The following is a 115,343-nucleotide window of genomic DNA, read 5'->3' on the forward strand; positions in this document are numbered from 1 at the left end:
ATAACCAACGATCTGTTTATAAAGCAATAGGAACTATTGCATCAATAGTTCCTATTACAAAAGAATGCAAAATTAGAACAACCTTCTAGTTAGCAGTTGTATAGGCAATTGTAGTAGTAGTACAACCTGTCACAGGAGCAACATAGTACATATTAGTTCCCTGGGCATTACATACAGTGGTCGCACTTCCCTGGTCCTGATCTTGGGTCGTAAATCCTAGTCTAAGAGCTTGGATTGGACAAGTACTGTCGCAATAAATACTTCCTACGTTTTTTGCTTTAAAAGCCAAGGCACCACCTACTACTGCAAAAACGGCAATGGCTGCTAACAAAACTTTTGCTTTTTTCATAATTGAATTGCTTTTTAAATCAAAAAGCTAAACTTTAATTTAGATAATAGCCTGCTCTTGTTTTTCCAACAATTAAGGCGGCAGGTAAAGCCTCAATTGTGGAATCCGGATTCCGTTTTCAGCATGTAAGTACACACTAATTAATAATTTTATATAAGCATCTATTCTTCGATCGCAGACTTTATTTGTTTACTATATACCTGGCCAATAAAGGCCTGCTTTAATAGCTTGTTCTTATCATAAACCGCTAAATAAGGTACTCCTGGTACTTGATAATAATTACTAAAAACCAATTTGTAATCTATTCCCGCAGTGATGTTTGAGTATTTATTTAGTTGGTAATCGTCATAGAATTTTTTCATGTCATGAAAAGGGTATGATGTAAAAACATAAAAGTGCACATCCTTTAACTCACTCATATTGTTAAGAATAATTTCCATTTGAGCTCTGGAATATGGGCAATAAGGCCCATAAAAAAATAAAGCTATCGGATGGCCTGACGGAATAGTAGCTGTATTCAAATAAGTACTGCTATCAGGCAGAAGTAGGCTAAATGAAGGAAGTGGCTTACCTTCCAATCCTGTTTTTAAAGGCTCCTTACTATAACACCCTAAAAGAAAAACTGATAGCAGAAATGAAAAGAGCAGTTTCATAAATTCTTTATTTTCAAGTTTTCTAATAAATTATTTTGCATGATTTCCTGTCTTAAGCTTTTAGATTCTTTCAACTTGCATTCTTCCACTATGAAACTAATAAGCAATAGGGTAAAACAAAATGTAAAAATGATTGGGAATATTTGATATCGCAATTCGATTGGTGCTGCAATCACGCTAAAAAACATATTGGTAAACCATATGGTGATCGCTAATGCCAAAACTCGCTTGCTTAAAGAATTAATTTTATGAAAACCTAACAATAGAATAAAAGCCAGGTAACTGACAACAAAAACCACATTGATAATCGGGCTAACTATCTGAAAGGGTTCAGCTATTTCAATTTTCTTTTCCTTATAAAATGTAGGGAGATATTTATTCTTCCATCCAAACCATCCGGCAGTTACTTGTTCCACACTATCCATTCCCATATTGTAAATGCCCATAAACTTTGGTGGAGGCGCATAATATTTTAAAAGGTTCGGCCACAAATAAAATTGCATGAATTCACTTGGGTATTTTTTTATAAGATATCTACCATAGTCTGCATATAAAGGCGCGATCGAAGCCCATTGTCTAAAGTAATTGTTAGCACTATCGTTTTGCTGTACCTTTTTGAGATATATTTTCAATGGAGATTTGAAATCCCATAAATAGTAAATAGCTACTTCATTGTCCGGTCTATAACGCAACTGATTTATAGAATCCATATGCCTGTTGACAATTGAATGGAGTGTTCTGAATCGAGCTGGAACAGTAGCAACGTTTTTTTGTTTAGCATGAGCATATCCATACAAGGCATTGGCAGCGATTTGCCAGCCCCCGAATGCTGAATACTGCGCTTGACCTGTCTGTTTATAATATTCATATTCGGTAGATCCTATAAATAAAGAGAGTGGTAGTATAATAAGTCCGATACTTTTAATTCTTGTTTTTATAGCAAGCTGAGAAATCGTAATAATTATGATGCTTAGAAACGGGTAATAAAGAGCATTATAACGAACCATGAATGCAAAAAACAAAACCAAAGCATGCACGACCATCAAATATTTTGTCGGTTTATGTAAAATCCAAATCAATTGTGTAAACCAAACGATGCTTAATGCTGTAAATAAAGCATCACTAGAAACATAATTGCTGATATGAATTACTAAGGGGTTCAGAATATTTGCGAATAGTAAAACCACAAACACCCATTTAGGAGGTGATAGTAAGTAGCGAATAGTAAACACTAAATAAATCACACTTAATTGCAAAAAGATATATTGTAACAATACCAGGATAAAATGAGAGTTAGTGAAGCTGCTCACAAACCTCAAAAATTTAGAATAGCCAATTGCCCACATGTTGATTAACTGATTACTCCATGCAGCTTCCAAATAAGAATTTGAATCGGGCGGCATAAAATTGGGAAACGGATAAATGACTTTGAAAATAGACAATTGAATTGCTATTACAAGCCCAACCCACACAAGAAAGAGTCTGTTTTCTCTTTGATGGAGGAGCCATTGATAAAATGGTAGTGTTGATATTTTTTGATTGAACATCATTGTATTTGCTTAGAAAAAAATGTTTATGCTTGGATAGGAGCTTTTTGATCGTTGATTGATGACAATTCTAATCGATGAGCTGATTTGAGTTGTTTTTCAAAAACAATACCTGTAATAGCTAATGCAATGAACGCTGTGTTAAGAGCAATATGGCCTTGCCAGGAAAGTTCTCCAATCAGGCCACCGCAACTACATGGTATGTTTTCATTAATATTTAGTATTAGAATTGTATACATTGTGAACAAAACCATTAATGAAAGTGATACAATAAATCCTTTAAAACGCCATCGAGGTATCACTAGTAGAACGGTTGCTAAAAACTCAATCCACGGCAAGGTAAAGGCTACAGGGGTGGCTATCGGAGCAAGTATAGGTGAGGTGGCAATTTGTTCTTTAAAAATGGAATACTCAATAATCTTGCTAATGCCTGTATAAAGAAAAAGTATGGTGAAAAGCATAACAATAGATTCTATAATCATTTTCTTTTTCATGATATATGCATTTAGATAAATTTATACAGGTGTTATTACATCCGTTATTGGACTTGTTTGGATCTTTCCTGCTTCTATTGGATTGACCACCTGTTTTTGACTTGCCATATTCCAAATCCAGTCAATCAATATTAAGGTGAAAGTGGTTGTAAGTAATATTGGAAATGATTGAAATCGTAAGGCAGCAGAAGATGCGAAAATGGTAAACCCTGCATTTATCAACCAAATTGATCCTCCTAAGAATATTGCCTGACGTATTTGGTTGTTTTTTGAAAAACCATTCAAAACGTAAAACGATAATAACGCCATAATCATTACAACATTGATAACACCTGAAAGAATAGGATAAAAATCAAGGATGTGGATTTCATGATTATTTGCTTTGGTTCTTGTGCTTATCTTCAGAGATTTATATCCAAACCAATCTTTTGCAAGTGGCACTACACTATCGCGGCCCGAATTGAATGCTGCTAAAAATTCAACTGGTGGAGCATAGTACTTACTTGCATTTGGCCAAAGAAAATAGCGGACGAAATAGGAAGGATATTTACGAATGATATATAACCCATAAGATTTAAAGTAAGGCCCCATGCTTGCCCACTTTTTCAATTCCCCTGCAGTAGTATCCTTTTTAAATATTTTTTCTCTGTATTTATATAATGGCATTCCGAATGACCACATGTAGTAAGTACCGGCCAAAACAGCTTCGGTAGGATGTTTTTTGACATCCCTGGTGCTGTCGAAGTACTCCCTGATCATATTATCCAATACTTGATATTTTTTGGCTACAGGTTTTCTTTCCGCACTATCAACATACCGGTAAGCATACATAGCATTGTTTGCAAACTGCCAGCCGCTAAAAGGGGAGTATTGCCAGTAGCCTGTAAGCTGTTTATATTTATACGACGTGTAAAAAACAAATAAGAAACATAGAATAGCGCCTGCACCAATGCCCATTACTTTCTGCCGAACAGGCAATTTTGAGAGCCAGAATACAGCCGCAGAAATAAATGGATAGATTAATGCATTGTACCGAACGGTGAAAGCCAAAAACAACACAACAGCGTGCCAAACAATTACACGGGTGGATGGCCGGTTAATGAGCCACAATAAAAGAGCAAACCATACCAGGCTTAATGACGCAAAAAAACAATCACTACTTATTAAATTTCCTAAATGCCAAAACAAGGGATTAAAAACCATAAAACATAGTAGCACAATTTGTATAACCCTGCTTAGTTTATAGAAATAAAACAGTGTGAACAACAAAAACAGGGCGCTCGATTGAATAAATAAGTATTGAAAGCTTACCAACGCGGTATCTGAACTGGTAAAAACACTAAACAACCTGATAAATCGGGAGTAACCAACCATGTAGGTATTGATATCTAAGTTGAAGTGCGCAGTATTCAGGTACGAAAATGAATCACCATGAATATAGCTGGCATAGGGATAAAAATATTTGAAGATGCAAAACTGTAACACAATAGCTATTCCTGCAATCCACAATATTGCACGATTGCGTTTGTTCTTTAAAAGAAATTCCTTAAAAGACATTTCATACGGAGATATGCTCATTCGTTCATTCATAAAAACATAATTGAGTATGCAGGGTTTGGAATAATAGTTCCGCTATGGTTTACGTCAGCAATTAACTTGCAGCTTGTTGAACAGGGGCCATTTTTTTGCTTTCTGCAATAAGCTTATTGTTGAACAAGCCAAATTTTAGAATGCAATAAATGGCTCTGAATCCATCCCTCCATCCAATCTTTTTTCCTTCGGCAAATGTTCTTCCATAATAGGAGATGCCTACTTCATATATTTTGATACCTGGCACCATTGAAATTTTTTGTGTTACTTCCGGTTCAAAACCAAACCGCTTTTCGTGTAAATAAATGCGTTGAATAATAGCTGTACGGAACAACTTGTATCCGGTTTCCATGTCGGTTAAGTTCAAATTGCTGAACATGTTACTTAAAAAGGTAAGCACCCGGTTGCCGATACTATGCCAGAAGAACAGGATGCGGTGTGGATTGCCGCCCATAAATCTTGAACCGTATACCACATCTGCCGACGCGAGCAAAATAGGTTTCAACAAAGTGTTGTATTCGCCCGGATCGTATTCCAGGTCGGCATCCTGTACCAACAGATAATCGCCGGTTGCCTGGGCTATACCCGTATGGATCGCCGCACCCTTTCCCTGGTTTACATCGTGCTTTATATATTTAAAGTAGTTTATCGTAAGGTTCGTATTGCACGATATATAGTTTTGGATTACAGTCTCCGTATTATCCGTTGAACAGTCGTTTACAATGATCACTTCCTTCTCTATATTCCTGATCAACTTTACCTCGTTGATGCGGTCAAGGATCAACGAAATCGTCTTTTCTTCATTATAGGCTGGTATGATGATCGATAAACGATTGATAGCTACATTGCCACCGGCTTGTGTATTCGCTGCTGGTATCTGTGTCTCTATGTTCTCCTCATTTATATGCAACGGTGTTTGCTGATACAACGGGTCTTTTATGGTTGACATAAATGGCGTTTTTTAAATTAAATACTTCGTTTTTCGCATGCCGCTGTAGCCATCCCGATAGACATCGGGCCGGGAGTGCGGCAGTAAAACCTTTATATTAAAAGTTCGAAACCTTATTTCAAGGGCATAGTATGGTTCGTTACATGAATTGATACATGCAACAGCAGTTTACATTTGTTGACTGACAAAAATTACTTGTCCAATGTAATTAACAGTGGTGAGTTCGAGGGGCGAAATAAGTTTCTTCCCTATCAGGAATAACTTCGTCTTAGTTTATTGTTGAGTGATTTACCTGTTTTGTAATAGCCAGGCGAATTCATGAAGGCAGTGTTCTTATGCATGGCGGATAGGTTTTAATTTAAATAAGATGCTGTGTAGTCGTAGCTGAAAGTAACCTGATGCAAATGGTTGGAGAAACATATCCTGCAACCATTTATTCTCTTTGTTTTTTAAGGGCGGATCCTGTTGTTTCGTTGATACTTGATGCAAGATACAGTACTAAAAGATCGAAAAAGTAGCGATTCGGTACAATTATGGAGCGATTCGGTATTATTTTGAACGCTCGACATTTTTTGTCGTTTGCTTTTTTATTTTCTTTAACTGGTCAGACGATTCGTGGCTGTCATTTAAGTTACACTCCATAGTTAGATCCTTCCGCCATTGGGCAGGTGTTTTACCTTCGTGTTTCTTAAACTGTATATAGAAATTACTTCGATCAAGCCCTATTGCAGCAGATATATAGTCTATACTGAATTCTGTTTTTTGCAGTAACCTTTTTGCATGATCCATTTTCAGTTTGGTAAGATAGGAATGTATATTATCATTGGTAACCGCTTTGAAGGCTGATTTAAGTTGGAACTTATTCAATCCGAATTTTTTGCATAAAAATTCATAGTCATAATTTTCAAAGAAATTCTTATGAAGAAAATCGCGGATTTGGACCGCCTTTTCAATGTGACTTCTCTTCAGGTTCATGATGGATAAGGTTGTGATGAAGAATTATATTGTCGATGCTTTACCGGATTAAAGCTTTGTTGAATAATAACGATTGAAGGAGTACTTTCCGGCCAGGGTTATTGAGGAGACAATAAATGTAATAGCATATGTATAATAGATTTGTCAGTATTAGATATTTATTTTTTCCTAAATCCTAACCAGGTATTTATAGCCAGGTTAGCCAGGTTCTTTCTGAAAGTGTTTATTTTAAACACAATTGTTATTGTGTCCTATCGGTGCCTTGACTTAATCTGATACTGTTTATAGAAGGTAGTTAGCGGTAAAGACGAAGGATAGGGTAATTAAACGCTGGTAATCCCCTTTACTTAAAACACCATTCGTATTGGTCACCTTTATCCGGTTTCAAAAAATATTTTTCACCCACGTAAAGGATTTTGCCAAAACGGTGTTCGTTGGCGTTTGACCTAATGGCGGTACATGAAATTCTTTATGTACTGCTATTGGGTTCGGTTTAGTAATTGGAAAAAGTTATGACAGTCCGCAGGTAAGTCTGTACCTTTGCTGCTCAATTCTTTTTCCTTTTTCTCATTGGTATGGTTTGATAAGTGTCCCCTTCCGGTATCCGCCGTCAATCATTATTAACCTTGTTAGTAAACTTTTATCCATGACACTTGCCATTGCCGACACAGATGTTACTCCCCTTACTATTCAAAAAGTACGATCAGGCGAACCGATCGATTTTCAGAAGCTTTACCAGAAGTTTTATGACTTTTTATTACAGGAGGCGAGGTTTTTAATACAAGAAGAAGATCAGGCAATAACGCTTGTGCAGCTCAGTTGTATCCAGAACTGGGTTCAGTGTGAGGCTATTACATCGGAAGCGTATTATTTTGGGTATGGCCGGAGCCGGATACTCCGTTATGCCCAGGTGTGGAGTCACCGGGAACCTCAGATCCAGCACGAACTGAAGATCTTACAGGAATTGCTATCAGACCGATATGCGCTTAGCGAACAGCATATGGCCAGTCTTTACGGGCATTTAGCCCTTTCCCAAAAGGCACTGGTGCTGCAGGTATTTAAGTCATATTTTCGGCCCGGGCCAGCGCATCCCCCGGTTGAAAAACATCCCTTATTAGATTACGCCTTTTACTCGCTTCATTATATCCTGGGCTAAAGCAGGTGTTTTTTGCCATCGTCCCGACCGGCGGCACATAAAAGAAAAGGACCGCCCGAAGGCAATCCTTTCTCAGCCATGAACTGTAGGATCTACCATTTATCAAAACTTTTCTACTCCCTTCACATTCATTTTTATCGCGGTGAATTTATCCACCGGTCCTGTAATGAATAATGTCTTATTATCATGCCCGCCAAACACATTGTTGGTGGCGCCGCTTCCGGTGGGCACGTTAAATATTCTAGTACCCCTCGAACTGAACGCTGTTACTCCATACGCGTTGCTGATATAAACATTTCCCCGGTCATCCATCGACATACCGTCGCCGCCCATATCAGCAAACTTGCGCATATTGGCAAGCGTTCCATTGGGTTTAATATCGAATACCCAGGTGCCCGCCGTATTGATGTCGGGCGCCCATTTATTTACATACAGCTTTTTACCGTCAGGCGTTCCTACCACCCCGTTAGGCCATCCGTCTGCATCCCAGCCCATTGCTTCCGTGGTTACCCGCACCAGCCTGCGGCTGCCGGGGGCCAGGTAATACACGTAACCGCCTTTACCGGTGGCGGCCTGTTCCGAATGGGTTGGCGGCCAGCCCTGTTGGCGGGGATCGCCCTCATCCCAGTACCCTCTTGGAAAGATCGGGTCGGTAATGTACATGCCGCCGTTTTTGGGATTGATCCATACATCGTTTGGTCCGTTCAGTAATTTACCATTGTAGTTATTTACCAGCACGGTATGTGTGCCGTTCGGCGCTATTTTCCATATTTCTCCATGCATATCGGCACAGGTGATCAAATTCCCGTCTCTATCGAACGCCATCCCATTCGACCGGCCCGTTCCCGTTAAAAAGGTAGTGATGGCTCCTGAGTGAACCGACCATTTGTAGATCTTATCATTTGGTTGATCGGTAAAAAATATATTTCCCCGCTTATCAACTGCAGGGCCTTCCGTGAAACTATACCCTTCGCCCAATGTTCTCAATCGTGCGTTTGGCGCAAGCAAACAGGTGGGATCGAAATAAGTTGTATCGGCCGGGTTACATCTGCAGGCAGCGGCAAAGGTTTCAACCTGCACGTCCCGCCCATCCTTTGCCGGATCGGGCGCTTTGTTCTTTGAACAGGAATAAAATGTGAAGCAACATAGTACTCCCGGTAAAAGGAGTAATACTTTTTTTTCCATAGCAAGCAGTTTTAAGTTTGAACAAATAAAATAAGGTCCCGGCAGGCAGCGGCCTGCCGGTAACTAACAATTGCACCAAATGTTCTTTAATTAAATGGCAGATATGAAATGTGGGTTGCACATTCCTGTACAAAGTAGGTTAACCGCCTAAAAATAACTTCCAATAAAAAACTATGAAGAATATTAAACAACACGCCCGGCAACTCATATTAAAAATAGTTCCTTATTTCCTTGGCAGCGAATTGAAATACGCTGCCGGCGACATTTTAAAATACTTCTGAAAGTTGCGGCTGAAAAGACTTTGCGAACTATAACCCACCATTTTTGAGATCTCGTACAACGAAAACTCATTCTCGGCGATCAGGCTCGCTGCTTTTTTGAGGCGGGTTATATCTATGAGCTCTTTGGGCGATAAGGAAGACAGTGATTTTATCTTGCGGTAAAACGTGGTGCGGCTCATGAACATATGTTCGGCAAGCATATCTATATCTATGTTAGGGTCTTTAATGTTATCCCTTATATATTCATCGAGCTTTTTCAAGAAGGCTTCATCCGTTTTTGAATGGGCCATTACGCCCACATCGTCAAATGGCGAACTGGCAAAATGATCTTTTATCTTACGGCGGTTCTTCAGCAGGTTGGCGATCTGCACCTGCAGCAATTCTGAGGAAAAAGGCTTTTGTATGTAGGCATCTGCCCCCACTTCCAATCCTTCTATATGCGCTGCATAAGTGTTCTTCGACGTTAACAAAATTATTGGAATATGACAGTATTCCACATTTGATTTTACCAGGCGGCACAATTCAAACCCATCGATCCCCGGCATCATAATGTCAGAGATGATCAGGTTGATGACCTCATTATCTAAAATAGTCTGGGCAATTTCTCCGTTCAATGCAAGATGCAGTTTATACATGTCGCCTAACACTACTGATAAAAACTCCAGCATATCTTCGTTATCATCAATAATAAGAATACTGTCTGTCATATTATTCGATCTTTTTCCAGCTGCTTAATTGAAATTCAAATTTTTGGTGTACAGGCATCCGCAATTCAAAAATAATTAAATCGGGCGAGCCTGGAACCAATTGTAACGATCCGTTGTGCAGTTCTGCAAGCGATTTGGCAATCGACAGGCCTATGCCGGTTCCCTGTTTGCTGTTGCCGCGTACTCTTACAAAGGGTTCAAAGATCTTATGCCTGAACTCTTCGGGAATGGCCTTTCCATCATTGATAAAATGCAGCGTAAAATATTCATCCGCATTTTCCACAGCGGTTATCTTAACGGTGGCGTTGGTTGCCGCATATTTAATGGCATTCGACAGGAGGTTCGTACATATTTTAATAAATGCTTCCCTGTCAACAAAAGCCATAAAGCGGCTGGCCGGCAATTCTACATTCAGTTTAATTTTATTGGAAGCCGCCTGTTGTTTAAAACCGGTTACAATATCTGTTATGACTGCTACAATATCGGTTTTCACAAAGTTCAAACTAAACTGGCTTGCCTCGGTCTTTCTGAAATCGAGCAGCTGGCTTGTCAATTCCACCAGGCGCCTGGTATTTTTTTCGGCTATCGTGAGGCTTTTATTTATTTCAGGGTCCCTGCCGAATTTTTTTCGCAGCCACTCTATTGGCCCGGCAATCAGGGTTAGCGGGGTTTGGATCTCGTGGGTGATGTTGGTGAAGAACTCGATTTTTGCCTGGTATATTTCCTTTTCTTTTTCAAGTTCAAAAAGCTGCAGCTTGCGCAAATTTTTTCTTTCGAGGTATTGCCGGTACTTACGGGTAGCTATATATACTGCTGTAACCAGTAACAGTACGTACAGGATATACGCCACGTTACTTTTCCAGAAAGGCGGCATGATCCTGATCACCAGTTTACGCTCTTTTCCCACCCAGCTGCCGATATTGCTTTCGGCCTGTACAATGAATTCATAATTGCCGTGGGTAAGATCGGTAAAGTAGGCTTTGCGGTTGGTGCTGAGGTAGGTCCACGTTCTGTCGAGCCCCTTCATTAAATATTTGTACCGGGTTACTTCGGGCGAGGAAAAGTTCAGCGCGGCAAATTCAATACTGAAACTGCTTTGGTCATGGTCAAGCTCTATGGTATCGGTATACAGGATTGACCGTGTAAGCACACTGTTTGCCGAATCGGGGAACACTTCTTTATTGTTGATCTGGAAACCGGTGATATATGTGGGCGGGCTGGGTTCTTTCTGGTCGAATGAGGCAGGGTCGAAAGCGATCATGCCTTTAACCGAACCAAAATACATTTTGCCGTCGGTGTGCCTGTATGCCGAGTTATAATTGAACTGGTCGGTTATCAATCCGTTTGCCCTTGTATACACTTTTACTTCCCCGGTAGCGATCTTAAATCGTATAAGGCCTTTGAGCGAACTGATCCACAAATGCCCTGAATCATCTTCGAGGATGCCATACAGCACATTTGTAGGCAGGCCGTTCTCCGTATTGTATCTTTTGATGGTTTTCCGGTCGGCGCTTAGTTTTATCAACCCGCCGCCCGTAGTGGCAAACCACAGCGCATGCTGGCTGTCTTCAAAAATATTATATACGGCAAATTCATTGGTGAATTTACCGTTTACCGTATCGCCAAACCGGAAGTTGCCATGCCTGCCCGTTTGGGGGTTATAATAGAACGCGCCCTGGTTTACGCTTCCCGTCCAGATATTCCCTTTTGAATCTTCAAAAATATCAAACACGTAAGAGTTATAGGGAATCTGAGAAATGCGGGTAAATGTTTTGTTTTTTATGTCGTACTCAAATAAACCCGAGCCATGATAGGCGGTGCCAACCAGCAGGTGATCATCTCTTGTGCGGTAAATGGAAATCACAAAATCACTTAACTGGTCGTTCTTGCTGCCTACGAAATTGAATTTGTCGGTAATGGTTTCGGTGCGCAGGTCCATTATTTCCATGCCCTGGAAGAACGGGCCTATGAACAGCTGGTTGTTCCATGCCAGCAGGCCGTGAACGTTAGGGTAGGAGATAGCGCCTTTTTTCCCCGACGCCAGGTAGTTGGTGATCTCACCGGTTTTTAAATTCAGCTTGTTGATCCCCGCATCTTCGGTACCGATCCATAAATTGTTGTCCTTGTCTGCCGAGATCTCCCGTACAGCCTCACCCGATATGGAGTTGATACCGGGTATGGGAAAGAATTTTTCAAAGCGCGCATTGTCTTTTGAGCAATAGTTTATCCCGCCAAAATAAGTGCCGGCCCACATGCCGCCGCGGTTGTCGCGGCAAAGGGTGTAAACCGCATTATCGGTGATGGCATAAGGGGAACCGGGTTGTTTTACAAGGTTTTTGCTTACGTTGTGAACCGGGTCGTACACATAGATGCCCGATTCGGTAGCGATCCAGTACAACCCGTCATTGTCAACCTCGATGTCGCGCACGTAAATATCGCTTTTGTCGGTGCGCAGGGAAAGGGGCCTTACTTTACCGGTTTGCGTATTATAGCTTTTCAATCCCTGTTTAAAACAACCTATGAGGAATTCGTTCCTGTTTACCGGGTATATTTTGCTTATCGACCGGGCGTTGTCGGGAAGGTTCTTCTCAACGATCCTGATCTTATTGCCATTTGTTTTTTTCGGGTCGTAAATGCTGATGTTGCCGTCATTATCGCCCATCCACAAATTCATGTCGGCGTCGAGGGCAATACAGGAAGCTGTTATTTTCAGGTTCTCGAACCTGTTTTCGGCGGTTATGTATTTGCATAATGTGAAGTTGACAAGGCACCACAGGTCGTTGTTCCTGTCTATAATGAGATTGCTGGTATATTCTTTGGGCGCCGGCGCCGGTTCAAAAAAAAGTTCTTTATAAGGGTCGTATTTGAAAAGGCCTTTACCCGTTCCGGCCCAGATCATTCCATTTTTATCTTCTGCAATGGAATTTATTACGTTATTTCCTATTCTGCCAAACTTGTTCTTTTTGTATTCGCAGGTTTTAAAAGTGTAGGCGTCGAAGCGGTTGATGCCATCGCGTGTTCCGATCCACATCAGTCCTTTGCTGTCCTGTATAATGGAAGTTACGGCGTTGTGAGCCAGTCCGTCATCTACCTGGTATTGTTTGAAGTAGTATTGACCAAATGATGTGGACGCGGCAAGCAGCAGCGTCAATACCGGTGTAATGATGTAATACAGCAATCGCATATTTCCCACGGTCAAATATATAAAAATGGCGCTTATCATAGTACCGCTTTGCAGCGCGAATTGAGCGGGTTTGGCACAATTCGGCAAAATATTGAACAAAGTATTTGGGGCCGGTGCATTTATTTTGACGGATATGCTGAGCAATATGATGCGATTGTTTTTGTCATTGACTTTATTGCTGTTTATTTTCAGCGGCCACTCCCAGCAGTTGGTACTACCCGGCGATCATCCCGATCCGTCGGTGGTGAAAATCGGGAATGAATACTGGGCCGTAGGTACTACCTCAAACTGGTTTCCCGCTTTTCCTATATACCGTTCCAGTGATCTTGTAAACTGGAAACCTGCCGGGCATGTGTTTACAAAGCTGCCCGGCTGGGCCGACTATTACCTGTGGGCGCCCGAAATAACGTACGATAATGGTAAGGTGTACATGTATTATACTGCTCATAAAAAAGGCGGAAACCTTTGTATTGCGGCAGCGGTGGCAGATAAGCCCGAGGGGCCGTATAAAGACCTTGGCCCGCTGATGTGCCAGGATCATGGTTCCATAGATGCTTTTCCCATGCGCGACGAGAATGGAAAGCTGTATATGATCTGGAAAGAAGATGGCAACAGCGTTGGTAAACCTACCCCCATCTGGGCGGCGGAAATGAAAGAAGACAGAACCGCTTTAACGGGAGAGAAGAAAGAACTTTTTCGCGGCGATGCGGCCTGGGAAAAAGGCCTGGTGGAAGGCGTGTCGATAATAAGGCAAAACGAATACTTTTATGCGTTTTATGCGGCGGCCGCCTGTTGCGGTAAAAGTTGCAGCTACGGAACCGGTATTGCAAGAGCCAGGAACCTGTTAGGCCCCTGGGAAAAATATCCGGGCAATCCGGTGCTGGCGGCCAATATGGAATGGAAATGTCCGGGTCATGGCACTCCTGTTAAAAAGGATGGCAAACATTATTTTTTGTACCATGCTTACAGCACCAGTACCGGCGCCTACGGCGGGCGGCAGGGCCTGCTGAATGAATTTGAATTTACGCCCGATGGATGGCTGCGTTTTTTAAATGGTAACGACTACGGTAAAACAGTAAAGACCCAAAAAACCGTTGACCGGTTTTCAGATCAACAACTTTCCGGCAACTGGCACTGGAGCATTTTTCAGCATGTGCAATACAAGATCGCCAACAACACGTTAAAATTATCAGCCCTTCCTTCTGCTTCCGGCGCCTATGTTGGCCAGTCGGTGCTGGCCGGTAATTATTTTGCAGAAGTTACCGTGCAAAAGAACTCCACCTCGCAGGCGGGGCTTGCTTTGATAGGCGATGATAAGAATATTTTATACGCGGTAGTCGACGGCAACGCTATACGTTTGATTCAGGTAAAGAAAAATGAAGCACAGGTTATCGCCGAAGAAAAGATCGGCCAACCTGCGAATGTAAAAGTAAGGGCGCAGGTAAAGAACAATACCGAAGTCACTTTTGCGTACAGTGAAGATGGCGTAAAGTTTCATGTGCTTAACAGTACAACAACCGATATCTCTTACCTGCCACCGTGGGACAGGGCCGTGCGTGTAGGGCTGGTTTCGAAAGGCCCGGTTGAAAAAGCAGCCTTTTTCAAAGACTTTATACTGGTAAATGAGCCAACAGGCAATGAGCAGTTTGCCATAGGCAACACGGCGCCTTCGCGGCCCTCGCGGTAGCGGTGCTGCGAACCTGTAAAATGCCTGTTGATTGGGAATGCAACTAACAAAACCATTATATGAACCAGCTACTAACGATTGCAAGCCTTTTAGGATGTACTTTGCTGTTGAACGCCTGTAACAGGGTAGGATATCCTGATGACCCGGTTGAACCGGCTGAAGATCTTTCAGGATTGATCACCGACAGTACATTTACCAATCCCGTTTTAACCGGTGGTCCCGATCCCTGGGTGCTGCAAAAGAACGGCACCTACTATTACACCTATACGCAGGGCAGTAAACTGGTGATCCTTGAAACAAAGAATGTATCGGAGCTTGCCTCTTCGCGCCGCTATGAAGTGTACACACCGCCTGCCGGCACTGCTTATTCAAAAAATGTATGGGCGCCCGAACTGCATGAGATAAACGGTAAATGGTATTTTTATTTTGCTGCCGATGACGGCTCAAATGCCAACCACCGCATGTATGTAGTTGAAAATTCTTCCCCAACACCCGTTGAAGGTACCTGGGAGTTCAAAGGGAAAGTGGCCGATGCCACTAACCAGTGGGCTATCGATGGCACGGTATTCAATCACAACGGTCAGCTATACATGTTATGGTCGGGCGGTAATGCCGGCGCACCACCGCAGCATATTTACATAGCCAAAATGAGTAACCCGTGGACCATTTCCAGTGAAAAGGTAATGATAGCCACACCTACCTATGACTGGGAGAAAAAGGGCAACCCCATCAACGAAGGACCGCAGGTCCTCGTGAATCCGCAGGGCCGGGTATATATCGTTTATTCGGGCAGCGGGTATTGGGTCGACGGCTATTGCCTCGGTTTGCTTACGCTTAAAGAAAACGGCGATCCCATGAACCCTGCCGACTGGACGAAAAAGAATACCCCGGTTTTTTCGATGAAAGCAGAAAGCAGTGCGTACGGGCCGGGACATAACGGCTTTTTCAAATCGCCCGATGGCACGGAAGACTGGATCATTTATCATGCGCGCAATTTGCCCAATGGCGGCGATGGAAATGGCCGCAATCCGCGGATCCAGCGGTTTACATGGAATGCCGACGGCTCGCCCGGTTTCGGCGAACCGGTACCCATCAACCAGCCGCTTACACGTCCCTCGGGCGAACCGCACCGACTGATATATCCTAAAACCAAATGGAAGATCGCCGGTTTCAGTTCAGAGGAAACAAACAATAGCCGCCTCGCTATCCGGTTGATCGATGACGTATTGTCAACCTACTGGATCACGCGTTATTCAACCGACCCCACCGACTATCCCAACCATTGGATTACGGTAGATATGGATACAACGGCTAAAGTGAATGGATTTATCATTTCGCAAAAAGCAGGCGATCGTAAAATAAAAGAACTGGAAGTTCATATCAGTAATGATAATATCAGCTGGGAGAACCTCGGCGTATTTTCTCTTAACAATATCGACCTGTTAAAACAGTATGTAACCCTGCCGGCACAGAAACAATGCAGGTACTTTAAACTGGTGCCCGTATCGGGGCACGACAGCCAGAAACAACCGGGGTTGGCAGAAGTATCGGCGTTCAGGTTTAAAAATTAACAGGAGTTCCCCGTTTAAAACAATTGAAATCTTATGCGCATGAATAAAAGGGTATTTACATGTTTGTTGTTGCTTCCGTTTCAGTTTTTATTGGCCCAGAAGAACAGCCTCACGAAGTTTCCCAAAGGATATACGCCTGAAGAAGTTGGTAATTTGATAGCGCACCGGATGATCGGTCAAAAACATGCACTGCATGCCGGTAAATGGATCAGTTATCCCGAAACATTTTACTGGAAGGGTTCGCTTACGTATGCCTCGATGACCAACGATAAAACATTGCTCGATTCGCTTGAGCAACGGTTCCAGCCGCTGTTCACCACGGAACAGGCGCTTCTGCCAATTAAAAACCATGTTGACCTGAACATGTTTGGCAGTTTGCCGCTGGAGTTGTACCAGGTAACTAAGGATAAAAAGTACCTCGAGCTGGGACTGCCATATGCCGATACCCAGTGGGAGGTGCCTGAAAACGGTAAGCCGGAAGAAAAGGCCTGGGCTGAAAAAGGGTATTCCTGGCAAACACGCCTTTGGATCGATGATATGTATATGATCACCATTGTACAATCGCAGGCGTATAAAGTAACCGGCGATAAAAAATATATTGATCGTGCCGCTAAGGAGATGGTAATGTACCTCGATACGCTTCAACGCCCGAACGGCCTTTTTTATCATGCACCCGATGTGCCGTTTTACTGGGGGCGCGGCAATGGCTGGATGGCGGCAGGCATGGCGGTATTGCTGCGCTATTTACCTGAAGATAACCAATACCGCCCGCGGATTATGCAGGGCTACCACACGATGATGAAAAGTTTGAAACAATATCAAACACCCGCCGGTATGTGGAACCAGTTGATCGATGAAAAAGACAGCTGGGCCGAAACATCGGGAACGGCCATGTTTACTTATGCATTGATCACAGGTGTAAAGCAAAAATGGCTGAACGAAAAAGAATATGCGCCTGTAGCCCGGAAGGCCTGGTTGGCGATGGTGCCGTACATCGATGAAAAAGGCGCTGTTAAAGAGGTATGCGTGGGCACCAATAAAAAGAACGACAAGCAATATTACTACGACCGGCCGCGCAGAACAGGCGATTATCATGGGCAGGCCCCTTACCTTTGGTGCGTTGGTGCACTTCTTGAAAAATAACGCATAAGAAAAACGAACAATGCACAAGATCTTCTTATTCCTCTTTTTTTGTTTCCTGCTTGGTAATGGATATGCCCAGGACACCGCGGCCTGGAGCAATCCGTTAAATGTTCAGTTCGGCGATCCCTATATTTTGCGAACAGGCAGCGGTAAATATTATATGTACGGAACCGGCGCCGGCGCCGATAATGGCTTTGTGGCTTATTCATCGGATGATCTTATAAACTGGAAACGCGAAGGCCAGGTGTATTATGGAAATAATAAAAATGGCTGGGGTGAACATTCTTACTGGGCGCCCGAAGTATATGAACGGAACGGGAAGTATTACCTCTTCTACAGCGCACAGTGGAAAGAGAACCCCGGCAAAGAGCTCGAAAATTTTAAGATCGGCGTAGCAGTGGCCGATCAGCCAACCGGCCCATTCATCGACCTGCAGAATAAACCCGTTTTTAATCCCGATTATCCTATCATCGATGCCAATGTGCTTTTTGCCGAAGACGGCAGAACCTATTTGTATTATTCAAGGTGTTGCTATAAACATTCGGTTGAAAGCGAAGTGGCGAGGTGGGCCAAAGACAAAGGCTGGTTCAATGAAATTGAAGAAAGCTGGGTGTATGGCGTTGAAATGAAACCCGACTTCAGCGGTGTAATCGGTGAGCCGGTGCTGTTATTGCGCCCTCCTGTAAAAATGAACGATCCCCAGGCCGGCTGGGAAAGCCGTTCGGTTACCTCCAAAGAAGTGAACCGCCGCTGGACGGAAGGTTCCTTCATTTTCAAAAAAGGCGATACGTATTACATGATGTACTCGGCCAATTATTTTGGCGGACAAAACTATGCGGTCGGGTATGCTACGTCAAAAAGTCCGCTCGGCCCTTTTACAAAAGCGGCCAACAACCCGGTATTACAAAAGAATACCGCATCGGGTGGCATTGTTACCGGCACCGGCCATAACAGCATTACCTATGCACCGGATGGAAAAACCATGTTGTGCGTATATCATGGCCGCACCAGTAAAACAGGCGATGAGCGGGTGGTGTTTATCGATAAAATGAAAGTGAAGGACGGTATATTGACCGTGGAAGGGCCAACTACCGGAAAACAACAACTGGCAACTACACAAAATCCGTTACTGGCCGACCCTACTATCTTTTTTAACGATGGTAAATACTATTTGTACGGAACAGCAGGAAGGGGTATGGATAGTGGCTTCAAGGCATATAGTTCCGATGATAAAATAAACTGGAAAGAGGAGGGGTTTGTATTGCGTAAAGGCGAAAGCTATGGCGACAAAGGTTTTTGGGCGCCGCAGGTCTTCAAACACCAGGGAAAATTCTACATGGCATATACCGCCAATGAACATATTGCCATAGCCAGTGCCGATAGTCCGCTGGGGCCGTTTACGCAAAAGGAACAAAAGCCGTTGGAGGCGCCGGTAAGAATGATCGATCCTTTTGTTTATTTCGATCACTCGGGCAAAATTTATTTATACCATGTACGGTTGCAGGATGGCAATCGCATCTTTGTAGCGGAGCTTGATAAAACGCTTTCGAACATCGATGCAGCTACTGTAAAGGAATGTATCAATGCTTCGCTGCCCTGGGAAGATACGCAAAACGTGGAGTGGAAAGTGGCTGAAGGACCTACCGTTTTCCGGTGGAAGGGATGGTATTATATGATCTATTCAGCCAATGATTTTCGTAATCCCGATTATGCGATTGGTTATGCAATAGCTCCGGGCCCCACGGGGCCCTGGAAAAAAAGCGGCACCGGTCCTATTATTTCGCAGAAGAATATTGGCTTAAACGGAACCGGGCATGGCGATATATTGTGGAATACAGGCGGAAATCCCTTTTATGTGTTCCATGTGCATGCTTCCGATGCAAAGGTTTCGCCAAGAAGAACCGCCATTATTGAGCTTTCATTTATAAAAAACAAGGGTAAAGCAGATCCATTGTATGCGTTGCCCAAAACCTTCAGGCTGTTAAACGAATAAAAAAAAGATCAAGGCTTAATTCAAAGCCCTGATCTTAATATTTCTATAACTTACTTCATTGCCGTGGTCCTGTAACAGGATATGCCCTTTATCGGCTTCGCCAAAGTTTTCCCAGTTCCTGTACTTGCTTATTTTAACCAGTTCACGATACGCAGGCGACTTTCGCTCATACTCCAGCACCTTCCTGCCATTCAGCCAGTGTTCAACATGATTATTGGGATATACGATCACCCTGCCGGTATTCCATTCGCCAATAGGGTGGGTAGCGCCGGCCTTATCGCATGTTTTCAGATCGTATAAAGAAGCCAGTGTGCGGTTGCCGTTGCGGCCCAGTTTGGCATCGGGGTGCACTTCATCGTCGAGGATCTGGTACTCGAGACCGATGGCAGAAGCACCGGTTTTTTCTTTACCGGTAACAAAATATTTTACACCGCTGTTGGCGCCCTTCGTTAGTTTGAAATCGAAGCTCAATTCGAAGGCGCTGTATTCACCGGTGGTAATAATATCCCCTGCATGCTGCGATTCGGAACCATCGGTTGCCTGAATGGTCATCAGTCCGTCTTTTACCACCCAACCGGGGCTGGCCGTGGGAAAGCCCTCGCTTTTGGCTCCCCGCCAGCCTTTTGTGGTGCTGCCATCGAATAATAATTTCCAGCCTTCTTTCTTTTCCTTTTTTGTTAAGCTGTTTATTTTTTGGGCGGTTAACACATTACATGAAAACAAAAGCAATGAGAAAGCAAACGTTTTGCGGATCATATTCATACTGATGTATCTTTTTTTTAGTATTTGAAAACTTTTCCATTTACCATCACCTCCTGCGTTTTCTCATCAAACGTGGCTTTGGAGCCGGTATGCGAGGCGGCGGTGGTCATAATGTTGGCAATACTGTGGCTGTAACCGGCTTCAACCGGTGCATTGGGCTGTTTGCGGCTGCGCACGCATTCCATCCAGTTGCGAACGTGGTTCGACGTGAGCACATCCCCGCCGGTATTGGCAGCCGCTACCACTCTTTCATTATTGGGTAAGCTCATTTTCGGCAGCAGGTTGGCTTTCATGTTCATGGCTCTGGCCATTTTCTCAGTAAGACCGCCCTGCGGCGAAATGGTATTGGTAATAAGATTGAGTTCGCCGCCATTGGAATAGTATATTTCAGCCGGGCGTTCTTCGCCGTTGTGCATCCGCGAACCAAAGGTTACCTGGAAGCCCTGCGAAAGATCGTTCAGCGGACCATAATCGAAAACCGCCATAATGGTATCCCAGTTGCGGCGCCCGTCTTTCCATTGGTAAATACCGCCATTGGCAGTTACGCTGCGGGGGTGGGTAAGACCGGTAAACCAATGCACGGTATCTATCTGGTGGCTCATCCACTGACCGGGCAACCCCGATGAATAGGGCCAGAAGAGGCGATACTCGAGGTAAATGCGGGGATCGAATTTTTCAAAAGGGCGGTTCATCAAAAAACGTTTCCAGTCGGTATCTTCTTCCTTCAATACTTTCAGCAGTTCAGGCCGGCGCCAGCGGCCGGGCTGGTTTACATTCCAGGTTAATTCAACCATAGTGATGGGGCCGAACTTCCCTGAGCGGATGAATTCATTGGCGGCATGGTAATTGGCTCCGCTGCGGCGCTGGGAACCGATCTGCACAATTTTTCCCGTTTCCTTTACGGCTTTCAATGCAGCGCGGTTGTCTTCCATCGTTTCGGCAAAAGGCTTTTCAACATACGCATCGCACCCCGCCTTTACCGCTTCTATGGTATGTAAGGCATGTTGAAAGTCAGCGGTGCCGATAAAAACGGCATCAACCATTTTGCTGTTATACATTTCTTCATTGTTGCGGAAAGCGGTTACATCGTTTTGCATTTTTTCTTTCCACCTGGCGGCGCCCTCTTCGCGGCGCACTTTCCACAGGTCGGAAACGGCCACCACCTCGAAATTAAGTTCCCTGCAATGGTTCATAAAACAAGGCATGTGAGAGAAACGATGACGGTCTGAGAAGCCTGCAACCCCAACCCGAACGCGGTCGTTTGAACCGATGATGCGGCTATAGCTTTTAGCGCTGAAAACATTGTTTGAAAAGAAGAGGCCGGCTCCGGCAATAGACGCCTGCTTAATGAACTTACGGCGTGAGTTTTTCATCTGAAATGTTTGTGTGATGTATTTCGCTAAAATAAATAAACCTCATATGTGTGTAGCCCGGTGTAGATGGCCCAGGTAAAAAACTAAAAAGAATGATGCTATTAATCAATTGGTTATCTCTCGCAGCTGGTAGTTTTTGAAACAATAAGACAAAAGAATGAATAACCCGGTTTCAGCGGAATATCAAACTTGGAATAAATCGACAAAACAATGAATAGAAGATGCAAGCGCTATTCATTTCTTTTACAACCGGAAAATGTACAGGTTTCAAACGATTGCATCTGATAGCCTTGAAAAAGTATAAGCTGCTAATATAAACTGATCATTCCGTTTGCAACTACTCCTTTTTTAAATCCAAAACGATTGACCTTTATGACGAAAAGAACGTTTCCCCAAACATTTACTTTTCTGTTTTTCCTGCTGTTCTCATTTAGTGCCTGGGCGCAGGAGACGGTAAGGGGTAAGATCACCGACTCCCTTGGATCAGGGGTGCCCGATGTTACCGTTGCCGTTAAGGGTACTGCCATCAGTGCCAAAACAAATGCACAGGGTGTATTCAGTATACCCGCGGCCAAAGGCGCCGTTTTAAGGGTAACACATATAAGCTACGTCACCAAAGATGTTGTAGTAGCAGGCGACGAAGTAGCCATCATTATTGAACCGGCAGCTACCAGTTTTGAAGATGTGGTAGTGGTAGGTTATGGTACCATGAAGAAAAAAGACCTTACCGGGTCTATTGTTCAGGTACGTCCCGACCGTATCGCCAATGAAAACCCGAAGACGGTTCAGGATATCCTGCGCGGTACACCGGGATTGCGTGTCGGCTATGATGCTTCTGCCAAAGGTGGCGGTAACCTCGAAATACGTGGCCGCCGTTCCGTTTACAATGAAGGCGGGCACAACAACCCGTTGATCGTATTGGACGGGATGCTTTTTTATGGAGAACTTTCCGAGATCAATCCCGACGATATAGAACAGATCGACATCCTGAAAGATGCCTCCGCCGCAGCGGTGTATGGATCTAAGGCGGCAAGCGGTGTGATCCTTATTCAAACAAAAAAAGGCAAACAGGGCAAACCGGTTATTACTTCCACCATGAATGTGGGTGCAACAACGGTAGGCAAGTACAGGAAGAGATTTTCTCCTGAAGCTTACATGCAGCACCGCCAGGACTGGTTTGCAAAAAATACATATGGTGTAAATGCCGGTACCGGTAATTATGAAGCATACCAGTCCGGTACGTTTGCCAACAGGCCCGAATATTTTACGCGGCCCGATCAGTTGGGTGATAAGGTGGCGCTCGATACATGGCGCGGCTATACCACCAATACCGCAGATGAATCTGATGAAAGCATCTGGGCCAAACGTTTAGGGTTTACCGGCAATGCATTACAGAATTTCCTCGATGGCAAAACGGTAGACTGGGCCGATCACACCTTCAGGACCGGTATCAATTCCGACTTCAATGTAAGCATAAGCGGGGCCGGCGATAAGGTCAACTACTATTTGTCGATGGGTTATCTGAAGAACGAAGGTGCGGTAAAAAGCGATAACTACCGGGCTGTTCGTTCCAACCTGAAACTGGATGCAAAGGTCACCAACTGGTTTGAAGTGGGCGCCAACATTAATTTCCAGGACAGGTCTGATGGTAACCTCGACCTGGATATGGACCAAACGTTGCGGAATAGCCCGTATGCAGATCATGATATAGCTGGCGAGCCCATTCAGTTCCCGTTGAGCTCTGAATACAGCCAGCGCGGTTATAATTATGATTTTCAGAAAAAATACCTCGAGCTTGAAAAAGGGTTTACGGTACTGAATACGATTTTGAATGCCAAAATAAAGCTGCCTTTCAACATCACTTACACTTTCAATGCTTCGCCACGTTATCAGTTCTTTTACGACCGTTATTTTATGTCGGCAGAACTGCCGGGTTCAGATCCTAAAACGCGTGGCGCAAACCGCGAACAGGAGAAACGCTTCGACTGGTCGCTCAATAACACCATTACCTGGGACCAGCGGTTCCTTCAGGATCATCGCGTAGTGGTTACCCTTGTACAGGAAGCGGAGGACCGCAGGTCGTGGACAGATCGCATCGAGGCACGTAATATTCTGCCTTCCGATGCATTGGGATTCCATAATACAAAGAACGGTAGTAAAGAGAACAGTACTTACTCGAGCTCCGACGGCCACCAGTCGGCAGATGCGCTGCTGGCGCGCCTGTTCTATTCTTACGACAACCGGTATATGATCACCACTTCAATCCGCCGCGACGGTTACTCGGCGTTTGGTACATCCAACCCGTATGCAACTTTTCCCTCGCTGGCGCTGGCCTGGACGTTCACAAACGAAAAGTTCTTCAAATGGGGCGATATAATGAGTACCGGTAAACTGCGTGCTTCCTACGGAAAAAATGGGAACCGCTCGCTTGCCAATCCTTACGTTGGGCTTTCCAACCTTTCTGAAGGCGCGGGCAGAATGCAGGGGTATCTTAACGCCGCCGGTCAGCTGCAGTTATTCCGTTACCTGTATGCCGACAGGTTAGCCAACCCGAATCTGCAATGGGAAAAAACCACTTCCTATAACTTCGGGCTCGACTTCGGTTTCCTCAACGATCGTATCACGGGCTCATTGGAATATTACACCATGCAAACGCACGATATGATCATGGAGCAACGGTTGCCCAGCTTTACCGGGTTTAGTTTTATTACAACCAACCTGGGCCAGGTTGACAACAAAGGGGTTGAGTTCTCATTGAACACGACCAACATCCGCAACAAAAATTTCCAATGGAATACCACTTTCGGTTTGTCGTACAATAAAAACACGATAACACATCTTTACTACGAACGCGAGACGCTCGTAGATGGCAACGGAAATATAATCGGTTCAAAAGAAAGAGACGATATAACAAACAGCTGGTTTATTGGAAAACCCATCGGCGCCATCTGGAATTACCGGGTAACCGGTATCTGGCAGGCGAACGAAGTGCAGGAAGCGAAATTATACGGCCAGGCGCCCGGCGATCCCAAAGTAGCGAACAACTACACGGCCGACGATGTGAAGAATACCAACGGCACGGTTACACCTACCTATAACGACAAAGACAAAGAATTTTTAGGCCAGACCCTGGCCCCCTGGCATTGGTCGATGCGCAATGAGTTTGTTTTATGGAACAACCTGAATGTTTCATTCAACGTTTACTCGTACATGGGGCATAAAAGTTTATCTGACGAATATCTGAATAACGATGACCTGGGCGGGCGCATGGCTTACGCTTTACAGAATGTTCCTGCAAAGGAATACTGGACGCCCGATAACCCAACCAACCAGTTCGGCCGTATCGAGGCCAAAGGACCCACAGGTGCGGCTGGTGCGGCCATGTTGTACAACCGCTCCTTTATCCGCTTCGACAACTTTGCAGTAGGCTATACATTGCCGAAACAATGGACCTCGAGGTATTCCCTGAACCGGGTGAAAATTTACGGTACTGTTCGCAATATTTCCGTTTGGAATAACCGGAACTGGACCTACGGTGATCCTGAAACAGGCGGCTGGGCATCGAGGGTGTATAACCTGGGACTTAATTTAATTTTCTAATCCGTTATTGTGAAAGATATGCAACAGATAAATAAAAGACTTAGCCATATACTTAAAAGTGTTACCTTATTTATTGGTGGTTCAATATTATTGAATAGTTGTTCAAAGAGTTTTTTAAAACCTGACCCGCTGTCGTTTTACGAACCTACTACAACCTTCAGCACCGAGGCAGGACTGATGTCGTCGATGGCTTTATGCGACCGTCACCTCAAAGCATACTGGGCTACCGACCATAATGAAATGCTTACGCTGGGAACGGAATACATTTTTAGTGAACTGATGGTTGCCAGTGCTACGGATAAACGTAACATGTTATGCGACATAGCCAATATGCTTACGCCTACCAGTGAAACCAGTTATCAGAATATTGAAAGAACCAATAGCATCTGGTATTTGTGGGAGGAAACCTATAAGGCCATCATGTATGCCAACACCATTTTACACTACATCGATGGGGTGGAAGGCCTGAATGAAACGACGAAAAATATGTATAAAGGCCGGGCTTATTTTCATCGTGCCTTTCGCTATATGGCGCTGGTTTTCGAGTTTGGCGATATTCCGCTGGTAACGAAGATCCTTGAAGTGCCCAAGCAGAACTACCGCAGCACGAAGCGCGATGCTATCCTGAAAATGATCACCCGCGATATGGAGCTGGCTGTGCAATGGGTGCCCGATCAAAAAGATATGGCCCTCACGGGAATGATAAACAAAGGCGCCTGCCGGATGTTGCTTGCCAAGTGCTACCTGGCAACAGGTGAGTATGCCAAAGCAAAAGAGCAAACCGATATCCTCATCAATCAGTCGGGTTACTCGCTAATGCAAAATACTTTCGGCACATTCAACGATGGCGGCGAACCGCTGACCTGGCCTATTACGCGCAATGTGATCTGGGACCTGCACCGTCCTGAAAATAAACTCATCGCTGCCAACCGCGAGGTTATCCTGGGTATGCCAAACAGGGGGGCAAATACGGAGGCGTTCATACAGATGCTTACCATGCGCATCCTGTATCCTTTTGTTTTCGACAACAGGATCCAGACAAAGGACGGTAAACAGGCATTGATGAATATCAGGCGCGATAATGCGAATTACAATCCGAAGTATGATTATATGCGGGCTTTCGGCCGCGGCATTGCCACGTTCAGGCCCACTAATTTTTCAACCAATGCGCTTTGGAGCGTAAATGGTGCTATGGATGCGGGCGACCTGCGTCACAGTTCTGCAACGGGCAACTGGATCCGCATGGAAGATTACCGGGTTAACAACAAGGCTTCCGCCGAATTCGGCAATCCCATTTCTCTGTACAATAATAATGGCGCCCTGTTATGCAGCGATACCATTCGCCGCTGGTTCGATGTGCCGCATTATAAGTTCTACCTCGATGATCCGGTAAATGAAGCCAACATAACAGGTTCAGATGGTTACAGGGGCGCTACTAACGGCGGCATAGCCGACTGGTATCTGTATCGGTTGGCAGAAGCGTACCTGCTGCGGGCCGAAGCGAAATATTATCTGAACCCGGGCGATGGAACCATTAAAGACGATCTGAATGCGGTACGGCAAAGAGCCCAGTGTACCGAATTATACCAGGGCGCTGTTACCATCGGCGATATTATGAACGAGCGCGCGCGTGAATTGTATTGGGAAGAATGGCGGAATGTGGAATTGAAGCGCGTATCGCTGTGCCTTGCCCGCAGCGGCCGGCCCGATGAGTGGGGCAATACGTACAGCCTCGATAATTTCGATAAACAAAACGGCACCGATGCTGCCGGCGGAAGCTACTGGTACCAGCGTATTGTTCATTACAGCCTGTATAATAAAGGCCCTATCCAGATCAATGCCACGGGTAACAGCAATCCCAATTATACCATGGATAAAAAGAATATGTACTGGCCGATTCCTTATTCTGCCATTACCGCCAATAACAAAGGGCAACTGAGTCAGAATTTTGGTTACGACGGGTATGAGCCCAACACGCCTAAATGGGAGAATTGGGAAGAGGCAGTAGCAGATGAGAGTACAAAATAAGAGCAGCAGTTTTAGGTTTAATACGCAATCAAAAAGCCCGTCCCGGTTTCCCGGGATGGGCTTGTTCTTTATTTGCCGTATTTGGTGCTAATTGAATGATGCCCTGAATTGCAATGGTGAAAGATTGGTCTTTGAACGGAAGAATTTGCTGAACGATTGTGAATGTTCAAAACCCAGCTCATAGGCAATTTCACTGATGGAAAGGTTGGTGGCGGACAGCTTTTCTTTGGCCTTTTCAATCAGTTTGTTGTGTATGTGTTGTTGTGTGTTTTGCCCGGTTAACGTTTTAAGCATGCTGCGCAAATAGGTGGCAGAAACATTCAATGACTCTGAAATATATTGAACGGTTGGTAATCCTTTTGCAACCAGGTCATCGCTGTTGAAATAATCGGAAAGCAGTTGCTCTAACCGGTCGAGGATCCGGTGATTCGATATTTTTCTTGTGATGAACTGGCGTTGATAAAACCGTTCTGAATAATTGAGCAGCGTTTCAAGATGCGAAATAATGATATCCTGGCTGAATTTATCGATGTTTGACTGATACTCCGCTTTTATGTTGTTTACGATCCCATTGATGATGGTTTCTTCCTTATCTGATAAAAACAGCGCTTCGTTTACGGCATAGCTAAAGAACCCGTATTTTTTGATTGTTGTTGCCAGCGATGTTCCCCATAGAAAGTCAGGATGAATAAGCAGCACCCAGCCCGACAGGTCATCTTCAGGGGAGGGGCCAGCACCCCTGAGTAGCTGATTGGGCGCAATGAAATACATCATTCCTTCATCGAAATCATACGTTTGCTGCCCATAGAACAGTTTATTGCTGAAACCTCTTTTCATAGAGATATAATAAAAATCAAGCATCACGCTTAATTCCGTTGTATCGGGGGGTAATTGCAGATCTGTATAATTCAGTACGCTGATCAGCGGATGTGCCGGACTGGGCAGCCCCATCATCCGGTGCCCTTCGGTAATTGATTTTATTCTTATTGGTTTGGAGGCGGCCATACTGCAAAATTATTTTATAAATGGATATTTAAGCCAGATCATTACTAATGGCATTATCAGAAAAGGAATTTCAATTAAAGCGATCCTTATCTGCCCGGCATGTAAAGCCAATCCCATTATTGTCAGGATCGACATGGCTGTCAACAAATTGCTAAGGACAAATGTTTTCGGGAAAAGAAGCAACAGCCCAACGAGTATGGTAAAAGCCCCCATAAACGGAACCAGGGTTTTGTTGATGCCAAGCGCTTCTATCATTTTTGATCGTTCGGGATCATTGTCAAAGTTCAGTGAGGTGTAGCCGTGCCTGAACGAAATAAATACGGAAACGATCAGTAATACCAGGGATATTATATTTTTTATCATTGTTATGGTTGTTGTTTTAATGCTATGAATGCAGGTAAAAGCGTATTGCAGTTGCATTATGTATACTTTGAAATATGTACAATAGAAATTTACAGATGGCTATAGTTCAAAGCGTACGCCGAATGTCGGGAATACGCCGAGCCCTAAATTGAACGGCCTTCCGGTATTGGGAAGAAAGACCTCGGCATTTACATTGAACCTGTTTGTGATGTTCACTATGTCGATAAAGGCGGAGAATGTGCCGCGTTTCATTTGAACGTTGTAGTCGGCCCTTAGGTCAAGACTGTAATAATCGGGCAGTCTTTTGCCATTCATAGCAGTAATTTCCTGCGAATACCGCAGCATGTCAGGGTCGTTCAGCACATTGGCGTGAACCACATAGTCATCGGTTGGGCGGCCGGTACTATAGCGGAATTTGCCAGAGAAAACCCATTTGTTATTGGGTTTGTAGCTTGCCAGTAAACTAACAGTGTGCGGTGTGCTGAAAATATAATCATAACTGCCGAGGTTGTTATTGTCATCACGTTTGCTTTGCATATAGGAGTAACTGATCTGTCCATAGTATTTGCGGGAAAGTCTTTTTATCAGGCTGAGATCCGCACCATAGGCGTAACCGGTACCGTTATTGGTTAAATAACTTTGTATCCGGTTGGGCTGAACAATTACATCATCGAATTGCTTATGCCAGCCCTCAGCCACCAGTTTCAGATCGCTTGAGAATTGTATTTTATAACCCAGGATCGATTGAATGCTGCGTTCGTTCTTAAGTTTGTTGCCGGCAGACTGGCCTGCCACGTCGGAGTAGGCGGCATCCTGATAATAGATACCGGTGGCAAAATTGATACTGTGTTTATCGTTGAGCGAAACACTGCCGCTCAAACGCGGTGAAATGGTGTGCTGGCCGGCAAATTCCGTATAATCATAACGTAAACCGGGGTTGAGGATAAAGCTTTTGGTGATCTGCCACGATAAACTGATGTATCCCGATCCGTTAAAGGCGCTGTTACTGTATTTTGAATTAAAAAGTGCCGGGTTTAAGATCTGGTAATGTTGTGCAGGGGAGGGTCTGAGGTCTGTAGTTCTATAGGTAAAAACCGTATCGGTACGCTTTATATACCTTTCAAAATCGAGGTTGAGCAGGATAGCGTCTATACCGGCGGTAAGCGTTAGCGTTTTATAACGTTTTGTAAAGATGGAACGATAGCCGAGCTCCTGCTGATCATTCCTGATATACCTCAGGTCGTCTTCATATCTCCCCGATTTAGGATCAAGTATGACACCCGTTGAGTCCAGTGCAGGCGTAAAGCTCCCGAAATAATTGTCAACGGCCGATGTGCGATAGTACAGGACGTTTTTCCAGTAACTGCTTGCATTGATCAATGTGCGTAAATTAAGACCGGCCATCGCCTTACTTCCCCGGTGATCAAAAAGTATAACTCCTGCGCTGTTATCGTCATGGACATTTGTGCCTGAACTGATATGGTCTATGGTCCGGTAAGGTCGTTCGGGGCTGTATAGCGCTACAAAAGAAAGTTTGTTCCTGGCATTGATATGGGTGGTGGTTTTTAAAACATAATCGCCAAACGTTACTGAGCCGGCATTTTTAAGGTCAAGCAGGTTGACCAGCGAAGCAAAATTGTGATACCGTGCAGATGCGAACAGGCTGGTTTTTTTAGTCAGCGGGCCGTCGACATTTATAATGCCACCCAGCAGATCGAACTGACCGCTAAATGACCAGGTGCCTTTATTACCTTCTTTGATGCCAAGGCTTAAGTAAGAAGATGATTTTCTCCCATTGACAGCGTCAAAACCGCCATTCTGGAATTGAACATTATCGATAACCCTTGGGGCGAAGATGCTAAACCTGCCGCCGTTAGGGTCGTTGAAACCGGAAACAAACCCTTCGGCTTCGAGGTGCGACAGATTGAACATCGGGATGTCGTCGACCATATACACATTGTCCTGAGTGCCCTGCCCTCTTGCTGCAATGGCGGAAAACTGGGCGCCGCTGCTTACGACACCCGGTAAAATGGAAAGGGCCCGCATAATATCGCCCTGGGCACCGGGGTTTCTGAAAATTTCTTCTCTTGAATAGGAAAATGTTGAAACGGGTGTCAATGGATTATTTTCACCTTTGAATGTCGTAGCGGTAACGGTAACCTCATTCATCCGGGCAACTTCTTCCAGCAGTTCTATTTCTGAATAGTAGGTCTTGTTTGCGGCGATCGTTATTTCGCTGATGTTCTTTGTCTGGAAACCTATGTACGAAATAGTTACGGAATAAGTGCCCACGGGGATATTGGTGATGGCAAAGGTGCCTGTGGGGCCGGTGGCAACGCCCAGTTGTATTTTGTCAATGATCACACTGGCGCCTGTAATAGGTTGTTTGGTGGCGTGTTCTATTATTTTTCCTTTGAAGCTGCCTGTAGTTTGTGCAACCGAAAGTATACTGATCATACCTGCGGTCAGCGTCATCATAAGGAACTTCAGATTGTTTTTTATATCCATTGTTGGGCTTTTGTTTGTACAAAAGTTCAACAACTTCAAAGGATTGATTTATCCAAAACGCCTTTTGTTGTAGCCGAAAAAATGGGCGGGCAGCAAAAAACAAAAAGGCTTCCGCATTTGCGGGAGCCTTTCATTTTAGCGCCTGTATTGCATGCTCTGATTATGCAATAACTTCTTTTATTCGTTCCAGGTAACCACGCCGGTTTCTACATCGTACATGGCGCCCATGATCGTGATCTTACCTTCTTTCTCCAGCTCTACTATTACCGGGCTTTCTTTTCTGATGCGGTCGATAGTAAGCTGTACGTTCAGGGTAGTTACATTTTTCACAAATGCAGGGTTGGTACCGGTACGGTTATCCCTGGTGCTTGTTTCGTGGTCGATGGCCGGTTGAATTTTGCTCAACAGCGTGGTGAGGTTACCCAACTCAACATGGTTACATGCGCCAACAATGGCTCCGCATTTGGTATGGCCCAGCACAACAATGATCTTGGTACCGGCGATCTTGGTGGCAAATTCCATACTGCCGAGGATATCCTCATTCAGAATATTACCGGCTACGCGAATGCTGAAAACATCACCCAGCCCCTGGTCGAAAATCAGTTCGGCCGAGGTTCTGCTGTCGATGCAGCTTAATATGGTAGCAAAAGGAAACTGGCCGGTAGAAGTTTCATTCACCTGCTGTAACAGGTTACGGTTTGCTTTTAAATTATTAATAAACCGCTGGTTGCCCTCTTTCAGAATGGTCAGCGCTTTTTCGGGTGTTAAACTACTTTGAGTTTCTTTGGTTTGTGTACGCATGCTGTATAGGTTTTATTTGCAGGCGGAACTGGTCGGTTCCTGTGGTGGTTTAAAATTTCCGGCAAACATATAATTACTTTACCGAATAATAGTAATACTATTGTTAAAAATAGGATTAATTTTACTGATAGAAATATGAATATCTTTACAGAAATTTAATGAATGGACTTTCTGGTGAATTTTAAAGTAAACGGGAAGATCTTTTTAAAAGACCCCGAAAGCAGTGCGATCGGTAAGGAGATCGTAAAAAAGTCTATTGACCTCATTTACAAACTCGGCTTTGAACAATTCACCATAAAAAAGCTGGCGATAGAGATCGACACTACCGAAGCCACCATTTACCGCTATTTTGAAAGCAAACACCGCATCCTGCTCTATATTCTCAACTGGTACTGGAGCTATATGGAATTCCTGCTGATGTTCAAGCTGCAGAATGTACGAACAGCAAAGGAAAAATTGAAGATCATCGTTGAATTACTTACCAGCGAACTGCCCGATCACTCGGGTTTATACGATTATAATAAAAGCTCATTGAACCAGATCGTAATAGCCGAAAGCAGCAAAGTATATTTGATAAAGGAAGTGGCGGAAATAAATAAAGACGAGGTTTTTAAGCCCTATAAGGACCTCTGCACCCGCATTTCGGAAGTCATAAAGGAGTACAATCCCGGTTATAAATACCCCAAGTCGTTAAGCTCTACCTTAATTGAAGCCTCTCACCAGCAACAATTCTTCAGCATCAATCTGCCGCGGTTAACCGATAACAGCAGTAAGAACAAGGCAGAGTTCACCAGCCACTTTATCCAGGATATGCTGTTCCGCGTTTTGGGATAGGCAACGCACTGTTATTTATACTGTCCCCGGGTAAACTTATGATCGGCATCGAGTGAGAGTGTGTTTTCCCTGAACCACTCCATGAAGTTCCTGAATTTGTCCTGGTTGGCGCCGGCCCATTGTTTAAACGCATCCATATCCGCGCCGGCAAGGATGTAATGGTTATAGGCCTCCATATGCCCGGCCGCGCGAACCTTTTCCTGGTAATCAAACAACACATTGGGATAGGTTTGATTGTGTTTGAACTGGTGCCAGGCAGAAATGAAATTTGTTCTTATGGTATTCAATGAATGGATATCAACCGTTTTTGTGCCTGTTAGCGCCAATGAAAATGTTTGTCCAAAGGGCATGCAGAAGGGGAATTTGATATTGTTTTTATCTGTGAGGCTCGCTGCGTCGATAACAATTTCGCAGAAGTCGATCTTCATTGAATCGCCGTTTATTTTGATCCCTTCTTTGTACGTATTGAACAGTAATTTGCTCACTTCGAAAAATCTTTTGGAACCGTGTTCCAGGTTCAGGAACAATTCACCGTAAAGCAAACCCCACATGGGTTCTTTTGAATTGCAGTAAAGTAATGCCAGCCGGTAATAGTTCGAAGGGAAAGTGGGGTCAACTTCAATGCCTTTTTCGTACAGCGGCACCGCCTTATTATACTCTTTTTTAATTAGATATATGTTTGCTTTCTCGAGGTACAGCTTGCCTGAGTTGGGAAAGATGCTAAGACCGGCATCATATGCGTCAATTGCTTTTTCCGGTTTCCCAAGGTAATCGTAGTTATTGCCGATCATTTGATATACCTGGTCGGTAACGTCTTTATGACCGAGGTTTTTTTCAAGGATCTTTATTGCCTCTTTATAATTACGTTTCAGGGTATGGGCAAACGCCATTTCATAGTCGTAATCGAGATTCTCAGGGTCGAGTTTTTTCGCCTCCTTCAATATTTTCAAACTTTCATCAATCTGGCCATTGTCCATTAATTTGATGGCCTCGTTCTTCATTTCCTTTGCTTTTTCCCTGTCGGTCTGGCTATAAGCGGTGGAGGCTGTAAATAACAGGAAGAGCAGGGCGTATTTGATGTGCTTTATCATGGCCAGGTATTGGGGTTATTAACAATGAGGCAGAAAAATAGTAAAAGAATTGTTCATATGCAATGATGCCCCTGCCATTTAAAACGGCAGGTGCATTAGTACAGATGCGCCGGTGTGGGTATTTACATAAGTGCAGCGAAATTATTTACCCGGTTGGCGCTGTTTTTCTTTGCGGAGCCTGTTCACTTCATGCATCCCTTTCTCATCGTTGAGGGCGGTATAATATTTTTCCAGGTCGTCGATTACTTCTTCGGTGATATACTGAAGATGTTTCTTTCTCACTTTTCTGAAGTCGAAGCTGCAGATGTACCGGCCGAGACCGCTTTTGAGTTTATCGTTTTTGTCGGAACCGGCGTATACTTCCAGGATATATTTGGCGTGATAGTTATTTAGTATTTCCTGCGGTATTCCTTCATAAGATGGGTAACCCGACCACGGGTTTTTCGATTGACCGAATAACTGCAACAGGGCAATAATTTGGGCGGTTTTGTCGGGAATTTCTTCATCGAGTGCTTCAACCAGCGCCTGAGGGTAATGGCCATCCATGCGAAATTCATCCCAATAGGTGGAAAAACTTTTCGGAGCCGCAGCCAGCCATTCGCTGTCGGCCTGTTGATATTCTTCCTGTCTTCGTTGGGTTTCAAGATAATCTTCCTGGGGTTTTGTAAATCCCAGTTGGGCAAGGAATGATATTAATCCCCGGGTGTTGGCAATGCCGGCATCGCTGCTCCAGCCATTGTACCTGATGGAAACTTCATGATGATAACTGATGATCGCCTGTTGCTGCCCGTTCGCATGTAGCTCTATGTTGTAGGTGCCGGCGCACATACAGTGGAACCCAACCTGGGTTTCATCTATTTCAATCAGTGTTGCGAACTGTTTAATTACATCGGGTTGTGTTATTTCAAACAGCACCGGGTTGGGATCTTCATAAAATTCTGATAAACGGGCGGGTTTTATTATAATATGATCTACCCCGGCAAACAGGTTGCGTAAGTGTTCATTGGTAGGTTGTGGCAGTTTAGCCATTTCTTCCCAATTGATTCCGGTAAAGTCAATAACAGGCATGAGATGTAATTGTTGCTTTCAAATATAAGCAACCGAAGGCATATGCCGGTTTTACTCCCCATTCATCAACTCCTGGAATTTATTTACAAAAAGCCCCACATGATACCCGTCGGCCAGCGCATGATGTACGTGAACGCTAACCGGCATGCTGCGCTTTCCGTTGGCTTCGGTCATTTTTCCGAAGGAGATCTTCGGACAACTATCGGGAAACGTAAAACTCCGGGCATGTGAAACGGAGGTGAAGTTTACCCAGGGCACCGCCGAAAAATGGATCACATTCTCGCCTGATACGGCCACTACCAGTCCCATTGCATGTTTTGTTTCTTCAATTACCTTTTTGGCATTGGTGTAAAACAGTTCTTCATTTTCGTTATAGTCCATATACGAAAAACCAAACGTGCCATCGGGCCGGTGCACGGTAGGAGAGGCGTTGATGACATCGAACAAATACACTTTTTTATCAACGATGCGGAAACGAAAGTTCTCGATGGAGTTGGCTGCTTTCAACGCCTGGTAAAGATAATACAGGAAGAACGACAGGTTGTGCTTTTTAGCATGTGTATACGCGTTGGTACAATCTATGGTAAAGGTCATTCCAAAAAAAGGTTCTTCAAATTGCGAGAAGAAATTATAATGATCTTTCCTGTTCCAGGTGGCTATATCTATCGGTGTTTTCATGATCAGAGGAGGCGATGAAGGATGTTTGAAATAGTTTTTAACTCAAAGAAATTAGGATGCGTTCTTCTTCCTGGAAATACGTTTCATTTACCCACAGGGTGTCATCTGAATCGAATGCAATGGTTTTTATTTTGTTCCTCATGGTTTCGTGGTTAGTTTTGTACAACCGGTATGCAAAATTGAAACGATTGTTCAGAAATAAAAAGGACATTTGTCCCGCCACTTCTTATGCTTCGCACCAATAATGCTTTTCTGGCTTATGTTGAACAGCTGTATGCATTGCAGCCACGTAAAGAGGAGATCTTGATAAAGGAGTTTTCCGAAGGACAATTGTTATTACAGCAGGGTCAGAAAGCTTCCAAAGTATACCTGATAAAAGAAGGCATCACCAAATGCTTTTTCGACGAAGGCGACGATAAAGGATTTATTGTTGAGTTTTTAGGCAAAGGTGAAGTGTTGGGCGATATCGAGGTTATCAGGAATATAACCTGTTTATGTAATATCCAGGCGTTGACGGCGGTGCAGGTGTATGCGCTTTCCATCCCCTATGTAAGATCGTTGTTGGAGAAAGACCTCTCATTTAATAAATTATTACTGGAAGCATATGCCGAACGCATCATCAATACCTCTACCCGCGCTTCTTTTCAGCAACTGCATACGGTAGAAGATACATTGGGTAAATTACTCGAAATACAAAAAGCGCAGGGCCTCGCTATTTCCAAGGAAGATATGGCGGCTTACCTCGGTATTACCATCCGCAGCCTGAACCGGGCATTGAAGAAGCTGAAGGCTGAAGGCTGAATACAAGAGGTTAGTGTAACAAAAGACATGACAATCGCGAGCTGGCGTTAAGCCTTAAGCGTTGAGCGTTATGGCGTCCCTTACGCAAACGTTAGCGTAATCGGTTTTCACCATGCGTGTGGTATATATGTATATATACAAAATACAGCTGCAAGCGAATACAGAATACAGCTGCAAGCTACAAGCTGTAAGCTGCAAGCGAATACAGAATACAGCTGCAAGCTACAAGCTGTAAGCTGTAAGCGAATACAAAATACAGCTGCAAGCTGTAAGCTGTAAGCTGCAAGCGAATACAGAATACAGCTGCAAGCTACAAGCTGTAAGCTGCAAGCGAATACAGAATACAGCTGCAAGCTGCAAGCTGTAAGGGAATACAAAATACAGCCTAAAGCCTGTAAACTAAGAACTAAGAACTATGAACTATGAACTGTGAACTGCGAACAGTGAACAGTGAACTGTTTTTCGATCTTTTTCCTTCATGGTAGTCAATCGAAAATGATAGAAAATAGTCGCGGAGATGTACTTTGCTGTAAATCAATAGTGTAAGTTTGAATGCCGCCTGCCAACCCTATAACCCCGGCCTGTCTTTTTCTTTCTTTTCTTTTGTTTCTTTTGTTATATTTTCGATTGTTTTCTTATTTTTGGTCAGAAACCCTGGTTTTCAAGGTCTGTTCGTAAATAATTTTCCTTTACAACCGGAAACGCCTAAAATTCGCACCACAAAACAAAACTCAATGTTACCTAATCAAAGGAGAGAGAAAATACTGGAAATGCTCCGCGAGGATGGTTCGGCAAAAGTGGGCGACCTGGCGCGGATCTTTAAAGTGACCGAAGTAACCATCAGGCAGGACCTTGAAAAACTTGAAAAAGAAGAAATGGTGATCCGCGAACATGGCGGCGCCTATCTTAAAAATATCGAAGACCAGGTGAAAGGTTTTTACGTGGCGCACCAGGAATTACATACGATGCAGAAAGAAAAGATCGCCACCAAATGCCTCGAGTTCATTGAAAGCGGCGATACCATCATTCTCGATTCGGGTTCTACCGTAACCGAGATCGCCCGGAAATTAAAAGGTTTTCGAAACCTCACGGTGATCACCAACGCCCTGAACATTGCCATGATGCTGGGCACCGAACCCGGTATTGAAGTGGTGATGACCGGCGGCGAATTCAAACCGCCTACCTTATCGCTGACCGGACAAAAAGCTGCCGATTTCTTTAAAGGCATCAATGTATCGAAACTCTTTCTGGCAACCGCCGGCATTTCACTAAAATCGGGATTGACCTATCCCAGCCTTAGCGATATCATAGTAAAAAAAGCCATGATAGAAGCGGCCGAAACGACCTACCTGGTAGCCGATTCTTCCAAAATAGGAAAGAACGCCTTTGCCAGTCTGGGCGCTTTGTCACTCATTAATTACATTATTACCGACGACGGTATTGAAGATAAAGACAGGAAATTGTTTGAAGAGCACGAAGTAGAACTGATCATTGCCACATAACAAGAAAGTATGGCCCACCTTCAAGGTGGACCACACTTTGGAACTTTTTGAACAGCACACATTATTACCACATTACGGAAAACAAGCACTAGGATGAAATCGAATATTAAAACAACGCTCGGTGTTATCATTGGAAACAGGGATTTTTTTCCTGATAAATTAGTTGCCGAAGCGCGCACAGAGATTGTTGCCCTTTTTGAAAAGCTCAACATTACCCCCATCCTGCTCACCGATGCCGATACCAAACTCGGCGGAGTAGAAACATTTAAAGAAGCGCAACGCTGTGCCGATCTGTTTAAAAAACATGCCGACAGTATCCAGGGCATATTGGTGGTGCTGCCCAACTTCGGTGATGAAAAAGGCGTTGCCGAAACCATAAAACTCGCTAACCTCAATGTGCCTGTACTGGTGCAGGGTTATCCCGACGACCTGAATAAAATGGATGTGGTGAACAGAAGAGACGCCTGGTGCGGCAAGATCTCCGTTTGCAACAACCTGTATCAATTCGGAATAAAATATTCGCTTACTACTAAACATGTGGTAAGTCCGTCAGATGAATCGTTCATCACCGACCTGAAAAACTTTATTGCCGTTTGCCGTGTGGTAAAGGGCATGCGTAATGTGCGTATAGGCGCGGTAGGGGCCCGGCCCGGCGCGTTCAATACCGTTCGCTACAGTGAAAAGATCCTGCAACGGAACGGCATTTCGGTAACCACGGTCGACCTGTCTGAAATATTAGGCAATGCCAACAAACTAACGGCCGACCATGCCCGCGTAAAGGAAAAACTCGATGGCATTAAAGCATATACCTCAACCGGCAAAACGCCCAATGAGAAGCTGGTACAAATTGCGAAACTCGATGTGGTGCTGGCCGATTTCATGGCCGAGAACGCCCTCGACGCTACCGCCATTCAATGCTGGACCTCCCTGCAACAGAACTATGGCTGCAACGTGTGCACCAGCATGAGTATGATGAGTGAGAACATGCTGCCCAGCGCCTGCGAGGTAGATGTTACCGGAACGCTGAGCATGTATGCCATGCAGCTGGCTTCGGGCACACCGAGCGCGCTGGTTGACTGGAATAACAACTATGCCAATGACGATAGCAAGTGCGTATTGTTCCATTGCGGTAACTGGGCGAAATCTTTTTTACCCGATATCCAGATCAGCACCGCGCCGATCCTCGGAACATCTGTAGGCGTTGAAAATACCTATGGTGCGTTAGAAGGCCGTACCCCCGCGTCGCCGCTTACCTATGGCAGAATAAGCACTGATGACAGTCTGGGTATTATAAAAGCATACGTTGGCGAAGGCGAGTTGACGAACGATGCGCTGAACACATTCGGCAACCGCGCGGTAGCGCAGATCAACAACCTGCAGGGACTGATGCAGTATGTATGCCGCAATGGCTTCGAACACCATGTGGTAATGAACGCCAGCAAAACGGCGGGCATCCTTACCGAAGCCTTTGATAATTACCTGGGCTGGAAGGTGTATCAGCATGGTTAGTTGATAAGGCATAAAGGCACAGAGGCATAGAGGCATAAAGGAAGGAAGCGAGGCCGGAAGTTGAAGAACTACAAACCATAAACTACAAACCATAAACGGTTTCTATGGAAAGGATTGATCTTTTAAAACGATCTGTCGAATACAGAAAAAAGATACTTAAGTACATCGTTGGCGCTAAAGCCGGCCATACCGGCGGCAGCCTGAGCTGTATCGACATCCTGAATGTATTGTACAATCATGTGTTGAATGTATCGCCGCAGAATTTTTCCTCGCCCAACCGCGACCGGTATATTCAAAGCAAGGGCCACTGTGTGGAAGCATTGTTTGTGGTGCTGGCCGATAAAGGTTTCTTTCCCGAAGAACACCTGGAAACGCTTTGCCAGTATAAATCGCACTACATTGGCCACCCAACGCGTAAGGTAAAAGGAGTGGAACAGAATACCGGCGCCTTAGGCCATGGCCTGCCCATTGCAGTTGGCAATGCCATCGCCGCGAAACTCGATAAAAAAGATTACAAAGTATACACGCTGATGGGCGATGGCGAACTGCCCGAAGGCTCCAACTGGGAAGCTGCGTTGACGGCTGCACACTACAAACTCGACAACCTGTGTGCGATCGTAGATAAAAATACCTTACAGATCACCGCGCCAACAACTGAAGTATGTAATACCGACCCGCTCGATGAAAAGTGGAAAGCATTTGGCTGGGCCGTTAAGGAAGTAGACGGGCACGACCTGGAGGCGCTGAAAAAAGCATTCGACAGCCTGCCCTTTGAGCCCGGCAAACCCAGCGTTATCATTGCCCATACCGTGAAGGGCAAGGGCGTGAGCTTTATGGAAAATAATCTCAAGTGGCACCACGGGGTACCGGATAAGGAAGAATATGCTTTAGCATTGAATGAATTGGAGAATAGTATCCGGAAGGCAGCGGTGTAAAGAAGTAAGAAGGCCGCGCATTGAAACTATAAACGATAAACCAGAAACGAGAAACTGAGTATGGCGCATATAGAAACAACAGATCCGAACGGATACAAACCGAACCAGGAGATCTTCTCAGAAGTGCTACAGTCGCTGGCCGCCGGCGATCGCGATATCATTGCCGTTACCAGCGATTCGCGTGGCTCGGGCAAACTGGTGCCTTTCGGTAAAAAGTTCCCTGAGCAAATTGTAGAAGTAGGCATAGCCGAACAAAACCTGGTAGGTGTAGCCGCCGGTTTGGCTGCTGCGGGAAAAAAAGTATTTGCGGTTTCTCCGGCCTGCTTTTTAACGGCAAGGGCGCTGGAGCAGATAAAAAACGATGTGGCGTATAGCGACAATCCCGTAACGGTAGTAGGCATCAGCGCCGGCGTAAGTTATGGCGCGCTCGGTTCTACCCATCATAGCCTGCACGACTTCGCCGCACTGAGGGCGATCAATAATATTACGGTAGTAGTGCCCGCCGATAATTTCGAAACGGCCCGGGCAACGGAACTGGCGGCTACAACAAACAGCCCGGTGTATCTTCGGTTTGGGAAAAAGGTGATGAACAGCCTGAAAGAAGTGAACGACGATACCTTTGTTTTTGGCAAAGGCCGCGTCATCACCGAAGGCAACGACGCCGCCATCATCGCCTGCGGCGAAACCGTTTTCCCTGCCGTACAGGCGGCAAAACTGCTGGCGGCGCAGGGCATTGATGTTACGGTGGTAAGCATGCATACCATTAAACCGCTGGATACTGACCTGCTGGCAAAACTGGCGCAGCAATGTAAAGCCATCGTTACGGTGGAAGAACACAGCGTGTATGGCGGACTGGGTGAGGCCTGCGCTTCCTACCTGATGCAGCATGGTTTGCACAAACCGTTCCGGATAGTGGGCATACCCGATGAATATACCGTTACCGGTTCACAACAGGATATCTTCAATCATTATCATATAACGAAAGAAGGAATTGCCGATGTGGTGAAGAAGTTGTTGTAAACAGGTGTGCCACACTTTTAAAGTGTGGCACACCTAAGCCGATTAAACATTAATTATTTCAAATGAAACGAAGCTTGCCGCTATATATAAAAATATCATTGCTTAGCCTGCTGGTAGTACTGTTTGCCCAGTGTAAACAACAGCAGAAAGCTGAGAACGGGAAGAAAAAGATCGCCGTTGTAGTATCAACACTCAACAATCCCTGGTTTGTATTCCTGGCAGAGACCGCCGCAGCCAAAGCTACGGCATTGGGGTACGATGCCAAAGTATTCGACTCGCAGAACAACACCGCTACGGAAGGCGATCATTTTGAAAATATAATCGTAGCCGGTTTCGACGCCATCCTCTTTAATTCAACCGATGCCAATGGCTCCGTGGCCAATGTAATGAAGGCGAAAAAAGCAGGCATCCCGGTTTTTTGTATGGACCGCGAAATAAATGCCACCAATGCCGCTACCTCGCAGATCCTGAGCGACAGCTATTCCGGTGCAGTTGCCATCGGCGTAAGCTTTACCCAACAATTGAAAAAGAAAGGCCGCTATGTTGAACTGCTTGGCCTGGTAGGTGACAATAATACCTGGGCGCGCTCGAAAGGTTTTCATAGCGTAACGGATAATTATCCCGGTTTACAGATGGTGGCCCGGCAAAGCGCCGACTTCGATCGCAACAAGGCGATGGAAGTAATGGAAAGCATTTTGCAGGCGCACCCTGATATAGATGCCGTGTTCTGCGGCAATGATGGTATGGCCATGGGCGCCTACCAGGCATTGGTTGCGGCCGGTAAAGCCACTAAAGTAAAAGTGTTCGGGTTCGATGGCGCCGAAGATGTGATCACCGCCATAAAAGAAAATAAGGTATACGGCACCGGTATGCAGTTTCCCAAAGTAATGGCCGAAACCGCGGCGCAGTTTGCCGATGAATACATTAAGGGCAGAAGGGATTTCCCGCAAAAGATACCGGTAGCTGTAGAACTGGTAACACCCAAAAACATCAACGATTACATTGCCTACGGAAAAAAATAAAGCATGGCCAGGAAAATAATAAAATACCTGTTGCTGACGGCTGTTATAGGATTGCTTGCCTATAAATCTGTCTTCATCATAAAACTCAGCGAGCTGCAAGTAATAGAACCGAAGGCCTTCGATGCCCCGGCTTTTACCCAACAGCTCTGGGATACAAAATTACCCGCGAAGCTCGACAGTGCGCTTACGCTCGATGCCCTGCAGGCCGAATTGAAAGCTAACCCGGGCCGGGCTTTTGAAACGTATTTCAACTCCATGAGTATCGGTAACGTGCAGTACACCCTGGTAAAGGTAACCGGTAAGGTGCTTTCGGTAAATGAAGATGATGTGGTATTACTTACCGGCGCCAGGGATGCGCAACGCACTGTAAAAATAGCCACCGAATATGTTTATGGCAATGCTATCCGCGATGCATCGCGGTTGGTGAAAATCAAAGATTTTGTGAACACCACCGATCTGAATAAAATTTCGGAAGAGCTGAATAAGCGGGTGCGCACAAAAGTGTTGCCTGCCTTTAAGGGTACCGTACAAAAAGGCGATAGTGTCGATTGTACCGGCGCCATCGGGCTTAACCAGGCGCACTATTCGTTAGACGGCCTGGAAATTTTACCTGTTCAATGTAAAATCATTCAGCAATAAATGTTGATTGCACAAAACATAACGAAAAAGTTTGCCGGGGTTACCGCACTCAACAATGTGCACCTCGAACTGCATCCCGGAATGGTGAATGCCATTATCGGGGAGAACGGTGCGGGCAAGTCGACCCTCATGAAAATACTTTCAGGAGTGCATACCGATTACGAGGGGAGTATAATTTACAACAACGAAACGCTGAAACTTGCCGGTACCAAAGATGCAGAAGCCAAAGGCATTGTGATCATCCACCAGGAACTGAACCTGGTACCCGGGTTGAGCATCACCGAAAATATCTTTCTTGGCCGCGAGTTATGCAACGCCATAGGCATTCTCGACAAACGCGAAATGACGCGGGCGGCAAAGAAATTGATGGAGAAGGTAAAGCTGGATGTTGATGCCGGTACGTTGGTGGGTGACCTGAAAGTAGGTCAGCAGCAGTTGGTTGAAATTGCCAAAGCGCTGCACACAAAAGCCAGCGTTATCATAATGGATGAACCCACTTCAGCCATCAGCGATAAGGAAGTGGATAACCTGTTTGTGATCGTCAACGAACTGCGCAATGAAGGCAAAACCATCGTTTATATTTCACATAAACTGAAAGAACTGTTCACCATTGCCGACCGGTTTGTGGTGATGCGCGACGGCTGTTCAATAGAAAGCGGGCTTATGTCGGAAATGACGCAGGACGGCCTCATTCGGAAAATGACGGGCCGTGCCGTGAGCGGAACAAGAGAGAACAGCAGCCAGGTGTTTACAGAACCGGTATTGCGTGTTCACAATGTCAACTTGAAAAATACCTCACGCCATGCTTCAAACGTACTGACCGATATTTCCTTCACCCTGCACAAAGGGGAGATAGCAGGTTTGTACGGACTGATGGGCGCGGGAAGGACCGAACTGATGGAGACCCTGTTCGGGCTGCATCCTAAACGGGCAACCGGTGATATGTATGTGAACGAACAACCGGTGCAGATACAATCGCCCATTCATGCCATCAAACACGGCATAGCGCTGGTGCCCGAGGATAGAAAAGCGCATGGACTAATTCTCGATCAAAAAATAAAAAGCAATATCAGCATAACTGTTTTGAACCAGTTGGAGAAATGGGGCATAGTGCTGCACAACAGGAAGGAAACCAATCTTTCGAAAGCGTATATACAACAACTGGGCATCAAAACCCATTCTGAAAATAACATTGCCGGCAACCTCAGCGGCGGTAATCAGCAAAAGATCGTGCTGGCCAAATGGCTCGCCACCAACCCACGCATCCTGTTGCTCGATGAGCCAACGCGCGGCATCGATATCAATGCCCGTTTTGAGATCTACAACCTGATGAAAAAACTGGCCGGTGAGGGGATGGCCATTCTGCTGGTGTCGTCGGAACTGCCTGAAATACTTACGGCATCGGACCGCGTGCTGGTAATGGCCGAAGGAAGACTGACCGCCGATATGCCGGTTGCGGAAGCCACGGAAAGCAATGTGCTCAAATATGCCATACAACATAATATTACTGCCTGATGATCGCTATTCAAAAAAATAATGCCTTAAACCTTGCCCGGCTGCAATCGCTGATCGCGATGGTAGTGCTCTGTATCATTATTGCCATCATGAGCGATAAGTTCCTCACCATGGATAATGGCTGGAACGTGTTGCGGCAGATCTCTGTGAACATCTGCATCTCCGTAGGGATGACGCTCATTGTTCTTACCGCTGGTATAGATCTGTCGGTTGGGTCGGTTTTGGCGTTATGCGGCGCAATTACCGCCGGGTTGCTGAAGAATGGCATCAAACTGCCCACCCTCGATCTCTTTATTGGGTTTACCCTGCTGGGTTCACTGCTCGCCGGGATAATAGCCGGTGGTGCGCTTGGCCTCTTCAATGGGTTTGTTATTACAAAATTCAAAGTGCCGCCCTTTGTAAGCACATTGGCTATGTTGACCATTGCCCGCGGTTTAACCATGTTATGGACGCAGGGACATCCGATCAGTAATCTCGGTCCGGCCTTTTCAACCATCGGTACGGGTTGGATGCTGGGTATACCGGTACCCGTATGGATTGCCGGTGTGGTGGTGTTGCTGGCGATCTTCATTACCCGGCAAACAAGACTGGGCCGCTATATCTATGCCATTGGCGGAAATGAAAATGCCGCCATCCTTTCAGGCATCAGTATCAATAAAGTTAAACTCATTGTATACGGAATAGCCGGCGCACTGGCCGCGGTAGGCGGTATTATGGTTACCTCGCGGCTCGATTCGGCACAACCCAATGCCGGCACCGGTTATGAGCTCGATGCCATTGCCGCCGTGGTGATCGGTGGTACTTCTTTATCGGGCGGTAAAGGCAGTATCGGCGGTACCGTTATGGGCGCGGTGATCATCGGCGTGCTGAATAACGGGTTGGTATTATTGAACGTGTCGCCCTTCTGGCAACAGGTAGTAAAAGGCGCGGTTATTCTCATAGCCGTGATCATCGATAAAGGCGGTAAAAAGAAATAGCCAATTGCTGATTTTGAGATGTAGAGATTTTGTGATTTTCTCATGCGCAAGCTTTGTAACAGATCTCAAGATCCCTAAATCTAAAAATCTCTAAATCCAGAAATCCGGAAATTGTATTATACAGCTATCAGCATGAACAAAAAGCAACAATATATATTGGCCATTGACCAGGGAACAAGCAGTACCAAAACAATTATTTTCAACGAACAGGGGAAAGTGATCGCGCGCGGCCATGAGGCGTTGCAAACGCAATACCTCGCCGATGGTTATGTAGAGCAGGACCCCGAAGGTATTGTGAAGAACGTGCTCGCATCGGTTCAGCAGTGCCTTGAAGAGTTCAGGCGGCAGGACAGGGATATTCGTGCCATAAAAGCCATTGGCATTTCGAACCAGCGCGAAACATTTGTGGTGTGGGATAAAAACGGCAGGCCATTATACAATGCCGTGGTATGGCAATGCAAACGTTCGGTTGAAATTTGCGAGCGGTTGAAATCATTGCCGGTTGCCGGCGACATCCGCACAAAGACCGGGTTACTGGTTGATCCTTATTTCAGCGGTACCAAGCTCATGTGGTTGTATGAAAATGTGGCCGCCGTAAAACAGGCGATCGATAAGGGCGAAGCGTATTTCGGCACTATCGATAGCTGGTTGTTGTATACGTTCACCAACGGAAAAAGTTATTATACCGATCATACAAATGCAAGCCGTACCCTGTTCTTCAATATTGCCACGCTCGACTGGGATGCGGAATTGCTGCAGTCGTTCAACCTGGGCAAACTGAACCTGCCCCGATGCGTGCCTTCTTCCTGGTTGTTTGGCGAAACCAATCTGTTGGGTTTATTGAAAGCGCCCATACCCATTACCGGCATGATCGGCGATTCGCATGCCGCGGCGTTCGGACAAGCCTGTCTTGAGCCCGGTTCTGCCAAAGCAACGCTGGGAACCGGTTGTTCGGTAATGATGAATATCGGCAATAAACCAAAAGCCTCTGCCACCGGAATGGTAACTACCATTTGCTGGAGCACGGAGCAACAGGTATGTTATGCCCTGGAAGGCGTTATTGTTACCTGCGGCGCAACCATTGAATGGTTGAAACAATCGTGGGAGCTGTTTTATGACAGCCGGCAAACCGAAGAAATGGCAACGGCCGTGGAAGATAACCAGGGCGTTTACCTGATCCCAGCATTCAGCGGGTTGGGCGCGCCCTATTGGGAAATGAACCGCAAGGCAAGCATTCATGGGTTAACGTTCGCCACCACCAAAAATCATCTGGTGCGCGCTGCGCTGGAAAGTATTCCTTACCAGATAAAAGATGTGATAGCCGCCATGGAAACGGATGCCGGTCTGCTGTTGAACCAACTGATGGTTGACGGTGGAATAACCGGTAACCGGTTTGTGGTGCAGTTCCTGTCGAACCAGTTGAATCGAAAAGTAGTGATCAGCGGTTTTCCCGAAGTATCGGCATTGGGTGCAGCCTACATGGCGGGACTGAAGGCCGGTGTTTATACCGGGCTGAATCAATTGCAGGAATTAAAACTTGTAAAAGATACTGTACTTCCCACCGATATTGAGCAGCATAAGAAATGGTATGAGGGATGGAAGCGGGCGATTGGGTTGGTTTAACATGTTGATTTGTTGACAGGGTTGATAAAGGTGATAAAGTTGATAAAGGGCTACATTCAATGCCGCGCGACAAATCGCAGGTTTGGGTTTTTCCTCTATCAACTTTATCAACCTTATTAACTTTTCAACTTACTTCAAATTTGTTACGGATGTACCATCTCCCCATACGTATTCCCATCAACATTCAACCATTCATATCTGTCAGTACCCAGCACCATAATATCTGATGTAAAGGTGCCGATGGGGTTGCTAACCTGAACCTGGGTCTGGTTGTTCAGGAACGTCCAGGTACCATAAAACACCGTTCCGTTTTGATCGATCTCCATATAAGTGCCGTTGGTTTCATATTTAACCCAGTTCTGCGCAAGGTTGAGCGGACTATTGGGTTTATCGGTTTTCCAGATGAGTGAAGGCAGTGACTGGCTGAAATTGCTGAAGTATTCAGTGTATACCCAGGGTTGTGCCGTCAGCAGTTGCAGCTTCCCGCCTGTAGTATCGATCACCTGGTTCTGCGGCACCATAATGCCATAATTGCCGGTGCTGTTCTGCAACCATTCATACCTGTTTGTAGTAAGCGTTTGAATAGTTGAGGTAAAAGTGCCAATTGGGTTGTTGACCTGAACCTCTGTTTCGTTGTTCAGGAACGTCCAGGTGCCATTATAAACCGTACCGTTCTGATCGGTCTCGGTATAAGTTCCATTGGGGTAGAATTGCACCTGGTTAAGGGCGAGGTTCAATGCGTTGCTGCTTCTGTTGGTTTTCCACACCAGGTTGGTTGGGTTGGTATTGAAGTCAGTAAAATATTCATAATACACCCATGTTTGGCTGGTGAGCAGGTCGGTCTTGCTGCTTGTGCTAAGCCTGCCGTTTCTGGTGTTTGTTGATTCGGTTGATGTCGAAGATGCCTGCGGCTCGTTTAAAGATTTGGAGCAGGAGGCAATTACGATCACGGAGCAGAATAAGGTAAATGATAATAGTTTTTTCATTTTATTAAAGTTTACGCCAAACTACAACTGATCGGCGCAACTGCTTACAAGAAGTAACGGTCGCGTCATTTGGCCAATAACCGCGTAGCCTGTGGCAATAGGCGCGCAGGAATATTTTGCATTAAAAGCTTTCTTCCCGGAACAGGGGCAGCGTTATAACAACGCTGGTGCCTGATGGGGTATTGGTGTGGTCGACAAGATCTGAAACTTCAATGGTGGCAGCTCCTTTATAAAGCGTATTTATAATATCGAGGCGGTCTTTGGTAAGTGCCATTCCTTTTGATGAGTACTCTTTGATATTTCCTTTCAATCCCGTTTTCTTCCCTGCAGCCGCAGCTTTCCTGCCTATGCCGTTGTCACTGACCGTTATTATTAATTTTTCTCCCTGCTGCAGCATGCGTATGCTGATAAAACCTTTACTGCCGGCCCTGGGCGCAAGCCCATGCTGCAACGCGTTTTCTACAAAGGGCTGTATCAGCATTGGCGGAATGAGTACTGTTGAAGGATTGGCAATATTGTCCATAACCAGTTCATAGTCGATCTTATCTTCAAAACGCATTTTTTCGAGCGACAGGTAGGAGGAAAGATAATCCGATTCATCGGCCAGCGAAACAAACGACCGCGAGGAATTATTCAATGTCATTCGTATGAGTTTGCCAAGGCCGGCTATGTATTTGTTGGAGGCGGTGATATCGCCATTGAAAATAAAGAGCTGAATTGAATTAAGGCAATTGAATATAAAATGCGGGTTCATTTGGGAAGTGAGGGCGGTATTTTCCAACTCAGCCATCTTCTGCATGAGCCTTTCTTTTTCCTGCTGTTTATGTCGAATGCGGGCAATGCGCCTGGCGCCCAGCCACCACAACATAGCAAGTGACAATGCCCATACGCTGATCACAAACCAGGTTTTTTTCCAGAACTGAAGCGTAACGGTTATTGGCACACTGATTATGCGGCTCGCGTTACCGAATTTGTTTATGGCCATCACCTCCAGATCATAATTACCTGAAGGAAGTTCGGGAAATTCGAGATAGGGGTCTTTTGTTTCCCGCCAGGTGGTATCTATACCGGTCATGCGGTACCGGTAAATGATCTTACCGGCAGAGCGGTAAGAAATACCGGCAAATTCAACATGCAGCCGTTTGTTGGTATACGGTATTACCAGACCGGTAGAATCAGCTATGCGTTCGCGGTCGGAATTGACCAGTGACAAAAGGTAAATACGGCATGGCTCTGTTGGTGCATCGTTTTGCTCGTCAAAAAAACTTAGTCCGGCCGATGTGCCCACATAAAGGCGCGAGTTGTCGGCAAACAAAGTATTCACCATATCGCTCGCGAGCCCGTCCTTTGAAGTATACTGAGTAATAGGGTAACCGGCTTTTTTAAGGTCAATTTTGTTCAACCCCTTGTCGGTTCCCACCCATAAAACATTGTTGTGCACCAGTAAGGTTCTGCAGATATCGCTGCTCAAGCCCTGCTGCCGGGTAAAGGCAATTACCTGTTTGTTGTTTTTATAGCCTATTACGCCGGCATCGTCATAGGAAGCGATCCATAATGTTCCATCGGCGGATTCTGCAATTGCAGAAATTCTTTTCTGGAGAAATGGCGTTTCTTTTCCGAGGAAAACAAGCGGTTGTCCCTTCATCCAACGGTAAAGACCATTAAGCGTGCCGATATAAAAGGTATCTTTCTTATTGTATGCCACCGTGGCCCGTTCATGCCATAAAGTATCGGTGATCCTGAAATCAAAAACATCTAAAATGAATGCGCCTGATTTACTGGCCAGCAATCTTTTGCGGGTATCGATACGCGACATTGATTTTACGACGAGGTTCAATTCCCTGATAAATTTAAAATCACGGGTGCCTTCTATGTAACCCTGGTTGCCCGCCGATATTATTCTATGTCTGTCTATTGTATCGAAACACAGAATAGCGTTTTTCATATAATAGAAAAAAGGCCGGCTGTGTGTAAGGGTAAGATCGGGCAGTGTATACCGGGAGATATAATTGTGGTTGTCGCCAATCCATAGTTCGTTACCGATCTTGCCGACGGCCGTTACCATCGAATTTTCATCACCTGCTTTGGGCCGGATGGTTTTCCATTCTGATGAGTTCAGGCGAAATATTCCTTCACCCATGGTCGTGAACCAAAGATCTCCTGCCTGGTCGCGGAAGACCCTCGATACCGGTATGCCGGGCAGGTACCTTCTTGTTTGCCCGGTTTTGATATTATATTCCAGGCTGCCGGAGGATTCATTTATATAGGCGAGGCTGTCGTCCATAAGCCCCACGGTGATCAATTTGTAATGATACCTGTCTATCGGCAACTGAACCCGGTTATTATTTGAGAATGGCCAGATCTTATACCCCAGCACAGAGTCTGTCAGGATGATCCCATAAGCGTTCATTGTTTTATCAACGGGAACGCGGTTATGGATACGCGCCGGTAAGGGAAATGGTTTTGAATGACATGCCGTGCGCGAGAATTCGATATTTTTTTTATGCGTTTGTGCAAGAAAGTAGCCCGAAGCGCTCAGGCTTATCATCAGGCAGCCGCTTACGGGTTCATGGTCGAGCGAGTCGATTGCCGTTACCGTTCCGTCTGTTGCCAGCAAATGCAATACATTGCTTTCCTTCAATAGAATATTCCCTTCCCTGTCTTCGACGAAATTTTCGATATTCCCTTTTAATTGAATACGGCTTAGCAGGGAATCATTTTGCTGGTTGTGTATTTTTCCCTGGTAATAATAACAAACCGATTTGCGGAACGGGGCCATCCATACCCGGCCTTTGGAGTCGGAAAAGATAGATAAGATCTCGAGGTCGGGCAGCCCATCTTTTGTTGTAAAGTTTTTAAATCGGGTGCCATCAAAACGGCTGACGCCGGTTTCAGTTCCGGTCCAGATAAAGCCATCTTTATCCTGGGTAATACAATATACCGTTGCGCCTGCCAGTCCATCGTTTATGCCATAGTGCAGATAGCTATATTCCTGTGCAGTGGCCACACCGCGAAATAAAAGCATACATAGCGCGGCCAGCCATAGTTTGGTTCGCATAAGCTTTACTTGATGAGCCGCTTTAAAAAATCTTCCCTGCGCCGGAAAGCTACTTCGATAGTGGCGCCGTCATCCATCCGGACATAACCGCCTCTTCCTTTATGGTAATGCTGCACTTTGTTGAGGTTAATGATGTGGGCATTGTGCACCCGGTAAAAAATAGTTGACGGCAGCAGGTCTTCGTATTCTTTTATTATACGGGTTGTTGTGAGTTGTTCACCATTGCTGAGGTATATTCTGGTACAGTTGCCGTTCGCTTCCAGTCGCATGATATCGTTCATTGACACAAAGGAGAGGCCGCTCATGGTAGGGACTGCTATTTTTTGCGCTGCGCTATTCAATGCCTGCATGTTTTCCTGCAGGGCTTTAAGGCTCATTAATATTTCCTTTTCATGCGATGTCTTTGCTACTTTTCCAATAGCTTTTTGCAGGTCGGTGGCGTCTACTGGTTTCAGCAGGTAATCAACCGCACTGTATTTGAATGCCTGCACGGCATGGTTATCCCAGGCGGTTATGAATATGGTTTGAAAATCGATGCTGTGAAAACTGTTCAGCAGGTCGAAAGCGGTTTGATCATTGATCGCTATATCGAGAAGCACCAGGTCGGGCACGCAGGCTGGAATGAGGGTAGAAGCTGCAGGTACATTATCGGCTTCCCCAACGACTGTCACCTGGGGACAGTACGCGGATAACAGGTTTTTTAAAACATGAATGCTGGCAATCTCGTCATCTACCAATACGGTTCGAAGCATATATTACAGGATCACTTTTGCTACGCACAAGATAGTAAAATTATACATAACCGGTAGAGGATCAAAAAGGGGAACCAGTGGTTCCTGAACTTATTAATGTTAAAATAAATGTAAGCGCAGGATCACCGGGTCCCTGTAAATCAATATTCATAGTTAATTAGCAAAATAATTCCGCAACTGCCCGCTGTTCTCGCCGTAATTCCAGCGAATTTGATCAGCCTTTCCGTCTCCATTGATATCATTGAAACAGAAGAACGTGTTCTCGCTTTGCGAAGTACCGCGTAACGTGTGTATAGGACCGTTAAAGGCGCCGGCCTCTGAGTAGTATACTTTCAGGAAGCCGGTGTAGTTGTCGGGGTTCCAGTATACTTTATCGGCTTTGCCATCGCCGTTCATATCGGCAAAATAGAAACGCGTATTGCTTAAACCGCTGGTAGCTGAATTGCTGAACGAGGTGTTGGCGGTAAAGGTGCCATCGCCATCGGAAAGGTAAACCATTGTTTTTCCTGAATTGAGACCCGGGTGCCACAAGATCTTGTCGGCCCGGCCATCGCCATTTACATCGGCGTACCAGAACTGCGTGCCGGCCGTTGTGCTGGCGCCTTCTGCTCCTGAAACTACAGAACCGCTGAAGCTGCCGCCGGAAGTGGCGAGGTATACGCGGGTATGACCGTTATCAAAGGTAGCGTTCCAGTAGATCTTATCGGCTTTTCCATCGCCGTTCACATCGGCAAAATTATACAGCGTGGTAGTGCCTGCGCTGGTGCCTTCGGGATTGTCGATAGCGGTGCCGCTGAAATTGCCGCCGGAGGTTGCCAGGTAAACAAGTGTATGCCCCGCGTTAAGCGTAGGGTTCCAGCGGATAAGATCGGCTTTTCCATCGCCATTGATATCGGCATAATAATACCGGGTAGTGGAAGATGCAGACGCGCTTGCGGTATGCGTAACCGCCGTAGCGGCAAATGTGCCATTGCCATTCGACAGGAATACGCGGGGTTTGCCGCTGTCGAAGGTATAGTTCCAGTATATTTTATCGGCATCGCCATCGCCGTCAACATCGGCAAAACTGTACCTGGTAGCGGAACTGGCGCTGATGCCATTGGCATCGGTATGTGCGCCCCCGAAGATATCAGGTATAAAGGATGCCATAATGGGGTAGTGGTCCGATGGCCATAACGTTTGCCCGTTTACGGTATAGCTTTTGGTGATCACGCTGCTGGTGGTAAAGGCGAGGTTGCGGGTGCTCAGGATATAATCGATCTTGGAATCGCCGGTGGCATCCCAGCCATGGAAGGTGGGGGCGCCATCCGAGTCAAAAAGCGCATCCACCATATTGAACCCGCCTGCATTTTTGATGATCGACATTTCGGGCGTGCCGGGTTTGGCGTTAAAGTCGCCAAAACAAATGACGGGCAGGTTGGCGGTATTGTTATTCTGGATGTTCAGCAGTACCGTATCGGCATCGAGCTGGCGCTCGGCTGAGCTTACGGTGGTCCAGTGACTATTCACCACAAAATAACTGTTGGCCGTATTCAGTTTATCCTGCAATACCACCCATTTGCCGGTGCGGAAATCGGGCGTTCTCATGGTGAACCAGCCCGCATTGGTTCGGGTGAAGCGCGCATTTTTGTAATAGATCGTTTTGGGCGAACCGTTAGATGTGCCGCTTTTGTAATAGCCATAACCGGCTGCCGCAAGTTGGGTATTGAACCATTCTTCAATATCGGTAACGGCAATTTCCTGCAGGCCCACAATATCAACATTGTTCTCGAGAATGATCTGCAGGCAGTAATCTTTTCGGGTGTACTGGGAGAACGGATCTCCGGCGACGTCATTTCTGACGTTGAACGACATCACCTTAATAGGGTTCATGTCTGAGATGATTGATTCGGTGCTGGCAGTACGGGTGTTCGTTCCAATGCCGGGTTCCGGTTGCGCATTGTTGAACTGCGCTTTTTTACAGGCTGCGAAACTGAGGGCTAACACGAGGCCCGAGGCAATGCCTTTGATTAGCTGGCAACCGGGCATGCGGAAGATGGCCGCCCCCTGGCGGCTTAAATTTGCTTTTTTCATGCTGACAAAGTTTTAGTTGATGGTAATTGGTGAATCAGATTTTCAGGTTATGGAAATAGGTAACTCATTATTGTTTGACAATAATTGAATTATAAGGGGATGAATTAAATGGGCGGTCCCGCGCACCCAGGGAACCGGGATGTTTTTCAGGCTATTTGTTTAGAGGAACGTTCATCTAACGGGAGTCAAAGTAACTGTAATTTAAGTTTAATAAACTTAATTATCTTAAATAGTTAATAAAAATAAAGTTCCGTAAACAAAGAAATAAAGATTATTTAACTGGGGAAGGGTCGGGCTTCATCTTTTTTAATGAAGCAAAGGGGTTAAAAGGAGGAGTTGAAAAGGTGATAGAGTTGATGGAGGTGATAGGGGGAGTTTAAAAGTTGATAAAGCTGATTGAGTTGATAAAGGGCAGGGAAAGTTGGTGCAAATTGACGAGTTATTTAAGTTGAAGAGTTGATATAGGTGCTTTTTCCTTAACCTGCGATTTGTCGCGAGGCAATGAAATTAGGTCCTCTATCAACTCTGTCAACTTTATCAACCCTATCAACTTATAAACCAGCACCACCAGTAGCCGGAAGTTCAGTTGTAGAAGAACTATCATTCTTAAAATAGGAAAGGGCGCCGGTAGGACACATATCAACCTGGGCCTTAATGGTTTCCGAATCGGCGCCGGTGATGGTTACCCAGGGTTTTGTTTTTAAGTTGAACACCCCGGGCAGTTGCGTTACGCAGCGGCCGGAATGTTTGCACAATTCGGGTTTCCATACAACGGTGATATCGCCATTGGTATACTTCAGTTTTTTGTCTACATCTTCATCGTGATATACATAACTTCTCACTTTCACCTTGCCTTCCAGCATTTTCGAAATGGGGCAATGTTCCGCGATCTCCAGCAACCTGTTCAGTTTTTCCGGTTCCAGTCCGGGCGGGAAAACGATATCGCGATCGATGAAGGTGGTTAAGGCATCTTCATTTTTTGTCTGGAAGAGGTTGGCATTGACTTTAATTTCAGGAATGTCCCAGCCTTTTCTTTCGATATACATCCGCAAGGTGATCAACGTGCAGGAGGCCAGCGATGATAATAACAATGTGAAGGGGTCGGGGCCAAGATCCTTACCGCCGCTTTTCACCGGTTCGTCGGCAATGAATTCACCATTGCGCCATTCAATAACACATTTGTATTTTTCGGTACCAATGGAACCATGCACGGGTTCCTTTAATTTATATTGCATGTGGTTACTTTTAGAGGTTTTCTAACCACTGCAAAGTCGTTAATTTTTATAAATACGAATAACAATTATTATCCCTTCATACAAAATTCCCCGATCCGCGGGCATTCCCGATTGTTCAGGTCCCAATTGTTTTGTAGATTACTATACCAATTGTGTAACGTAAATGAAACAGGCCCGGGTCATACTGGTTTACCTTTGTTTTCTGCTGCCGGCAGGTTGCGATCATTTCGATAGTGACGTTTTTGACGCAATTGCCAAAAACGATATCGGGAGCGTTGATCATTTGCTGAGGAAGGGCATCGATATCAATCAAAAAGATGCGGAAGGCCGTACGCCGTTGTTCCTCGCCTCATCGCTGGGTGAAAAAGATATCGTGCACCTGCTGGTCACGAACGGCGCTCATACCGAAGATAAGAACAGGTTTGGCGAAACGCCTTTGTCGATCGTTGCTACAAAAGGGTACAATGAAGTGGCCGATATCCTTATAGCAAACAAAGCCAATGTAAATGCAGTAAATATAGATAGCGTTACCCCCCTGATGTACGGCGCTACTTACGGTTTTGAGCATATTGTTTCCATGTTGCTGAAACACAAGGCAACGGTAAATGCGCTTAGTAAGGAAAAGCTGAACCCGCTTGTTTATGCCTGTTTAAATAATCGTATCGAAGTGGCGCGGGCATTGATCGCTCATAAGGCCGATGTGAATTTCAATATGCAGGATAATGAAACCATTCTGATGATGCTTAGTACCAAGGGGTTCGCTGAGCTGGCCAAACTCCTGATTGATAACGGTGCTTTTGTAAATGCCAAAACAACTTACCAGACTACCGCGTTAATGGCTGCCTGCCGCAACCGCCATACCAATGTGGTGAAAGTTTTGCTGGCTTCCAATGCCGACCCCGCCATTAAAGATGAGAATGGCGAAACAGCGCTCGATCATGCGAAACGGGCAGGAGCGGAGGAGATTGTTAAGTTATTGGAAGACGCAGGGAAATGAGAAAGGAAATACATGGGGAGTTGACTTGTTTACAAGTTGACAGGTTGACAAAGGTGATAGAGCTGATAGAGGGAAGGGAGAAAAACAACAGAATATTGAATATCGAATTTCCAGTGTCGAAGTGGAATATAAGCAGTGAACAAAACCTCGCTGCCTTTATGCCTCGTTGCCTTTATACCTTGTTGCCTCGTTGCCCTTTACTAAGAAACCCCAAACCACAAGGGCCTGGGGTAATGATCCTGACTTCAATTTTTACCAATTAATAGATCCGCGTAAACGATCCTTTTCCGTTTCCAGAGGCGGTGCTTCCGGTGATCGTAATATGACCGGTATTTCCATTGCCATCATAACCCCAGGCTTTATTGTTGTTCGCTACGCAATTCGTAACGGTATGCGGCACATTCTGGCCTGCGCTTCCCAGTTTAAATCCATTGCCATCGCCATTGCTTCCATATCCATGGTTGGTAGCGGTGCATTTGGTAATGGTAACTGAATATGGTTGTCCGTACAGGTCCCAGCCATCATCGGAATTATGATTGGCGGTGCAGCTTTCGAATTTGTTGCTGGCGCCGCCCGATAATTTGCAGGCAAAACCATCGGCATTTTCACCGCCGTTGGCCGCATCGTAGTTTTCATTGCTTTTGCACGAAAGCACATAATTGTGGTGCGAACTGTTGTAGATCTGAATACCGGAATCATCGTTACCGGTGGTAGTTACGTTATAAATATAGTTGTAACCGCCATGCTGTAAAACGAGGCCGCAATCAGGTGCATTCCTGATGGTCATGTTGGTGATGTTCCAGTAGCTGCCATTGCATTTAACGCCCCAGCCCGAAGAAATGCCCGAGCAGTCGAGCGTACCGCCGGTAAAATTGATCTTTGAACCGGAAGTGCCGCTGTTCAGCAGTTGCAGGGTGCTGGTGAGCCTGATGGTACCACTGATGGTAATTATATCGCCGGCCTTTGCATTGGCGATAGCGGTTTTCAGTGCCGACTCGGTAGTAACAGTGGTGTTAACGGCATTGACAGTGGTTTGTGTGTTGGCTGACCTGGTAGGATCTCCTGTAGCGGAATCGGTGGGAGCTTGTTCGGTAACCTTTAAGCAACTGGCAAAAAGGATCACTAGCGCCGCCAGGGCGCTGATTTGTTTCTTCATACTTTAAGGCAATTTAATCGTTAAAAAAAAGGTTCTTACTAAATGTAGCACTTGTGCTAATTAGTTAGAATCGTGTTTTAACAATAATTTGTGCAATCGATACCGGTAACGATTGCACACGAGGCGGGTGGCTGGTTGTAAATATTCCCCACCCGCCATTCGCTACTTTCCACTCGCCTTCAGAATTCCTTGCCATCGATATTGTATAAGTTATAGTCGGTCATGGGAGCATCGGTGAAACCCAGGCTTCGGCCAATGGTTATAACCTGGCCGCGGTGATAGGTGCTATGGTTGGCAAAATGCATGATGTATTCGAAGTTGCTGAAGTCGCACAGGAACCAGGGGCTTTCGATCATTGTTTTTTCCACCACCCGTTCATGGGTCATGGCATTTACAAAGCCGGCCAGTTCGCCGGAGGTTTTCAGCAATTCTTTAAAAACATCCTGCACCGTTCCGTTGAATTCATTATAGGTATTGGGTTCCTGTTTCCTGATGATGGAAAGCCAGTACCGCTCGGTTTGCCAAATGTGCTGCAGGGTAAGTTTGATGCCCGGAAAGCTGCTGGGCACTTCCTTTTCAAACAGGGCGGCGGGTTTTGTTTTGAGCCAGTTTACCAGCGTGGTATTGGCCCACAGATTATAATTCGCATAATTCTTCATTAAACCGGCAAGCGCGGTTTCTTTGTTGCCGGAAGTGATTGGTTGTGTTGTCATGGTAGTTGTATATATGATACAAAGAAAACTGGGGTTGGTGACAACGTTATGTCAGTAGATAATGTGATAATTTGATAATGTGATAATGGGATAATGGAATACACTTTAATTAGGGCAATGAGTAAGGGCCGGCAGCCTGAACCGGTAACTGGCAGCCGGTAACCGGAAACTGTTATCCGGTTCCTTTTATAATCGAAAAATGTCCTTTATCTTGAGGGCTATTTATCCAGGTATCTATGAGATCCATTTTATTATTACTGTTCGCCTTTTTTTGTTCTATTGGGAAAGGATTTTGTCAGGCCGGAGAAGGGCAGGCATTTGGGGAAGATATAAAGGAGTGGTTGAAGCCGGGTGAGCATAAGGTTGAGCTGATGGGCATCAAATCAACGACAAACCCCCGCGAAATGGAGCTTACCTCCAAAATAATGAAAGCCGCACAAAAGAATGCGGCCTGGATCCGCGATTCAATGGAAAAGGTTTCCGATTCTGCCATCATCTATGAAAAGTTCGGATTAACCCGGGCCGAGTATTACGAGTATATAAACATGGATGATACGCAAAAAAAACAGGAGCTGGTTAAAACCGGCGATGAAAAGCTGGTAATAAAACGGAAAAAAAATACCCTCACATTCAAAGGCACCGGCCGCCTGAAAGCGCTTGATTCACTAAAGTTCAATGTGGTTTTAAATGAGCCCATTTACAATGGGAAAGAACTTGAGTTCAGCAACAGGTCGGGCGCTGAAGACGATAAGAATCCTTTTAAAAGTCCCTGGACGGGCTATCATTATACCTACGAAGCGCTGGATGATATAGAGGCCGATATGGAACATTACTCAGCGACAACAATTACGTTTGATATCGGCAGGTTAAAAAGCGGCAAAAGCGTCATTATGTTCATGCTCATGAAAGTGAAAGATGGCAAACCGGTGCAAAGCGCCACGGCCATCTGCCTTTTTGAATAAGCCGTTAACAGAAACATAACAAACAAAAATAATATTCGGTACGCGTTCCTTCCACAACTAATTTGAAAGCAGTTTCCGGAAAATAATCAGTGTTTGAGTATTTATTTACCCAAACTAATGGGTGTTCGTTTAAGGAAATCGACATTTCTGCGGAAACTTCTTATTTAATATACTCCCCGGTTTTGTTGAAAACTTCTCTTGTATCCCTTGTCTGGCCCCGCCAAACATAGTGTGGTATTGTGTAAGGCGCAATATATGGCGTCAACTGCCTGCACCATATAAATTGTGGAAATTGGGTAATGGGCTTATGATTTGCATTAGCGCATGGGGTTCCATGCAAAAAATCCATTAGATCATGTAACAATTATAGGTTGGGGGATTATACTAAATGCAGTTTGAATAATAATTGTTGGCACGATCAGCTACAAGGTATTTAGAATTCCAATTAATTAACGCATTGCTACTAACATTTCACAGGCATCAATAGTGTTTGTTAGGGTGCTTATTGCTGAAACAAAACAAAACGTATGCAAAGATCAACTTATGTGGTAATTATGGCCGGGGGCATCGGTTCTCGCTTCTGGCCGGTGAGCAGAACAGATTATCCCAAACAATTCCTCGATATTTTGGGAACCGGGGAAACACTGATCCAGCAAACGTTCCGGCGTTTTGAAAAGTTAGCGCCATTGGAGAATATTTTTGTGGTTACTTCTACAGAGTATGTGGGAATAGTTGAAAAGCAATTGCCCATGTTGCCGAAAGATAATATTTTAAGTGAACCTGAAAGAAGAAATACCGCGCCCTGTATAGCATATGCCTCATTCAAAATATTTCAGCAGGACGCCAATGCATCTGTGATCGTTGCTCCTGCCGATCATCTCATACTCGATCAGGCTGAGTTTGAAAATGTGTGCACACAGGCGCTACAGTTCATAGATACCCGTGAAGCGTTGATTACATTGGGTATTAAACCTTCTTATGCAAATACCGGATACGGATACATTCAATTCAGTAAGGAAGCTACGGAGCCCGGCGTGCACAAGGTGACCATGTTCACCGAGAAACCAGATGCAGAGCGGGCTGCAGCGTTCGTGAGTAGTGGGGAATATCTGTGGAATTCGGGAATTTTTGTGTGGAAGGCGCGATCGATCATAAGTTCAATTGAAAAATTTAACCCGGGTCTGTATCAATTATTTAAAGAAAAAAATAGCTGGCTTGGAACAAGTTTTGAGAGATTAATGATCGCAGATATCTATGCCGTGTGTGAAAATGTATCGATCGATATTGCAGTTATGGAAAAGGCCGATAATGTATATATAATTCCTGCATCGTTCAGGTGGAGTGATCTGGGAACCTGGAACAGCGTCTGGGAGAACATGGGGAAAGACACGCTTAACAATGCGGTAGCAGGAAATGGAGTAGTAGTGATAGATACAACGCAATGTGTTGTGCATGCTTCAGATGAAAAGCTGGTGGTTTTACAGGGGTTACAGAATTATATTGTGGTTGACACAAGTGATGTACTGCTGATATGTCAGAAGGAAAAGGAACAGGATATAAAAACCTATGTGAGTGAAGTGAAAAAATTAAAAGGCGAACGGTACTTATATTCTGTTAACAACTCCTTAAAGCGGAATACCGCATAGGTTAAAAATGATTGTTAGGTAATATATGTTTTGTTACTGAGAATCATTGAACAACAAAGAAGTAAGCGGACTTGTAACAGAAAAATAATTTTATGATCTGGCATTTAGTGCAAGCTTTTTGATAATAGAACCCCAAACCTTAACGATCCTGTGCTTGCTTATTAAAAACACCTCATTACCCCTGGTTACACCTGATTGAACGGATATGGTTATATCCTGTAGCGTAAAACTGCCAGCAGGCAAAAAATAATATCAAATATGGGTTATAGGAAATCTATGGCGCGTCACCAATGGGGGCAGTCAATAAAATACTTTATTGTTCTGATTGTACTGTTCTCATGCGTGTCGTGTGTGAATACAAAAAAGGCTACATATTTCTCAGATCAGCGAAACGGCTCTTTTGAGGCGCCCGCTGTTCCCAAATTGCTTATTCAAACAAATGATCTGCTCAGCATTTCAGTGAGCAGTCTGAACCCCGAAGCATCTGCGGTATTCAATCAGGCCAATAATAATAACAGCGCTTCTGCCAACAATACCACTTCAACCACCACGACAGCCTCAGGCTTTCTGGTAGATGGGGATGGTAATATACAATATCCCTTCCTCGGAAAGGTAAAAGCGGCAGGGTTAACAAAAGAGGAATTGAAAGACAACCTTACCAAAGCGCTGGTAGATAAAAAATTACTGGTTGATCCCATTCTTACGGTTCGTTACCTCAATTTTAAAGTAACCGTGTTGGGCGAAGTGGCGCATCCTACGGTGGTCACAGTTCCCAGTGAACGAATATCCCTGCTGGAGGCGATTGGGCTGGCGGGAGATCTTACCATTTATGCCCAACGTGATAACGTACTGGTGATCCGTGATGAAGACGGCAAGAAGGTAACACAACGGTTAAATCTCAATTCAACGGAACTTTTTACGTCTCCATATTTCTATTTAAAGTCGAACGACGTAGTATATGTGGAACCAAATAAATCGAAGGTGGCCAGCACGGGTCGTTCCCAAACGTGGCTGCCGATTTTATTCAGTGCATTATCGCTCGGCGTAATTGTAGCAGATCGTTTAACAAGATAAAAAATATTTTATGCAAGTGACGCACAAAAATGGATTGGAAATGGAGAGCAGGGAAACCAGTTTGAACCAGTTATGGAACCGATACGCTTCTTACTGGCCCTGGTTCGTATTTCTGTTGTTGCTGGCAGTGGGAGCAGGCTTCATGTATATGCGGTATGCCATTCCAAAGTATGAATCAACAGCACGGCTTTTGATCAAGGATGAGAAGAAAGGGGTAGAGGATTCCAAAGGGCTTGAATCGCTCAACCTGATCTCGACCAAAAAGATCCTTGAAAATGAAATGGAAGTATTGCAGTCGCGCACGCTGATAAAAGAAGTGGTGAACAACCTGCAGCTTTACGCGCCTGTTTACGAAGATCGGAATATCAATTCGTGGATGGGATCGAATAAATTGTTGACAAAGGTTGGCGGCTGGTTTACGAAAAAGAACATGTCGCCCGGCGGTTTGCCGGCTTACACCACGTCACCGGTGGTAGTTAAGGCAAAAAGCCCCGACAGCCTGCAGGAAACGAAAAAGGTGTTTTTCACTTTTGACAGGCAGGAGCAGAAAGTGATCATTGGCGCCGACAGTTTCCCCATGAAAGAGTGGGTTGAAACGCCCTATGGTACGCTGCAGTTCCTGCCCAATACAAGAATAACTGACACAGCGTATGCACCCGCCGGAAACTTCTATTTTGCCTTGCAGAAACCTAAAAAGGCCATTTCAGATATCCAGAACCGGTTGGTGATCGCTTCGGCCAGTAAATTGTCTTCCATCTTAAATCTTACCATTCGCGATGAAGTGCCTGAACGCGGCGAGGATATCTTAAATGAATTGCTGTCGGCCTACAACATTGCGATGCTGAAAGATAAAAATACCCTTGCGGCCAATACCCTGCGGTTTGTGGAAGACAGGTTGAACCACGTATCACGCGATCTCAGCAGTATAGAATCAAGGATTGAAAAATACAAAGCATCGCAGGAAGCGGTCAATGTTAGCGAACAGGGTAAACTGTTTCTCGAAAACGTAAGCGCCAATGACCAGAAGCTGAGTGAGATCGATATGAAACTGGCGGTATTGGACCAGGTAGAAGGTTATGTAAAGCAAAAAGATAACAGTAGTGGCATTGTACCCTCAACATTGGGAGTAACCGATCCCGTGTTATCAAACCTGTTAGATAAATTATCGGAACTGGAACTGGAGTACGAGAAAAAGAAAACAACTACGGGCGAAGGCAATCCTTTGCTGTCGTCGGTAGCTGACCAGATCAATAAAATTAAACCGGGCATCCTGGAGAATATCCAGAGCCAGCGGCGCGGGTTGATAGCCAGTAAATCGAACCTGGCCAGCACAAACAGTTCGTATACTAACGTTCTGCAAACCATTCCCAAAAAAGAACGTGACCTGATAGAGATCAGCCGCCAGCAAAGCACCATGCAAAGCATTTATGGCTTCCTGTTGCAAAAGAAAGAAGAAACAGCGCTGAGCTATGCCGCCAATGTTTCGGATAGCCGTGTGGTTGACCGCGCTTCTACAACGGTAGCGCCGGTTAGTCCGAAAATGCCGATCGTTTTTGCGGTTGCCATTATCGTTGCGATGGCAGCAGGGGTGGTATGGGTAACACTGAAAGAATTATTCAACCGCAGGATCATGTACCGCCAGGATATAGAACGGCTTACCAGTCATCCTGTGATCGCAGAGATCTCCAATGATAAATCGAAGAACCCGATCGTTATCGGCGGAGTGAACAGCCGCTCCTTTGTTGCGGAACAATTCCGCAAACTGCGGATGTCGCTCAACTACCTTGGCGTTAACACTACCAATAAAAAAGTACTGATTACTTCAGGGATCTCGGGCGAGGGTAAAAGTTTTATTGCCACCAACCTCGCATTGAGCATGGCCCTTACCGGTAAAAAAGTGGTGTTGCTCGAAATGGATCTGCATAGTCCGGCCATCAGCGAGCAGCTGAAAATAGCATCAGATGTGGGTATCTCCAGTTATTTGCTGGGCACCAGGGAACCGGAAGAGATCATCAGGCGCAGCGAAGTAAACGACAACCTGTGGTTTATTCCTGCAGGTCCGCTGTCGGCCAACCCAACGGAATTATTGACCACCAGCCGGTTACAGGAGCTGCTTAACTACCTCGATGGCATCTTTGATTATATAATCATCGACACCGCGCCGGTAGGTCCGGTTACTGATGCATACATTATTTCGCCTTATTGCGATGCCACCTTATATGTGATCAGGCACAGGCATACGCCGAAAGTGCTTGTTGAACAGATAGATAAGAACAGCAAAGTGAATATCCTGAAGAATATGGCCATCGTATTCAATGGCATCAGGCCCCGTGGATTTGGCAAACATCACTATGGGTATGGTTATGGATATGGAGATGGGTATGCTTATCAGGAGAAAAGAAAAAAGAAGACCTCGTTTAAGCCTATATAAATAGTGTGTTGGTCATCCGCCGCCGGTGGATGACCAACACCTCAACACCACTTAAACCATTCAGACATATTGAGAATCAATCGCCGGTTTCAGGGTCCTGTAACCGACTTGGGCGAAGCCTTGCGTAGAAAAAATTATAAAAGAATAAATGATGCATATGGATACAAATAAGAAATGGTACGCGGTATATACGCGGCCAAGATGGGAAAAGAAGGTAGCCGATCTGCTGACTAAAAAGCGCATAGAAAATTATTGTCCGCTCAATAAAGTAGTTCGTCAATGGGCCGATAGAAAGAAACTTGTTCTGGAACCATTATTTACATCCTATGTATTTGTACATGCAGAATCAATAGAACACCTGGCGATAAAGCAAACAGACGGGGTAATGAATTTTGTTTACTGGTTAGGACAACCTGCTGTTATCCGTGATGAAGAAATAGACGCCATTAAACAGTTTCTCGATGAATATCGTAATGTGCAGCTGGAAAAGATCAACGTGAACATGCACGACCGGGTACGTATTTCAAGCGGCCCGTTAATGGCGCGCGAAGGCGATGTAATTGAAGTAAGAAACAAAACAGTGAAAGTGCAGTTGCCTTCATTGGGTTATGTAATGACGGCTGAAGTGGAAAAAGGCAATGTAGAAATAATACCTATTACAACTTCATACACCAATAACTACTTTTATAATGCACTATTCAGATAAGATCTATGTAGCCGGTCACCGCGGCATGGTAGGCAGTGCCATTGTTAGAAAACTGGAAGCGGAGGGCTACAACAATATCATTACCCTTAGTTCACGTGAACTCGATTTGCGTAATCAGCTGGCGGTAGCTGAATTTTTTGAAACGGAGCAACCGGGTTATGTTTTCCTGGCAGCTGCCAAAGTGGGCGGCATTGTAGCCAATAATACCTGGCGGGCCGATTTTCTTTACGATAACCTGATGATCGAAAGCAATATTATTCACCATGCGTATAAAAGCGGGGTGAAGAAACTGCTCTTTCTCGGTTCTTCCTGTATATATCCCAAGCTGGCGCCCCAACCGCTGAAAGAAGAATATTTATTGTCGGGGTTGCTGGAAACGACCAATGAGCCATATGCCATTGCCAAGATAGCCGGCATAAAATTGTGTGAAGCCTATCGCGATCAGCATGGTTGCAATTTCATTTCGGCCATGCCTACCAACCTGTATGGGTATAATGATAATTACGATCTGCAAAGCAGCCACGTGTTACCGGCCCTGTTGAGAAAATTTCATGAGGCCAGAGAGAACGGCGACCAGGAGGTAACCATTTGGGGAACGGGCGCACCCCTGCGTGAGTTCATGCATGCAGATGACCTGGCCGATGCCTGTTTATACCTGATGAAGCATTACAACGACCGGTCACCAATTAACGTAGGTGTTGGTGAAGACATCAGTATCATACAACTGGCCGAGATGATAAAGGCGCTGGTGGGTTTCAAAGGCCGTATTGTGCTCGATGCCACCAAACCCGATGGAACGCCACGCAAGATCCTCGATGTGCGAAAACTGCATTCGCTGGGATGGCGCCATAAGATCTCTTTGCAGGAAGGATTACAGCAGGTATATGAAGAATTTGTAACAATGCGAAATGCCGAAAGATCGGAGGCCAGTTCACCATTCACCATTGAGCATTCACCAAAATCAGTAGCATAAATATTTAAAAATCTCAGATGAAAACAGCATTGATAACCGGGGTTAACGGCCAGGACGGCGCGTATCTGGCAGAATTACTATTGGAAAAAGGATATATGGTACATGGTATAAAAAGACGGTCGTCGCTGATCAATACCGATCGCATCGACCATTTGTACCAGGACCCGCATGAGAAAAATGTTCGTTTCAGGTTGCATTACGGCGATATGACCGATAGCACCAACCTGATCCGCATTATACAGGAAACACAGCCTGATGAAATTTATAACCTCGCGGCCATGAGCCATGTGAAGGTGAGTTTCGACACACCCGAATATACCGCCAATGCCGATGGTATTGGAACGCTGCGCCTGCTGGAAGCGATCAGGATCCTGGGGCTGGAAAAGAAAACACGTATTTACCAGGCATCTACATCTGAATTATACGGGCTTGTGCAGGAAGTGCCGCAAAAAGAAACAACGCCGTTCTATCCCCGAAGTCCATATGCTGTTGCTAAATTATATGCTTACTGGATCACGGTAAATTACCGGGAAGCCTATAACATGTACGCATGTAACGGCATCCTGTTCAATCACGAAAGCCCGTTGCGCGGTGAAACATTCGTAACCCGCAAAATTACCCGCGCCGTGGCTGCCATTGCACTGGGTTTGCAGGACTGCCTGTTCCTCGGTAACCTGAATGCACAGCGCGACTGGGGCCATGCAAAAGACTACGTGGAAGCTATGTGGCGTATGCTGCAACAGGATACCCCCGAGGATTTTGTAATTGCCACCGGTATTACTACCGAAGTGCGCGAATTCGTAAGAATGGCTTTTGGCGAATTGGGAATTGAAATAGAGTTCCGTGGCGAAGGCGTGGAAGAGCGTGGTTATGTTGCTGCCTGTAACAATGAAAATTTCCAGGTTGAAACCGGTAAACAGGTAGTAGCGGTTGATGCGAATTATTTCCGCCCCACCGAGGTGGAATTACTGATAGGCGATGCTACAAAGGCCAGAACAAAACTGGGCTGGGAACCCAAATATGATCTGGGTATGCTCGTAAAAGAAATGGTGGAGAGCGATATCATAGAATTTGAAAAAGCAGGTAAAGTACAATTTGAACATTTGATCAGCTGATGACAGTTCACAGTTCATAGTTCACAGTTCATAGTTCACAGTTCACAGTTCATAGTTCATAGTTCACAGTTTGCAGTTCACAGTTCACAGTTCAGCCTTTTTTAGCAGATCGATTAAAGTGGAAATTTGAAAATTTTGACTGCCAATTGTCAACCGCCAACTGAACTGCTCACTGTTACCTAACACCAGAGTTTCAAAAAATAGCATATGAAGTCGCTAATGGTGGTATTGACCGCCGCAGCAATTTTGGTTTTCGTTGTTTTAGTTTTGCTCAGCCGGCAGCCAAGGCGTACATACCTGTTGTTCATGTTGTACGCCCTGCCGCTGATCGATTTTAAAATAACGCCCTGGCAATGGGGAAGCCTGACGGTATTCGATGGCATTTCCTATGTAATGCTTTTCTGGCGTTACAAGGATTTTCTGTCTATATATAAACCGAACCGGTTTTACTTTGGTGGTTTTTGTACGTTGATCTTGCTGTTGCTGCTGGGCAGCCTTACCTCTTCGTTCATTACCAATTCCCTGTTGACCCTTTTATCGGTGTTCCCGGTTTTCATTTATGCCCGCTTATTGATGGTGGAGTGTATCTATGACAAGCAGTTCATCAATAAAATGATCAACGGGTTGAAGTTTGCCTGTTTGCTTTCCATGGCGTTTCTGGCGGTGCAAATGGTTATCGGGTTGCAGTTTCGCTTATATCCCGAGCTGAACCAGAATACGCTAGATAGCAATGGTATTCGCTTCCCGAGCTTCTTTCATGATTCGCAGAAGTTTGCCCAGTTCCTGGCCATGCTGAGCTTTTTGTTCCTGGTGAACAATAAAAATTTTAAGCGGCCGCAGATGAAGAACATCCTGCTCTTCCTGTCGGTAGTAGTGGCCATATTTTTAACCGGCGGGCGTTCGGCTTTCCTGGGCCTGAGTGCAGGGGTGTTTTTCCTGTTGCTGTTTGCCGGTGCGCAATACAAAAAATACATCATTGCCGGCTGTTTGGCCGGTGGTATCGTGATCGCCTTCTTTTCACAATCACTGATCATGTTCAACCGCAATGATGATTTCAATAATTCATTCGATTTCAGGGCCACCATCTGGCGGGAGGCGTATGGGATCTACGAAGACCATCCGTTCCTGGGTATCGGCATCGGTAATTATAAAGATTATGTATCGCGTTATGCGCAGGACCAGTACCTGGTGCTTGAAAATGAAATCGTGTTCCTCGATCAGCCCGAGAACGGATATCTAAAAATACTTACCGAATTTGGAGGGCCGGCCTTTTTGGTGGTGTTCGCACTTATCATTGGTTCAATGGTGGGCGCATTCCGGGCCTGGCTTAAAAAACAAACCGACGGCCGGGTACTATTATTAATTGCGCCCATTCTCAGCTGGCTGGTTTCCTTTATATCGCTTTACTCTATAACCGACCGAAGGAACCTGATCGTACTGGTATGCCTTTCTACATTCCTGATCTATTTATCAAATCGTTCAAAAATTGTTCATGAAGAACATGCTGATGCAGCGTACGGTGAGCCTGTTTAAATCGCGTTTAATAAAAAACAGTTTCTGGGGCATTGCGGCCAATGGCCTGCAAAGTGTATTGCTCAGTTTGTTTTTTGTGATCATAGCACGTAAATATGCCACCGGTGAGTTTGCTTTTTTTCTTATCGCCAATACTATATATACATTCCTTGCGGCATTTTCAACGCTGGGCCTGGGCCAGTGGTTCACCCGCGAGCTGGTTGACGTAGAAGATAAACAGGAACTGGTAAGCCGGTTTGTGAAAATACAGTTGTACAGCGGTTGTTTCTTCTATGTATGCAATATAGGTGTTGCCTTTTTGTTATACCAGGATACCCTGCTGCAATCGCTCATTGTGTTACTGGGCGTGAACATCATTTTCGATAATATCATTTATGCCATTAAATCTTTGAATGTTGCGGAGTTCAACCAGAACAAGACGTTTATCATTCTCATCATTGATTCGGTATTGAAGTTTGCTATCGGTTGCTTGCTGTTTGTTTTTCCGTTTTCCATCATGACCTTATCGGTTCTGCTGATAGCGGTTCGGTTCATTACGCTTAACTTTTTCCTGAGCATTGGTTCATCAAAGACGATCAGCCTGCGTTCATTATGGAATTACCCGCTGGCCTGGCATGAAGTGAAGAAGATCGTATTTGCCAACTGGCCCTTCATCATCATCGGCAGCGTATCGATCGCCTACTGGCGTATTTCAAATATCATTATCTCAAAAACATTACCGCTGGCCGATGTGGCTCATTTCGAGATCTCGTTCCGGGTTTTTTCCATAGCGCAGATCTTACCACTTATCGTATCCATGTCGGTTTTTCCGGCATTGGTACAGCAGTACAAAACCGGTGTGGTGCAGGATTTTAGAAATTATTTCAATAAAGTGTTCAATTACTACCTGCTGTTTGGCCTGTTCACATACACATTCATTTTCTCCTTTGCCGATACATTGATTCCCTGGTTGTTCGGCAGCGCCTATAATAATACAGGCATGTACACGAAAGAAATGTTCTTAACGATCCTGATCTTTCCAACGGCCCTGTTGCAGGCCAATGCACTGGTGGCAATGAACATGGAGCGGGCCGATATGTGGTTCAATGTAACCAGCCTCATCCTGAATATAGTCTTTTGTTTTGCCGGTTTCCTGTTTATGAAAAATCTTACAACAGTAAACCTTGCCATATTTTTCTCTTTCCTGGTATTTCATATTTGCCAGGATGCGCTGTTGGTACGAAAGGGAATAATAACAATTGCGCATGTGTTGAAATTTTATGTAATGACCGGTTTGCTGGCAGGGGCATATATTTTATTATCGTACAAACTGCCGCCCGTTGTATTGTTTACGGGTTACTGGCTGCTGCTGGGGCTTGCCTTTGTAAAATTCCCTGCTTCCAGTCTTCAGTTACCGGCCGCCCGAAAACCAGAAAATAGTTTACCATGACAGTTGTGTATTACATGCAGGTTTGCTTTTTGGATGTTACCATCGAGCTGATGAACGTTTTAAAAAAACATGTACAGTTACATGTGCTGATAGAAGTGACGCCGCAGGGCAGGAACACGACTGTGCTCGATATCGATCGTTTTCCGGAAGGAAAAATGCTGGCAAAACCGGAAGAGGTATTGAAGAAACAAAGTTATGATCGACTGCAGCCTTATTTTGAAGGCGCGGCCAGTGTGCATTTTGTAATTCATTCGCACCCCACCGGTTTTTCATACACTACCCTGCAGGCTTCGCACAGTGTTTGGCGATATATAAAGCAGTTCAAACCCGATATTATACATTTTGAAACATTCGGTTTACGTGCATTTGGAATGTTACCGTATTTGCCCTCGTTTAAAAATGTGTGTATCACCATTCATGATCCTGTTCCCCATAGTGGGGAAGATAGCTGGAAGGTAGCGCTGCCCCGTACTTTTTTCTTCAACATGCCGGTGAAAAAGAAATTCCTGTTCTATTCGGAATTTGCGAAAAAGCAATTCGAGGATCATTACAAAAGACGTAAGAATCAAAAGACGGTGTTGCAGATGAGCCCATACGGCTATCTGAAGAACCTGGTAAAGGAAGAAGAACCCGGTAATAAACATATTTTATTCTTTGGCCGGCTATCGCAGTATAAAGGAATCGACGATCTGTTACAGGCTATGCCTGAAGTGTTCAGGGAGTTTCCAAATGAACAATTGATCATTGCCGGTAAACGGCATCCGGGTTTTGAGATCAATGACAATTTCCTGAATACTTTCAAAAATAATATCACGCTCATAGAGAAACATATTCCCAACGAAGAACTGGCAACGCTGATAAAGCAGGCGAAGTTCATTGTTTGTCCGTATAAAGATGCCACACAAAGCGGTGTGCTGATGACCGCCTTTGGTTTAAATACACCGGCGGTCGCAACAAATGTTGGTTCATTTCCCGAATTCATACAGGATAATGTGAATGGTTTGCTCGTTCCGCCCAATGATCCCCAACAACTGGCGGAAGGTATACGGTTTGCATTACGCAATGAGCATTACAAAACGTTAGCGCAAAACATTAAGAATTCCCAGGTTGAGGATTTGTGGAACAGGAATACGGAGATACTGCTTAACGCTTACGCGTCCTGATCAAATGAGAAATGAAAATGGGAATGCAGGAAACAGAAGAATATCGAATCCCGACGAAGCGCTGCCTGTCGGGATGCCGACCGAAGCGTCGGCATGTTCAATTTTCAATGTCGAAGTAGGGTAAGCGCTGGTATACAGGAAGCAGGGACGTGAATTAGTTGATCTTTCACGTTTGCCGTTTGCCGTTTCACGATTGCCGATTGCCGATTCACGATTCACAATCGATCTCATTAGGATAACTGCTGCAACAAAGCATCAATTTCATGAAGAAAGTATTACTAAGTGCATATGCCTGCTCACCCATCAGGGGAAGTGAGCCGGGTAACGGATGGAGCTGGGCGCTAAACCTTGCCCTGCAGGGGTATGAGGTGTGGTGCCTTACCAATGTAGAAGACAGAGAGGCGACCGAAAAGGAATTACAGGAGCTCGGGTTGCCGAACCTGAACATAGTATATGTAGAGTTGTCGTTGAACCTCGATAAAATGCTGCTGAACACTTCTTCCAAAACCATTTATCTGCATTACTATTTGTGGCGGAAGAAGGCAGCAGGAATTGCGCTGCAGTTGCATAAAAAAATGAAGTTCGATGTAGCCCATCATGTAACCTTCGGCAGTTTTCAGCAGGGCACATTCCTGTGGAAGTTAAAGAACACGCGGATCATTTTCGGTCCGGTTGGAGGCGGGCAGGAAGCCTTGCCGGCATTTAAAGAATATTTCGGCCCCGCCTGGAAGATAGAGCGCATCCGCAGCCTGATCTCGAAGTGGAGTATCAAATTCAGCAATAATTTAAAGAATACCGTTACGCGTTCGCACCATATCCTTGTCACCAACCAGGATACGGCCAACATAGTGCAAAAGATAAGAACGGCGCAGTCGGACAATGTGCACCTGATCCTCGACAATGCCATTCCGATCTCGATGCAGCATATGGAATACGTCGAGCGCAAACCGGGCAAACAACTCAACCTGCTTTGGGTTGGCCGCATGTTGCCCCGTAAAGGACTTAACCTGATATTACATGCTTTATCACTGGTGCCCGAAGATGTGGATTATACTTTTACGATAGTAGGCGGGGGTGAGCAATACCAGTTCCTGGAAGGATGGATAAAGCAATACAACCTCGATCCCGAACGGCTGCGCATCTTAGGGCAAATACCATTCAACGAAGTGGTACGCCACTATAAACAGGCCGATGTGTTTATCTTCTGTTCGCTGCGCGATTCGTGCCCGGCCCAGTTGAACGAGGCCATGGCATTCGGGTTGCCCGTGATCACACTCGATATACACGGTTCTTCACTGGCGGTAAGCCATGAGTGCGGAATAAAAATAAAACCTACAACCAAAGAAAATACGGCGCAGGATATTGCAAAGGCTATAACGAAGATGTATAAAGATGTGGAGCTGAGAAATAAGTTTTCGCGCAATGCATATCAATACGCCAAAACAAATACGTGGGAACGTAAAGTACAATTAATAACCTCTCAATTCTACAATTAAATGGCTCAGCGGATATTAGTGGGTGTTCCCCGGATACATCATGTTCTATTATCGCAGGACGAAATAGAGGGATTCAAAGAGCTGGGGTATAACTGCAGACCGGTTACTTATACGCTTAATGATGCTTCTGCCGGGAAGGTAAAAAAGGTATTCGGCGTAATAGCAAGGGCATTCAGGATGGTGAAGGCGCTCTATGCTTTCAGGCCGCATATCCTGTACCTCAATTCGCGGTTTGAACCGGCCGGCGGCACCCGTGACTTCATTACGTTAATGATCGTAAAGTTGTTTTACTACCGGAAGTTGAAAGTTGCCATAAAAACACATGGCTCTGATATTTCGCTGCTGGAAAGAACTTCCTTTTATTACAGGAAGGTGCTGATCCCTTTTTTAAGGAAAAATGTAGATGCCTGGTTCTTTCTTTCGTGCGAGGAAAAAGAAACGGTAAGGAAACTTGACCCCGTGATCGCCAATAAGATATTTGTTACAGCCAATATCATTGACCCCGGCCGTTCGGTGGCCTCGGCGGCATTCAGGGCAAAATATGCATTGGAGGAACATAAGTTCAAGGTATTGTTTGCAGGCCGCATTGTACGGGAGAAAGGGGTTTTCGCGCTGCTGCAAAGCATTCCCCTGCTTTCGTGTAAAGATAACTGCCAGTTTGTTTTTGTAGGGGATGGCCCGCACCTGCACGAGTTGAAACAACTGGCTGAAAAATTACAGTTAACGGCGCATACGCGTTTCCCGGGTTTTGTTCCCGATCATGAATGCGATCATTTTTATGCCAATGCCGATATGCTGGCATTTCCTACGTATGATAATGAGGGTTTTCCGATGGCCCTGTTCAAATCGGTGGCCGCGGGTTTGCCTGTCATCACTACCCGCATAAGGGCCGCCAAGGACCATTTAACAGCGCCGGATAATGTGTTGTGGGTTGATAAGGAGTCGGCTGAAAGCATAGCTACGGCGATAGCAACCTTATACAATGATCATGCATTACGCCATGCAATGGCCGAGAATAACCGGCAGATCGCAAAACGGTTCACGCGCACGCAGGTATGCGCCGGTATGCATGAAGCCATGATGTCAATCAATCACTCATGATCAATATAACCCGCGTTCCGATACTTCGGTATACGCTCAGGACCTTTAGCGCAATGCGAACGGCCATCAGGCCACGTACTGAGCCTTCATCCTTTACTTTTAAGACAGCTGTATTACTGCTCGTCAAAACAACCCGGAAAATAGTCAACATGGCGATACTTAATGTGATCAGGCGAATACGAGACCTATTGCTGGTGAAAGTGCTGTACAGGCGCTATTCCATAGCAGCGGGTTTTCATGCCGGTTTACGGGTACGCATCTGGGGCAGGGATAAAGTGGTGATAGGGCGTAACTTTTATATTGGCAGGGATTCCTTCATAGAAGCAGATGTAATGATCGGTGATAATGTAATGTTCGGGAACCGTGTGGCCATTATAGGACGCTACGATCATCATTACCAGTTACCCGGTGTGCCCATGCGCCTCGCCCCGCAAATACGCGATCCAAATTATAAATGGAAGGGGCTTGGTATGATAACTACCATAGAAAACGATGTTTGGGTCGGTTATGGTTCAACCGTTATGGGCGGCATTACCATTGGTGAAGGAAGTATCATTGGCGCCGGTTCGCTGGTAACGAAAGATGTGGAACCTTATTCAATATACGCAGGCGTTCCCGCCAGAAAGGTAAGGGACCGTTTCGATAACCCCCAGGACCTTCAAACCCATCTGAAACTGGTTCAATCCAAATACTACGGTAAACTGTAAAGTTCATTTCCAAAACACTTACTGGTATGGAAACAAAAAGCATTATCAATTTCGGTATAACAACAGGTAATTATTCTTCGTTCGTAAATCAGATCGTTACGATGGCGAACCAGAAGGAAAGCGCCAATGTGTGCGTAGCCAACGTACATATGTTCATTGAAGCCTACAAAGACAAGTCGTTCAACAGTATCATCAACGATGCCACCATGGTAACGCCCGATGGCAAACCGCTTACCTGGGTGCTGCGTTATGTGTATGGTATCAGGCAGGACCGTGTAGCGGGTATGGACCTGTTGCCCGACCTGCTGCAGCAGATGATGCTGAAGAAATTGCCCGCGTTCTTTTATGGCGGTACGCCCGCTTTGCTCGAGAAAACGGAGAATTACCTGAAGTATGCATATCCCGATCTGCCGGTTGCCGGCATGTACAGTCCGCCATTCAGGCCGGCCACCCGCGAGGAAGAAGATAAACTGGTTGAAAAAATAAACAGTTCAGGCGCTGCGGTTGTACTGGTGATCCTCGGCTGTCCCAAACAGGAGAAATGGATGGCATCGATGAAAGGAAGGATCAATGCCGTTATGATCGGGGTTGGCGGCGCACTGCCTGTAATGGTTGGTATGCAAAAGCGTGCGCCGGCCTGGTTGCAACATATGGGGCTCGAATGGTTGTACCGGCTGATGCAGGAACCACGCCGTTTGTTCAAACGTTACGTTGTTACCAATTCAATGTTCATATATCTCTTCTTTAAGAAGATATTCATGGTTCAGGGAGCGCGGAAATTAGAAATGAGAAATTGAATACAGAAAACAGAAGAATATTGAATCCCGACGAAGCGCTGCCTGTCGGGATGCCGACCGAAGCGTCGGCATGTTCAATTTTCAACGTCGAAGTGGAAAACAGGACAAGCCCTGTCAACTCCTCGTTAACTCGTCAACTTTTTAACATGTCAACTATCAGAGGTTATGAATAACAGATTCCTGCGCCACCTGCAGCTTACATTGCTGGCAATGGACCTGGTGGCTATCAATATAGTGTTTTTTATTGCCCGGTTCTTTTTTCAACGGGAAATGCTGATAGAGGCATATGTTGAGTATACCTATTTTGGTATATACCTCAATGTTGCCTGGCTGGTAGTTGCTTTATCGGGTAATGTATATCATGAGCGGAATATCTTTTCATTTGAGATGTTCGCCGGGCGCTCGACCCGCGCATTTTTGTATTTACTGCTCATGATCTGTGCGTTCCTGTTCTTTTCGCATTTCTTTATCATTTCGCGGTTGTTCATTGGCACCATTATCGTAGGTATTCCGTTGCTGCTTACGTGCAACCGTTTTCTGTACCTGGCCGTATATCATTACTTTAAAAAGAAAGATTTCTTTCATAGCAAAGTGGTGGTGCTGGGGTATAACGATCTTTCGCGTAAGCTGGTCGATTATCTGGAAGAAGATGGCGTAAATAAAGAAGTGGTGGGTTATTGCGAAGAGCTGGAAAATATTCATGAGTTATCGCGTTACCCCATTCTCGGTAATATCAAAGGGGCATTGGATGTGTGCAAACGGTATGGCGCAACGGAAATATATTCAACCATAGTGCCGGAGCAAAATCCCGGTATCTACCGCCTCATCAAAGCAGCCGATCAGAATTGTATCCGGTTCCGGATCGTTCCCGATATTGGCGCACTGGTAAAACGGCAGGTGTTTATCGATTACCTGAATGAGATCCCGGTGCTTTCGCTAAGGAAGGAACCGCTCGATGACCTGGGCAATAAGATCAAAAAACGCATCTTCGACATCGTGGTGAGCGGCCTGGTCACCATCTTCATACTTTCCTGGCTGATACCATTGATCGGCCTGCTAATAAAACTGGAGTCAAAAGGACCGGTATTTTTCAGGCAACAACGGAGCGGACAGGACAACAAAAGCTTCTGGTGTTTGAAGTTCAGAAGTATGACGGTGAACGACAATGCGAACCTGGTGCAGGCCACGCGCAATGACGCGCGTATTACCAAACTCGGTAAATTCCTGCGGCGGACCAGCCTCGATGAATTTCCGCAGTTCCTGAACGTGTTGATGGGCGATATGAGCATCGTTGGGCCGCGCCCGCACATGTTGAAACATACGGCCGACTATTCAAAGATCATCGATGAATATATGATCCGTCAGTTCCTGAAACCCGGTATTACCGGCTGGGCCCAGGTAAATGGGTTCAGAGGCGAAACAAAAACACTTGACCAGATGAAGAAACGTGTTGAGTACGACCTTTGGTATATGGAGAACTGGAACCTGTGGCTCGATCTGAAGATCATGTTCCTGACGGTATTCAACACTATAAAAGGAGAAGAAAATGCATTCTGAGACAAACGTAAATGTGACTAAGGATAATAAGTATCGTTTTGAAGTATTTGGTAAAGTTTTTCTTTTTATCGTCATTCTCATAGCTACCGGAATATTTTGCGAATGGCCCAATTTTCATCCTGAAAATTATTTCGGCGGCGGATACCATTGGTGGCTCGATATGCTCTTTCATGGCGGTTATTATTTCGTGATCACTATATTGTTGTATACATTTTTCTGTAAGGGCCGATATAAATTCGTATTCTGGATAGCCGTTCTGTTATCATCCCTGCTTTTTGAAGTATTGCAGGGCTTTGTACCCGGCAGAACGTTATCGTTACTCGATATGACCAGTAATTTCCTGGGCATCTCGCTGGCTACGTTGATCTGTTCCCTTTTCTATAAATAAGCGTGTACGCTTGTGTATTCCTTATCCTATTATTTCCCACTACTACGATTGCCTGCCATACCGTAACCGGTAATTCCTTTCCCAACCGACCGCATACATTCAGCCGTTCAGCATCTGTTATTTTCACTGATAAATATAAGTAACCTTAAAGTGTGCCACATCTTGGAGATGTGGCACACTTTAATAAAAAACAACTTTATCTGAATGAAGAGATCAAGGGTTCTTTTTATTGTGCAGCTTCCGCCGCCTATTCATGGCGTTACGGTAATGAATCAGTACACGATAGACAATCCCGGCTGGCGAACGAAGTATGATGTAAAGACGTTGCCGCTGCATTTTGGTCAAACACTGGATGATATAGGCAAGATAACGCCGTCGAAATTGTTTCACCTGGTAGGATTTATTTTCAGGCTATGCCGCATTCTCATAACATTCAGGCCATCCCTCGTATATTTCACGATCGTGCCAACAGGAAAAATATTTTACCGGGATGCGCTGTTCACCATGCTGATAAAGATCTTCTGCCGGCGGATCGTATTTCATTTGCACAAGAGGGGGATTGAAGAAATGGCCGCCGGTTCGCGCCACAAACGCTGGCTGTTGCGGAAAACATTTAAAAATGTGGCATGCATCTGTTTGTCGCAGAAGTTGACGGCAGATATCCGTACGGTATATGAGCCGGAACCTTTTGTACTTCCTAATGGCATCGAGATCGTGAATAACGGGTTGATTGAACGGCACAATACGCCGCCGCGCATCCTGTACCTGTCGAACCTGGTAAAAAGCAAGGGCATCGAAGTGTTCCTGCAAAGCCTCGCCGATCTGCATAAACAGGGTTGCCGTTTCCAGGCGAGGGTAGTGGGGGCGCCGGTTGATTATTCCATTGAACAAACAAAAGCATTTTGTGCCGGTGCGGGGATCGCCCACCTGGTTGACGTAACCGGGCCAAAGTTCGGCAGGGATAAATTCTATGAACTGGAAAGGGCCGATATCTTCGTGCTTCCGTCCTTTACCGAATGCGTTCCATTATCGATACTGGAAGCCATGCAGTTTGGTTTGCCGGTAGTGGCTACCAGTGTGGGCGGCATTCCCGATATTTTGCAGGAAGGCGTAAACGGATTGCTGGTGCCGCCCGGCAGTTCAAAAGATCTGACGGTGCGGTTAAAACAGTTACTGGTTGATAAGGACCTTCGGTTGCAAATGGGCCTTAGCGCCCGGGAACGTTTCATGCAGAAATATACACTTTCAAAATTTTACGAAGGGTTGACCGGTATCTTTGAACAGGTATTGAAGGGGAAGATGCACATGTAAGAAAGTGGCGCTTCAGTGTTGGGGATTTACTATATTAGTGGCAGGAACAAATACCCGATACATCATGAAGCTATATAAAACAGGCAAAGGAATACTGTTACAGTTTAAAGATGAATATTATGTATTGCAGCACGACTGGGATAAACTGATCAACCGCGATAATTTATATTCATTTCTGCTGGAAGAATATTTAAATGGCAAAAAGGTTACCACCGAACAGGCGGAGGAATGGCGTAGTGAATATCTATTGCCGCCCATAGGTTCGCAGGAAGTATGGGCCGCCGGTGTTACCTATTTACGCAGCCGCGACGCGCGTATGGAAGAATCGAAAGATACCGGTGGCGCCGATTGTTATCAGCGGGTATATGAAGCCGAACGCCCCGAATTATTCTTTAAATCATTGCCGCATCGCGTAGTTGGCCACCTGCAAACGGTGTACATCCGTAAAGATTCTGCCTGGGATGTGCCGGAGCCTGAACTGGCTTTATACATCAATGCCGCAGGCGTTATACAGGGATATACGATAGGTAACGATATGAGCTCGCGAAGCATCGAGGGCGAGAACCCCCTGTATCTGCCGCAGGCCAAGGTGTACGACAAAAGCGCCGCATTGGGCCCATGCCTGTACGTTAGCGAACACCCCATCCCCGTTGATACGGGTATACATATGACCATTCATCGCAATTCGGTGAAAATGTATGAAGGGAATACGACCCTTAAACAAATGAAACGCCAGTTGCCTGAGCTTGTTTCCTACCTGTACCGCGAATGTGATTTTGCTACCGGTTGTTTCCTGATGACAGGTACCTGCCTGGTTCCACCCACCGATTTCACTTTACAAAGCAACGACGAGGTTACCATCAGCATCGACGGCATTGGCACCATGGTTAATTACGTAGCAGTGAAGGGCGGGCGCTAACGGATACAGAAATACCATACCCATCCCATATATACCGGTTGAAAGAATAACCGCGAAATATTATAGAAGCTGGGCTTTATGGCCGCTACATAAATATTTGCAGGAAAAACGGCTAGCAGCAATAACAGCAACCCATATGCTCCCCAGGTGCGGGTGGCAGTAGACAGGACTAAAATGCCCAGGATGATCTCCGCCGCGCCGCTGAGATAATTCATTGCGTGCCGGTAAGGCCAGTGTGGCGGGATCATAGCTTCAATTTTTTCCGCTTTCGCAAAATGACTTATACCTACCAGTACAAACATTACCATCAGTGCAAAGGCGCCTTTATCGTTAATGGTGGGCAGCCAGGCGCCGCCGGATAGGCGGCTGATTAAAAAGCCTGTTCCAAAAAAGAATAAAATGCCGGTCATGAATGCCATACGATATGATTGAGCATTCAAAATTGGCTTATATGTACGCCAAAAACAATAACCTGCGACAAAAATGCACACCGGTTTCTTAACATAGGTTAACGTTTTTGAGCCAGTTTATTTCGTATGCGGCTGAGGCTGGGCGCCTGAATGCCAAGATAGGAGGCGATATAGTGCTGCGGCAGGCGCTCCAGGATATGCGGTTGTGTTTCCAGCAGTTCGATATACCTTTCTTCTGCTGTCTTCAATAACAGCGATTTGTACGAGTTCATGGCCACCAGGTAAACGTATTCTGCAATAAGGCGGCCGAATTTTTCATACTGCGCTCCCATTTTATACAGTGCCTGCATTTTATCATACGACAGGCAGAACACTTCACTGTCTTCCAGCGCTTCTACATTATTGGCCGCAGGTTTGCGGCTAAGAAAACTTTCATAATCACCGATCCATTGTCCCTCGAACATAAAATGACCCGTTTGTTCACGTTCTTTATATGTAAAATACATCCTGAACGCACCTTTAAAAACCACCGCCATTTCACTGGCCACCTGGCCTTCCCGCACAAAGAATTCATGTTTGGCGATCGTGCGGTTTTCGAGGCGGCTGATAAAGGCGATCATCTCTTCCTCGCTCATCGCAGGCATAATACGTTGTAAGGATTGTTTGATGACGGTGAACATGGCCGCAAGTTACCTTTTTCCTTATCTTGCTATATGCACAAAATATTCACCGCATGCATCCTGCTGATAAGCGGAACAACGATTGCCCAAAACGACGTACGCATATCAACCGCCGGCAAAGGTTGGGCCGCCAATTCCGTCAATACCGTTATTTTCCGGCATAACTCCCTCACCAGTTATAAAAATACCCAATACATAGCCTATTACGATTCTACCCAGCGGCTGGTGATCGGCAAACGCACCATCGGTTCTGCCAAATGGAAATTGCAGACAACCCCTTACAGCGGGAAAGCAACCGACGCGCACAATACCATCAGCATAATTACCGATGGCGAAGGGTATCTGCATGTTTCGTGGGACCATCACAACAATGAATTGCGTTACGCCCGCAGTGTAAAACCGGGTTCATTAATGCTTACCGATAAATTACCAATGACGGGAAAGAAGGAAAGCAAGGTTACCTATCCCGAGTTTTACCGGCAGCCCGATGGCAACCTGTTGTTCCTGTACCGCGATGGCGGCAGTGGCAATGGCAACCTGATGCTGAACCATTACGATACCAAAACAAAACAATGGACGCAACTGCAGAACGGCTGGATCAATGGCGAGCACCAGCGAAGCCCGTACTGGCAAATGACGATCGATAAAACCGGTACCATCCATATTTCATGGGTATGGCGCGAAAGCCCCGATGTGGCCAGCAATCACGATATGTGTTATGCGCGCTCGAAAGATGGCGGTCATACCTGGGAAAAGAGCACCGGTGAAAAATATACGCTGCCTATTACCGCTGCATCGGCAGAATATGCCTGCCGCATTCCGCAAAACCGCGAGCTGATAAACTCCACTTCCATGAGCACCGATGATGCGGGACGCCCGTTCATTGCAACTTACTGGCGCGATACCGCGGCCAGTGTTCCCCAATACAGAATGATATATAATGACGGGCAGCAATGGATTACGCAGCAGGTATCGGCCCGAACTACACCCTTCTCTTTATCGGGCGGGGGTACAAAACGCATTCCTATGTCGCGGCCGCAAATTGTAGTACGCAACAGTAACGGCGCCGTGCAGGCCATACTTATTTACCGCGATATGGAGCGGAATGAAAAGGTTACCCTGGCCATTTGTAAAGATATCGACCAGCGGCGCTGGGAGCTGAAAGACCTTACCGAAACATCTGTTGGCTTATGGGAACCCAGTTATGATAAAGAGATCTGGAAGAATAAACAGGAATTGCATTTGTTTGTTGAACGGGTTGAGCAGGGAGATGGGGAAACCACCAAAGCCATTCCGGCGCAGGATGTGCAGGTAGTGGAGTGGAAACCGGGGAGGGGAATGTGATAATTTGATAATGTGATAATTTGATAATGGGGTAATGGGAATGTGAAAATTCGATAAATAAAAAATATGTAACATGATCGTACTGGATAACGATGTACAGAAAATAATTGTGCAGCATGCCGTGGATACCTATCCCGATGAGTGTTGCGGTTTTTTATATGGCAATGAAGACAGCAATGGCCGGCGGATCATATCGCTGGCGCGCGTGGTAAAGAATGCAAAGGACGGGGATAAAGGCAGGCGGTTCGAAATATCGCCACAGGATTATATAGCGGCGGAAAAATATGCGGAAGAACAGCAACTGGAGTTGCTGGGGGTATATCATTCGCATCCCGATCATCCGGCTATTCCATCGGAGCATGATCGCGCGGCCGCGCAGCCGTTCTTTTCCTATCTCATTATATCGGTGAATAATAAGGAACCGGGCGCCATCAGGTCGTGGCGGTTGAATGATGACGGGCAGTTTGATGAAGAGAACAATCATTTGATCACAATGTAATAATGTGATAATTTGATAATGTGATAATTTGACAATGGGATAATGAAAGCGGGCAATCGGCTCTAAATCCGGGCGGCGCAGGCCGTAATGAGTTTGAACAATCGCGAGGCCATTCACGATTGCCGTTTGCCGATTCACGACCTTAAACCTTATTGCTACAATCTTGTAATTATCTTACTATGAGCACGCAAGTAACATTCTCAAACGAAGAACTGGCACGGTACAACCGGCACATCATCATACCCGAATTTGGGCTGGCCGCGCAGCAAAAACTAAAAGCAGCCAAAGTGCTGGTGGTTGGCAGTGGCGGCCTGGGTAGTCCGGTTTTGTTATACCTGGCTGCCGCCGGTATTGGCACCATTGGTATCGTTGACTTCGATGTGGTGGACGACAGCAACCTGCAACGCCAGGTGCTCTTCGGGGTAAATGAAATAGGCAAACCAAAAGTAGAAGCCGCCAAAGCACGCCTGCAGGCGCTGAACCCGCATATTGAGTTTGTGCTGTACAACACACAACTCACTTCGCAAAACGCTTTGGACATTATTAAAGATTACGATGTGGTGGCCGATGGCACCGATAATTTTCCCACCCGCTATCTCGTAAACGATGCCTGTGTGCTGCTGGGCAAACCGAACGTGTATGCCTCCATCTTCCAGTTTGAAGGGCAGGTTTCTGTTTTCAATTACCGCAGGGCCAACGGCGAGTTTGGACCAAACTACCGCGACCTGTATCCCACGCCGCCGCCACCGGGACTGGTGCCCAGTTGTGCGGAAGGTGGTGTGCTGGGCGTATTGCCCGGAATCATTGGCAGTTTGCAGGCACTGGAAGTAATAAAAGTGATAACGGGGGTAGGGGAGCCACTGGCTGGCCGCTTTTACATTTTCGACGCATTGAGTTTCGAGAGCCGCGTCTTCAATATTTCCCGCCGAGACGATAACCCGCTTAATGGTAAGAACCCCACTATAACCCGGCTGATCGATTATGAACAGTTCTGCGGTGTAAAGGCAGTAGAAAAGCCGGTAAAAGAAATTACGCCAAAGGAGCTGTACGAACTGCAGGTAAAAGGCGAGCCGTTTCAACTCATAGATGTTCGCGAGCCTTATGAGTACGATATAGTGAACATCGGCGCCGAATTGATACCGCTGGCTACTGTGGCTGAGCAGGCTGGAAAGGTCAGTAAAGATCAACCGGTGATCGTTCATTGCAAAATGGGCGGCCGCAGCGCCAAAGCCATTCGCGAACTGGAAGAAAAGTACGGGTTCACGAATTTGTATAATCTTAAAGGCGGTATTATCGCTTACATCGATGAAGTGAAACCTGAGCTGGTGAAGTATTGAACCAGTTGGCAATGGGCAATAGGCAATTGGCAAAAAATACAAGGCAATTCACTAAATGGCTGCCCGCTTTGAGAACTGGCAACCGGTACCCAATACCAGCGAGCCCCGCAATAAGGAACTGTGAACTGAGAACTAAGAACTGGCAACCGGTACCCAATACTAGCGAACCCCGCAATAAGGAACTGTGAACTGAGAACTAAGAACTGGCAACCGGTACCCAATACTAGCGAACCCCGCAATAAGGAACTGTGAACTGAGAACTAAGAACTGGCAACCGGTACCCAATACTAGCGAACCCCGCAATAAGGAACTGTGAACTGAGAACTAAGAACTGGCAACCGGTACCCAATACTAGCGAACCCCGCAATAAGGAACTGTGAACTGAGAACTAAGAACTGGCAACCGGTACCCAATACTAGCGAACCCCGCAATAAGGAACTGTGAACTGAGAACTAAGAACTGGCAACCGGTACCCAATACTAGCGAACCCCGCAATAAGGAACTGTGAACTGAGAACTAAGAACTGGCAACCGGTACCCAATACTAGCGAACCCCGCAATAAGGAACTGTGAACTGAGAACTAAGAACTGGCAACCGGTACCCAATACTAGCGAACCCCGCAATAAGGAACTGTGAACTGAGAACTGAGAACTGGCAACCGGTACCCAATACTAGCGAACCCCGCAATAAGGAACTGTGAACTGAGAACTGAGAACTGAATAACCGGTACCCAATACTAGCGAGCCCCGCAATAAGGAACTGTGAACTAAGAACAGAGAACTGAATAACCGGTACCCAATAACAGCGAACCCCGCAATAAGGAACTGTGAACTGAGAACAGAGAACTGAATAACCGGTACCCAATACTAGCGAGCCCCGCAATAAGGAACTGTGAACTGAGAACTAAGAACTATGAACTGAATAACTGAATAACTTATTCTTCAACCGTTTTCCTTTTTCTCGCCAGAAATTTCTGCCTGATAACAATTTCCGTAGCCGGTATATTTTGCATTTTACTTTCCAGCCAGCTGACGATGTCGAGGTAGGCAAAGGCGCGGGTTTCGAACCGGTTGGCCTTTAACTGCTTTAATTGTTCCAGCAGTTTGGCGAATTCCGGTTTCAACTGGCGCGGCGATAAATGGAACGTTCTGCGCAAAAAGCGGAAGATCTCCTCTTCCACCACACTGAGGTTGCCCATTTTGGCCATAAACCGGTAAACCGATTTGAACAGGTATTCAAGCAACTGGAAATTACCCAGTTCATAATGCGCTATCAGGTGCAGCAGGCGGCTGTAACATTGCAGGTCGGTGCGCAGGTCAACCTTCCAGTTGATGATCTTATTGAGGTAATCGATGGCTTTTTCGTAATGGCCGCTGCCAAAGTACAGCGAAGCGATCTTATAGTAGAACACGAGGATGCGGTGCCGGTCGAGGTAGATCTCGTATTCCTTCAGCTTTTCTTCAATATACGGCACGAGCGTAAGTCCTTCGGTGAAGGTGCCCTCCATAAAATGTTTGTTGATCTTGCTTACGTTAAGGTAAACAAAGGTCTGTATGCGGTTATTATGGTTGTTCTCTACCAGGTCGCTTTGGGCAAAGGCCTCGAATTTTTCCAGTGCTTCTTTCAGTTTGGTATAGTTCTGCAGATCGAAATGGGCGCCCATGAGGTTGTGCATCCCTTTGATGTAGTGGGCGGTTTCCACCTCTATCATAAAGGGTTCTTTTTCAAATAGTTCTACCCATTTTTGCGTATAGCGGTAGTACAACAGGAAATCCTGGCGTATGAAGGCGTACCAGCAATAGCTTTGATAGCGGTACAGCCGCTCATAAAAGCCCCTGGCTTCGTTAGCCCCGGGCGGGTAATGCTGGTCGAAGAACTGTTGAATTTCCTTCTCATCCTTCTCATTGCGGGCATGGCCGTGTTTTATGTACCAGCTGTAAAGCAGCAGCGACAAATTGCTCAGTTTGCTTACCATTACCAGCCGGCGGTTGGTTTCATCAACATCGCAAACAAGCTGTTCGGCGCGGTCGGTCATACTGCGCGTAATGTGCAGGGCCTCAATCTTTTTCTCAAAAAAAAGCACCTGTAAAAGGTAGGTAACCTGGTTATTTACGCGGGCCAGCTCCTTCATGCGGTCGAGCATCTTCAGGCTTTGGTGGTACAACCCCTTGTTGTACAGGATGCGGGCATGGTCCATCATCTCATGCAGCTGAATATCGATGTTGTTCTCATTCTTTATGAGGCGTAAACTGCTGAGGATCTGTTTGTATAAATGGGCCTTTATGTTCGAAAGCTGTTGCTTTTTCAGGTCCCTGGTTTTGGTCAATAGTAAATTCTCGTCGTAATTATCCATCTTATCGAGGGCGTCAAATAGCTGCACTATCTTCAGGTTCTCACTCGAAGAATTGCGTTGAACATACAGCTTAAAATTGCGCTTTTCCGACTTTTCCAACGACTTAATCAGTTGGAACAAGGCATCTGTAGAACGGTTGGGCATCGTAATCGAAAATCATTAAAGTGCTTGACCAACAAGGGTTTTAGCCAGGCTGGCACTCTTTAAAGTATGTAAATTAGGTACAAATTTGGTTTTTGCAATTTAATAAACAGGAATAATTTCGGAGCAGCAGGTTGTTTTTCTCATTACTAGCAAGCAACATAAAATCGAACAGCCTGCTTTTTTAATAAAATCCTACTTTATAGAGATAATACCTATGCCAAAGAACAAAGTCTATATTTTCGACACAACATTGCGCGACGGCGAACAGGTGCCAGGCTGTAAATTAAACACAAAAGAGAAGATAGAAATTGCTTTGGCCCTGGAAGAGCTGGGCGTAGATATCATCGAAGCCGGCTTTCCGATCTCATCTCCCGGCGACTTTAAGAGCGTGAGTGAAATTGGATCAGTGATCAAAAATGCAGTCATATGTGGTCTTAGCAGGGCAGTGCAAAAGGATATTGAAGTGGCGGCCGAGGCGTTAAAAACCGCCAAAAGGCGCCGGATCCACACCGGTATCGGAACTTCCGATTTCCATATCAGATCGAAGTTCAACTCAACCCGCGAAGACATCCTTCAACGTGCGGCCCAGTGCGTTAAATGGGCGCGGAACTTTACCGATGACGTTGAATTTTATGCCGAAGATGCCGGCCGTACCGATAACGAGTACCTGGCGCGCGTAGTGGAAGCGGTGATTGCCGCCGGTGCTACAACGGTAAACATACCCGATACGACAGGTTACTGCCTGCCGCATCAATATGGTGAGAAGATCGCCTACCTCATCAACAACGTGCCCAATATCGACAAAGCGGTGATCAGCTGCCATTGTCACAATGACCTCGGGCTGGCAACTGCCAACTCCATTGCCGGGGCCATGAACGGAGCACGCCAGATAGAGTGTACGATCAACGGTTTGGGCGAAAGAGCCGGTAACACCTCGCTCGAAGAAGTGGTGATGGTGATACAGCAACATCAAACCCTCGGTTTTTATACCGATATCAAAACACAACAACTGAACCCATTGAGCCGGCTGGTTTCCGATACCATGCGGATGCCGGTTCAACCGAATAAAGCTATTGTAGGCGCCAATGCGTTTTCACATTCATCGGGTATTCACCAGGATGGATTCCTGAAAGATGCGCAAACCTACGAGATCATCAACCCCGAGCAGGTTGGTGCCGACGGAAGTAAAATTGTACTAACAGCGCGCAGCGGCCGCAGCGCGTTGGCCCACCGCTTTCACAAGCTGGGTTTTATGTTCAACCGCAATGATATTGACGTGTTGTACGATCAGTTCCTGAAAGTAGCCGACAGAAAGAAAGAAGTGGAAGATGAAGATCTGAAGGAGTTGGCTAACCAGTACCAGGCCGCCACAGTTTAGTGAGCAGTATTTTCTCATAATCATGTAGTTTTTGTTACGCGTGGTGCGTCTGCACCACGCTTTTTACCCCTTCCCCTAAAGGGGTAAAAGAAAAAGTAAAATGAATGAATGAAAAACTACGGTAAAACCGGCTTGAGCGGTAAGGTTTTAACACTGCCCTTTAGGGGTTAGGGGTAAAAAAGGAAAAGAATGAACGAATGTTCAAATAATGGTGATAAGTCGGGGTGCTCACGCCGCAGGGCCGGGCACGGGGGAGAAGGATTATTTGACTGGCATAATAACAAGCACATCGTACAAACGGTTTACGGTGGGCCATTTGTGTTATATGACAATAAACCTCAACAGGTAGTAGCACCTGCTAACTACTATGTTCCTACGCAAGATCAACAATTACCAATAAAAGAAAAGGGGAAGCGCACACAGCTGTTGAATGGTATTCCGGTTTCAGTCATGAACCGGTATATTTCACAACCATGTGCACGCCGGTGTATGAATGATGAGCGGCGACGGTTAAGTCCGCTGTTTTGAAACTACATTTTATGGAAAAGAATATTGTTGTTATAGAAGGTGATGGCATTGGACCTGAAGTTACCCGACAGGCGGTTAAAGTATTGAATGCCGTTGCCGAGCAATTCGGTCATGAGTTCTTCTACCGGTATTGTTTAATGGGTGCCGATGCTATCGATAAAACCGGCAACCCGCTGCCCGATGAAACCATTGAAGCCTGCCTTAACAGCGATGCAATATTATTTGGCGCTATCGGCCATCCCAAATACGATAACGATCCTTCCGCCAAAGTGCGCCCCGAGCAGGGCCTGCTGAAACTGCGGAAAAGCTTACAATTGTTTGCCAACATTCGCCCTGTAATTACGTACCCCTCTTTGCAACATTTGTCTCCTTTAAAAGCACAGCAGTTGGAAGGAGTTGATTTTATAATCTTCAGAGAGCTCACCGGCGGCATTTATTTCGGGAAGAAAGAATTGAGTGAAGACGGGAACCGCGCGGCTGACGACTGCGTATATACGCGCGCAGAAATTGAGCGTATCGCTCACCTGGCATTTCAGTATGCACGGCAGCGCCGTAAAAAACTAACGTTGGTCGATAAGGCCAATGTATTGGAAACATCACGCCTGTGGCGTAAGGTGGTGCAGGAAATAGCGACGCAGTACGGCGATGTAAAAGTTGATTTCCTGTTTGTCGACAATGCCGCCATGCAACTGATCATTAACCCGAAACAATTCGATGTAGTGCTTACGGAGAATATGTTCGGTGATATTATCAGCGATGAAGCAAGTGTTATCAGCGGATCGCTGGGTTTGTTGCCATCGGCATCTGTTGGGTCGGGCGTAGCGCTGTTTGAACCTATTCACGGTTCTTACCCGCAAGCCGCCGGTAAAGACATCGCCAACCCGCTGGGATGTATCCTGTCTGCCGCCATGCTGCTCGATCATTTCGGGCTGGCCAAAGAAGCGGAAGCGATAAGGCTTGGTGTAGAATGGACACTGGTAAATGGTTTTGTAACAAAAGATATCGATCCTATCAATTTTTATTTCACTTCAACCATCGGTGAACTGGTAAGCGATTTTGTTGCCAACCGTATTCCGGGTGGAGTGAACCAGGCAAATATAGAATTGAGAAAGTCGACGATAATATAGTTTTATAACTAACTGAAGCGATGTTAGGTACGGAGGTTGATTGCTGATTTTGCGATGTAGGGATTTTGAGATGTTGGATTATAGGATTTAGGATTTTAGATCTGTTTTGGTGCTGCCTACTGAGAAATCTCAAAATCGCGAAATCCCGAAATTGACAAAGCGGGTGAGGATCGGTAACAAAAATATTTAGAAAAAAAGCTCTTTAATATTCAAACGGCGGGCGTATATTTGTGGAAACACGAAGTCCTCTTATGCAAAAAAGCAGCATCAATAACATCATCTCTGTGGTAACCGCAATAATTATTATTGTGGTGGTGGTGGTTATTCCTGCAACGCACGGAGGTGGAATCTAACGTATACTAAATCAAAATAGAAACCCGCCTCCAACGAGGCGGGTTTTTTTTTGTGCGGAAGTTTTAGCGAAGGCGGTAGTGAAAGGAGATCCGTACCGGGGGGGATAGGCGAATCGAATAGCCGGAATCAGAGGATTGAACATGAGTTTTGAACTCCGGCAACCCATTCACCATTGACCATTCACGCTCAAAACACCTTATTCTAAATAAATATCAAATGGCTTACTATCATAACAATACGATCATTTATCTCAATGGCGCTTATGTAAAAGCGGCCGAGGCAACTACTGACTTCTTCGGTCAGTCGCTGCATTACGGTTATGCCGTTTTTGAAGGTATCAGATCGTACCAGACGGCCAGTGGCGAAACAAAGATCTTCAAGGCAACGGAACACTATGAGCGCCTTAAGCAGTCGGCACTTGCACTGAACATGCCCTACCACTGGGAACCCGATGAACTGATAGAGGCAACCTACGAGATATTGAGCCAGAACAATCTGCAGAATGCCTACATCAGGCCTGTAGTATATGCGCCTGCCAATATGAGCTTCAACCCCAATAATGAATCATACATCATGATAGCGGCCTGGGAAATGGGCCTGTTCCTCGGAGAGAAATTACTGCGGGTAATGACCTCTTCGTTCCAACGGCCCAACCCGAAAGGTTTTCGCATAGAGGCCAAAGCCAGCGGTCATTATGTAAACTCTATATTAGCCAGCCAGGAAGCAAAAGCAAAAGGGTTCGATGAAGCGCTGCTGACCGATATGAACGGTTATGTGGCTGAAGGCCCCGGCGCCAACGTTTTCTTTGAAAAGAACGGTAAACTGTACACGCCGCCAACCGGCAATATCCTGCCCGGCATTACAAGGGCAACGGTAATGGAAATATGTAAAGAGTTGAACGTTCCGGTTGAAGAGCGTTTATTCACCACCGATGAATTGAAACAGGCCGATTCCGCATTCTTTTGCGGCACGGCCGCAGAAGTGATAGGCTGGCAATCGTTCGATGAAGTAACGTTCCCCGCAAAGTGGGAAAACACCATCGGCCGCAGCATTCAGCAGGCGTATAAGAACCGGGTTACAGAAGCGGCGAAAGGGGAATTGATTAAAAAATAGAGTTTGTAGTTTGTCGTTTGGGGTTTGTGGCTGGCTCCCCGACATTCGCTAAGCTTATAGAATGGCAGGATTACGGGAATACAAATAACAACACACTAAATTACAGGTTGTTCGAAAAAATAAACGCTGAAGCATAAAGTAAACAAATGGCTGAATTAAACAAGTATTCAAAAACGCTTACGCAGGATGAAACACAACCTGCCGCACAGGCCATGTTATATGGCATTGGTTTAACCGATGAAGATCTGAAGAAAGCACAGGTAGGTATTGCCAGCATGGGTTACGATGGTAACACCTGTAACATGCACCTGAACGATCTGGCTAAAATTGTAAAGGAAGGTGTTTGGAGTAACGACCTGGTAGGGTTGATCTTCAATACCATTGGCGTAAGCGATGGCATGTCGAACGGAACCGACGGCATGCGCTATTCACTGGTAAGCCGCGATATCATTGCCGATTCAATTGAAGCGGTTTGCGGCGCCCAGTATTACGATGCGTTGATCACCATTCCCGGTTGCGATAAAAATATGCCTGGTTCGGTAATGGCAATGGGCCGTTTGAACCGCCCGTCGATAATGGTTTACGGCGGAACGATTGCCCCTGGTCATTATAAAGGCCAGGACCTGAATATAGTTTCTTCATTCGAGGCTTTGGGCCAGAAGATCGCCGGCCAGTTGAGCGATGCGGATTTCAAAGGCATTGTTATGAACAGCTGCCCCGGCGCCGGCGCCTGCGGCGGTATGTATACAGCCAACACCATGGCATCGGCCATTGAAGCGCTGGGTATGAGCCTGCCTTATTCTTCTTCCAACCCGGCCCTCAGCGAGGAAAAAAAGAAAGAATGTCTGGAAGCGGGTAAGGCTGTACGTAACCTGATGGAAAAAGATATCAAGCCCCGTGATATCATGACCCGCAAAGCCTTCGAGAATGCTATTACCACCATTATGATCCTCGGTGGAAGCACCAATGCCGTTCTGCATTTACTCGCCATTGCTAAAAGCGTGGATGTTCCCTTAACACAGGACGATTTTCAGGCCATCAGCAATAAGATCCCCATGCTGGCCGATTTCAAACCGAGCGGTAAATACCTGATGCAGGACCTGCACGAACATGGTGGTTTGCCTTCAGTGATGAAGTACCTGTTACAAAAAGGACTGCTGCATGGTGATTGTTTAACGGTAACCGGTAAAACCCTGGCAGAGAACCTCGCCGCCGTTCCCGACCTCGACTTTAACAAGCAAAAGATCATTCTTCCCCTCGAGCATCCCATAAAAGCTACCGGTCACTTACAAATTCTTTACGGCAACCTCGCCGAAAAAGGCAGTGTGGCCAAGATCACCGGTAAAGAAGGCGAACGTTTTGAAGGGCCCGCCCGGGTATTCGATGGCGAGTTTGAACTGATAGCCGGTATCCAAAGCAAAAAAGTACAACCGGGCGATGTAGTGGTGATCCGCTACGTAGGGCCAAAAGGTGCACCGGGTATGCCTGAAATGCTGAAACCCACATCAGCCCTTATCGGTGCCGGTTTAGGGAAAAGCGTGGCGCTCATTACCGATGGCCGTTTCAGCGGCGGTACGCACGGTTTTGTTGTAGGCCACATTACCCCCGAAGCATACGACGGCGGTGGTATTGCCCTGGTAAAAGACGGTGACATCATCGAGCTGGATGCGGTTAAGAATACCATCAACCTGAAGATCAGTCCCGATGAACTGGCAAAACGCAAAGCAGCATGGAAGCAGCCGCCATTAAAAGTTAAAAAAGGAATTCTATATAAATACGCTAAGCAGGTAAAAGATGCCAGCGAAGGATGTGTAACCGATGAGATGGAATAAACGATGCCATTGGATCGGGCAACATAAGAACAGGAACTAAACCGACAATTGAATCACAAAAAAAAGTTTATGAGTACAATCGAAAAGGCACCTGCCAAAGGAAAGACGAAAGAGAAGCCAGCAGTAAAAAATATCAGCGGCTCGGTCGCAGTGTTGGAAGCATTCCTTGAAGAAGGTGTCAGTACCATCTTTGGGTATCCGGGTGGCGCTATCATGCCTATCTATGATGCGCTGTATGATTACCAGGAAAAACTGCGTCATATACTGGTGCGTCATGAACAGGGTGGCATACATGCCGCTCAGGGTTATGCGCGCTCATCGGGCGATGTGGGTGTGGTGTTTGCTACCAGCGGTCCCGGCGCCACCAACCTGGTAACGGGTTTGGCCGATGCCATGATAGATAGTACACCGCTTGTGTGCATCACCGGTCAGGTGTTTGCCCATTTGCTGGGAACAGATGCGTTTCAGGAAACGGATGTGATCAATATAACTACGCCGGTTACCAAATGGAACTACCAGGTAACGGACGCTACCGAAATTCCTTCGGTGCTGGCAAAGGCATTTTACATTGCCCGCAGCGGCCGCCCCGGTCCCGTGTTGATCGATATCACCAAGAACGCCCAGTTACAAAAGTTCGATTACGAAGGATATACAAAATGCGATCATGTGCGCAGCTACCGCCCGAAACCGATCGTACGTAAAGAGTACATTGCCGAAGCGGCGAAGCTGATCAATGAAGCAGAAAAACCGTTTGTGATCTTTGGTCAGGGCGTAATTCTCGGAAAAGCAGAACAGGAATTTATAAAGTTCATAGAAAAGGCCGGTATCCCCACCGCCTGGACCATTATGGGACTGAGCGCTATTCCTTCAGATCACCCGCTGAATGTGGGCATGCTGGGAATGCACGGGAACTATGGTCCGAATGTATTGACCAATGAATGCGATGTATTGATTGCGATCGGTATGCGGTTCGACGACCGCGTTACCGGCCGCCTCGATAAATATGCCAAACAGGCAAAAGTGATCCACCTCGATATCGATCCGGCCGAGGTTGACAAGAACGTAAAGTCAACAGTACCGGTTTGGGGCGATTGTAAAGAAACCCTGCCGTTGCTCACCGCACAGATAGAGCAGAAAGTGTATCCGCAGTGGTTGCAAAAGTTCAAAGACATGATGAAGGAAGAAGAGGATTCCTGCATTACGCCTGAACTGAACCCCACCAGCGATCAGCTGACCATGGGTGAAGTAATAAAAAACCTGAACGAACTGACCGGCGGCGATGCCATCATTGTAACCGACGTAGGCCAGCACCAGATGGTGGCCTGCCGGTATGCAAAATTCACGCAATCGAAAAGTAATGTTACTTCAGGCGGTTTGGGAACCATGGGCTTTGCCTTACCTGCAGCAATAGGTGCAAAAATGGGCGCGCCCGAAAGAACGACCGTTGCCATCATTGGCGATGGTGGTTTCCAGATGACCCTGCAGGAACTGGGAACAATTATGCAGTCGGAGATCGATGTAAAGATCCTGATCCTGAACAACCAGTTCCTTGGCATGGTGCGCCAGTGGCAGCAGCTCTTCCACGATAAACGCTATTCATTCGTGGATATAGCCAGCCCCGATTTTGTTCAGGTTGCCAAGGGGTATAACATTCCCGGACAAAGTGTTTCAAAGCGCGCCGACCTGAAAAAGGCATTGACCGAAATGCTGAATACAAAAGGCGCTTACCTGCTTGAAGTAATGGTTGGCAAGGAGAACAATGTGTTCCCGATGGTGCCACAGGGTTGCAGTGTAGCGGAAATACGTTTAAAATAAAAAGCGAACAGCGAATGGCTATCACAGAAAATACCTGGAATACTTCACTGTACGATAAAAAACATGATTTTGTTTTTAAGTACGGCGAATACCTGGTGCAGATGCTGACCCCACAGGAAGGCGAACGCATACTGGATATAGGCTGTGGTACCGGTTACCTTACCAACCTGATCGCCGCCTCGGGGGCATTTGTTACCGGCATGGATAACTCGATCGATATGATCGCCAAAGCACGTAATGAGTATCCGCACCTGCCATTCAGGCTGGCATCAGTAACCGATTTCGACTTTAATGAACCATTCGACGCCATGTTCTCCAATGCGGTACTGCACTGGGTAACCGAAAAAGAGCAGGCTGTTAAAAGCATGTACAACAACCTGAAGCCCGGCGGGCGGCTGGTGTTGGAAATGGGTGGAAAGGGAAATGTGGAAAAGATCACACATGCATTGAAACAGGCTTTGCAGAACCATGGTTACAAAGCGCAGGCAAACCGCGAGATCTGGTATTTTCCTTCAGTAAGTGAATATACCGGGTTGCTTGAAAAGCAGGGGTTCAGGGTAACATACGCCGCTCATTATAATCGCGAAACGGAGTTGAAGGATACGCAGCAGGGCATTAAAGACTGGGTGCATATGTTTGGCGGTGCTTTTCTGGAAGGCGTTGACGCGAAAGCGAAAGAAGTCATTCTGGAAGAAGTACAGGATACATTACGGCAAACCCAGTTCAGAAATCAGAAATGGTATGCAGATTATAAAAGATTGCGCGTAGTGGCCATTAAAGAAAATTAAAGTACAAACCGATATTTATCATTGGAAACCGTGTTGCGGTTAGTGGCACGGTTGATAATAAGTCACATCATGAAACAGGAATTCACTGTAACGGTATATACTGAGAACCAGATCGGGTTGCTGAACCGGATCGCAATCATGTTCTCACGCCGTAAGATCAATATTGAAAGTTTGAACACTTCTCCTTCTGAAATAGAAGGCATACACCGGTTTACCATTGTTATCAATGAACTGGAAGAAGTGGTGAAAAAGCTGGCCCGCCAGATAGAAAAACAGGTGGAAGTATTGAAAGCCTATTACAATACCAATGATGAGATCGTTTGGCAGGAACTGGCTTTGTACAAAGTGCCTACCGATGAAATTGCAGAAAAAGTAAAGGTAGAGCGCCTGTTACGCGAGTATGGCGCCCGCGCGGTGGTGATCAGAAAAGATTACACCGTGTTTGAAACAACCGGTCAGCGCGAGGAGATCAACAAACTGATAGCTGTACTGGAACCATACGGACTGATCGAGTTCGTACGCAGCGCCCGGGTTGCTATCATCAAGGCCAGCAGCGGTTTTCACAGCAAACTGAAAGAGTTTGAAAAACGCGAGCCAGGCGAAGAAGTGATAGAGAACGAATACCTGGGTCAGGGCGATCAGGTGTTTACGATGTAAAGGCAGAAGGCTAAATGCTAAAGGCAAAAGGCTGAAAGCTTAAGACAGTTGCCCGCGTAAGCATGCCCGAATGTAGGGAGGCTGCGTTAAGCACAAAAGCAGAACGCGGAATGCAAATACAGGATTCCGGAAAATTATAAAACTTTCTAAAATTAGGGTTAAGCGTTAAGCCTTCAGCGTTTAGCGTTCGGCCTTAAAAAAACCAATAACAATAAACATTCTCAACAATGGCAAAATTAAATTTCGGCGGGGTGGAAGAAAACGTAGTAACTCGTGATGAGTTCCCACTTGCCAAAGCGCAGCAGGTATTGAAAAATGAAACGGTAGCTGTGATCGGCTACGGCGTACAGGGACCGGGTCAGGCGCTGAACCAAAAAGACAATGGTATCAATGTAATAGTTGGTCAACGCAAAAATTCAAAAACCTGGGATAAAGCGGTGAAAGATGGTTTTGTACCCGGCGAAACATTGTTCGAAATTGAAGAAGCATTACAACGCGGTACGATCATTTGCTACCTGTTGAGCGATGCTGCGCAAATTCAATTATGGCCTACCGTTAAAAAACACCTGACTGCAGGTAAAGCATTATATTTCTCACATGGTTTCGGTATCACTTTCAACGAGCAAACCGGTATCGTTCCTCCCAAGGATGTAGACGTGTTCCTGGTTGCTCCTAAAGGTTCTGGTACTTCATTACGCCGTATGTTCCTGCAAGGCCGTGGCCTCAACAGCAGCTACGCTATTTTCCAGGATGCTACCGGTAAAGCAAAAGAAAGAGTAGTTGCTTTAGGTATTGCCGTTGGTAGCGGTTACCTGTTCGAAACTGATTTCAAAAAAGAAGTATACAGCGATCTTACCGGCGAAAGAGGCACATTGATGGGTGCTATTCAGGGTATCTTCGCTGCTCAATACCAGGTATTGCGCAGTAAAGGTCATACTCCTTCCGAAGCTTTCAACGAAACTGTAGAAGAACTGACCCAGTCGCTGATGCCATTGGTTGCAGAAAATGGTATGGACTGGATGTACGCCAACTGTAGCACAACTGCACAACGCGGCGCTCTGGACTGGTGGAAGAAATTCCGCGATGCTACATTGCCTGTGTTCAACGACCTGTATGAAAGCGTAGCAACCGGTAAAGAATCTCAACGTTCTATCGACAGCAACAGCCAGGCAGATTACCGTGAGAAACTGGAAGCTGAGCTGAAAGAACTGCGTGAAAGCGAAATGTGGCAGGCTGGTAAAACAGTTCGCAGTCTTCGTCCTGAGAATCAAAAACCGGCCGAAGTAACGGCATAAAGTCAATAGGCAATAGACAATAGGCAATAGACAAAAGAACGGGTGCGTACCTCGCTGCAGGCGGGTTGTCGAAGTGCTGAAATGTGATTTGCCAATTGTCCATTGCCTATTGCCAATTAAGAAATTAGCCACCGGTTCACATTGAAGAAACGTTCCGCAATTTGTATCTGGCGTTTGGCGTTCCGCGTTAAGCGTTCTGCATTAAGCGTTCTGCGTTTTCTGATAACTAAAACAACGGTGGCTAATTTTTTTTTAACTCAAATCGAATATGAGTACAGTCACAAATACAAGGCCTGAGCTGGAATTTCATAAAGCGGCATTGCGGTTGAGGAAAGTGGTGCACAAAACACCGCTGATGTACAATCACAATCTGTCGAAGAAGTACCAGTGCAGCGTGTATCTTAAGAGAGAGGATCTGCAGGTGGTACGTTCGTACAAACTGCGGGGCGCATATAATATGATGAGCAGTTTGACCGCTGAGGAACTGCAGCACGGGGTGGTATGCGCCAGTGCAGGCAATCATGCACAGGGTTTTGCATACTCGTGCAAAAAGCTCAATGTGAAAGGGGTGGTTTTCATGCCTATCATAACACCTAACCAGAAGGTGAACCAAACGAAGATGTTTGGCGAAGAAAATATAGAGATCCAACTGATCGGCGATACATTCGACGATTGTGCAGTTGCTGCAAAAAAGTTTACTGAAGAGAACGGCATGATCTTTATTCCGCCGTTCGATGATTACCGTATTATTGAAGGGCAGGGTACTGTTGGCGTTGAGATCCTGGAAGAACAATCGGATGTCGATTATTTGTTCGTTCCCGTAGGCGGCGGCGGTTTAAGTGCAGGCGTAGGCTCGTATCTGAAAACATATTCACCTAAAACAAAAGTGATAGGCCTTGAGCCGGAAGGCGCTCCATCGATGTATGAAGCGTTGAAAGCCGGTTCGCCTGTAACGTTGAATGAAATAGATCGTTTTGTTGATGGGGCGGCTGTAAAAAGAGTAGGGGAGTTGACGTTCCCTATTTGTAAAGAGGTGTTGGATGATATGCATCTTGTGGCGGAAGGAAAGATCTGTTCTACCATTTTGAAATTGTATAATGAAGATGCGATAGTGGTAGAACCTGCAGGTGCGTTATCGATAGCTGCGCTGGACGACTATGCCGATGTGATAAAAGGAAAGACAGTGGTATGCATTGTAAGCGGCAGTAACAATGATATCGATCGTATGCAGGAGATAAAGGAGCGAAGCCTGCAATACGAAGGATTGAAGCATTATTTCCTTATCAGGTTTGCACAAAGACCCGGTGCACTGAAAGAGTTTGTGAATCATGTGCTGGGACCGAATGATGATATTACAAGGTTTGAGTACATGCAAAAGACGAATAAAGAATCGGGTCCGGCCCTGGTGGGTGTGGAGTTAAAGAAAAAAGAAGATTACGATATACTGTTGCAGAACATGCAACGTTATAACATAAACTATACGGCGTTGAACAAGAACGACACGCTGTTTGGGTATTTGGTATAGTAAACATTGTTATCTGTTTAAGTGGTGGCCTCTCCGGATACGGAGGGGCTTTTTTTGTGGAGATGAAGAAAGGAAATACAGAACATCGAATGTTGAATGGCCAATGTAGAATGTTGAAGTGGAATACAGGGGAATGAGAAATGAAGAATGAAGAATGAGAAATGAGAAAGGGAATACAGAAGTAACGAATGTTGAATGTCGAATTTCAAATATTGAATGTTGAAGAGAAGGCTATTACAAAGCTGTTTATTAAGAATGGTATGTTGTGGGTTATAAGCTGGGGTTGTGATGTCTAAATGGTGCGGCAATTTTGGCACATCGGCAAGTTATCGAATTGGCTAATTAAAAAAAGCCTCGCCGAAGCGAGGCCATTGTCATAATGTCTGACGGGTAGCTTTTTCACGGATACGGATCACGGAAGAGTTGCTATACTTTGGTTGCTTTACGATATGGTCTTTTCACAGATATTGGGCCGTCAATGTTCCTAAGGGCGGATCAAAACATGTATGAATCTACCTAACTTCTAATAGGTTAAATAAGTGCAAAGGGCGTTCTGATATTGGATCCTAACATGTTGGTTTTTTCCCCGGATATTGAACAATGCGTGTAATGAATTACACGGGACGGCGAACATTGGATTTTTAACAGGCTTTTCCTACGGATACTGAAACTAACAGGGTCCATAGATACAAGGGGCCGGTATTGGATTTAAACAACACTGGTTTTTCACGGACATTGAAACTAATAGCGATTGAAATTGCACAAAGCGATATTGGATAATGAACATGAAACGGCTTTTCTACGGATAATGGAATACTTGCCCTGCATAACAAGGCTGGATATTCAAAGTAATTATTTCTGATTTTTATGAACGCTGATCATGGCAATGCGTCAATCGGGCATGGCATACGTTAATGATATATATCGATGAGAACAATTGAAAGAAAACAGATAACTATGGCTGTTATACAATGGTTAGAATATTCGCAGAGTAGTTTTGAATTCGGTCGCTATCAGAATAACTGTATTTCGCGCTGCAAAGTTACATCGTATCAGCACATCAAACAAACGTGTTTGGTATAAGTTATACACATTATAACCCCGCTTAACACACGAATAATATTCATTTCTTAGCGCATCGATCATCGTTAGTTGCTGTATGATAACCATTTAACAAGTGTATTGTAATAAAATGCAGCAACTATCCCTCATAGTTGCAATATGGGAATCGTATTTTCTTGTTTTGGGAAAACAGGATAAGCATGGGTTGCAGAAAATGTTAAAATGAATGTTACAGAACATTCGTTAGTTTATAAACGTGTAATTCCTGGTTCTGCCCAACCGGCGAACCCTTCACGATTGCCAATTGCCGATGCACGATTGAACCCTGCCGGCAGTTGTTCCCCCAACCTGCGCGCACCCTTCACGATTGCCAATTGCCGATGCTCATTTGAGTCCGCTTGCCATTCGCCACCTGCCTCTGGCCATTCCGAACAATCTGAATTGGAATTTGTCTATTTAAGGGTATGCAATACGGGATTGTCATTTTGACACTAGTTCCTGCGGATTATATTACGGGGGTCATAAAATCTACTACAGGGTTATCGCTATTTTGAGAAAAAAATTGCATAAAACACCGGTAAATACGACGTTTTTTTCGTAATTTCAATCGCTTGCTTGCTATGTAATTAAACGATTTTTACTGATTTCGACTTTTAATTGAATATTTTTCAAAAAACTATGCATTTCCATGGCAAGTAACCTGGGTTTATATCATCCTTCTTTTGAGCGTGATGCCTGCGGCATTGGATTCGTAGCCAGCATTAAGGGGCATAAAAGTCACCAGAACATCAGCGATGCTTTAACCATATTGGAAAATATGGAACATCGGGGTGCCTGCGGTTGTGAGAATAATACAGGCGACGGCGCCGGTATTATGATCCAAACTCCTCACGAGTTTTTCTTCGATGAGTGCATTAAGCTGGGTGTTCACCTGCCAGCCTTTGGCCGCTACGGCGTTGGGGTAATCTTCTTCCCCCGCGAGATCCGTTTGCGTGAAGAGTGTCGTGATATTTTCAATCGCGCTGCAGAAAAGTTAGGACTGGAAATTCTCGTTTACCGGAAGGTGCCTGTGAATCCGGATGGCATCGGCCCCTCAGCATTGAGTGTTGAGCCTGAGATGGAGCATGTGTTCATTGCCTGCCCCGATCATATCAATAACCCCGATGACTTCGAACGGAAATTATTCCTGCTGCGCAACTACGCCAGCCATACCATCAACAACACGGTGAAAAAAGATGCGATCGGTTTTTATATCGCATCGCTCTCTTACAAAACCGTTGTTTACAAAGGACAATTGACCAGCGGTCAGGTTCGTCATTACTTCAACGACCTCACCAATAAAAGAATGGTTTCTGCCTTTGGCCTGGTACACTCCCGCTTCGCCACCAACACTTTCCCCAGCTGGAGACTGGCTCAGCCTTTCCGCTTCATTGCGCATAACGGCGAGATCAATACGCTGCAAGGTAACCTCAACTGGTTAAAGACCAGCGAGCATGGTTTTACCTCACCGTTCTTCACCACTCAGGAAATGGAAATGTTGCTGCCGATCGTTACGGCCAACCAGAGCGACTCTGCCTGTTTGGATAACATGATAGAACTGCTGGCGCTTACCGGCCGTTCACTCCCGCATGTAATGATGATGCTGATCCCCGAAGCATGGGATGGCAACGATCATATGGACCCGCTGAAAAAAGCGTTCTACGAATACCACGCTTCCATCATGGAACCATGGGATGGTCCCGCTTCTATTTCATTCACAGATGGAAAAATTATCGGCGCTACCCTCGACAGGAACGGTTTGCGCCCATCGAGATATTGCGTTACAAACGATGACCGCGTAATCATGGCATCCGAAACCGGCGCCTTACCGGTCGACCCTGCCATCGTTGTAGAAAAAGGCCGTCTGCAACCCGGCAAAATGTTCGTGGTTGATATGGAACAGGGCCGTATTATCAGTGACGAAGAACTGAAAAACGATATCTGTTCACGTAAGCCTTATGGCGACTGGTTGAATCAATACAAGATCCGTTTGGAAGAACTGGATGAACCGCGTGTTGCATTCACTCACCTGTCAGATTCATCGATCCTGAAATATCAGAAAGCTTTCGGTTATTCCACTGAAGATATCGATGATATCATTTCGCCCATGGCCGTTGACGGTAAAGAACCTATTGGTTCAATGGGTACCGATACGCCGCTGGCCGTACTGAGCGATCAGCCTCAACACATCTCTTCTTACTTCAAACAATTATTTGCACAGGTAACCAACCCGCCCATCGATCCTATTCGCGAGCGCATGGTAATGAGCCTGGCAACCTTTGTTGGTAATAACGATAACTTACTGGAAGAAGATCCAAGACATTGCCATACCGTGGCATTGAAACATCCGATACTTACCAGCACCGAACTCGAAAAGCTGCGCAGTATCGATACCGGTATCTTCCAGGCCAAAACCCTGCAAACATATTTCAGGGCCGATGGCAAACCCGGTTCACTGAAAAAAGGCATCGACAGGCTTTGCCGTTATGCCGAGGATGCGGTACATGATGGATTCGAAGTGTTGATCCTTTGCGATCGCGCGGTTGACTCGGATCACGCTGCCATTCCTTCCTTACTGGCAACAGCTGCCGTGCACCACTATCTTATTCGTAAAGGGTTGCGTGGTAAGGTAGGTATTGTTGTAGAAGCCGGCGATGTTTGGGAAGTACATCACTTCGCCTGTTTGTTAGGCTTTGGTGCTACCGCCATCAATCCATACCTGGCGCTGGCTACCATCCGCAACATGAAAGTGAACAACACCCTGCAAACTGAGCTCACCTGGGATCAGTTGCGCAAGAACTATATCAAAGCCGTTTGCGATGGTTTGTTGAAAGTGTTCTCCAAGATGGGTATTTCAACCCTGCAGTCATACCAGGGCGCCCAGATCTTCGAAATACTTGGTTTGAATAAAGAACTGGTTGACAAATGTTTCAGCGGAGCCGTTAGCCGTATTGAAGGCATCGGTTTAGATGAGCTGGCTAAAGAAGCGCTTGCCAAACACTGGTTTGCCTTCAGCCATAAGGACATACCTGTTGACCGTTTGCCCGTTGGCGGTGTTTACCAATGGAAGCGGAAAGGGGAGTTTCACCTGTTCAACCCAACAACCATTCACCTGTTGCAGTATGCAACAAGGATGAACGATTACAATACATTTAAGAAATACACCAAAGCGGTAAACGATCAGAGTGAGAAAGCGGCTACCCTGCGCAGCATGTTCCAGTTCAAGGTGAACAGGCCTGCTATCTCTATCGATGAGGTAGAACCGGCTGAAAGCATTTTGAAACGCTTTGCTACCGGGGCCATGAGCTTTGGTTCTATATCATGGGAAGCACACACCACACTGGCTATTGCCATGAACCGCATAGGCGCCAAGAGCAATACCGGTGAAGGTGGCGAAGATGAAGTGCGTTATACGCCGTTGCCTAACGGCGACAGTATGCGTAGCGCCATTAAACAGGTGGCCAGCGCACGCTTCGGTGTAACCAGCTATTATCTTACTGAGGCCGATGAACTGCAGATCAAAATGGCACAGGGTGCAAAACCCGGTGAAGGTGGTCAGTTACCAGGTCACAAGGTCGATGAGTGGATCGGTAAAACCCGTCACTCTACACCTGGCGTAGGGTTAATTTCTCCGCCGCCGCACCACGATATCTATTCTATCGAAGATCTGGCTCAGCTGATCTTCGATCTGAAGAACTCGAACCGCGCTGCCCGCATCAACGTGAAGCTGGTATCAAAGGCCGGTGTTGGTACTATTGCAGCGGGTGTGGCAAAAGCCAAAGCCGATGTGATATTGATCGCAGGTATGGATGGCGGTACAGGTGCTTCGCCTATCAGTTCAATAAAACATGCCGGTTTACCATGGGAGTTAGGCCTTGCCGAAACCCATCAAACACTGGTAAAAAATAAATTACGCAGCCGGGTGATAGTACAGGCCGACGGTCAGATGAAAACAGGCCGCGATATCGCTATCGCCACTTTGTTAGGTGCAGAAGAGTGGGGTGTTGCAACGGCAGCCCTCGTTGTTGAAGGTTGTATCATGATGCGTAAATGTCACCTGAATACCTGCCCGGTAGGTGTTGCCACCCAGGACCCTGAACTGCGCAAGCGCTTCAACGGTAATGCCGATCATGTAGTGAACTTCTTCAAATTCATTGTACAGGACCTGCGTGAGATCATGGCTGAACTGGGCTTCCGTACCATTAATGAAATGGTTGGACAGGTTGACTGCCTCGAAATGCGTGAAGGCATTACACACTGGAAAACAAGCAAACTCGATCTGTCGCCCATATTGTACAAAGAGCCGGCTGCTGCTTACACCGGTTTGTACAAAATGGAAGAGCAGGATCATGGTATGGCAGATGTGCTCGACTGGAAACTGCTGGAGGCTGCAAAACCTGCGCTGGAAAAACAGGAGCGCATTTCGGCTTCGTTCGCGGTTAAGAATACCGACAGAACCATCGGCACCATATTATCGAACGAGATCTCGAAGAAATATAAAGCGGAAGGATTACCTGATGATACCATTCACTTCAGTTTTAATGGTACGGCCGGACAAAGCTTTGGCGCTTTCAATACGAAAGGCGTAACGCTCGAGCTGGAAGGTGATGCCAACGACTATTTTGGTAAAGGATTGAGCGGCGCCAAACTGATCGTTTATCCGCCCAAACAGTCAAGCTTTGTACCTGAAGAGAACATCCTCATCGGTAACACGGCTTTCTATGGCGCAACCAGTGGTGAAGCGTACATAAGAGGTAAAGCCGGTGAACGTTTCGCGGTTCGTAACTCAGGCGCTGAAGTAGTAGTGGAAGGTACAGGCGATCACGGTTGTGAATACATGACCGGTGGCCGCGTGGTGATCTTGGGTGCTACCGGCCGCAACTTTGCCGCGGGTATGAGTGGCGGTATCGCTTATGTATATGATGTGAAAGGGCAGTTCGCCTCTATGTGCAATAAAGAAATGGTTGACCTCGATCCGGTAGATGCAGAAGATGCACAGGCGTTGAATGATATGATCACCCGCCACTACGCATATACCGGCAGTACTGTAGCCCGTTTTGTGTTGGACGATTTCGAGAACCAGTTGAAGAACTTCATTAAAGTGTTTCCGAAAGATTACAAAAAAGCTTTACAGGAAAAGAGCAAGGTTAAACAGAGCGCCAAAAAGAAGTAACATATCGAATATTGAATGATGAATGTTGAACATCGAAATGGTATTCACTTCGTCATTCAATATTGTAACATTCGATATTCAACTGTTTAAATGTCGAATAAGCAACCAAAACATAATTCTTATTACGTAGAACTTAATAGAACTAAATCAATATGGGTAAACCAACGGGTTTTTTGGAGTTTACCAGGGAGTTGCCTGGTAAGAAACCAGTAGAGGAAAGGTTAAAAAATTACAATGAGTTCATTGAGCGGTATAGCGATGAAAAGCTGAACCAGCAATCGGCCCGTTGTATGAATTGTGGTGTTCCTTTTTGCCATAGCGGATGCCCGCTGGGTAATGTGATACCAGAGTTTAATGATGCGGTATACCGCAAAAGCTGGCAGGAGGCGTATGAAATTCTTGCCTCTACCAATAACTTTCCTGAGTTTACCGGCCGTATTTGTCCGGCCCCATGCGAAAGCGCATGCGTACTGGGCATTAATCAACCGGCCATTACAATTGAAGAAATTGAAAAGCATATTATAGAAATAGCTTTCGATAAAGGATTTGTAAAACCACGTAAACCAAACGTACGCACCGGTAAAAAGGTAGCGGTTGTAGGTTCCGGTCCGGCCGGTTTGGCTGCCGCAGCGCAGTTGAACTATGCAGGGCACACGGTAACCGTTTTCGAGCGCGACGATAAACCCGGCGGACTGTTACGTTATGGGATCCCTGATTTCAAACTCGAAAAATGGGTAATTGACAGAAGGATCAAACTGATGGAAGAAGAGGGTGTTACTTTCCGCTGTCATGCCAACGTAGGCGAGAATGTACGCATCAACGACCTGCTGCGCGAGTACCATGCTATTGTACTGGCTGGTGGTTCAACGGTTCCCCGCGATCTGAAGATCCCCGGCCGCGAACTGAAGGGTGTTTATTATGCCATGCAGTTCCTGAAACAGCAGAACAAACGCAATGCCGGCCTCGATCCGCTGGCGCATGCAAATATCGAGAGCAATATTTTCAGCGAAAATTTATTGGCTACCAGTAAGAATGTAGTGGTGATAGGTGGTGGCGATACCGGCAGTGACTGTGTAGGTACCAGCAACCGGCACAAAGCCAAATCGGTTACCCAGTTTGAGCTGCTGCCAAAACCGCCCGATGGCCGTAACGAGTTTATGCCATGGCCTACCTTCCCCATGATCCTGAAAACATCTACTTCGCACGAAGAGGGCGCCAACCGCCACTGGGCCATTGCCACAAAAGAATTCGTTGGTGACAAAAAGGGCAACCTGAAGGCTTTGAAAGTGGTTGATCTCGAGTGGAAGGTGACCGAGGACGGCAAACCTTCACAGTTTGTTGAAAAGCCAGGCTCCGAGCGGGAGATCCCCTGTGAGCTGGCGCTGCTGGCCATGGGCTTTGTTCATCCGCAACACGAAGGCCTGCTGAATGAACTGGGGGTTGACCTCGACAGCCGTGGGAATGTGCGGGCTACCGAGAAAGAATACAAAACAAGCATAAACAAGATCTTCGTTGCCGGTGATATGCGCCGTGGGCAAAGTCTGGTGGTTTGGGCCATCAGCGAGGGCCGGGAATGCGCGCGTAAGGTAGACGAGTTCCTGAACGAGGGCGTATCTTTCCTCGAAAGCAAAGACCAGAATATAGTTTTAGCCATTTAAATATAGCAGGCACTTTTTTTGAAGCCATCCGCCGCCGCGGATGGCTTTTTTTTTGTTGAACCAACAATGCGGTAGGGGCATTGGGGGTTTGCGATAAACACAGGTTTATACGAGGTGCCCCGTTAAGGGCGAGGCAATTTTCTTTTTAATGAATATAAATATAATTAATATGATGTTTTGACCACCCGGATTCACCAATTTGAACGTATTGGGCTGAAAAAAGTGAGAAAAACTGATACTTTTAACAAATCGAATTAAAAAGGCCCGTATTTTTTGATGCTATCCAAAAAGGGTAGCTTTTTTTATTTTCAAAACGGGTATTTGTTTAAAGAATAGGGTAACAAGTAGTTATGACAATTAGAAAAGATAAATAAGATATGTATTATAAATAATAAAATATATTAGATGTATCAGGTTTTATTTGAAAAAAATGATATTTTCGATTAGATATTATTAGATACAATATTTTAATAATATAATTACATCTAAACTAAAACAACGGAAACAATGAAACTGTCATTCAAATCGGTTATGCCGTTCCTGGTCTTGGTAGTTCTGGCCCTGGCTGCCATGTTTATTACACCTGAAGCGGATTTTGCTCCGGGCGCAACAGATACCCAGTATAGTGCAGCAGATATTGGCTGGGTACTGGTTTCAACGGCACTTGTATTTTTAATGACTCCTGGCCTCGCCTTCTTTTACGGCGGTATGGTGCATCGGAAAAACGTTATCTCCACAATGATCAAGAGTGTGGTGGCTGCCGGAGTGGTTGGTGTTTTGTGGATCGTCGTTGGCTTTAGTTTGAGCTTTGGCGAGTCTATCGGCGGATTTATCGGTAACCCTTCCACCTTTCTGTTCTTCAAAGGAGTGAAGTCGGGCGCCGCCTGGCCCGCTGCCGCAACGATTCCTCTCGGTTTGTTTGCCCTCTTTCAAATGATGTTCGCTATCATCACACCCGGTCTGGTTGTTGGTGCCGTAGCTGAACGCATTCGTTTTACTTCTTATATTTTATTCATCGTATTGTTCAGCTTACTGGTGTATGCACCTGTAGCACACTGGTCATGGCATCCGAAAGGCTTTTTGGCTGTAATGGGCGCATGGGATTTTGCAGGTGGTACTGTAGTGCATATTACAGCCGGTTGTGCGGCCCTCGCAGGCGCGCTGGTGCTGAAACGCAGAAAGTCGCACATCGAAATGAAGGAAACTCCGGCTGCGAACGTGCCTTATGTATTGATAGGTACCGGTTTGCTGTGGTTCGGCTGGTTCGGTTTTAATGCAGGTTCTGCTGTAGGTGCTTCCGGTTTGGCTGTAAATGCCTTTGGAACTACCAATACCGCTGCTGCTGCCGCTGGTTTGGCCTGGATGTTCTTCGATGTGGTAAAAGGTAAAAAACCTTCTGTATTAGGTTTTTGTATCGGTGCCGTTGTAGGTCTGGTAGCCATTACCCCTGCAGCCGGTTTCGTAGGTATACCTCAAAGTATCATCATCGGTGTTGTTGGTGCGTTGATCTCTAACATCGCCGTAGGTATAAAACAAAAATCAAAACTCGACGATACGCTCGATGTATTCCCCTGTCACGGTTTGGGCGGTATAGTAGGTATGTTGCTTACCGGTGTATTCGCTAACCAGCTGGCGCATGGCATCGAGGGCGGTCCCCAGGGTTGGTTCTACGGTAACTTCCAATTCTTTTGGATCCAATTCAAAGCGATGGCTATCGTAGTGTCATATAGCTTCACAGTTTCTTTCCTCATATTCAAATTCATCAACTTCATCCTGCCTTTACGTGTAACTGAAGAAGAAGAAGAGCTCGGTCTTGACGAAAGCCAGCATAACGAGAAATACGTGCAGGGAACACTGCTTGTAAATGGTGAGAATGGTAAACTCGTTGAAAAGCCTGTTGAGTTCTAGCAAAAGAAAAAGGTACAGCTTTAATAAGAGGTAGAGCATCTGATCCATGCTCTACTCTATCACCGTACCCTTTTCATTAACACTTAAAATCTAACTGCAATGTTAAGAAAAATTTCTTCATTGGCCATCATGAGCGTGGCCCTGGGTTCTTATGTTCAAGCTCAAGACTCTACGAAAAAAAGTGCCCTGAATATCACTGGTTCCGTTGACGCTTATTATCGTTACAATTTCCATAATGCCAAAGATTCCGGCTATCTGAATAATTACACCAGTTTCACCAATTCGCACAATTCATTCGAACTGGGGATGGCCTCTTTAAAGGCTGAATATACCATGGGAAAAGTGACTGGTGTTGTGGATCTGGGTTTTGGAAGAAGGGCGGATGAGTTCTCCTATACTGAAAACGGCAATGGAATGGCCACAGCCATCAAACAGGCTTATGTTTCAGTAGCCGCTACAGACAAATTGAAGTTCAGTATCGGTAAGTGGGCTACCCATATTGGTTATGAGCTGGTTGATGCCTATTTGAACCGTAACTACAGTATGTCGTACATGTTCTCGTACGGTCCTTTCTCTCATACAGGTATTAAAGCTGAATATGCCGCCGGCAATTTTGGCTTTATGTTAGGGGTGGCCAATCCAACCGACTATGTAAGTGCCAGCTTTGGAAAGAAGATGGTATTGGCGCAGGTAAGTGCTGCAAGCGGCAGCGGAAATGTGAAGGCATTCCTGAATTACCAGGGCGGTAAGGATATCGCCTCAAATAACGTTAACCAGGTTGATTTAACCGTAACCGGAACCCTGAGCGATAAATTCAGCATTGGGTACAATGGTACCATGCAATCGTTCAAGGCCGATGGTAAAGATGATGGCGACTCATGGTGGGGATCTGCCGTTTACGTGAACGTAGATCCTTCAAAGGTGTTCGGTTTTACTTTACGCGGTGAGTATTTCGATGATAAAAAAGCGGTATCTGGCCTGGCTGCTTCAACCGGTGTTGGCACCAGCGTACTGGCTGCTACTTTATCGGGTAACATTCGGATCGATAACCTTACGATCATCCCCGAATTCAGGTTAGATAACTCGAAGGAGGCTATTTTCATGAAGAATCCGAACGAAGGCGTAAAAAGCACAGGCACGTTCCTGCTGGGAGCCACCTGGCATTTTTAACACACCGTTCCAGTCATATCGTTGGTTTTAAATGATGTTTAAAACCGTGTTGACGGTTGGTGAATGGCAGTATCAACCGTCAACTTCATAAAACTGAGTAACTTATTAAGCCGCTACGCGATCGCGGTCCGTAACCAAAACTAACCGGCTTATCTTATTGCAATCCAAAAAAGGATATTTCCTGCCTGGAAATATCCTTTTTTCTTGCCCTGACGGCAGACTGAGTATTACCAGATTGTAAACAAATCCAATTTTAAAGCATACCAAACAAATACAAACTGCAGGCTGAACTCACCGTTTGCCTGGGGTTGGTCTGGGCTTGGTCTGCGTTTGGTTTGGGCCAGGTCTGTGATTGAGTAAAGGCGGTTGTTGTAAAGAGGCGAGGGAGGTATTGTGAAAAACGGGGAGCAATGGCGCTTTGCCATAAAGGAAATAGTTATATTACAAATAATATTATATATTCCATAATTGACATGATGAAGCTAAAAAATGGTATTTTTGATCCTAGTTAAAGATGTATGTTGGAATTAATACAATGATAATAGCGGATATTGGATATTTTATTACATTGTATTTTTCTTAATGTTTTAAATTGGTGGTTATGGGAGGTAAGCATGTTGTACCCTTTCGGGTGTTCCGGGTTGATAATTGTGCTTTTGCGGTCGTCTTATTTGCCTGTACCATCGTTTTTGTAAGCCTTTCCATTTTACCTGCTCCACAACTAACTGCTTATTCAATCACTTCGTTAACCAGTATTGGCTGTATTCTTACAGGGATACCAGCTGCCGGTATTATACTGTTTGGGAAGAAGTGGCGGTTTGCCGGAAGCCGGTAAGAAATGATGTAACCCGGAAAGGAAAGTGGAAAATAACGTTCAAAAGGAACAACTGAAATAAATGTGATGAACAGAAAGCGGGGAGGAAGATATTACTGGTATACTAACGGTATAAATACACGATTGCTGCCTGCATACCGGCCTTGTTTTGAAAGTTACGTGTGGATTCGCAGGAGCCCGGTTTGCTTAAACGCGTTTATAAACCAGGTGTTTTATATTCAAAAAGTGACCAAAACTAACTAACGCTGTGCGGTATATAATGAAATAGTATTTAATGCTTTTTTTCATTACCGTTGTTTTAGTTATCAGAAAACGCATCCGTTTCGCCGGGTGCGTTTGTTTTTATGGTGAATGGTCAATGGTCAGTGGTGAATAGATGCACGCATTTCCGATTTCGTAATTAATTGTAAACGGCGCGTATCGGGCGCAATTGATCATTCACGATTGACCATTGACCATTCTGCCTTAGGCGGAATTTCGTCCGGCATTGATGATCCCGAAGGAACTGCGGATCACCAGCTTTTCGAAGATCTCTTTATGTTGTGGCTGCGCCATTTGTTCTTCCATCTGGCGAATGCGTGTCATGGCGTATTGCTGAATTGTCGTAAGCGGTAATACGATACGCTCGCGCATTTGTATCGACAACTGTTCAACCGGGTAATCGGCCATCAGTTCGCTTTTACCCGACAATAAGAGTATATACCGTTGTGTTAGTTCGTATTCTTTATAGATCATGTTCCAGATCTCGCCATAACGCGGGTCCTGCGACAGGTGCTCGGTAAGGGGGAAGAAACATTTCTTCATCGCCATTTCGCAGTTATCCATCAACGTTTTGAAGAACAGCGAATGACGGTATACCTTCTTGATATCGTTCAGTTTGCCTTTCTTTTCCATGGCCTGCAATGCGGTGCCTACACCATAATAACCCGTTACGTTTTGTTTCAACTGGCTCCAGGCGCCAACGAATGGAATGGCCCGCAGGTCTTTCAGCGATAATTTTGAAGAAGAACCGCGCTTGGCCGGCCGGCTGCCGATATTCGTCTGGCTGTAAAACTTAAGCGGACTGATATGCGCCAGGTACTCCAGGAAGTCGGGGTTGTTCTTTAATGCATTATATGCTTTCAAACCTTCTGCCGCCAGTTCGCCTACAATTTCTTCTTCATCTTTCGACAGTGTTTTATCCTTATCGGCAAACACATCGTTCGAAATACCGGCGTTCAGTAATTGTTCTATATTGAACTGGGCCGAATCGATGGTTCCGAAGTTGGAGCTTACGGTTTGTCCCTGGATGGTTAACTGAATTTCCTTGTTTGAAATGTTGCTGCCCATAGAAGCGTAGAACTTATGGGTTTTACCACCGCCACGCGCCGGTGGACCGCCGCGGCCATCGAAGAAAACCACATCGATACCGTATTTGGCCGAGATGCTGGTTAGTTTTTCTTTGGCTTTGTAAATGCTCCAGTTGGCCATGAGATACCCGCCGTCTTTGGTGCCATCGGAGAAACCAAGCATTATGGTTTGGCGGTTGTTGCGTTTTTGCAGGTGTTTACGATATGTTTCATTTTCGTAAAGCTCCTGCATGATGTCGGCCGCTTCCTGCAGATCGTCGATGGTTTCGAATAACGGAACGATATCGATAGTGAGATCTTCCGTTTTCCAGCCGCTCAGTTTGAACAGTCCGTATACCTCCAGCATATTCAGCGCGCTGTTGCACTGGCTGATGATGTAACGGCTGCAGCCTTCAACGCCATTGTATTGTTGAATTTCTTTAATGGCTTTGATGGTGAGCAGGGTATCTTTTTCAATACCATCTTCAAATACATGCCCGCCGATATCGCCACTGGCCTTTGAAAGTAATTCCTTCTTTTGTTTTTCAGTAAGCGCTGAATAATTACGGGGAAGGATATCTGATTTGCTGGCTATTGCTTCCAGTACTTTATTGTGAATGCTGCTGTCTTGCCGAACATCGAGCGAAGCGAAGTGCAAACCAAACACGTGTACTTTATTAATGAGGCTGTCGACCAGGTGCTGGAATAGTCCATTGTGCTGGTAGATCAGTATTTCTCTTATTTTGTGCAGGGCGTCGAGCATGCCCTGTTTGCTTAGGTATGTTCTTTGGCCGGGGATGAAAATGTTTTCGTACAACTGTTTTTCAAGATCGGCCAAAATGGTGTCAACTCCTTTGAACGTGAGCCTTCTTTTCAACCGGCGCACTTCGAGGTAGTAGCATTTTATGATGCTGCCGCGCAGGGCATCGGCTACTTTCTGGGTGGTGTCGACGGTAACAAAGGGATTGCCATCGCGGTCGCCGCCGGGCCAGAAGCCCATGGTGATAACGGGGTTGGTGTCCGGTATCATTTGCGGAAACTGGTTGTTGAGGAAAGTGATGATGCGGCCGGCCGCATTGTAAAACACATTTTCGAGGTACCAGATAAGGCTTACGGCCTCATCGTACGGCGTGGGTTTTTCCTTTTTGAAGAAAGGTGTTTTGCCCAACTGCTGCAGGTACATATTTATCTGGTTGGTATTATTATCGGCCAGTGCTTTCGACAGGTCGTTGATAATACCTAATACAGGTCCGGGATAGAACTGGGTAGGGTGGGCGGTAAGCACCAGGCGAATGGAGAAGTCTTCCAGCTTTTTAGCCAGTGCTTCCTGTTTGCCTTCCTGAATAACATCGGAGGCCAGGTATTTAAGGGTGCCGAGGCCATTGAAGTCGTTGATCTCTTTAAAGGAGGCATCTTCCAGGGCGTCGAATAAAACTACCTGCCGCTCAACGTATTGAATAAAGCGGAATAACAGGTCGAGTTTATCCTGTTCTTTTGTGTAGGAGGTTTGCTTTTCAAAGAATTCTTCGATGATCTGTACCGGGCTCATCTTCTTTTTGAAACCCTCTTCACAATTATTTAATAACAGGGAAAGCAAAATACCGGTCTTTTCAATCCGGTGAAAAGGGAGCGAGGTAAACAGGCTGTTGTAGAGCTGAAATTTTATGCCTACGTAATTCTTGAATTGCTGCAGTCCTCTTGATGACTGGTGGTCCATGTTTTTCAGTTTATGGCATTTAAATGCGAGTAAAATAATAGCAAGCAGCAACGAAAATCGGGCAATGAAAGTACGTTGAAAAAATTGAATAGAAATACGTTCAGCCCATTTGTTTTGAATTATAACGCAAAAACCTTGTTGCTACCGGGTTACAGAAGGTCCTGAAATACAGGCACAGGCAAAAAAAATGAGAAACTAACAAATGTTATAGACTTTTCGCGTTATCTTTGGTTATATCAAATTAATCAGTGGTACTTTTCAATCATATCATTTCTTCTTCCACAACAGTAGCTTCATCGGCTACAACTACCACTATTACAACAACCCGTTAAGGGTTGTACATTTCCATATTACCACTGGGGTTTTACCTACCTTCATCCCGCAAAGCGGAACATACCAAGGATCAAGAAAGGCCGGGTTATTCAACTAATTTCAAATCAACTTAATTTCAGGTTATGCAGGTTTTAAAGTTCGGCGGTACTTCAGTAGCAAATGCCGAAAACATGAATAAGGTCAGCAGCATTGTTCAACAGGCACTGGCCCGTATTCCGCAGGGAAAAACGATTGTTGTTATATCGGCATTGGGCGGGGTTACCGATGTATTGTTACAGAGTGGAGGTTTGGCGGCAGCTGGGGATGAAAGTTATAAAGAACAATTACAAAAAGTAGAGCAGCGGCATCTCGAAGCCGTAAAGGCGCTGATACCGGTAACCCAGCAAAGCAGTGTACTAAGCTGGGTAAAACAACGCTGTAATGAAATAGAAGATATTTGTAATGGTGTATTCTTACTGGGCGAGTTAAGCGCCCGCACCAAAGACCGCATCGTAAGCTTCGGCGAATTGCTTTCCTCAAAAATTATTTCAGCCCGTTTAAATGCCCAGGGTGTTGAAAATATCTGGGCCGACTCGCGCGAACTGATCCGCACCGATTCGCATTTTGGAAGTGCTGTGGTAGACTTTCCGGTTACCAATGCTCTTTGTAGTGATTTCTTTGCCGCTTCAACCGGCCGTTTATTTATAATGCCGGGTTTTGTTGCCGCCGACGGCAAGGGCAATACCACTACCTTAGGCCGCGGCGGTAGCGATTATACCGCTGCCATTATCGCCGGTGCGGTAAATGCGCAGTTGCTCGAAATATGGACCGATGTAAGCGGTATGATGACCGCCGACCCGCGGCTGGTGCCCAATGCGCGCATACTGCCTAATATCTCTTACCAGGAAGCCATGGAGCTGTCGCACTTTGGCGCCAAGGTAATATACCCGCCTACCATTCAGCCGGTAATGAGTAAGAACATTCCGGTATGGATAAAGAACACTTTTGCGCCTGAAGATCATGGTACGCTGATAGAGAATGATTCACATAAGAATGGAAATAATATTCGCGGTATTTCAAGCATCGGCAAAATTGCATTGCTCAGTTTAGAAGGAAGCGGAATGGTTGGCATTCCCGGTTTCTCGCGCCGTTTATTCGAATCGCTTGCCAATGATTTTATAAACGTTATATTGATCACGCAGGGCTCTTCAGAGCATTCTATTTGTGTGGGCATCGACGAAGCGCTGGCCGATAAAGCCAAACTGGCGGTTGACAAAACATTCGCATATGAAATTGAAACCGGCCGCGTTGAACCATTACGGATAGAAAAAGGCCTGGCGATTGTTGCCCTTGTAGGTGACAATATGAAAAGCCACCCGGGTATCAGTGGTAAAATGTTTGGCGCCATTGGCCGTAACGGGGTAAATGTACGCGCCATTGCACAAGGTTCTTCAGAAAGAAATATTTCAGCCGTGATCTCAGCAGCAGATGTTAAAAAAGCTATTAACGTATTACACGAAGATTTTTTTGAAACTACCTATAAACAAATAAACCTTTTTGTTGCCG

84 protein-coding genes (1 of these 84 running past the window's edge) are annotated in these 115,343 nt (G+C 45.7%); 54 read left to right on the forward strand and 30 right to left on the reverse strand.

Features of this window, described 5'->3' with window-relative positions; genetic code table 11:
• Nucleotides 1-85: 85 nt before the first annotated feature.
• The 7 genes from A4R26_RS05795 to A4R26_RS05825 form a co-directional block, all read right to left on the reverse strand.
• Nucleotides 86-349, reverse strand: a complete 264-nt coding sequence (locus A4R26_RS05795) for a hypothetical protein (RefSeq protein ID WP_081161948.1) — start codon at nt 347-349, stop codon at nt 86-88.
• 161 nt (nt 350-510) lie between these two features.
• Nucleotides 511-1,002, reverse strand: coding sequence for a TlpA family protein disulfide reductase (locus A4R26_RS05800; protein WP_081161951.1), 492 nt, complete (start codon nt 1,000-1,002; stop codon nt 511-513).
• Nucleotides 999-2,552 (reverse strand): hypothetical protein, encoded by a 1,554-nt coding sequence (locus A4R26_RS05805; RefSeq protein ID WP_081161954.1) that lies wholly within the window; start codon nt 2,550-2,552, stop codon nt 999-1,001. Before A4R26_RS05805 ends, A4R26_RS05800 begins: the two co-directional genes overlap by 4 nt.
• 23 nt (nt 2,553-2,575) lie before the next feature.
• The gene (locus A4R26_RS05810) at nt 2,576-3,043 is read right to left on the reverse strand and encodes a MauE/DoxX family redox-associated membrane protein (protein WP_081161957.1); all 468 of its coding nucleotides are present in this window, start codon (nt 3,041-3,043) and stop codon (nt 2,576-2,578) included.
• A 21-nt stretch (nt 3,044-3,064) separates the two neighbouring features.
• Complete coding sequence (locus tag A4R26_RS05815) at nt 3,065-4,633, reverse strand: hypothetical protein (protein ID WP_081161960.1); 1,569 nt, start codon at nt 4,631-4,633, stop codon at nt 3,065-3,067.
• Nucleotides 4,634-4,694: 61 nt separating this feature from the next.
• Nucleotides 4,695-5,582 carry a glycosyltransferase family 2 protein gene (locus tag A4R26_RS05820; RefSeq protein ID WP_081161963.1) on the reverse strand — a complete coding sequence of 296 codons (888 nt, stop codon included), beginning with the start codon at nt 5,580-5,582 and terminating at the stop codon, nt 4,695-4,697.
• 549 nt (nt 5,583-6,131) lie between these two features.
• Entirely contained in the window at nt 6,132-6,557 is a 426-nt protein-coding gene (locus A4R26_RS05825; RefSeq protein WP_081161966.1) for a helix-turn-helix domain-containing protein, read from the reverse strand.
• Nucleotides 6,558-7,203: 646 nt separating this feature from the next.
• On the opposite strand from A4R26_RS05825, the gene A4R26_RS05830 reads away from it, so the two are divergent.
• Nucleotides 7,204-7,713 carry a hypothetical protein gene (locus tag A4R26_RS05830; protein ID WP_081161969.1) on the forward strand — a complete coding sequence of 170 codons (510 nt, stop codon included), beginning with the start codon at nt 7,204-7,206 and terminating at the stop codon, nt 7,711-7,713.
• Between the two features lie 102 nt (nt 7,714-7,815).
• Here the strand turns inward: A4R26_RS05830 and A4R26_RS05835 are convergent, their stop codons facing one another.
• The 3 genes from A4R26_RS05835 to A4R26_RS05845 form a co-directional block, all read right to left on the reverse strand.
• A complete protein-coding gene (locus tag A4R26_RS05835; protein WP_081161972.1) occupies nt 7,816-8,898 on the reverse strand; it encodes an SMP-30/gluconolactonase/LRE family protein in 1,083 nt (360 codons plus the stop codon).
• Between the two features lie 223 nt (nt 8,899-9,121).
• Nucleotides 9,122-9,886, reverse strand: coding sequence for a response regulator transcription factor (locus tag A4R26_RS05840; RefSeq protein ID WP_081161975.1), 765 nt, complete (start codon nt 9,884-9,886; stop codon nt 9,122-9,124).
• 1 nt (nt 9,887) lies between these two features.
• Entirely contained in the window at nt 9,888-13,109 is a 3,222-nt protein-coding gene (locus A4R26_RS05845; protein ID WP_242674832.1) for a ligand-binding sensor domain-containing protein, read from the reverse strand.
• A gap of 52 nt (nt 13,110-13,161) precedes the next feature.
• On the opposite strand from A4R26_RS05845, the gene A4R26_RS05850 reads away from it, so the two are divergent.
• Genes A4R26_RS05850 through A4R26_RS35580 form a run of 4 tightly spaced genes read left to right on the forward strand, consistent with a single transcriptional unit; the run spans nt 13,162 to nt 19,464 of the window.
• Nucleotides 13,162-14,757 (forward strand): family 43 glycosylhydrolase, encoded by a 1,596-nt coding sequence (locus A4R26_RS05850; RefSeq protein WP_242674833.1) that lies wholly within the window; start codon nt 13,162-13,164, stop codon nt 14,755-14,757.
• A 59-nt stretch (nt 14,758-14,816) separates the two neighbouring features.
• Nucleotides 14,817-16,328 carry a family 43 glycosylhydrolase gene (locus A4R26_RS05855; RefSeq protein WP_081161981.1) on the forward strand — a complete coding sequence of 504 codons (1,512 nt, stop codon included), beginning with the start codon at nt 14,817-14,819 and terminating at the stop codon, nt 16,326-16,328.
• Between the two features lie 39 nt (nt 16,329-16,367).
• A complete protein-coding gene (locus A4R26_RS05860; RefSeq protein WP_081162500.1) occupies nt 16,368-17,471 on the forward strand; it encodes a glycoside hydrolase family 88/105 protein in 1,104 nt (367 codons plus the stop codon).
• 19 nt (nt 17,472-17,490) lie between these two features.
• Entirely contained in the window at nt 17,491-19,464 is a 1,974-nt protein-coding gene (locus A4R26_RS35580) for a glycoside hydrolase family 43 protein (RefSeq protein ID WP_081161984.1), read from the forward strand.
• 15 nt (nt 19,465-19,479) lie between these two features.
• Here the strand turns inward: A4R26_RS35580 and A4R26_RS05870 are convergent, their stop codons facing one another.
• Nucleotides 19,480-20,226, reverse strand: coding sequence for a 3-keto-disaccharide hydrolase (locus A4R26_RS05870; protein WP_207625689.1), 747 nt, complete (start codon nt 20,224-20,226; stop codon nt 19,480-19,482).
• A 17-nt stretch (nt 20,227-20,243) separates the two neighbouring features.
• Nucleotides 20,244-21,599, reverse strand: a complete 1,356-nt coding sequence (locus A4R26_RS05875) for a Gfo/Idh/MocA family protein (protein WP_081161987.1) — start codon at nt 21,597-21,599, stop codon at nt 20,244-20,246.
• Between the two features lie 372 nt (nt 21,600-21,971).
• On the opposite strand from A4R26_RS05875, the gene A4R26_RS05880 reads away from it, so the two are divergent.
• On the forward strand, nt 21,972-25,199 hold the full coding sequence (locus A4R26_RS05880) for a SusC/RagA family TonB-linked outer membrane protein (protein ID WP_081161990.1): 3,228 nt from the start codon (nt 21,972-21,974) through the stop codon (nt 25,197-25,199).
• Nucleotides 25,200-25,217: 18 nt separating this feature from the next.
• Nucleotides 25,218-27,227 (forward strand): RagB/SusD family nutrient uptake outer membrane protein, encoded by a 2,010-nt coding sequence (locus tag A4R26_RS05885; protein WP_081161993.1) that lies wholly within the window; start codon nt 25,218-25,220, stop codon nt 27,225-27,227.
• A gap of 87 nt (nt 27,228-27,314) precedes the next feature.
• On the opposite strand, the gene A4R26_RS05890 is transcribed toward A4R26_RS05885, so the two are convergent.
• From A4R26_RS05890 to A4R26_RS05905, 4 genes are all read right to left on the reverse strand, one after another.
• Complete coding sequence (locus tag A4R26_RS05890) at nt 27,315-28,232, reverse strand: helix-turn-helix domain-containing protein (protein ID WP_081161996.1); 918 nt, start codon at nt 28,230-28,232, stop codon at nt 27,315-27,317.
• A gap of 9 nt (nt 28,233-28,241) precedes the next feature.
• Nucleotides 28,242-28,595: a hypothetical protein gene (locus A4R26_RS05895; RefSeq protein ID WP_081162506.1), complete on the reverse strand. Its 354-nt coding sequence runs from the start codon at nt 28,593-28,595 to the stop codon at nt 28,242-28,244.
• Nucleotides 28,596-28,694: 99 nt separating this feature from the next.
• Nucleotides 28,695-31,103: a TonB-dependent receptor gene (locus A4R26_RS05900; protein ID WP_081161999.1), complete on the reverse strand. Its 2,409-nt coding sequence runs from the start codon at nt 31,101-31,103 to the stop codon at nt 28,695-28,697.
• A gap of 177 nt (nt 31,104-31,280) precedes the next feature.
• Nucleotides 31,281-31,904, reverse strand: a complete 624-nt coding sequence (locus tag A4R26_RS05905) for a carbonic anhydrase family protein (protein WP_081162002.1) — start codon at nt 31,902-31,904, stop codon at nt 31,281-31,283.
• Nucleotides 31,905-32,066: 162 nt separating this feature from the next.
• On the opposite strand from A4R26_RS05905, the gene A4R26_RS05910 reads away from it, so the two are divergent.
• Nucleotides 32,067-32,738 (forward strand): TetR/AcrR family transcriptional regulator, encoded by a 672-nt coding sequence (locus tag A4R26_RS05910; RefSeq protein WP_081162005.1) that lies wholly within the window; start codon nt 32,067-32,069, stop codon nt 32,736-32,738.
• 11 nt (nt 32,739-32,749) lie between these two features.
• Here the strand turns inward: A4R26_RS05910 and A4R26_RS05915 are convergent, their stop codons facing one another.
• The 3 genes from A4R26_RS05915 to A4R26_RS05925 all read right to left on the reverse strand — a co-directional run bounded on the left by A4R26_RS05915 (nt 32,750) and on the right by A4R26_RS05925 (nt 35,575).
• Entirely contained in the window at nt 32,750-33,829 is a 1,080-nt protein-coding gene (locus A4R26_RS05915; protein WP_081162008.1) for a tetratricopeptide repeat protein, read from the reverse strand.
• A 141-nt stretch (nt 33,830-33,970) separates the two neighbouring features.
• Nucleotides 33,971-34,897 carry a hypothetical protein gene (locus tag A4R26_RS05920; protein WP_081162011.1) on the reverse strand — a complete coding sequence of 309 codons (927 nt, stop codon included), beginning with the start codon at nt 34,895-34,897 and terminating at the stop codon, nt 33,971-33,973.
• Nucleotides 34,898-34,948: 51 nt separating this feature from the next.
• A complete protein-coding gene (locus tag A4R26_RS05925) occupies nt 34,949-35,575 on the reverse strand; it encodes a chloramphenicol acetyltransferase (protein ID WP_081162014.1) in 627 nt (208 codons plus the stop codon).
• Between the two features lie 228 nt (nt 35,576-35,803).
• On the opposite strand from A4R26_RS05925, the gene A4R26_RS05930 reads away from it, so the two are divergent.
• From A4R26_RS05930 to A4R26_RS05975, 10 genes are all read left to right on the forward strand, one after another.
• Nucleotides 35,804-36,376, forward strand: coding sequence for a Crp/Fnr family transcriptional regulator (locus tag A4R26_RS05930; RefSeq protein ID WP_081162017.1), 573 nt, complete (start codon nt 35,804-35,806; stop codon nt 36,374-36,376).
• Between the two features lie 734 nt (nt 36,377-37,110).
• Nucleotides 37,111-37,878, forward strand: coding sequence for a DeoR/GlpR family DNA-binding transcription regulator (locus A4R26_RS05935; RefSeq protein WP_081162512.1), 768 nt, complete (start codon nt 37,111-37,113; stop codon nt 37,876-37,878).
• 93 nt (nt 37,879-37,971) lie between these two features.
• The gene (locus tag A4R26_RS05940) at nt 37,972-39,387 is read left to right on the forward strand and encodes an L-fucose/L-arabinose isomerase family protein (RefSeq protein ID WP_081162020.1); all 1,416 of its coding nucleotides are present in this window, start codon (nt 37,972-37,974) and stop codon (nt 39,385-39,387) included.
• A gap of 104 nt (nt 39,388-39,491) precedes the next feature.
• Complete coding sequence (locus A4R26_RS05945; protein WP_081162023.1) at nt 39,492-40,322, forward strand: transketolase; 831 nt, start codon at nt 39,492-39,494, stop codon at nt 40,320-40,322.
• Between the two features lie 60 nt (nt 40,323-40,382).
• The gene (locus A4R26_RS05950) at nt 40,383-41,342 is read left to right on the forward strand and encodes a transketolase family protein (RefSeq protein ID WP_081162026.1); all 960 of its coding nucleotides are present in this window, start codon (nt 40,383-40,385) and stop codon (nt 41,340-41,342) included.
• 62 nt (nt 41,343-41,404) lie between these two features.
• Nucleotides 41,405-42,364 carry a D-ribose ABC transporter substrate-binding protein gene (locus tag A4R26_RS05955; RefSeq protein WP_081162029.1) on the forward strand — a complete coding sequence of 320 codons (960 nt, stop codon included), beginning with the start codon at nt 41,405-41,407 and terminating at the stop codon, nt 42,362-42,364.
• Nucleotides 42,365-42,367: 3 nt separating this feature from the next.
• Nucleotides 42,368-43,003 (forward strand): DUF2291 domain-containing protein, encoded by a 636-nt coding sequence (locus tag A4R26_RS05960; protein ID WP_081162032.1) that lies wholly within the window; start codon nt 42,368-42,370, stop codon nt 43,001-43,003.
• Nucleotides 43,004-44,518, forward strand: coding sequence for a sugar ABC transporter ATP-binding protein (locus A4R26_RS05965; protein WP_081162035.1), 1,515 nt, complete (start codon nt 43,004-43,006; stop codon nt 44,516-44,518).
• Nucleotides 44,518-45,495: an ABC transporter permease gene (locus A4R26_RS05970; RefSeq protein ID WP_081162038.1), complete on the forward strand. Its 978-nt coding sequence runs from the start codon at nt 44,518-44,520 to the stop codon at nt 45,493-45,495. Before A4R26_RS05965 ends, A4R26_RS05970 begins: the two co-directional genes overlap by 1 nt.
• Nucleotides 45,496-45,627: 132 nt before the next feature.
• On the forward strand, nt 45,628-47,118 hold the full coding sequence (locus tag A4R26_RS05975) for an FGGY family carbohydrate kinase (RefSeq protein ID WP_081162519.1): 1,491 nt from the start codon (nt 45,628-45,630) through the stop codon (nt 47,116-47,118).
• Between the two features lie 143 nt (nt 47,119-47,261).
• Here the strand turns inward: A4R26_RS05975 and A4R26_RS05980 are convergent, their stop codons facing one another.
• The 5 genes from A4R26_RS05980 to A4R26_RS06000 all read right to left on the reverse strand — a co-directional run bounded on the left by A4R26_RS05980 (nt 47,262) and on the right by A4R26_RS06000 (nt 55,222).
• Nucleotides 47,262-48,104 (reverse strand): hypothetical protein, encoded by an 843-nt coding sequence (locus A4R26_RS05980; RefSeq protein WP_081162042.1) that lies wholly within the window; start codon nt 48,102-48,104, stop codon nt 47,262-47,264.
• Between the two features lie 121 nt (nt 48,105-48,225).
• Nucleotides 48,226-51,162, reverse strand: a complete 2,937-nt coding sequence (locus A4R26_RS05985) for a sensor histidine kinase (protein ID WP_081162045.1) — start codon at nt 51,160-51,162, stop codon at nt 48,226-48,228.
• A 5-nt stretch (nt 51,163-51,167) separates the two neighbouring features.
• The gene (locus tag A4R26_RS05990) at nt 51,168-51,914 is read right to left on the reverse strand and encodes a LytR/AlgR family response regulator transcription factor (protein ID WP_081162047.1); all 747 of its coding nucleotides are present in this window, start codon (nt 51,912-51,914) and stop codon (nt 51,168-51,170) included.
• Between the two features lie 153 nt (nt 51,915-52,067).
• Entirely contained in the window at nt 52,068-53,987 is a 1,920-nt protein-coding gene (locus A4R26_RS05995; RefSeq protein WP_081162050.1) for an FG-GAP-like repeat-containing protein, read from the reverse strand.
• A 551-nt stretch (nt 53,988-54,538) separates the two neighbouring features.
• On the reverse strand, nt 54,539-55,222 hold the full coding sequence (locus A4R26_RS06000; protein ID WP_081162053.1) for a (4Fe-4S)-binding protein: 684 nt from the start codon (nt 55,220-55,222) through the stop codon (nt 54,539-54,541).
• Between the two features lie 163 nt (nt 55,223-55,385).
• Here A4R26_RS06000 and A4R26_RS06005 point away from each other — a divergent pair, with 163 nt between their 5' ends.
• Entirely contained in the window at nt 55,386-56,219 is an 834-nt protein-coding gene (locus A4R26_RS06005) for an ankyrin repeat domain-containing protein (protein WP_081162056.1), read from the forward strand.
• A 259-nt stretch (nt 56,220-56,478) separates the two neighbouring features.
• Here A4R26_RS06005 and A4R26_RS06010 read toward each other — a convergent pair whose 3' ends face one another.
• Nucleotides 56,479-57,375 (reverse strand): right-handed parallel beta-helix repeat-containing protein, encoded by an 897-nt coding sequence (locus tag A4R26_RS06010; RefSeq protein WP_081162059.1) that lies wholly within the window; start codon nt 57,373-57,375, stop codon nt 56,479-56,481.
• Between the two features lie 179 nt (nt 57,376-57,554).
• On the reverse strand, nt 57,555-58,088 hold the full coding sequence (locus A4R26_RS06015; RefSeq protein WP_081162062.1) for a DinB family protein: 534 nt from the start codon (nt 58,086-58,088) through the stop codon (nt 57,555-57,557).
• Between the two features lie 236 nt (nt 58,089-58,324).
• Between A4R26_RS06015 and A4R26_RS06020 the strand changes: the two genes are divergently transcribed.
• The 18 genes from A4R26_RS06020 (at nt 58,325) to A4R26_RS06110 (ending at nt 79,396) form a co-directional block, all read left to right on the forward strand.
• On the forward strand, nt 58,325-59,050 hold the full coding sequence (locus tag A4R26_RS06020; protein WP_081162066.1) for a hypothetical protein: 726 nt from the start codon (nt 58,325-58,327) through the stop codon (nt 59,048-59,050).
• A gap of 527 nt (nt 59,051-59,577) precedes the next feature.
• A complete protein-coding gene (locus A4R26_RS06025) occupies nt 59,578-60,696 on the forward strand; it encodes a mannose-1-phosphate guanylyltransferase (protein WP_081162070.1) in 1,119 nt (372 codons plus the stop codon).
• A gap of 258 nt (nt 60,697-60,954) precedes the next feature.
• Nucleotides 60,955-61,770 carry a polysaccharide biosynthesis/export family protein gene (locus A4R26_RS06030; protein WP_081162073.1) on the forward strand — a complete coding sequence of 272 codons (816 nt, stop codon included), beginning with the start codon at nt 60,955-60,957 and terminating at the stop codon, nt 61,768-61,770.
• Nucleotides 61,771-61,780: 10 nt separating this feature from the next.
• Entirely contained in the window at nt 61,781-64,201 is a 2,421-nt protein-coding gene (locus A4R26_RS06035; RefSeq protein WP_081162075.1) for a GumC family protein, read from the forward strand.
• Between the two features lie 157 nt (nt 64,202-64,358).
• Nucleotides 64,359-64,907, forward strand: coding sequence for a UpxY family transcription antiterminator (locus A4R26_RS06040; RefSeq protein WP_081162522.1), 549 nt, complete (start codon nt 64,359-64,361; stop codon nt 64,905-64,907).
• Entirely contained in the window at nt 64,891-65,880 is a 990-nt protein-coding gene (gene fcl, locus A4R26_RS06045) for a GDP-L-fucose synthase (protein ID WP_081162078.1), read from the forward strand. Before A4R26_RS06040 ends, fcl begins: the two co-directional genes overlap by 17 nt.
• A 17-nt stretch (nt 65,881-65,897) precedes the next feature.
• The gene (gmd, locus tag A4R26_RS06050; protein WP_081162081.1) at nt 65,898-66,995 is read left to right on the forward strand and encodes a GDP-mannose 4,6-dehydratase; all 1,098 of its coding nucleotides are present in this window, start codon (nt 65,898-65,900) and stop codon (nt 66,993-66,995) included.
• Between the two features lie 207 nt (nt 66,996-67,202).
• Nucleotides 67,203-68,528, forward strand: coding sequence for an O-antigen ligase family protein (locus tag A4R26_RS06055; RefSeq protein WP_081162084.1), 1,326 nt, complete (start codon nt 67,203-67,205; stop codon nt 68,526-68,528).
• The gene (locus A4R26_RS06060; protein WP_081162087.1) at nt 68,488-69,957 is read left to right on the forward strand and encodes an oligosaccharide flippase family protein; all 1,470 of its coding nucleotides are present in this window, start codon (nt 68,488-68,490) and stop codon (nt 69,955-69,957) included. Before A4R26_RS06055 ends, A4R26_RS06060 begins: the two co-directional genes overlap by 41 nt.
• The gene (locus tag A4R26_RS06065) at nt 69,954-71,120 is read left to right on the forward strand and encodes a glycosyltransferase family 4 protein (RefSeq protein WP_081162090.1); all 1,167 of its coding nucleotides are present in this window, start codon (nt 69,954-69,956) and stop codon (nt 71,118-71,120) included. The genes A4R26_RS06060 and A4R26_RS06065 overlap by 4 nt, the downstream gene beginning before the upstream one ends.
• A gap of 263 nt (nt 71,121-71,383) precedes the next feature.
• Nucleotides 71,384-72,616 (forward strand): glycosyltransferase family 4 protein, encoded by a 1,233-nt coding sequence (locus A4R26_RS06075; protein ID WP_081162096.1) that lies wholly within the window; start codon nt 71,384-71,386, stop codon nt 72,614-72,616.
• On the forward strand, nt 72,617-73,717 hold the full coding sequence (locus A4R26_RS06080) for a glycosyltransferase family 4 protein (protein ID WP_081162099.1): 1,101 nt from the start codon (nt 72,617-72,619) through the stop codon (nt 73,715-73,717).
• Between the two features lie 149 nt (nt 73,718-73,866).
• Nucleotides 73,867-74,424 carry an acyltransferase gene (locus A4R26_RS06085; protein WP_081162102.1) on the forward strand — a complete coding sequence of 186 codons (558 nt, stop codon included), beginning with the start codon at nt 73,867-73,869 and terminating at the stop codon, nt 74,422-74,424.
• A gap of 26 nt (nt 74,425-74,450) precedes the next feature.
• Complete coding sequence (locus A4R26_RS06090) at nt 74,451-75,221, forward strand: WecB/TagA/CpsF family glycosyltransferase (protein ID WP_081162106.1); 771 nt, start codon at nt 74,451-74,453, stop codon at nt 75,219-75,221.
• 165 nt (nt 75,222-75,386) lie between these two features.
• Nucleotides 75,387-76,778, forward strand: a complete 1,392-nt coding sequence (locus A4R26_RS06095) for an undecaprenyl-phosphate glucose phosphotransferase (protein ID WP_081162109.1) — start codon at nt 75,387-75,389, stop codon at nt 76,776-76,778.
• Nucleotides 76,768-77,166: a VanZ family protein gene (locus A4R26_RS06100; RefSeq protein ID WP_081162112.1), complete on the forward strand. Its 399-nt coding sequence runs from the start codon at nt 76,768-76,770 to the stop codon at nt 77,164-77,166. Before A4R26_RS06095 ends, A4R26_RS06100 begins: the two co-directional genes overlap by 11 nt.
• A 204-nt stretch (nt 77,167-77,370) precedes the next feature.
• Entirely contained in the window at nt 77,371-78,477 is a 1,107-nt protein-coding gene (locus A4R26_RS06105; RefSeq protein ID WP_081162115.1) for a glycosyltransferase family 4 protein, read from the forward strand.
• Nucleotides 78,478-78,541: 64 nt separating this feature from the next.
• On the forward strand, nt 78,542-79,396 hold the full coding sequence (locus tag A4R26_RS06110) for a fumarylacetoacetate hydrolase family protein (protein WP_081162118.1): 855 nt from the start codon (nt 78,542-78,544) through the stop codon (nt 79,394-79,396).
• Here the strand turns inward: A4R26_RS06110 and A4R26_RS06115 are convergent.
• Nucleotides 79,393-79,815 carry a DoxX family protein gene (locus A4R26_RS06115; RefSeq protein WP_081162121.1) on the reverse strand — a complete coding sequence of 141 codons (423 nt, stop codon included), beginning with the start codon at nt 79,813-79,815 and terminating at the stop codon, nt 79,393-79,395. The two genes, A4R26_RS06110 and A4R26_RS06115, sit on opposite strands and share 4 nt — an antisense overlap.
• 89 nt (nt 79,816-79,904) lie before the next feature.
• The gene (locus A4R26_RS06120; protein WP_081162124.1) at nt 79,905-80,486 is read right to left on the reverse strand and encodes a Crp/Fnr family transcriptional regulator; all 582 of its coding nucleotides are present in this window, start codon (nt 80,484-80,486) and stop codon (nt 79,905-79,907) included.
• A 33-nt stretch (nt 80,487-80,519) separates the two neighbouring features.
• Between A4R26_RS06120 and A4R26_RS06125 the strand changes: the two genes are divergently transcribed.
• From A4R26_RS06125 to moeB, 3 genes are all read left to right on the forward strand, one after another.
• Nucleotides 80,520-81,830, forward strand: coding sequence for a BNR repeat-containing protein (locus tag A4R26_RS06125; protein WP_081162127.1), 1,311 nt, complete (start codon nt 80,520-80,522; stop codon nt 81,828-81,830).
• 73 nt (nt 81,831-81,903) lie between these two features.
• Nucleotides 81,904-82,329: a M67 family metallopeptidase gene (locus A4R26_RS06130; RefSeq protein WP_081162130.1), complete on the forward strand. Its 426-nt coding sequence runs from the start codon at nt 81,904-81,906 to the stop codon at nt 82,327-82,329.
• A 179-nt stretch (nt 82,330-82,508) separates the two neighbouring features.
• Complete coding sequence (gene moeB / locus A4R26_RS06135; protein WP_081162133.1) at nt 82,509-83,666, forward strand: molybdopterin-synthase adenylyltransferase MoeB; 1,158 nt, start codon at nt 82,509-82,511, stop codon at nt 83,664-83,666.
• A gap of 934 nt (nt 83,667-84,600) precedes the next feature.
• Here moeB and A4R26_RS06145 read toward each other — a convergent pair.
• A complete protein-coding gene (locus A4R26_RS06145) occupies nt 84,601-86,139 on the reverse strand; it encodes a hypothetical protein (RefSeq protein WP_242674834.1) in 1,539 nt (512 codons plus the stop codon).
• Nucleotides 86,140-86,377: 238 nt separating this feature from the next.
• Between A4R26_RS06145 and A4R26_RS06150 the strand changes: the two genes are divergently transcribed.
• The 13 genes from A4R26_RS06150 (at nt 86,378) to A4R26_RS06215 (ending at nt 109,585) form a co-directional block, all read left to right on the forward strand.
• Complete coding sequence (locus A4R26_RS06150) at nt 86,378-87,541, forward strand: 2-isopropylmalate synthase (RefSeq protein ID WP_081162142.1); 1,164 nt, start codon at nt 86,378-86,380, stop codon at nt 87,539-87,541.
• 539 nt (nt 87,542-88,080) lie between these two features.
• Complete coding sequence (gene leuB, locus A4R26_RS06160) at nt 88,081-89,196, forward strand: 3-isopropylmalate dehydrogenase (protein ID WP_081162148.1); 1,116 nt, start codon at nt 88,081-88,083, stop codon at nt 89,194-89,196.
• Nucleotides 89,197-89,766: 570 nt separating this feature from the next.
• Entirely contained in the window at nt 89,767-90,663 is an 897-nt protein-coding gene (locus A4R26_RS06165; RefSeq protein ID WP_081162150.1) for a branched-chain amino acid transaminase, read from the forward strand.
• A 146-nt stretch (nt 90,664-90,809) separates the two neighbouring features.
• Nucleotides 90,810-92,495: a dihydroxy-acid dehydratase gene (gene ilvD / locus A4R26_RS06170; protein ID WP_081162152.1), complete on the forward strand. Its 1,686-nt coding sequence runs from the start codon at nt 90,810-90,812 to the stop codon at nt 92,493-92,495.
• A 69-nt stretch (nt 92,496-92,564) separates the two neighbouring features.
• Nucleotides 92,565-94,310, forward strand: a complete 1,746-nt coding sequence (gene ilvB / locus A4R26_RS06175; RefSeq protein WP_081162153.1) for a biosynthetic-type acetolactate synthase large subunit — start codon at nt 92,565-92,567, stop codon at nt 94,308-94,310.
• A 14-nt stretch (nt 94,311-94,324) separates the two neighbouring features.
• Entirely contained in the window at nt 94,325-95,098 is a 774-nt protein-coding gene (locus tag A4R26_RS06180; protein WP_081162155.1) for a class I SAM-dependent methyltransferase, read from the forward strand.
• 69 nt (nt 95,099-95,167) lie between these two features.
• Nucleotides 95,168-95,755 (forward strand): acetolactate synthase small subunit, encoded by a 588-nt coding sequence (gene ilvN / locus A4R26_RS06185; protein ID WP_207625690.1) that lies wholly within the window; start codon nt 95,168-95,170, stop codon nt 95,753-95,755.
• 227 nt (nt 95,756-95,982) lie between these two features.
• Entirely contained in the window at nt 95,983-97,050 is a 1,068-nt protein-coding gene (gene ilvC, locus A4R26_RS06190; RefSeq protein WP_081162157.1) for a ketol-acid reductoisomerase, read from the forward strand.
• Nucleotides 97,051-97,318: 268 nt separating this feature from the next.
• Nucleotides 97,319-98,575 (forward strand): threonine ammonia-lyase, encoded by a 1,257-nt coding sequence (ilvA, locus tag A4R26_RS06195; protein ID WP_081162160.1) that lies wholly within the window; start codon nt 97,319-97,321, stop codon nt 98,573-98,575.
• A 1,750-nt stretch (nt 98,576-100,325) separates the two neighbouring features.
• Nucleotides 100,326-104,849, forward strand: a complete 4,524-nt coding sequence (gltB, locus tag A4R26_RS06200) for a glutamate synthase large subunit (RefSeq protein ID WP_081162162.1) — start codon at nt 100,326-100,328, stop codon at nt 104,847-104,849.
• Between the two features lie 152 nt (nt 104,850-105,001).
• Nucleotides 105,002-106,507: a glutamate synthase subunit beta gene (locus tag A4R26_RS06205; RefSeq protein WP_081162164.1), complete on the forward strand. Its 1,506-nt coding sequence runs from the start codon at nt 105,002-105,004 to the stop codon at nt 106,505-106,507.
• 507 nt (nt 106,508-107,014) lie between these two features.
• Complete coding sequence (locus A4R26_RS06210; protein ID WP_081162167.1) at nt 107,015-108,415, forward strand: ammonium transporter; 1,401 nt, start codon at nt 107,015-107,017, stop codon at nt 108,413-108,415.
• 99 nt (nt 108,416-108,514) lie between these two features.
• A complete protein-coding gene (locus A4R26_RS06215) occupies nt 108,515-109,585 on the forward strand; it encodes an outer membrane beta-barrel protein (RefSeq protein ID WP_081162169.1) in 1,071 nt (356 codons plus the stop codon).
• 1,300 nt (nt 109,586-110,885) lie between these two features.
• Here the strand turns inward: A4R26_RS06215 and A4R26_RS06220 are convergent.
• Nucleotides 110,886-113,465, reverse strand: a complete 2,580-nt coding sequence (locus A4R26_RS06220) for a phosphoenolpyruvate carboxylase (RefSeq protein ID WP_081162171.1) — start codon at nt 113,463-113,465, stop codon at nt 110,886-110,888.
• 455 nt (nt 113,466-113,920) lie between these two features.
• Between A4R26_RS06220 and thrA the strand changes: the two genes are divergently transcribed.
• Nucleotides 113,921-115,343, forward strand: partial view of a bifunctional aspartate kinase/homoserine dehydrogenase I gene (gene thrA / locus A4R26_RS06225; protein ID WP_081162174.1) — the 5' portion only. Its footprint extends 1,028 nt past the window's final position; 1,423 of the gene's 2,451 nt are visible here — the first part of the coding sequence; its start codon is at nt 113,921-113,923; the stop codon falls past the right edge of the window.

Origin of the sequence: Niastella populi (assembly GCF_002078015.1) — a bacterium.
Lineage (GTDB): Bacteria > Bacteroidota > Bacteroidia > Chitinophagales > Chitinophagaceae > Niastella > Niastella populi.

Excerpts from the sequence above, each read along its gene's own strand:
- ilvN (WP_207625690.1), top strand. The coding sequence starts at position 95,168 with ATGAAACAGGAATTCACTGTAACGGTATATACTGAGAACCAGATCGGG.
- A4R26_RS06065 (WP_081162090.1), top strand. The coding sequence starts at position 69,954 with ATGACAGTTGTGTATTACATGCAGGTTTGCTTTTTGGATGTTACCATC.
- A4R26_RS05940 (WP_081162020.1), top strand. The coding sequence starts at position 37,972 with ATGAAATCGAATATTAAAACAACGCTCGGTGTTATCATTGGAAACAGG.
- ilvB (WP_081162153.1), top strand. The coding sequence starts at position 92,565 with ATGAGTACAATCGAAAAGGCACCTGCCAAAGGAAAGACGAAAGAGAAG.
- A4R26_RS06030 (WP_081162073.1), top strand. The coding sequence starts at position 60,955 with ATGGGTTATAGGAAATCTATGGCGCGTCACCAATGGGGGCAGTCAATA.
- A4R26_RS06075 (WP_081162096.1), top strand. The coding sequence starts at position 71,384 with ATGAAGAAAGTATTACTAAGTGCATATGCCTGCTCACCCATCAGGGGA.
- A4R26_RS05900 (WP_081161999.1), bottom strand. The coding sequence starts at position 31,103 with ATGGATATAAAAAACAATCTGAAGTTCCTTATGATGACGCTGACCGCA.
- A4R26_RS05970 (WP_081162038.1), top strand. The coding sequence starts at position 44,518 with ATGATCGCTATTCAAAAAAATAATGCCTTAAACCTTGCCCGGCTGCAA.
- A4R26_RS06025 (WP_081162070.1), top strand. The coding sequence starts at position 59,578 with ATGCAAAGATCAACTTATGTGGTAATTATGGCCGGGGGCATCGGTTCT.
- A4R26_RS05905 (WP_081162002.1), bottom strand. The coding sequence starts at position 31,904 with ATGCGTACACAAACCAAAGAAACTCAAAGTAGTTTAACACCCGAAAAA.
- leuB (WP_081162148.1), top strand. The coding sequence starts at position 88,081 with ATGGAAAAGAATATTGTTGTTATAGAAGGTGATGGCATTGGACCTGAA.
- A4R26_RS06090 (WP_081162106.1), top strand. The coding sequence starts at position 74,451 with ATGGAAACAAAAAGCATTATCAATTTCGGTATAACAACAGGTAATTAT.
- A4R26_RS06105 (WP_081162115.1), top strand. The coding sequence starts at position 77,371 with ATGAAGAGATCAAGGGTTCTTTTTATTGTGCAGCTTCCGCCGCCTATT.
- A4R26_RS06005 (WP_081162056.1), top strand. The coding sequence starts at position 55,386 with ATGAAACAGGCCCGGGTCATACTGGTTTACCTTTGTTTTCTGCTGCCG.
- A4R26_RS05895 (WP_081162506.1), bottom strand. The coding sequence starts at position 28,595 with ATGATAAAAAATATAATATCCCTGGTATTACTGATCGTTTCCGTATTT.
- A4R26_RS05990 (WP_081162047.1), bottom strand. The coding sequence starts at position 51,914 with ATGCTTCGAACCGTATTGGTAGATGACGAGATTGCCAGCATTCATGTT.
- A4R26_RS06150 (WP_081162142.1), top strand. The coding sequence starts at position 86,378 with ATGCCAAAGAACAAAGTCTATATTTTCGACACAACATTGCGCGACGGC.
- A4R26_RS05845 (WP_242674832.1), bottom strand. The coding sequence starts at position 13,109 with ATGATAAGCGCCATTTTTATATATTTGACCGTGGGAAATATGCGATTG.
- A4R26_RS06115 (WP_081162121.1), bottom strand. The coding sequence starts at position 79,815 with ATGGCATTCATGACCGGCATTTTATTCTTTTTTGGAACAGGCTTTTTA.
- A4R26_RS05945 (WP_081162023.1), top strand. The coding sequence starts at position 39,492 with ATGGAAAGGATTGATCTTTTAAAACGATCTGTCGAATACAGAAAAAAG.
- A4R26_RS05835 (WP_081161972.1), bottom strand. The coding sequence starts at position 8,898 with ATGGAAAAAAAAGTATTACTCCTTTTACCGGGAGTACTATGTTGCTTC.
- A4R26_RS05840 (WP_081161975.1), bottom strand. The coding sequence starts at position 9,886 with ATGACAGACAGTATTCTTATTATTGATGATAACGAAGATATGCTGGAG.
- A4R26_RS05980 (WP_081162042.1), bottom strand. The coding sequence starts at position 48,104 with ATGAAAAAACTATTATCATTTACCTTATTCTGCTCCGTGATCGTAATT.
- A4R26_RS06180 (WP_081162155.1), top strand. The coding sequence starts at position 94,325 with ATGGCTATCACAGAAAATACCTGGAATACTTCACTGTACGATAAAAAA.
- A4R26_RS06085 (WP_081162102.1), top strand. The coding sequence starts at position 73,867 with ATGGCGATACTTAATGTGATCAGGCGAATACGAGACCTATTGCTGGTG.
- A4R26_RS06035 (WP_081162075.1), top strand. The coding sequence starts at position 61,781 with ATGCAAGTGACGCACAAAAATGGATTGGAAATGGAGAGCAGGGAAACC.
- A4R26_RS06095 (WP_081162109.1), top strand. The coding sequence starts at position 75,387 with ATGAATAACAGATTCCTGCGCCACCTGCAGCTTACATTGCTGGCAATG.
- A4R26_RS06010 (WP_081162059.1), bottom strand. The coding sequence starts at position 57,375 with ATGAAGAAACAAATCAGCGCCCTGGCGGCGCTAGTGATCCTTTTTGCC.
- A4R26_RS05795 (WP_081161948.1), bottom strand. The coding sequence starts at position 349 with ATGAAAAAAGCAAAAGTTTTGTTAGCAGCCATTGCCGTTTTTGCAGTA.
- A4R26_RS05810 (WP_081161957.1), bottom strand. The coding sequence starts at position 3,043 with ATGAAAAAGAAAATGATTATAGAATCTATTGTTATGCTTTTCACCATA.
- A4R26_RS06210 (WP_081162167.1), top strand. The coding sequence starts at position 107,015 with ATGAAACTGTCATTCAAATCGGTTATGCCGTTCCTGGTCTTGGTAGTT.
- A4R26_RS06165 (WP_081162150.1), top strand. The coding sequence starts at position 89,767 with ATGGCTTACTATCATAACAATACGATCATTTATCTCAATGGCGCTTAT.
- A4R26_RS06215 (WP_081162169.1), top strand. The coding sequence starts at position 108,515 with ATGTTAAGAAAAATTTCTTCATTGGCCATCATGAGCGTGGCCCTGGGT.
- A4R26_RS05805 (WP_081161954.1), bottom strand. The coding sequence starts at position 2,552 with ATGATGTTCAATCAAAAAATATCAACACTACCATTTTATCAATGGCTC.
- A4R26_RS05860 (WP_081162500.1), top strand. The coding sequence starts at position 16,368 with ATGAATAAAAGGGTATTTACATGTTTGTTGTTGCTTCCGTTTCAGTTT.
- A4R26_RS06000 (WP_081162053.1), bottom strand. The coding sequence starts at position 55,222 with ATGCAATATAAATTAAAGGAACCCGTGCATGGTTCCATTGGTACCGAA.
- A4R26_RS35580 (WP_081161984.1), top strand. The coding sequence starts at position 17,491 with ATGCACAAGATCTTCTTATTCCTCTTTTTTTGTTTCCTGCTTGGTAAT.
- A4R26_RS06040 (WP_081162522.1), top strand. The coding sequence starts at position 64,359 with ATGGATACAAATAAGAAATGGTACGCGGTATATACGCGGCCAAGATGG.
- A4R26_RS06020 (WP_081162066.1), top strand. The coding sequence starts at position 58,325 with ATGAGATCCATTTTATTATTACTGTTCGCCTTTTTTTGTTCTATTGGG.
- A4R26_RS05880 (WP_081161990.1), top strand. The coding sequence starts at position 21,972 with ATGACGAAAAGAACGTTTCCCCAAACATTTACTTTTCTGTTTTTCCTG.
- A4R26_RS06130 (WP_081162130.1), top strand. The coding sequence starts at position 81,904 with ATGATCGTACTGGATAACGATGTACAGAAAATAATTGTGCAGCATGCC.
- fcl (WP_081162078.1), top strand. The coding sequence starts at position 64,891 with ATGCACTATTCAGATAAGATCTATGTAGCCGGTCACCGCGGCATGGTA.
- A4R26_RS05955 (WP_081162029.1), top strand. The coding sequence starts at position 41,405 with ATGAAACGAAGCTTGCCGCTATATATAAAAATATCATTGCTTAGCCTG.
- ilvD (WP_081162152.1), top strand. The coding sequence starts at position 90,810 with ATGGCTGAATTAAACAAGTATTCAAAAACGCTTACGCAGGATGAAACA.
- A4R26_RS05925 (WP_081162014.1), bottom strand. The coding sequence starts at position 35,575 with ATGAAAACACCGATAGATATAGCCACCTGGAACAGGAAAGATCATTAT.
- ilvC (WP_081162157.1), top strand. The coding sequence starts at position 95,983 with ATGGCAAAATTAAATTTCGGCGGGGTGGAAGAAAACGTAGTAACTCGT.
- gltB (WP_081162162.1), top strand. The coding sequence starts at position 100,326 with ATGGCAAGTAACCTGGGTTTATATCATCCTTCTTTTGAGCGTGATGCC.
- A4R26_RS05875 (WP_081161987.1), bottom strand. The coding sequence starts at position 21,599 with ATGAAAAACTCACGCCGTAAGTTCATTAAGCAGGCGTCTATTGCCGGA.
- A4R26_RS05910 (WP_081162005.1), top strand. The coding sequence starts at position 32,067 with ATGGACTTTCTGGTGAATTTTAAAGTAAACGGGAAGATCTTTTTAAAA.
- A4R26_RS05985 (WP_081162045.1), bottom strand. The coding sequence starts at position 51,162 with ATGCGAACCAAACTATGGCTGGCCGCGCTATGTATGCTTTTATTTCGC.
- moeB (WP_081162133.1), top strand. The coding sequence starts at position 82,509 with ATGAGCACGCAAGTAACATTCTCAAACGAAGAACTGGCACGGTACAAC.
- A4R26_RS05890 (WP_081161996.1), bottom strand. The coding sequence starts at position 28,232 with ATGGCCGCCTCCAAACCAATAAGAATAAAATCAATTACCGAAGGGCAC.
- A4R26_RS06100 (WP_081162112.1), top strand. The coding sequence starts at position 76,768 with ATGCATTCTGAGACAAACGTAAATGTGACTAAGGATAATAAGTATCGT.
- A4R26_RS05870 (WP_207625689.1), bottom strand. The coding sequence starts at position 20,226 with ATGAATATGATCCGCAAAACGTTTGCTTTCTCATTGCTTTTGTTTTCA.
- A4R26_RS05820 (WP_081161963.1), bottom strand. The coding sequence starts at position 5,582 with ATGTCAACCATAAAAGACCCGTTGTATCAGCAAACACCGTTGCATATA.
- A4R26_RS05960 (WP_081162032.1), top strand. The coding sequence starts at position 42,368 with ATGGCCAGGAAAATAATAAAATACCTGTTGCTGACGGCTGTTATAGGA.
- A4R26_RS05935 (WP_081162512.1), top strand. The coding sequence starts at position 37,111 with ATGTTACCTAATCAAAGGAGAGAGAAAATACTGGAAATGCTCCGCGAG.
- A4R26_RS06220 (WP_081162171.1), bottom strand. The coding sequence starts at position 113,465 with ATGGACCACCAGTCATCAAGAGGACTGCAGCAATTCAAGAATTACGTA.
- A4R26_RS06125 (WP_081162127.1), top strand. The coding sequence starts at position 80,520 with ATGCACAAAATATTCACCGCATGCATCCTGCTGATAAGCGGAACAACG.
- A4R26_RS05915 (WP_081162008.1), bottom strand. The coding sequence starts at position 33,829 with ATGATAAAGCACATCAAATACGCCCTGCTCTTCCTGTTATTTACAGCC.
- A4R26_RS06055 (WP_081162084.1), top strand. The coding sequence starts at position 67,203 with ATGAAGTCGCTAATGGTGGTATTGACCGCCGCAGCAATTTTGGTTTTC.
- A4R26_RS05920 (WP_081162011.1), bottom strand. The coding sequence starts at position 34,897 with ATGCCTGTTATTGACTTTACCGGAATCAATTGGGAAGAAATGGCTAAA.
- A4R26_RS06110 (WP_081162118.1), top strand. The coding sequence starts at position 78,542 with ATGAAGCTATATAAAACAGGCAAAGGAATACTGTTACAGTTTAAAGAT.
- A4R26_RS05830 (WP_081161969.1), top strand. The coding sequence starts at position 7,204 with ATGACACTTGCCATTGCCGACACAGATGTTACTCCCCTTACTATTCAA.
- A4R26_RS05950 (WP_081162026.1), top strand. The coding sequence starts at position 40,383 with ATGGCGCATATAGAAACAACAGATCCGAACGGATACAAACCGAACCAG.
- A4R26_RS05855 (WP_081161981.1), top strand. The coding sequence starts at position 14,817 with ATGAACCAGCTACTAACGATTGCAAGCCTTTTAGGATGTACTTTGCTG.
- A4R26_RS06205 (WP_081162164.1), top strand. The coding sequence starts at position 105,002 with ATGGGTAAACCAACGGGTTTTTTGGAGTTTACCAGGGAGTTGCCTGGT.
- A4R26_RS06015 (WP_081162062.1), bottom strand. The coding sequence starts at position 58,088 with ATGACAACACAACCAATCACTTCCGGCAACAAAGAAACCGCGCTTGCC.
- A4R26_RS05965 (WP_081162035.1), top strand. The coding sequence starts at position 43,004 with ATGTTGATTGCACAAAACATAACGAAAAAGTTTGCCGGGGTTACCGCA.
- ilvA (WP_081162160.1), top strand. The coding sequence starts at position 97,319 with ATGAGTACAGTCACAAATACAAGGCCTGAGCTGGAATTTCATAAAGCG.
- A4R26_RS05825 (WP_081161966.1), bottom strand. The coding sequence starts at position 6,557 with ATGAACCTGAAGAGAAGTCACATTGAAAAGGCGGTCCAAATCCGCGAT.
- A4R26_RS05815 (WP_081161960.1), bottom strand. The coding sequence starts at position 4,633 with ATGAATGAACGAATGAGCATATCTCCGTATGAAATGTCTTTTAAGGAA.
- A4R26_RS05930 (WP_081162017.1), top strand. The coding sequence starts at position 35,804 with ATGCTTCGCACCAATAATGCTTTTCTGGCTTATGTTGAACAGCTGTAT.
- A4R26_RS05995 (WP_081162050.1), bottom strand. The coding sequence starts at position 53,987 with ATGAAAAAAGCAAATTTAAGCCGCCAGGGGGCGGCCATCTTCCGCATG.
- A4R26_RS05975 (WP_081162519.1), top strand. The coding sequence starts at position 45,628 with ATGAACAAAAAGCAACAATATATATTGGCCATTGACCAGGGAACAAGC.
- gmd (WP_081162081.1), top strand. The coding sequence starts at position 65,898 with ATGAAAACAGCATTGATAACCGGGGTTAACGGCCAGGACGGCGCGTAT.
- A4R26_RS06080 (WP_081162099.1), top strand. The coding sequence starts at position 72,617 with ATGGCTCAGCGGATATTAGTGGGTGTTCCCCGGATACATCATGTTCTA.
- A4R26_RS06060 (WP_081162087.1), top strand. The coding sequence starts at position 68,488 with ATGAAGAACATGCTGATGCAGCGTACGGTGAGCCTGTTTAAATCGCGT.
- A4R26_RS06120 (WP_081162124.1), bottom strand. The coding sequence starts at position 80,486 with ATGTTCACCGTCATCAAACAATCCTTACAACGTATTATGCCTGCGATG.
- A4R26_RS05885 (WP_081161993.1), top strand. The coding sequence starts at position 25,218 with ATGCAACAGATAAATAAAAGACTTAGCCATATACTTAAAAGTGTTACC.
- A4R26_RS05800 (WP_081161951.1), bottom strand. The coding sequence starts at position 1,002 with ATGAAACTGCTCTTTTCATTTCTGCTATCAGTTTTTCTTTTAGGGTGT.